Origin of the sequence: Hymenobacter glaciei, assembly GCF_039539585.1 — a bacterium.
In the GTDB taxonomy this organism is placed as follows: domain Bacteria; phylum Bacteroidota; class Bacteroidia; order Cytophagales; family Hymenobacteraceae; genus Hymenobacter; species Hymenobacter glaciei.
In genome coordinates this window covers 1-113,875 of sequence record NZ_BAABDK010000031.1, presented here as the reverse complement: position 1 = coordinate 113,875, position 113,875 = coordinate 1, and the positions used below count along the sequence as shown (strand labels likewise).

Here is a 113,875-nt window from a genome sequence, read left to right as displayed (position 1 = left end):
TGCACCGTGATGATGGGCGGGTCGACGCTTGGGTACTCGCGAATGGCGAGCGAGCGGAAACCAATCGCCCCGAAAATCACGATGAGCAGACTCATCACGATGGCAAGCACCGGGCGGTTGATACTGACAGAGGAGAGGCTCATAATGTTGAGAAAACCGCTTGTAACACGGGGTTTTTGTCTGTCATCCTGGGCGCAGCGAAGGACCTTATCACGTCAGAATAAAACGGTGTAATTCAAACGATGCAACGGTGATAAGGTCCTTCGCTGCGCTCAAGACGACAAACTTCTGTTGCTTCTTACTTCTGAACCGAAACCTTATCGCCCGCCTTCACCTGCAAAATGCCGGTGCGGATGATGGTGTCGCCCACGGCCAGCCCTTTGGTAATCTGAATCACCTTATCCGAGCGCACGCCGATACTGACGGGCTGTATGGCGGCCTTGCCTTTCTTCACCGTGAACACGGTGTAGCCACTGGCTACCGGTACCACGGCCTCGGTCGGAATCTGCAGGGCTTCGGCAGTTTCGCCCAGCTCCAGGTTCACCTTCACGAAACCGCCGGGACGCAGCTCCATATTTTTGTTCGGGTAAATGGCCCGCACCGGGAGGGTGCGCGACACCGGGTCAATCTGTGGGCTGATGGCGTATACTTTGGCCTCGATTTTCTTGGTTGTAGCCTCGTCGGTTACCATCACCGGGTCGCCTACGCGCACCGACTGGGCAAAGCGGCTGGGCACGCTGAAGTCGACCTTTACCGGCGACACCCGCGAAAGCGTGGTAATGGCGGTGCCCGGCGATACATAAGCGCCCACCGAGGTATTGCGCAGACCCAGAATGCCGTCGAACGGCGCCCGCACGTAGGCTTTTTGCAGCGTCACGCGCAGGGCCTGCAAGTCGGCCTGGGCCGTGAGCAGGGCATTGTTGCTCTGTTCGTATTCCTGCCGGCTGATGTATTCTTTTTCAAGCAGCGTGCGCTCGCGTTTTTCCTGAGCCTGGTAAAGCCTGATGTTATATTCCTGCTTGCGCAGCTGGGCTTGCACATCGGCGGCGTTGATGGTGAACAGCAGCTGGCCCTTGCGCACCGGCTGGCCTTCCTGAATGTTGAGGCTGGTGATTTTACCAGAAATCTCGCTCTGGATGGTCACGGATTCGTCGGCCATCACCGAGCCGGTCGAGGTTACTTCGTCGGCCAGCTTGGTGGCAGCTACCACGTATACCTGCACAGGTACTTTGGGCTTGCCACCAGGGCCGCCACCCTTGCCACCCGGAGCAGCGGCGCCACCACCTTTGGCGCCCTTGCCAGCGGCATCCTTCTCGGCGTTGGGGCTGGGGAAGTACTTGATTTTGGCCCACGCCAACCCAGCAATCAGCACGGCGGCGATAACCCAGCCCAGCCAGCCGCGCTTGCCTTTGGGCTGGGGCTCGTCGTGGTTGGGGTCGGGCGCTACGAGTGGCGCAGCCGTAGGCGCGGGAGTAGTAGTGGTGTCCCAGGTTTTGGGCGCAGCAACGGAGGGATTATCCAAAGACATAGTCAGCAAGAACGCACAAGCGGCGGCGGATGTTTGGCAGCCATCCGCTGGCTGTAAGAGCAGAAGGCTTAGAACCACAATAGGTGGATTTTTGGCGCCTGGGTTGCGCGATATATGGCAGAATATAGACGGATAGGCCCATCATGCAGACCAAGCCTATCTTCGCAACGATGAAACCTGCTGCTGAAACCCCGCCCGAACCCCGCAATTTCTTTCAGGACGTGCACGAAGTAGTGCGTTTGATTCCTCCCGGCCGGCTTACATCGTATGGAGCCATTGCCCACTACTTAGGCTCGCGGCGCGGCGCGCGCACCGTGGGCTACGCCATGATGGCCGCGCACACCGCCGATGCCTACGTGCCGGCGCACCGCGTACTCAACCGCCTCGGGCACCTTACCGGGCGCCTGCACTACGCTACTCCAACGGCCATGCAGGAAGCCCTCGAAGCGGAAGGCGTGCACGTGGAAGACGACCGGGTCATCGACTTCGATAAGCGGTTTTGGGACCCATCCGCGGAGCTAGCGTAGCGAACGGGCTATTTATCCGAAGCGTCGGCGGTTAGCACAGATTGCATCCGACGCACGGCTAAAGCACCCTCTTTCGCCGAAACCGGCCGCAGCACCGGCGCGCCCCCGTCGGCGGGTACCGTGCATTCGAGGTAAGTGGGCTGTTCGAAGCTGGGCCTGAACGACTGGCAGGCTTCGGCCCCGGCCCCGGCCTGCACGCAAATCTGCAACTCGGCGCGTTGGTCATCCCAGATAAGGGGCAGGAAATAACGGGCGGGCAAGTCCGTCGCGGTCTGTCCGCCGGCGCGCAGGGTCAGGGGGATGCGCCGGGCGGCATCGGCAGCCCGGTACACGTATACCTGCGCCGTGGCGGGAGCCTTCGCGAAGCCGTCGGCGTCGGTCTGGCTGGCGTCCTGCACCGGCAGCACGCGCCCACTGGCCAGGTGCAGCTCGTAGGGCCCCATCAGGTCGGGCCCGTAGGCCGCCCCGGCGAGGGCCGCGCCAATAAGGCCGCCCCCAATGGTGGCGGCGGCCCGGCCAGCGGCCACCTGCGGGTTGAACACGGGCGGCCCCACAAAGGTGTAGCTGCGTCCGTCGGGCGCGGCCAGCAGCTGGTAGAAGCGGTTGCGGTAGGCAATAAACAGTTCTTGGCCGTCGCTCAGGCCCCACAGGTCGCCGGTGGGCACGGGCCGGGCCGGGTGCGCAGCGTCGAGGTAGAGGTAGCTGACCTGAATCTCGTCGGAGCCGGCCCAGCGCTTGCCGGTGCGCGGCACGTGCGTAACCAGAAAGGGCTGCGTGGGCTCGGTGGGCGCGTTGTCGAGAAACTCCTGCAGGCTGTGGTAGAAGCCGCGTTTCGGCGCGGCGGCTGTCTGCACCGCAAAGCGCCGCGCGGCAGCCCCGCCCCGGCCGGCCAGGGCATCGGCCCGGCTCAGTACTTCGGTGGCGGATGGGGCGGCGGGCAGGGCAGCCAGTTGGCGCAGCGCCTGTTGCAGCACAATGGCAATGTTGGTGGGGTGAAAGTTTGTCACGTCGAGCCCGCCGCGCCGGGTGATTTCGCCCACCGACAGCAACATCCGGAATGTGCTGTCGGGCAGCGGCTCCAGAAAGTCGGCCACCAATTCGGCTTCGCCGTGCTCGGAAGTCGGCCGCAGGTCCTCGCCGATGCTGAGAGCAAATACCCGCAGCACAACCGGCCGGGCCCCGGCGCGGGCCGGCAACTGTCCCGTAATGAGTTGCTGCACCTCCGCCGCCAGGGGCTGGGTGAACGTGGCCGGAACCAGCTGGTTGCCCAGGCCCCGGTGGATGCTGCCCAGCTGGCGGCGGTCGGCGCGCAGGTCGAGCACGCGCGTGACCTGCCAGGGGCCGGCGGGTACATCGAGCTTCTCGGCGCGCAGGTCGAAGCGGTAGAGGGGGGCCTGGGCGTGGCCCGGGAGCGCGGTGAGCAGCAGGGCCGCCGGCAGCCCGGCAAAAAAGGAAACACGAGCGAGAGCGGAATGCATGGCCAAAACTACGTGCGGGCCGCTGCCCGGCCAATGGTTTTGGGTAACCCGTGCCTGCTGGGTGCAGATGCCGGAAAAGCATTGTTTATCCGGTTGATGCCCAGCCGTCGCTACGCTGTATATTTGTTGTCCCCGGAGTGTGCCGGTGTCTTTTTTAATAGGTATGAAGCACTTTATTACTGCGCTTGTTGCCCTGCTGCTGACGTTGCCAGCCGTAGCGCAAACCACGTTTTCTATCCGCGGGCGCGTGCTCGACAAGGTGACCGGTGAAACCCTGCCCGGGGCCACCGTGCAGGTAACCGGTAACGTCCAGAACACCGGCACCGGAGCCGACACCGAGGGCAACTACAAAATCGGTAACCTGGCCCCCGGTACCTACACTTTGCAGGCCAGCTTTGTGGGCTACAAGCCCAGCACCCAAACCGTGCGCATTGTGGCCCAGAACGTAGTCGCTTCCTTCCCGCTCAGCTCCGACAACGCGAGCCTGGCCGAGGTGCAGGTAGTGGCTTCCCAGGCCCAGGAGCGCGAAACCCCGGTGGCCTTTTCGGCCGTGAACGAGGTGAAGCTGCGCGAAACTCTGAGCAACCGCGACCTTCCCCTGATTCTCAACGAAACGCCCGGTGTGTACGCCACCCAGGGCGGCGGCGGCACCGGCGACTCGCGCATCAACGTGCGGGGCTTCGACCAGCGCAACGTGGCCGTGCTCATCAACGGCGTGCCGGTGAACGACATGGAGAACGGCCAGGTGTTCTGGAGCAACTGGGATTTGGGCGATGTAACTAAGTCGCTGCAGGTGCAGCGCGGCCTGTCGGCTTCTAAAATTGCCGTGCCCTCGGTGGGTGGTACCATCAACGTACTCACCAAAGGCTTCGACGATAAAAAGGCCGTGCTGGCCCGCGTCGAAACCGGCTCGAACAACTACCAGAAATACTCGCTCATGCTGAGTTCGGGCCAGTTGAAGGGCGACTGGGCCGTGACGGTGTACGGCTCGCGCCGCACCTCCGATGGCTGGGTCGATAAGGCATTTGACGATGCCTGGACTTATTTCGGTACCGTGAGCAAGCGCGCCGGCAAACACACCCTCTCGCTCACCGGCTTGGGCTCGCCACAGCGCCACGGGCAGCGCTCGTTTCCCTTCGAGGTCTACAAGTATTCTTATGAGAAGGCCCGCGAAATTGGCGCCCAGGTGAAATCGGGTGGCGATAAGGGCTTTCAGTACAACCCTTATTGGGGCACGCTCGACCGCTACTCAATCGTAGGTGGTGTGAAAGTGAGCCACGGCGTCGAAACCCTGAACGAGCGCACCAACTTCTACCACAAGCCCCAGGTAAACTTCAACGACCTGTGGCAGGTGAGCGACCGGCTGTTCATCTCGACCGTGGCCTACGCTTCGTATGGCACCGGCGGGGGCTCATCCACGCTCACTGGCAACTCCACAACCAACAGCGTAACCGATGCCAATGGCCAAACCGGTTTCCAGAAAATATACGATACCAACTACGCTGCCGTAGGAGCCGATGGCAAGCGGCAGTCTTCGGAAATTCTCGTGAATGCCGTGAACAGCCACCGCTGGTATGGTTTTGTGGTAGGCGGCGACTACCTGCTCAACGACAAGCTCACGTTATCGGCGGGGGTAGATGGCCGCGACTATACCGGCCTGCACTACCGCGAAGTGCGCGACCTGTTGGGTGGCGACTACTACGTGAATGGTGGTAACCAGAACAACCCCACCGCCCGGCTGGGAGTGGGCGATAAGCTGAGCTACAACTACGACGGCAAAACCCGCTGGATGGGTGGGTATTCGCAGCTCGAATACAAAACCCCGCTGCTCTCGGCTGTGTTGAGTGTTACCCTCTCGAACGTAGCGTATAAGCGCATCGACTACTTCCAGAAAGTACAGCCCGATGGCAGCCCCGTGTCAACGGACTGGACGACCTTCAATGGCTACAGCATGAAGGCCGGAGCCAACTACAACCTCACCGAGCACGACAACGTGTTTGTGAACGTGGGCTACAACAGCAAGGTGCCGTTCTTCAACCTGCTCTATACTACCTCGGGCCGTAAGTACGATAACGTGAAGTCCGAAGGAATCACCAGCGCCGAAATCGGCTATGGCATCAGCTACCCAAGCCTGAAGGTGACGCTGAACGCCTACTACACCCTGTGGGCCAACAAAACCACCACCTCGTTTAACTCGGCTACCGGCGTATACAGCAACGTTCGCAACGTGAATGCCCGCCACATGGGCATCGAAATGAGCATTGCCCAGGAAATCAGCCGCCGCTTGCAGCTGAACTCGGCCATCTCACTCGGCGACTGGCGCTGGACGGGCAAGGGCCTGCTCAACCAGACCGACGAAGCCGGCTTCCCCATCGAAGGAGGCCTCAACCAAGCCGTGTTCCTCAACGGCGTGCACGTAGGCGATGCCGCCCAGAACCAGTTTCAGGTGGGCCTGCGCTACGAGCCTTTCCGTGGCGCCTTCATCCGGCCCTCGTTCCTGCTTTTCACCAAGTACTACGCCGACTTCAACCCCGAAACCATCCTCAACCAAGCTACCAGCACCGACTCGTACCGCCTGCCCACCTCGCGCAACGTAGACGTTCACTTCGGCTACGATTTCAAGCCCATGTTCAAAAACGGCACCCGTTTCGGCCTCAAAGCCTCAGTGCTGAACGTACTGAACGAGTTCTACTTCACCGACGTGTCGAACCGCTCAAACTCGAACGCTGGCAATCTCGACCTGCTGCAGGCCTTCTTCAACCGGGGCCGCACGTTCACGGCTGGCCTGTCCATCGGCCTGTAGGAGCTGAGGCCCGCAATAAAAATCCCCGGTAGGTAGCTCGCATTAGCGGGCCTCCCACCGGGGATTTTTGTGTCTGAAAACGAGCAGGTGCTAGCGCGTGCCAGCCGCTGCCGCTGCCAGCACGGCGCCGCGCATTTCCTCGGGCGAAGTGTTTTTTACGAGGTAGCTGTGGGCGCCCTCGGCCAGCACGGTGCTCACCAGCGAAGGGTCGTCGTGCATGGAGATGATGACCACGCGCATATCCGGGAACTGGGTGCGCAGCAGGCGGGTGGTTTGCAGGCCGTCGAGCACCGGCATCTGCATGTCCATCAGGATGACGTTGGGGCGGCTGCCCTGGTCGAGCAGTTCGAGCAGTTCCTGGCCGTTGCTGGCTTCGCACACCACCTCAATGCCCGCGTAGCCGCTGAGCAGGGCGCGCAGCCCTTTCCGGAATAAGATGTGGTCGTCGACGATGGCCAGGCGCACGGGAGTGGTGGCCGGAGCAGTAGCGGGCATGTTCATAAGGCAAAAGTAATTGAGGAGTTCGCCGAGGAAGTGGGGCCCAGCAAGGTCACCGGCAGGGTGGCCTCGACGCGGGTGCCCACGCCGGGCTGCGAGTGGTAGCTGAGCTGGCCGCCGAGCACAGCCACGCGGCTGCGCAAGTTGATGAGGCCCATACCCACAGCCTGGCCGTGGGGGCCGGGCGGCGGCATTTCTTCGAGCGTAGCCAGGTCGAAGCCGTGGCCATCGTCGGAGTAAGTGAGGACAAGCAGGCCAGGCGAGGCCTTGATTTTCAGGCGAATGTGTTGGGCCTCAGCGTGCACCAGGCCATTGGCAAGCAGCTCCTGCGCAATGCGGTATACCATAAGCTCATGCGAGGGAAGCAAACGGCCCAATGCCCCGCTTTGTTCGAGCTGCACCTCGGGCCCATGGTCGGGTGGCACGGCCTGCACCAGCGCCCGCAGGGCCTGGGCCAGGCCCAGTTGCTGGAGCGTGGCCGGCTGCAGGTTGCGCGAAATACGCCGCACCTCGGCCACGGCCTGGTCAATCAGCGCGCTGGCTTCGGGGGCTGGCGGGCTGCCCGGAGCGTAGAGGTGGAGCTTGGCCAGGGCCAGAATGGTGCCCACGCCGTCGTGCAGTTCGGCCGCAATGCGCTGGCGCTCGTCTTCCTGGGCCACCAGGGCCGCCGCGAGGGCCTGCTGCTGGGCCGCCTCTTGTAGCTGCGCCAGTTCCTGCTGCTGGTGCAACTGCCCGCGCTGGTAGCGCACTACAAACCACACGAGCCCGAGCACTAGCAGGAGCAAAGCAGGAGTGAGTAGAAGCAAGGGAGACAGATGAGCCACGTGGATGCCCGGACAACGGCAAGTTGTACAAAAGAATCGAGAACCTGCGGCCCGCCCAAAGAGCGAGCCGCTTTGCCAGCGCGAGAACCATACCGGCCCGGCAAATAACGGTTAAGTGCGCGGCAGTTTGTCCTTTGCCACCACGCCAGGGCTGCAGTATACAGGCATTAATATGCTAAGTAATTGGATGATAGCGAGAAGTAGGTGCTATTGTTCATGTAATTGCCGCGCAAAGAGCCTGCAAATGAGCAATGCATCGGCCAGAAGCCTTGGTTACCACGCCCGGCCGGGGCCGCCGGGCATGTGGTCGTGCTCATCCTCTTCGGTTTCATCCTCTTCAGATTCATCCTCTTCGGTTTCTAACTCATCTGCCTCGGCTTCCTCTTCCTCGTTGGTTTCCTCGTCTTCATCCAGCGAGTCGAACACACGGTCGAGGGAGGCTTCGGCGTGGCGCAGCTTGTGGCGGCAGAGCCGAATGAGCTCGGCCGAGCGTTCTACTCGCGCCGTGAGGTCGTCGACATCAACAGCATCAGTTTCGAGGGCACGTAGGATGGTTTCGAGCTCTTTGATGGCTTCGCGATAGGTCATTTTATAATGGTCAGTTTCTTAATTATTAGAGGTGTTTCGGTCGAATGTGACTCACTACAGGCTGGTTTTCGCGCCTGGGAGTCGTGTACCCAGCACGGCCAGTTGCAGTTCATGCCGGTGCAGGGTGCGTTCCAGCGCCAGTTGCAGCTGGTAGCGGCGGCGCAGCAGCGTTTCGCGGCGGCGCTGGTGGTGGCGGGCGAAGCGGCGCAACAGCACGCGGCCGCGCTGGCGCAGGCCGCGCTGCTCGCGGGCCAGGGCGCGGCGGGCGGCGCGGGGCAGCTGGTGGCGGAAGCGCTCCAGGCCCTGGCCCAATTGGCGCAACTGCTCGCGCGGGGCTTGCGTGGCCTGGCGGGCGCGGGCGCGCAGCCGGTCGTGGGCGGCATCGAGCTGGCCCTGGGCGGCGTGTTGGGTGCGACCGGCCAGTTGGTCGAGGCGGGCGTGGCGCTGGCTTAGCTGGCGGCGCGCGGCAGCTACTACTTGTTCACCCAGGCCAAAAATGGCCGCTTCGAGCCGGGCCAGCCTATCTACCAGGAAGGCGGCTACGGCGGTAGGTGTTTTTAGGGCGCGGTGGGCGGTGAGGTCCACTACGGCTTCGTCGCGCTCGTGGCCAATGCCCGTGAGCACCGGCAGCGGAAAAGCACCCACGGCCGCTGCCAGCCCATATTCATCAAACGCGAGCAGGTCGGTGCGGCTGCCCCCGCCGCGAATCAGCACCACGGCATCGAACTGTCCGCGCCGCTCGCGTACGCCCTCGAGCGCCGCCCGAATGCTGGCCGGGGCTTCGTCGCCCTGCATGGTGGCCGGAAACAGCGTGAGCGCAAAGTCGTACGGAGCTTCGCGCAGCTGCTGCACAAAGTCCTGAAAACCGGCAGCAGTAGGAGAGGAGATGACGGCCAGCCGCTGCGGAGCCAACGATAGCGAAAGGGCCTGCTGGCGCACCAACAGCCCTTTCTCTTCGAGCTTGCGCAGGGTGGCCAGGCGCAGCAGGGCCAGCTCGCCCACGGTGTAGCTCGGGTCGATGGCCACCACGTCGAGGCTCAGGCCATACTGCTCATGAAAGCGCACCTGCACCCGTAGCAGCAGCTTCAGGCCGGCGCGCAGGGGCTGCCCGGTGGCGCGCTCAAAAGCGGGGGCCAACTGCTGGTAGCGCTGGCTCCAGAGCGTGGCCCGGGCCTGCGCCTTAATGGGCATGCCGCGCCCGTCGATGATTTGCTCGGTGAGGGTGAGGTAGCAGTGGGCGCCGGCAAAGCGCGGCACGGTGAGGTCAGATACTTCGCCCACCACCCAATAAGACTCGGCCAGCTGCCGCTGCAGGGCCAGCCGCACCTGGCTCAGCAGCTCGGCCAGGCCCAGTGGGGCAGGAGCAGGCTGTGGCGGCAGTTCGGGACGGCGGTTGTAGAGCGGCATAAGTCGCAAGTTACGGGCCGATGGCGGCGTTGGGAGTTGCGCCAGGGAGAAGAGGTTTGAGCAATCGAATGACAATCCGGAACCAGTGCCAAATGTTGTGGCGTTCGTGCAACCGTGCCGCTATCGGCTTGTCTGTACCTTCACGGCATCATTTCCCACCCCAACATTCACTTCATGTTTTCAACCTCGATGGCCCGGCGTCTCAGCCTGGCTGTACTCGGATTAGGTGGCTTGGCTGCCTCGGTAGCGGCCGGCCCGCCCACCAAAACCGGCCCCACGCCCCCGCAAAAAGGCGTCGGTATCAACATCGCCAACATCGACCCGTCGGTGAAGCCCTGCGAAGACTTTTTTCACTATGCTTCCGGCAACTGGCTCAAGAACAACCCGATTCCGGACGCGCAGTCGAGTTGGGGTGCGTTCAACGAGCTGATTGACCGTAACCAGTTCACGCTGCGTACCATCCTGACCAATGCCGCGGCCAATTCGGCGAAGGCCGCCAAGGGTACGAATGCCCAGAAAGTGGGCGACTTCTACGGCTCGGCCATGGACTCGGTCGCCATCGACGCGGCCGGCCTGAAGTACCTCAAGCCGCACCTGGACCGCATCATGGCCATCAACAGCCTGGCCGACGAGCAAAAATTTCTGGCTGACCCCAAAGCGCACGCCGGCAATGTGTGGCTGAGTTCGGGGGTGGGCCAGGACGAGAAAATCAGCACTCAATACGCGGTGTACCTCAACCAGGGCGGCCTCTCGCTGCCCGACCGCGACTATTACCTGAAGGACGACGCCCGCTCGAAGAAAATCCGCGACGCCTACCAGACCTACCAGGTCAACATTTTCAAAATGCTGGGCGACGACCAGGCCACAGCCGAGAAAAATGCTGCTGCTGTTACCCGCATCGAAACCCGCCTGGCCAAGGCGAGTAAGAGCCGCGTGGACCTGCGCGACCCCTACGCCAACTACAATAAAATGACGCTGGCGGAAGCCAACGCCGCCTTCCCAAACCTGGCGCTGTCCCAGACGTTGCAAGGTCAGGGCTTGAGTGCGGCGAAGGAAGTAATTGTGGGCCAGCCCGACTACCTGAAGGAAGTGAGCGCGGCCATGCAGCAGGAGCCCATCGCCGACCAGAAGCAGTACCTGCGCTGGCACCTGGTGAGCAGCCTGACTTCGGCCCTGCCCAAAGCCTACGGCGACGAAGCGTTCAAATACTCACAGGCCCTGAGCGGTGCCAAAAAGCAGCAGCCCCGCTGGAAACGCTCGCTGGGTTCGACGGACCGGGCGCTGGGCGAAGCCTTCGGTCAACTGTACGTGGACAAGGCGTTCAGCCCCGCTGCCAAGGCCAAGGCCAAGGAAATGATTGAGAACCTGCGCAAGGCTTACGCCGAGCGCATCATGGCGACGGACTGGATGAGTGCCGGCACCAAAAAGGAGGCCTTAACCAAGCTCAACGCCTTCGTGGTGAAAATCGGCTACCCCGACAAGTGGAAGGATTATTCGACGCTAAACGTGAGCCGCGAAAGCTACCTGAATAACCTAATTGCCGCTCAGGAATGGGCCAACAAGGACGAGGTACGCAAGTTCGGTAAGCCGATTGACCGCGGCGAGTGGGGCATGACGCCGCCCACGGTGAACGCCTACTACAACCCGCCGATGAACGAAATCGTGTTCCCGGCCGGCATCCTGCAGCCCCCGTTCTACGACCCCAAAGCGGATGATGCCGTGAACTACGGTGGCATTGGCGCCGTGATTGGCCACGAAATGACCCACGGCTTCGACGACCAAGGCCGGCAGTACGATGCGAAGGGCAACCTGCGCGACTGGTGGACCAAGGAGGATGCCGACAAGTTCAACGCCAAGGCCGCAATGGTGGGCAAGCAGTACGATGCCTTCTCGCCGCTCGATTCGGTGCACGTGAACGGCAAGCTGACCATGGGCGAAAACCTCGCCGACCTCGGTGGTTTGACCATCGCCTACCAGGCGTTTATGAAAACGCCGCAGGCGAAGGCCCACGTGAAAATCGACGGCTTCACGCCCGAGCAGCGCTTCTTCCTGGGCTACGCGCAAATCTGGCGTACCAACATTCGGCCCGAGGCCGTGCGCCAGCAGGTGCAGACTGACCCGCACTCGCCCGGCCAGTTCCGCACCAACGGCCCGCTCATGAACATGCCCGAGTTCTACCAGGCCTTCGGCTGCCAGGACGGCAACAAGATGATGCGGCCGACCACCGACCGCTCCAAAATCTGGTAACCCACCCAAGTCTCAACTCCTCGCCGCTGCCGGCGGGGAGTTTTGCATTAGGGACTATATTTCTTTTTTCACTTTTTTACTTACACCATGTCCAAACGTTCCTTACTCAACCGGGCCGCCTTATCAGTGGCTGTGTTGGGCCTGGCTGCGGGCGTAGCCCAGGCTCAGACCAAAGTCAAGACCAAAAGCAACGGCGTTAAGACCAAAACGACCGTTCCCGCCACGCCCGGCCAGTCCGGCGTGGGCATCACGCTGGCCAACCTCGACCGCTCGGTACCCCCTTGCGACGACTTCTTCCAGTTTGCCAACGGTAACTGGATGAAAAACAACCCCATTCCGGCCTCTGAAACCCGTTGGGGCGGCTTCAACCAGCTGCGCAACCGCAACCGCGACGTGGTGCACGGCATTCTGGAGAAAGTGGCTGCCGACCGCGCCGCCAAGCCGGGCTCGAATGCGCAGAAAGTGGGCGACTTCTACGCCTCAGCCATGGACAGCATGGCCGTGGAACGCGCCGGCCTGAAGTACCTGCAGCCCCGTTTGGATAAAATTAACGCCATTCAGGACGTGGCCGGCGTGCAGCGCTACCTCGCCGACCCCAAAAACTACGGCAAGGGCTGGTACGGCCTCGGCGTGGGCCAGGACCCCAAGAACAGCACCCAGTACGCCGTACAGGTGCGCCAGGGCGGCCTCACGCTGCCCGACCGCGACTACTACCTGAAGGACGACGCGCGCTCGAAGACCATTCGCGCCGCCTACCGCACCTACCAGGTCAACACCTTCAAGCTGCTCGGCGACGACCAAGCCACGGCCGAGCGCAACGCCGACGCCGTGACGCGCCTCGAAACCCGCATGGCCCGCGCCAGCCGCGACCGGGTGGCCCTGCGCGACCGCGAGAGCAACTACAACAAGATGACCGTGGCCCAGGTGGCCGCCGCCTACCCGAACCTCGACATTCCGCTGCGCCTGAAGGAAAGCAACCTAAGCGGGGCCAAGGACCTCATCATCGGCCAGCCCGACTACCTGAAAGAGGCCAATGCCATGATAAAGGAGGAGCCCATTGCCGACCAGAAGCAGTACCTGCGCTTCCATTTAGTAGAGGGCGTGTCATCGGCGCTGCCCCAGGCATTTGTGGACGAGAGCTTCCGCCTCACGCAAGTGCTCACGGGTGCCAAGGTGCCCCAGGCCCGCTGGAAACGCGCTTTTGCCGCTACCGACGGCGCGCTGGGCGAGGCGTTTGGCCAGATTTACGTAGACCAGGATTTCAGCCCCGCCGCCAAGGCCCGCGCCAAGCAAATGGTGGAAAATATGCGCATGGCCTACGCCGAGCGCATTCAGGCCACCGGGTGGATGAGCGCCGCCACGAAGGCGGAGGCCCTCAAAAAGCTGAACGCCTTCGTGGTGAAAATAGGCTACCCCGACAAGTGGAAGGATTACTCCAAGCTGAATATCAGCCGCGAAAGTGCCCTGAATAACCTGTTCGCAGTGTCCGATTTCAACACCATGGACAACCTGAGCAAGTTCGGCCAGCCCGTTGACCGCTCGGTGTGGGGCATGACGCCACCTACCGTGAACGCCTACTACAATGCCAGCCTGAACGAGATAGTGTTTCCGGCCGGCATCCTGCAGTCGCCGTTCTACGACCCCAAAGCGGATGATGCGGTGAACTACGGCGGCATTGGCGCCGTGATTGGCCACGAAATGACCCACGGCTTCGATGACCAGGGCCGCAAAGTGGACTCGGAAGGCAACCTGCGCGACTGGTGGACCAAGGAAGACGGCGAGAAATTCATGGCCAAGGCCGACGTGGTGGGCAAGCAGTACGACGCTTTCTCTCCGCTCGATTCGGCGCACGTGAACGGCAAGCTGACGATGGGCGAAAACCTGGCCGACCTCGGCGGCCTCACCATTGCCTATGCGGCCTTTATGAAAACCCCGCAGGCCAAGGCCAACAAGGTGATTGACGGCTTCACGCCCGAGCAGCGCTTCTTCCTGAGCTACGCCCAAATCTGGCGCGAAAACCAGCGCCCGGAGGCCCAGCGCCAGCAGCTCCAGACCGACCCGCACTCGCCCGGCCACTACCGCACCATTGGGCCGCTGCAAAACTTCCCGGAGTTTCACAAGGCCTTTGCCTGCAAGGATGGCGACAAGATGGTCCGCCCCGCTACTACGCGCGCAAAAATTTGGTAAGCTCTTTGCTCTGTATTGTTTGAACCACGAGTGAGAAACTGTTCTCCCTCCCGGTACGAAAAGGCTCGTCTCCCTTGGGAGCGGGCCTTTTTACTGTCCGTTAGGTAATTAATGTATTATGCGGCTGAGGTTGCAGTAACTGGCGTAGGAACATAGCTTTGGCCTACTTCTCCCGTACTTGTACCATGCATCACCTCGTTTATTCCAGCACTGCCGCTCTCGGCCTCACCGAAGCGGAACTACAAGCCGAACTGGGCCGGTGGCGCACAACCAACGCCAGCCTCAACATAACGGGCTTGTTGCTCTTTAGCACCGAAGGGCGCATTATGCAGGTGCTCGAGGGCGACGCGGCCCTGGTGCACCAGCTCTACACCGTGATTGCCGACGACGTCCGGCACCGCGACGTGGTAAAGCTGGCCGATGGCCCCATTCCCGGCCGGGCCTTTGCCGACTGGTCGATGCAGTTTCGCAGCGTTGAACCAGCCGACTTCTCGCGCCTCGTGCCGCGCCCCGGTGCCGCGCCCGAGCACATCCGCAACTTGGTGCCGCTGCTGGAGGCCTTCATGGCGGAGGAACCCCTGATTTAGTAGCGGTCAGGCTCACCTTACCACTTCTACCTTTATCTTGATATCATCCACCGGCCACTTGTCGGACTCCACGGGCTGGTTGGAAATCTTGTCGACCACATCCTGGCCTTCGATGACTTCGCCGAAAACGGTGTACTGTCCATCGAGCGAGGGCACGCCGCCCACTTTGGCGTAGGCTTGCACCTGGGCTGGCGTAAGCTTGCGGCCGGCCATGGCCTGCGACTGGTTGGGGGCTAGTTTCTCGCCCACTACGAAGTAGAAATCGGTGTTCGACGAGAGGCGGCCAGGGTTCTGCTCGTCGTCGTAGCGGGCCATGCCGAGCGCGCCTTTGCGGTGGAAATGCTCGGGCCGGAATTCCGGTGGCAGGCGGTAGCGCTTTAGCCGGATGGTGCGCGCCCCGTAGGTCTGGCCGCCCTGCACGGCAAAGTCCTTCACCACGCGGTTGAACATGGTTTCGTCGAACACGCCCTTGCGGGCCAGCAGCAGGAAATTGGCCTTGTGAATGGGCGTGTCGTCGTACAGCTTCACCCGAATGTTGCCCAGGCGCGTCTTCACCAGTACTTCCGAGCCCGGGTACTGGCGACCATAAGCCAGCAGGGCGGCCGGCGCGGCGCTATCGGTGAGGGTAGCTAGGTCGGGGCCGGGCACTACGGGCTTGGTGGCTACCGGTGCAGTGGCCGGCGGGGCTTGGTTGCAGGCAACCAGCAGGGCCAACCCGGCGAATAAGAGACGGTTCATGGCACAAAATAAACCCGGCCCCGCACATTGGCGGGGCCGGGCTGGAGCGGAAGCGATAGAGCCACGCGACACTTCGCGTCTTTACAGTGGACGGTTTCGTCCAGCCAATAGACGCCAAGGGCCGCGTCACTACTTCGGACGGTACGAGTTCAGGTACTTGCTCAGGCCTAGTTTCTTCGCAATGTCGGCGAACATCTCAGGGTCGAAATTATCCTCGCCGGGCGAGTTCAATTGGGGTTCTTATTCCAGAATGGGGTAGGGTACGCCTTTTTTTGCGCCCTGAATTACCTCCGGCTCGGAGCCGTCTTCGGGGTGCTCACGTGCAGGCCGCCGCGCACCAGCAGGTAGCCCACCTTGGTGCGGGCACAGGGGTCGGTTACCATTTCGTACACGCGCATCTTGTTGGCGCGGGCGCCGCACTCCAGAAAGAAGTTGTGCAGCAAGTCCAGGCGCAGGTTGCCCGAGCTGAAAACGTTGTCGCCGTCCAGGGGTGGCCCAGCGAGTCCTGGGGCAACGCGGCCTGGCCGCTGGCAATAAAGTGGTGGGTGTTGCGGGCATCGACGGCGCCGGCCAGCGGGCCCGATACCGGGTCGGGGTTGCGCTTGCTGGCGCCCGTCAGCAGCAGGTTGATGGCGTAGCTAACGGCTTCAATATGCGAATACTCTTCGGTCATAGCTGGAAAGGAAGAAGGTGGAAAAAATGAAAAGCCCAGCCCGCGGCGTGCGGACTGGGCTTTCTATGCGCCCTTCTGTGGGCGGAAGCTACTGCGTTTTATATGGACTTAACCGTAGTTAAGACGGTATAATGCTTTGACTTACACATCTATTGCTTAGTCTGACTCCGTTCCCTTCTGCTTAACTTTTTCGCTGCCGTTGCGGCTCTTGCTCTTCACCTTCAGTTTGTCGTAGGCGGGGGCGTCGTCATCGGTTGCCGCTGGTCTGGGCGAGTCGGCGGCGGGGGCATCGGCATTGTCGCCCATGTCGCGGGCCGACTTAATGTTTTCCACCGCCTCCACTTTCTTCATTTTCTGCTGGGCTAACAGCAGTTGGTCCTGCGCAATGGTGTTTTTCTTCCAGGCGGCAAGCTCCGTAGCGAGCTTGGCTTTTTCGGCCGCAGATGGCTTGCCGGGGTGCATCAGGGCGTTGAGGTCGGGCTTACCGCCATCCTGCCAGGCCGTGAGCCAGAGCGACGACACCAGGCCCGGGGCCGAACGCAGGCGGAAGTTAACCATGCCGCCCACGGCCTTGTCGTACTCATCGGCGAAGGCATCGGAGAAGCGCCGCGAGGTTTTGCCGTAGCGGTGCGAAAACGTGTAGCGCACCTCGGGCTTCATTGTTTTCTCGATTTTCAGGGCGCGGTCGAAGGTCTCGCCCAGGAAGCCGTAGCTCTGGCCCAGCACGGTCCAGATGGCATCGAGCGGGTTTTTGAGGTACTTGGCCGGCTCACTGTCAAGGTTGTAGGTGCCGATGAAGCGCTCAGGCAACTGGCTTTCCCAAAGCGAGTGCAGGCCCTTCTGGTCGGTAAGCTGGCCGTCGTAGTTGATGGTGGTGTGCAGCGGAACAAAAGCATCGCCCACGTAGTGGCTCAGCTCGGCCGAGTAGCGGATAATTTCGGTGGTATCGCGGTTGCGGAAGGCTTCCGTCAGGCTATCCTTCATTTCAATTATTACCCACGGCACGGTGCCGTACTTTTTCAGGGTGTCGGCGGTGTATTTCGACGTGGCCTGGTCGTACTGCCGGGGCATTTTACCGAAGGGGTCTTCTTCGGAATAATGGTCCATGTCGATAAAGTGCTTGGGCGCTTCGTTGGGGTCGGAGCCGCGGCGCTCGTCGGGGGCAGTGCTTAGGCGCACCAGGTCCGTCATGTTGCGGAAGTAAAACAGCTGCATCGAGACTGGCAGGTCGTACACCGCAATCTGGGTGATGGTGCGGTGGCCAAAGAAGCCCCAGCCACTGGCAGAGCCGGCAGCCAGCACCAGCACCAGTAGTAGCAGCGATAGCAAGGATTTTTTCATGAAGGCGGGAATTGATTTAGCAGGAAAGGCTAGGGGCCCGTCCAAAGTTCGGCAACGCGCGGCACATTTTCACCGCGTACGCTTTAGCTGAATAACTCTTCTCTGCCGCTGCCGCTACCCGGCCATTGCTCGCTTGGCTGCCGAAGCCGTGCCGGGCTGATGCGCGCCGTGCAGTTCCTGGCGGCGGGCCAGCAGCTCGGCCAGCTTCTCATATATGAACGTTGTGGCCTGCTCGCGCAGCTTATCGCCGCTGCCGCTGAGCTGTACGCGGTACTCGTGGGCGTGCCCTTCCAGCAATATGGTCACGAACACCGTCCCCACGGGTTTGTCGGGCGTTTCGGAAGCGCCGGGCCCGCAGAGGCCCGTCACGGCGACGCACACGTCGGCGGCTGGCAGGTGGCGATGCAGGCCCTGGGCCATTTCATTCGTTGTCTGCTGGCTTTCGGCCGAGTATGTGTCCAGCGTTTCTTTTTTCACTCCCAAGAGCTTTTGCTTGGCTTCGCGGTGGTAGGTCACCACCGAGCCGAGCAGCACCTCGCTCACGCCGGTGGCAGGCGCCAGCTGGGCGGCAGCCATGCCGCAGGTGCAGCTCTCGGCCAGCGCCAGCGTCAGCTTGTGCTGCAGAAACTGCTGCACCAGGGCATTTACATCGAAGGGTTTCATGCGGAAATCTAGAAGTACAGACTGCCGTTGCATACGCCTGGCGGCCCGGCGGAGGTTGCGGACGAGCTTAGCTTAAGCCGCTGCCGATGTCCCGCGCCGCGCCCAGCGCCACAGCGGCCAGGCCCCCGCTACCAGGCCCACGGCCACCAGCGCGTGGGCCCAGTCCGCCACCACATTCAGGACCAGGAACCCCACCGACAGCGCTACCAGGAGGCCCGTACTCCAGGGGTGGGCCCAGGCGCGGTAATTGCCGGGCGGCACCGGCCCCTGCCGCCGCAGCCGGAACAGCGCGGCGAAGCCCACCACGTAGTAGCCCACAAACAGCACCGCCGTCACGGCTTCGAGGGCCTCTACTGTGCCGGTGGCCAGCAGCGCGAGGGTCAGGACGGTGGCTGCGCCCAGCGCCGAACGGGGCGTGCCGCCCGCGTGCACCTGGGCCAGCCCGGCCGGCAGCTGCCCCGCCCGGCCCAATGCAAACAACACCCGCGTGGCCATCAGCAGCACCGAGTTCAGCACCCCCAACATGGCCACCACGCCCAGGCCCAGCACCAGTCGGCGGCCCACAGGACCGGCCAATGCCGCGGCCAGCTCTCCCAGGGGCAAGCTGGTTGTTTGGATAGTCGCAAACGGCAGCACCCGCAACAGCACCGCGTTCAGCACAAAATACAGCACCAGTACGGCTGCCACGCCACCCACCAGTGCCCGCGACAGCGTCCGGCCCGGTTGTGGCGTTTCCTCGGCGAAATAAATGGGGGCATACCAGCCGTCGTAGGCAAACACCACCACCTGCAGGCCTGCCACCAGCGCGGCCGCTGTCAGCCCGCCCGCTACTGGCACCGAAGCGGGCGGGATGGCTACAGTAGCTGCAGGCAACGCCACGCTGGCCGCCAGCAGTCCTACCACGCCCAGCAGCAGCACGCCGGCCGTTATTTCCTGGGCTTGGCTGCCTTCACGGAGCCCGCGCGCCTGCACTGCGGCCAGCACCAGCACCGCCAGCGCGGCCAGCAGGCGCGGGCCACCCGGCACGGCCAGGGGCAGAAGCGGCGCGAGGTATTGGCCCAGCAACAGGGCCACCAGGGCGCCGGTTACGCAGCTGCTTGTCCAGTCGGCCCAGGCCACTGCCACGGCCGGAAATTCGCCAAACGCAGCCTCGGCGTAGCCATACCAGCCGCCGGCCTGCGGCAGGCGGCCCGCCAGCTCGGCTAGGGTGTTGGCCGCAAGTAAGGTGTAGAGGCCGCCCACCACCCACAGCGCCAGCACTGGCCCGGGCCCGCCCAGCCCCCGCGCCAGCTCGCCGGGGCTGCTGAGCACGCCGGTGCCAGCCGTGCCGCCCACAGCTACCGCCAGCGTGAAGCCCAAGCCTACCAAGCGGCGCAACGGAGAAGCGCGGGGTGGGGGAGCGGGATTGGGGGGCACGAATGGGGATAGTAAAAACGTCATGCAGAGCGGAGCGAAGCATCTCGCGTGTAGTCACTAAATCTTACGATTGGTTTACTACCGCACGTACCGCACGCGAGATGCTTCGCTCCGCTCTGCATGACGTTTTTTTGCTCATTGCTCATTGCTCATTGCTCATTGCTCCTTCTTCTAAGTGAAGCGTTACTCCTGGCGGTAAGCCACGCCGGCCTTCATCACGAACACCGGGCGCATCATCGCCGAAATATCCTGGAGCGGGTCGCCGTCCAACGCCACGATGTCGGCAAACTTGCCGGCTTCGAGCGACCCTAAATCGGCCGTTTCGCCCAGCAGCTCGGCCGCGTTGAGGGTGGCGGTGCGAATGGTTTCGAGCGGCGACATCCCGGCTTCGGCCATGTAGCCGAACTCGCGGGCGTTCTGGCCGTGGCGAAATACGCCGGCGTCGGTGCCAAAGGCCACGCGCACGCCCGCCTTGTTGGCCCGGCTAAAGGTGCCCTGCATTTTGGTGCCCACATCCAGTGCCTTGCGGGCAATAACGGGCGGGAAGTAGCCCGGCCGCAGCCGCGCGGTGTCGGCTACCGACTTGCCGGCGATGAGCGTGGGCACGTACCAGGTGCGGGTTTTGGCCATCAGCTTAATGGCTTCGTCGTCCATCAGCGAGCCGTGGTCGATGCTCGTGACGCCGGCCCGCACCGCCCGCTTAATGCCCTCGGCGCCGTGGGCATGGCAGGCCACGCGCAGGCCCAGGTCGCGGGCCGTTTCCACCACGGCCCGGATTTCCTCTTCCGAATACTGCGCGCCGGTACCGTCCTTGCTCAGGTCGAGCACGCCGCCGGTGCTGGCAATTTTAATGAGGTCGGCGCCGCGTTTGAACTGCTCGCGCACGGCTTGGCGGCACTGGTCGGGCCCGTTGGCCAGGTTGATGGGGTGCCCGGCTTTCTCAATTTGGTCTTCGTTCAGGCCATCGGTTTCGTCCATGTGCCCACCGGTGGCCGAAATGGCCATGCCCGCCGAGTAAATGCGCGGCCCCGGCACCAGGCCCTGGGCCACGGCATTGCGCAGGCTGGTGTTCACGCCCGAGCCGCCGCAGTCGCGCACGGTGGTAAAGCCGGCACGCAACGTTGTTAGCGCGTTAATCTGGGCCCGAAAGGCAATATCGGCCGGGTTCAGCGTGAAGCCTTCGCGGAAGTTGTTGCGGTTAGGCGTCGATTCCATGTGCACGTGGCAGTCGATGAGGCCGGGCAGCACGGTGCGGTTTTCGAGGTTGATGACTTTGTCCTGGGGCCCGCTGGCGGCGGTGTAGCCGGCCTGTACGGCCGTAATCCGGTCTTTCTCGACCACGATGGTTTGCTGGCTGAGCAGCTTGCCGCTGCGCACGTCGAGCAGGCGGCCGCAGTGCAGCAGGGTTTTCTGAGCGAAGGCGGCCGGCGCGGCTAGCAGCAGCGCCAGGAGGAGTGTAGGGGTTGGGCGCATGAGGAGAGTGAGCGTAGGATTGGGTTAGGGAAACAAAAGAACATCATGCTGAGCTTGTCGAAGCATCTCTACTGCGCTACTAACCGATTTTAGTATTGCGGTAGAGATGCTTCGACAAGCTCAGCATGACGTTCTTTGTGTTGTTTCATAGTTGCTTCATACTTCCATCAACTCCCAATTTTACCAACATGACCACGCAAGCCGAATTCGAAGCTGCCAGCCAACGCTCGCTGCAACTGCCTACCAAGCCCAGCAACATGGTGCTGCTCCAGCTCTACGCCCTCTACAAGCAAGCCACCGAAGGCGACACCACCGGCGACCGCCCCGGCGGGTTCGACTTCAAAACCATTGCCAAGTACGACGCCTGGAAAGGCCTGCAGGGCACCAGCAAGGAAGCCGCCCGCCAGCAATACGTCGAGCTAGTGAACGGGCTGGTCGGGTAATTAATGTGAGAATATGCTGAATGTGGGAATGTGAAAATCGAATTTGCTGATTCAGTTTATAAAACAGGTTTCGGATAATTCATTTTCTTATTTTCCACATTCATCACCTTCTCACATTAAAATGGAAATTTCCCGCAAAAAGCCGCCATATCCCATCACGCCGGAGCTGCGCCAGTACCTGCGCGACTACGACCGCGACACGGCCCTGTCGGTTACCTACGCCGAGCTGCGCCAGTTCACGGGCTCGTTTGCGCTGCTCGACCGCACGGGCACCGACACGCTTTGGCAAACCGTGTACTACGAGCCCCAGGCCCTGCGCGAGCTTAGCCAGGGCCTGACGGAGGTGTACGCGCAGCTAAAAACGGCCGGCGACCTGAGCTTTATGGAGCACCTCGTGGCCGACCGGGTGGACTACTGCGAGTTTGGCAATTCGCAGCCGTTTCGGGTGCGCATCGTCAACCAGCTCAACGACAACTACGACTACTTCTACGTGAAGCGGGCCGACGCCTCGCGCCTCTATGGGCTGGAGCTGGAACACCTGCTCTCGCCCAACTCCATGAACTTTCTGGTGAGCGGCGACACGCTGATTGAGGAGCACATTGTGGGCATTCCCGGCGACGACTTCATCAAAAAGCACCTCAATCAGCCGCAGCTTAACCAGGTGCGCATTGCCAAGGAATTCGTGAAGTTCAACGAGCGCTGCTTTGTGCGGCTGCTGGGCGACATGCGGGCCTACAACTACGTCATCGCCGTGACGCCCGACTTCGAGGACGAGCAGTACCGGGTGCGGGCCATCGACTTCGACCAGCAGAGCTACGAGGGCCGCCGGGCCATGTACCTGCCCCAGTTTTTCAAGGACAACGGGGAAGTGGTGGCCATGTGCGCCCGCCACATCAAGCCCGAAACCCTGCGCCAGTACCAGGCCGAAGAGCGTGCCCTGATGGCCCGCCGCGCCCGCGCCGACCGCCATCGCCTGCGCGACCTGCTCGCAGCCATGCGCTGCCACGACCTGGCCCCGCCCGAGAAAGTGGCCCAACTCAAGGCCGAGCTCAATCGCTACCATCACACGCAGGCATTCGACAAGTGCGACGGCATGGGCGACATTGTGCGCCAAAATCTTTGGCTAATGTTGGGCGCCAGTTTCAAGCCCGCTGCGTAGGGTCCATCTTTCGCAGCTCATCAATAGAAAAACATAAAGGTTCGTTATAATAATTTTAATTTGTTTGCGATTTATTGCAAAAAATGCAAACAAATAGTGAACCTATTAATGAAAAGCGGGGTAGAGGTGGGAATATTTGCCACCTCTTCATCTAATCCCGTTTATGAAAAACAAAAACACGCCATTTCCAGGTAAATTTTTGATGGGCGCGGCCCTGTTGGGCGCCTTTTCGCTGGCGAGCTGCGAAAAGAACCCGGAAACCCCGGCGCCTACTGCCGCCTCGGCTTCGGCAGATGCAGCAGCTTTGGGACAGCCCGGCCGCGACTACGTAGCCAATGAAGTGCTGGTAAAATTTAAAAACGGCACGTCGGTGAGTGCCAGGAGCGCCGCCCTGGCCCGCATCAGCGGTGAGGTCAGCGAAAGAATCCTGACCAAGGCCATGCAGCGGGCCGGCGAAAGCGAAGCCCTGCTGGTGGTGCGCACCCCGCTGGTGGCCCTCGAAGCCATCGGCCGCCTGAAAGATTCCGACGTTGAGTTCGCCGAGCCCAACTTCATCTACACCCACCAAGCCGTTTCAACGGACCCCAAGTTCACCGATGGTTCCTTGTGGGGCATGTACGGCGCCACTACTTCCCCGGCCAACCAGTACGGCAGCGGAGCCGCTACGGCCTGGGCCGCCGGGCACACCGGTTCGGCTTCGGTGGTGATGGGCATCATCGACGAAGGCGTTCAGTTCACCCACCCCGACCTGCAGGGCCAGGTGTGGACCAATCCATTTGACCCAGCCGATGGCATCGATAACGACGGCAACGGCTACGTAGATGATATTCACGGCTGGGATTTCGACGGCAACAACAACACCATCTACGACGGTGGCAGCAGCGGCGGCACCGACGACCACGGCACCCACGTATCGGGCACCATCGGCGCCAAAGCCAACAACGGCCAGGGCGTGGCCGGCATGAACTGGAACGTCACCCTCATTTCCTGCAAGTTTCTGGGCCGGCGCGGCGGTACCACGGCCAACGCCGTGAAAGCCGTTGACTACCTCAACGACCTGAAATCGCGCCACGGCATGAACATCGTGGGCAGCAATAACTCCTGGGGCGGTGGCGGCTTCTCGCAGGCCCTCTCCGACGCCGTGGACCGCGCCAACACCGCCAACATCCTCTTCATTGCCGCTGCCGGCAACGGCGGGAGCGATGGCGTGGGCGATAACAACGATGCCGTGGCCAGCTTCCCGTCCAACCTGCCCCAGGCCAACGTTATTGCCGTAGCCGCCATTACCTCGACGGGCGCTAAGTCGTCCTTCTCGAACTTCGGTGCCACCACCGTGGATATCGGCGCTCCTGGCTCGGGCATCTGGTCGAGCACGGCCTTCAACATTTACGAGTCCTACAATGGCACGTCGATGGCGACGCCGCACGTATCGGGCGCAGTAGCTCTGTATGCTTCCACGCACCCCGGCTCCAGCGCTGCCACCATCAAGGCAGCCATCCTCAACAGCGCCACGCCGACGGCTTCGCTGGCTGGCAAGTGCGTTACCGGCGGCCGCCTGAACGTGAGCGGTTTCTAAGCTTCGCTCCTTCGGCACTATCTGGCCGACGCTTCCCAACAAAAAACGCCCGCTGAAAAGCGGGCGTTTTTTGTGTTGAGTCGATTTTCAAGCTCCATCGCCGGCTTGGGCGCGGGCAGGCCAACGGCTGTAGCGTCGTGCTCGAAGTGGCCTTTGTGCGAGCCGTCGCAGAACGGCTTCTGCTTGGAGAGCCCGCAGCGGCAGATGCTGGGGCCGCAGCTGCGCCGGGCGGCGGGGTAGGAGGGGCGGGTGACGAAACGGTGCCTGGCCTAAACAAAATCCTGCTTGGATCGAACTACTTCCTATTTGGAGGAGACGACTAAGAGGTCGGGCTACACGAAATCCTACTCGGGGCCGACGAAGTGCTACTTGGGTTGTGCGAACGCCTGCTCGGTGCGTGCTACCCGGTGTTGGGGGCCACGAACGGCGGGAAGGAATAGAATAATGCGTATGTTCAGGGCGTTAATCCTTTCTTCACTTTTCCACAACCTTTTACCCATGACAGACGAGCAGGTTAATTTTGAAAGTATGGCGCTGAACGTGCGCGAGCTGCTGGCCGGCGCGCGCCCGCAGTGGGCCCCGCTGTATGCGAAGATGGTGGCCGACTTTGAGGCGCTGGACGCGGCCCTGGGCCAGGCCGGCACGCAGGCCACCACGCTGGCCGCGGGCGGTAGCACCGGCTACACCAGTGCCAAGGATTTGGCCGAAGTGGCGGTGCTGGACGCGGCCATGCCGGTGCTGCGGGGCCTCAAGGCCTTGCAGCTCGACGCGCCCGACCCGGCGTTGGCTCCGCTGGCGGCTTACACCCGTACCTCGCTCGATGAACTCCGCGACCTGACGCAGGTGAAAACGCTGCGGGCGCTGCACACGGTGGCATTGGCCCGCACCGCCGCCCTGGCCGAGGAGCGGGTGACGGCCGCGCAGGTAGCGGCCCTGGATGCTAAAATCGCGGCCTTCGAACCGTTGGTGGGGACACCGCGGCAGGCCACTACGGCGGCGGCCACGCTGCGCGAGCAGTCGGTGGCTTCGCTGGGCGCCGCGCGCACGGCCCTCAAGCGCCTGGATGTGCGGGTGCCGAACCTGGTGGACGACCTGCCCGAGCTGGTGGCGCAGTACAAAAAGGCCCGCATCATCGTGGATGCCGGCCACGGGCCTAAGCCAGATTCGGCGAAGGCATAGCAGAGCACGGCAGTCCTATCTTTGAATCCCTGGCCCAACGGGCCGGGGATTTTTTCTTTCCACTTCCACCTGTTTGCATCGCATGAAGCAATTACTACTCTCGGGGCTGCTGTTGCTGCTGAGCCTGTGCGGCTCGGCCACGGCCCTTGCGCCGTCCACCACGGGCCGCCCGCTGGCCGAGGCCCTTAACCCCGACGGTACCCTGAAGGCCGGGGCCACTGGCTCGTTCGATGCCCGCGCGTTTCGAATGCGCACGGGGCCGAATGGGCGGCCGGTGTTCCGGCCGGCCGGGGCGCTGGGGGCTGGGGATGAGCGGTGGCAGAACGGGTTTGGGCTGAATGGCACCAACGGTACGGTCGATGCCGTGCTTCGTTCTGGAACTGACATCTACATTGGCGGGACCTTTACGACCGTTGGCAATGTAGTCGCCAACCGGGTGGCCAAGTGGAACGGCACAGCCTGGAGCCCGCTGGGCACGAACACAGCCAACGGTGTGAGCGGCGCTGTTACCGCGCTGGCCTTGGCTGGCAACGGAGATGTGTACGCGGGCGGCTTCTTCACGCAGGCTGGCGGCGCGGCGGCCAACCGGGTGGCCAAGTGGAACGGCGCAGCTTGGAGCCCGCTGGACACGGGCACGGCCAACGGCATAAACAACACGGTTTTCTCGCTGGCGGTGGCTGGCAACGGGGACGTGTACGCGGGCGGGTACTTCACGCGGGCCGGCGACGTGGTGGCCTACAACGTGGCCCGGTGGAACGGCACGGCCTGGAGCAGCCTGGGCACGGGCACGGCCAACGGCTTGGATAGCAGCGTTACCGCATTGGCCGTGGCCGGCAACGGGGACGTGTACGCGGGTGGCCTTTTTAGACAAGCCGGCAGCGTGGCGGCCAACCGGGTGGCCCGGTGGGACGGCACGACCTGGAGCCCCTTGGGCACAGGCACGAACAACGGCATGAACAACGAGGTACGTACGCTGGTGGTAGCCAGCAACGGGGACGTGTACGCGGGCGGCTTCTTCACGCAGGCCGGCGGCTTGGCAGCCAACTTTGTGGCCAAGTGGAACGGCGCAGCTTGGAACAGTCTGGGCACGGGCACAGCCAATGGCATGAACGTCGGTGTTCCCACATTGGCCCTAGCTGGCAACGGGGACCTGTACGCGGGTGGCAACTTTACGGTAGCTGGCGGTGTAGCAGCCAACCGGGTGGCCCGGTGGGACGGCACGGCTTGGAGCAGCCTGGGCACGGGCACGAGCAACGGCGTGAGCCAATACATCAACGCGCTGGCCGTGGCCGGCAACGGGGACGTGTACGTGGGCGGTAATTTCAACCAGGCTGGCGGTACGGTGGCCACCAGGGTAGCCAAGTGGAACGGCACGGCTTGGAGCCCGCTGGCCAGCGGCAGAAACAACGGCCTGAATACTGATAATTTCTCCCAAAGCTACGCGTTGGCGGTGGCTGGCAACGGGAACGTGTACGCGGGCGGCAATTTCACTGAGGCTGGCGACGCGTCGGCCTCCGGAGTAGCCAAGTGGGACGGTGCGGTCTGGAGCCCATTAGGCAGCGGCATGCCCTCTATATCAGACAAAATTAACGCGCTGGTGGTGGCTGCCAATGGGGACGTGTACGCGGGCGGCCTTTTTAGGCAAGCCGGTGGCGTGGCGGCCAACAACGTGGCCAAGTGGAACGGTTCGATTTGGAGCGCACTGGGCGTAGGGCTGGCCAATGGCGTGAACCAAGCCGTGTACACGCTGGCTTTGGCCGGCAACGGGGACGTCTACGTGGGCGGGTACTTCACGCAGGCCGGCGGCGCGGCGGCCAACAACGTGGCCCGGTGGAATGGTACGGCCTGGAGCAGCCTGGGCACGGGCATATCCACCAGCCCGTACCTCGGCGGATTCAGCAAGGTCACCGCACTAGCGGTGGCTGGCAACGGGGACGTGTACGCGGGCGGGTACTTCACGCAGGCCGGCGGAGTGGCAGCCAACAACGTGGCCCGGTGGAACGGCACGGCCTGGAGTTCGCTGGGAGCGGGACCATCCAGTGGTATGAACGACGGGGTTAACGCGCTGGCGGTGGCCGGCAACGGGGACGTGTACGCGGGCGGCTTCTTCACGCAGACCAGTGGCGCGGTAGGCAGCAACGTAGTCAGGTGGAACGGCACGACCTGGAACCCGTTGGGGGCGGGCTTTGGCGTCGTCGTGAATTACAGCGGCTTGAGCAGCGCTATTCTCACGCTGGCGGTGGCCGGCAACGGGGACGTGTACGCGGGCGGCTTCTTCGCACAGGCTGGCGGCGTGGCGGCCAACAACGTGGCCCAGTGGAACGGCACGGCTTGGAGCCCGCTGGGCAGCGGCACGAACGACTATGTGGACAATCTGGTCATTGGGTCAACTGGTAAAATATACGTTCATGGTTCTTTCGGTGCCACCGGCGACAGCAGCAAGGCTATGGTGGGTTTTGGCATCTACAACCCCAGCGCACCCCTGGCCACCAAAGCCACGGCCGCCACGCCCGCCGCTCAAATCTTCCCCAACCCGGCCCACGGCACGGCCACGCTGCGCCTGCCCGCTGGCACCGCCCGCCAGCCCTTGACGCTGAGCGATGCGCTGGGCCGGCTGGTGCGCCAGTACCCCGCACCAGTTGGCGCCGAGGCCGTGCTGGACCTGCGCGGGCTGCCCGCCGGCACCTACTTGGTGCGTTGCGGCGAGCTCACCCACCGGTTGGTGGTGGAGTAGGGTGCGGGGCTTGCCCCCGCCCGTCGTTGAACGATTCAGCCGCAAGTCGTTCAACGACGTGCGGGGGCAAGCCCCGCACCCTACCTCGAATAGGTAAAGCACAAAAAGCCCGCTGAACAACAGTTCAACGGGCTTTTTGTGCTTTAGTGCTGCTTACAAAGCCGGTTTGGGCGCGGGCAAGTCAAAGGCTGTAGCATCGTGCTCGAAGTGGCCCTTGTGCGAGCCGTCGCAGAACGGCTTCTGCTTGGAGAGCCCGCAACGGCAGATGCTGATGCGCTCGCGGCCGCCGAGGCCGTAGGGCTGGCCCTGGGCGTCCACTAGTTCGATGTTTTCACCCTCTACGCGGAGGGAGCCATTAGAGAGGACGGTGAGTTTGATGGCCATGTTGGAGGGTTGGGTTTTGAATGGGGTGTTTTGATTGGTGATTGTCATCCTGAGCTTGCGAAGAATCTTGTCACGCTAGCACAGGCAGTTCTCGCATGATTAGGTCCTTCGCAAGCTCAGGATGACAAACTACAGCGCTTTCCGCATGATGTAATCGTTCATGAAATACGGGCCGATGGGCACGTCTACCTCGCGCTGGCGCACGAAGCCGCGCCGCTCGTAGAAGGCAATGGCCGGGTTGTAGCGGTTCACGTTCAGGTCGAGGTAGTGGCCGCCGGCGGTGCGGGTGGCGTTTTCCACGGCTTCGATGAGGTGCTGGCCCAGGCCCTGGCCCTGGCGGGTGGGCAGCACGTAAATCTTGTGCAGCTTGTAGCCGGTGGCACCGTCGGCCCCGGCCTCGGCGGGTTGCGGCGAAAACGAGGCAAAGCCGGCCGGCTCACCTTCCACGTAGGCCACCAAAAACTGGTGCTGTTGCTCCGCCATCTGCCGCTTCAGGGCGGCCGGCGAGTAAATCACCCGGTACATGTATTCCAGCTGCTCCTCCGAAATGATGAAGCGGTAGGTAGGCTCCCAGGTGGCCTCGGCCAGCCGAATAATGGTGGGAATGTCGGTGAGCGTGGCGGGCTCGATGCGCGGCGGCGCGGCGGGAGCGTCAGAAGTCATACTAGCGGTAAAACACGAAATTGCGGCGAAAAAACCGAAAACGGCCGGCTCACCCTGATACGGCTGGCTAGCTCTTTGCGTTAACACGTCGCATTCGGCTCTTTTCTCTGCTTAATCTGAATGAAACCCACCGCCATACTATGTTCCTTGGCACACTGGCTGCTACGCCCCGGTACGGCGACCTCGTTGGGGCCCGCCTCACGACCCACCGGCCCGCCGCGGTCCAAGCCACCGCTGGCCCCACCGAAAACGACCCGGTGCAGCAGCACCTGCTCCCAATCACTATCGGCCTTGGGCAAGCCCGGGCCGAGCAGCTGCCCGAAACCTGCGAGCGATTCGTGTTGGCCACCCGCGCCGAGGGTTGCCAGTGGAACGCCGCCCTATGGTCAACCGCGGGCCCGCCTCAACCAGCCTTGAAGAGCGCCTGCGCACCCGGGCCTTTCGGGGCGAATTCCGCACCCTGCGTAGCCCCCGCGGCCTGAAAGCCTTCTCCGAGTAACGGGGCCTCGACGACCCTATTGCTGCAGGAGCAGCCATTGCCGCGCCGGCTCTTCCTGCAGAAAGAGGGCGGTGTGCAGCTGCCGGCTGATAGCATCCATAAATTCCTGGCTTACTATCTGCGATTCCAAATCGGGCGAGAGCAGGTACGCAATGGCCCGGACGCCACGGGTTACTGCCTGCGGCAGCCACTCGTATTCGAGCCAGGGCAGGGCATCGCTCCAGTCGCCGCTGGTGTCGCGCTTGTCGTTCAGCACCCGCGAGTAGGAATACGCACCTAGCAGTTTCGAGCCCTCGCTCACGGCCCGCACTACTTCCTCGGCCGTCAGGTTGCCGTGCCAATGCACGTAAAGCATCGCACCTTCGGCGAGGTAGTAAAAGTCGGCCAGTGGCGCACCGTAACGGTCAGCCACCACAAGAACAGGTTGGGTATCGGTTACGACCATAAACGGAATAATTCAGTTAATAATCAATACAATTCAACTGCAGCAAAAAGGTTTATCAGTCTGCTGCCCAACAGCCATGGGCTACTATCTTTGGGGTTCTGCTATTTAGTACCTTTTTCGTTCGCAGCACATGCACATTGCCATTGTCGGCAACATCGGGGCCGGTAAAACCACGCTGGCCCACAAGTTAGCTCAACATTTCCGCTGGGAAGTTTTTTTGGAAGACGTTGATGACAATCCTTACCTGAAGGATTTTTACCACGACATGCCCCGCTGGGCCTTCCACCTCCAGGTGTACTTCCTGAACGGCCGCTTTCGCCAGACGCAACTCATCAAGGAGTTGCAGAAGTCCGGCAAGGGCATCATCCAGGACCGCACCATCTACGAGGATGCCCACATCTTCGCGGCCAACCTGCACGAGTCGGGCCTGCTCGAAACCCGCGACTACAACAACTACTACGCCCTGTTCGAGTCGATGGTCGACCTCGTGGCCCCGCCCGACCTGCTGCTCTACCTGCGCGCCGACCTGCCCAAGCTCATCGGCCAGATTGATAAGCGCGGCCGCGACTACGAGAATACCATCAGCATCGAGTACCTCAAAAACCTCAACGAGCACTACGAAAAGTGGATTGGCACCTACAGCGCTGGCCGTAGCCTCATCATCGACGTGAACGAACTCGACTACGTGCGCAACCCTGAAGACCTGGGTACTATTATCGAGAAGATTGATAATACGCTGTACGGCCTGTTTTAAGGGACTGATTTAAACGCTGACGGATTAAACACAACGTCATGCTGAGCTTGTCGAAGCATTTCTGCCGCCGCAGTAAACTCAATCGAAGGATTAGTTACGCGGTAGAGATGCTTCGACAAGCTCAGCATGACGTTCTTTTTTATTTATTCCAACGCCCAACGCCCAACGCCTCACAGTGCTTCGTTGAAGAAATCAACCAGTGGCCTTGCCGCCGCAATGTCGGCTACCAGTTGGTCCACGAAGCCCGAGGCTAATACTGCATCATCGGCGTAAAATTTCCCTGCTCCGAACGTCTTTAGCTTAAGCCAGGCGACATCGGGGTCGGTGGCAGCGTAGCCCCGCGGCGGGCGTGTGAGCTGCGGTCCCGTAGTATCGAGCCCCGTCGGGAAGTGGTGCAGCAGCTCCGGCGCCTGCCGCAGCCGATGAAATTCGTCAGGGTTGTAGTGGATTTCCTGCCGGATGGCGCCCAGCATTTCCGCAGTAGGCCACCAGGTGCCGGCGCCCAGCCAACTGCGCCCTTCCGGCTGAATGGCGATGAAGTAGCCCGCCCGCGGGGCATGGCGGCCACCTTGCTTCAGGCCAGCGCCCATGCGGCGCTTGTAAGGCTCGGGGTCGCGCTGGCTGCGGTCGTTTTTGTGAAGGCGGAACATCACATCGCTGGGCATGAGGTCGGCCAGGTCGGCATCAGTAGTTGCCACGCGGGCCAGCACCTGGCGCACCAGCTCGGTGCAGGCGGCGCGGGCCCGTTGGTAGTCGGGGCGGTGCTCTGCCATCCAGGCAGTGGTGTTGTTGGCCGCCAGCCGGGCCATAAAATCGAGCAGGTAATCCAGTTCCATTACACAAATAGCGCGGCCGAAAGCGGGCGCGGCATCTTCCAACGCGGCCGGTGCGGCGGGAGTTGCTTGCTGCCTGGGTAGTGGCCGGGCGCTACTTGCGGCTTAGTACCGTCACGGCATCCCCTACCCGCAGGTGGCCGCGGCCGGGCCCGGTTACGTTCTGGCCAAACAGGGTGCTGTTTTCAGTCTTGCGGTAAGTAGCCAGCGTGCGCAGCGGGTCGCCCAACGGGTTCTTCTGCGCCGTTTGCTGGTCGATGGTGGTGAGTACGCAGCGCCCGCAGCCCCGCACGGCCCGAAACGTCACGTCGCCAATCTGGAACTTCTCCCAGGTATCGTCTTCGTACGCGTGGCCGCCGCCAAATATCAGGTTGGGCCGGAAGCGGTTCATCGGCACGGGCTCAGTTAGGCGGGTATTGAGGTCGGCCAGGGCGGCCTCACCAGCCAGCAGGAAGGGGTAGCCATCGGCAAAGCTCACCAGCTGGCCGTCGGGGTTAAACTCCGGCTCTACATCGCGCCGCACCATGTCCGACATGTACACCAGGCGGCAGGGGCGGCCCAGGGCTTCGCTTAGCCACTCGTCGGCCTCAGTCGCCCCGCGCCAGGCCCACAGAATATCGTCCCACACCGTCACGAACAGGGTGCGGTCGGGCTGCGCGGCAAAAGGAATGAACAGCGGCAGCAGCTCGGGCCGTTGCTTATGCGAAATCAGGAAGCCGTTGTAAGCCGGGGCCAACGTCAACAACGCCAACTCCGGGTGCTGCCGCTGCGTCAGGAAGCGGTTACGCTCGTCTACAAGCAGCCAGCGGCGGTCGTGGCGCAGGCCGCGGGCCGTGACTTCGGCTTCGGCCACGGCGTAGCCTCCGAGCGATTTCACAGGGTATAAGTACAGACCAGTAAGGGAGAGAGCGGTGGGCATAGCGCAAAAATAGGCCTGGCAGCGGAGTAGTGGGTTCGTGGAGTGGTAGAATAGTGGAGGCCGGGCTTGGTAAGTGGGCTTGAGCGGTAGCAGGCGCCCCTATCAACCTGCTTTTCAGTGCAACCTGCCAAGCCTCTACTCTACCACTAGCAGGTCGGTGGCGCGCACATAGGCTACGCGCTGCTGCCACTGCACGCGGTACCAGATGTCTTCGCGCCCCAGCACGGGCAGGCGGTCGCCGAGCGCAGCCGTGCTTAGCCAAGCGGAGCTGGCTCCTGGCCCGGCCATGAGGGCAGCACCCGCCCGCGACACCAGCCCCGCCGGCGCCGGGCGAAGCAGGTGCAGGTACGCCGCCAGCAACACCAGGTAAGCAGCGAAAGCCACCCAGGGACCGCGTCCCCGGCGGCGCAACAGCAACCCCACGGCGGCCACCACAGCCCCTGCTAACAACACCTGCAGCCCCGGGTAGTAATAGCGCTGGGCCTGCACCCGCAGCTCCTGCTGCCAGGTATTGGGATAGCCCACCAGCCGGTGCTGGGCGGCCAGCGAAGCCAGCTGCTGCCAGGTACGCACCCGCGGCTGCCGCGCCTGGGCCATGCTTAGGTAGAGCAGCGCGGCCGGGTAGTGGCCTAGCTGCTGCTGAGCATAGGCCATTTTTAACAGCAACTCGGGCGAGGCACGCTTCTTTTGCCACACCAGCTCCCGATAGCCGGGAAAAGCTGCCGCATATCGGCCAACAGCAAACAATGAATCGGCTTGGGCAGGTGCTGGAGTGATGGCAGAAGCTGCAGTGGTTATTTTTTTTTTTGCTCCAGGTTTTGCACCCAAGCTGCAGAAAGGCAGGATGATTAAGAGGAGAAAAAGGGCGCGCACGATAAGGAGAGAAGACTTTTTTTGCAGGCAGAGTTGTGTAATCCGGAAGGCCGTACTACTTTTGTGCCACCAAAGAAGGAAACGCCCTTCCAAGGTACAAGGTACCGATTCTGTAGCTCAGCTGGTAGAGCAGTACACTTTTAATGTACGGGTCCTGGGTTCGAATCCCAGCGGGATCACAGCAAAAAGCCCCAATCTGGAAACAGGTTGGGGCTTTTTCTTTGCCACGCGATAGGTCAGGTTGCACAGGCTTTGTGGCCGCAGTCTTTATGAAATTGCCTAAACCGAATAAGGCCCCGCAGAGCTTGTTTCTGCGGGGCCTTCTTACACTAACACATGAGTTGCTTACTTCAGCAGCTCATGCAGCACGGTTTGCATAGAAATAGTGCGGTTGCCGGCTTCTTGGATGATGAGCGAGCCGGGCGCGTCGAGCACGGCGTCGGACACTTCCACGTTGCGGCGCACGGGCAGGCAGTGCAGGAATTTGGCGCTGTCGGTGAGGGCCATGTGGTCAGGGGTGAGCATCCAGGCGGGGTCGTTGCCGAGCACCTGGCCGTAGTCGCGGTAGCTGCTCCAGTTTTTGGCCTGCACGTAGTCGGCACCTTCCAGGGCTTTCTTCTGGTCGTATTCGATGCGGGCGCCTTTGGTGAACTTGGGGTCCAACTCGTAGCCTTCCGGGTGGGTGATGACGAAGTCGACCCAATCGATTTCCGAGAACCAGTCGCAGAAGGAATTGGGCACGCACTGGGGCAGGGCGCGCACGTGCGGCGCCCAGGTGAGCACCACTTTCACGCGCTCCTTCTGCTTGGTTTCGGCCACCGTGATGAGGTCGGCGAAAGACTGCAGCGGGTGCAGCGTGGCGCTTTCCAGGCTGATAACGGGCACCGTAGCATATTGCAGAATCTTGTTGAACACGACCTCACCGTAGTCCTCGGCCTTGTCTTTGAGGGTAGGAAACGTGCGCACGCCCAGCACGTCGCAGTACTGGCTCATCACCGCGATGGCGTCCTTGATGTGCTCCTGGGTGCCGCCGTTCATCACCGCACCGTCGGCCATTTCCAGGGTCCAGGAGTCGGCTCCGGCGTTCAGCACCCAAGCTTGCGCGCCCAGGTTGTAGGCCGCCTTCACCGAGCTGAGGCGGGTGCGCAGGCTGGGGTTGAAGAAGATGAGGCCGACGGTTTTGTTGCGCCCGATGTGCTGGTAGCCGTAGGAATTGGCCTTGATTTCCAGGGCTTGCTGCAACAGGGCTTTATAGTCGCCCGCATCGGCGAAGGAGGTGAAGTTTTTCATCTTGATTAATACGAAAACTGGCTTGTGCCGTCGTTAATCTGACCGCACAAGCCAATTGGATTACTTTTTCAACAACGTTTTAGTCATCCGAGCTGCTGGATTTTGCGCCGGGCTTGTGGCCAATGTATTGCACGCCCGCCATCACCGCTTTGGTATTGACTTTGATGCCACCATTACCTATTTGAGCACCAGGGGGCTTAATGCCTTTCTTACCGCTAATTTCCACGCCGCCGGCTTTTATCTGGCCGTTGGTAATGGCCACCCCGCTGTCGTAGTCGCTCTGCTTCATGCCATAGCAATTATCCTTGTTGTTTAAGGATATAACAATTTTTTTATCCTCCAGGTCATACACCACGCAGCCCATGTCAACCTGGTAAGCACCATCTCTCTGCGCTGGAATGGCATAGATGACTTTTTCGTCCCCTTTGGTGTGGACTATTGCCTTTAGCCGGCCGCCGGGCAGCAGATGTTCTATCCAAACCACGTTGGTCAGTTTGGGGTCGCTGACCAACGTCACGTTTTGCCCTGTCATTTTCAGGTTGTCCGGGCCAATAAAAGCGTCCTGCTCATAATGGCCTTGTACGCCGGTGCTGCCTTGGCCGAAAGCTGCTGCCGATGCCACGCAGGCCGCAAGAAAGAGAGTGATTGTTTTCATGCGTAGGAAAGGTAAAAAGGGTGAAAAAGAAGTTCAGTTGCTAACCCAGGTGCCCGGAGTAGTTGCAAACTAGCAATGCCATTAACGCGACACCCAATTAACTGCCTTCATGCGTTGCCAGCGCAAGGTATACTCGAAAAGTAAAGAATAAAATCATTATATATGTAATAAAATATAATACGCCGACTTAAATAATCTGACTTTACACATCGGATGTACTTTCAAATGATTGGCTCTGAATCATAAGTTGCTCTAACTGCTTCGTAGCACCACTTGCAATCAGCTTACCGAGAATTGGGTGCCTTGCCTTCTTCAAAGCCCTTGGCATTCATACATCGGGGGCTTCTTCGGTTTCAGGGGCAGCCGTGTGTTCGTCTTGCTACGCCCGATGTGCAGGTGGCCGTAGGGGTTGGCCTTAATTGCCAGGGCTTGCTGCAACAGGGCTTTGTAGTCGCCCGCATCGGCGAAGGAGGTGAAGTTTTTCATAGTGAGGTGTAGCGTGGACTTCGAGAGTCCGCGAGTTGCTGAAGTCAAAATTTACTTCTTGGCGAAGAGGTTTTTTATCTTTTCAAACAGACTGATTCCTTCCGAGTCCTTGGCGTCTTGTTCTATTCTGCCACTACTCCATTCCCAGAATTCATCATGACCTAGGAATAAATTCAGGTCTTTCAAATCGTCTTCGGTCGGTTCAACAATATGCCAGCCAATATCATCCAGCCATTCTTTGACCGTTCTGGCTTCACCGTATATGTCGCCGTACTGCCGCCAAGAACCATATAAATTACCCTCGCTAACCTTTCTAAGCGTTGTTTCAGGTAGATAGCAGAATTCCAGATAAGTCATAATCTGATTGTCTGGCCAAATTCTTCCTTCACTGGTTATTCCCAAATCCCTGCACCATTGCGCGAAACTTCTTGGCTCGGGGTCAGGGTAAGGCTGCATTATTTTCAGTTCGAAGTAATAATTAATTCTAGTCCATCGTAAAGCGGGAAGATGTGATAGCCGCAGTGCTCTGTGAAAACGGCGACTTCTCGAAACTCAGGCGCTTTAATTACAAAAGCGTATCTGTATTCGACATGCGAATCATCTTCAAATCGGATGTTGACAGAAGTTTCTGACGAGAATTCAGAAGCACTAAGCTTTTCGGGCTTAGTGCTTCCTTTCGCAACCAGATACTCTTGGAGCTTCAGTTTCCAGCGCTCCGGCAAATCTGTGCTTTGCATAATGTTGAATTATACGCGTACTACAAAGCCCGCGCTACATCGCCTTATACTCATTCCAGCTCTTTATCTTCAAATCCTTCATCTCCAGCGTGCAGAAGGCCTGGATAAACGCCCGCGCCAGCCGCGCATTTGTCAGCAACGGCACGCCGGAATCCACGGCGGTGCGGCGGATTTTGTAGTCGTTGTCCAGCTCGCCTTTCGAGAGGTTTTTCGGGATGTTAATTACCAGGTCGATTTTCTTTTCCTTTAGATACGTCACCACGTTGGGTTCCTGCATGTCGTCGGGCCAGAAAAGGAGGCTTGAGGGCACGTTGTTTTCGGCGAAGAAGCGGTGGGTGCCTTGGGTGGCGTAAATCTGGTAGCCGCGCTTCACCAGCAGCTCGGTGGCGGAGAGTAGTGCCACTTTCGATTGGATGGGGCCGCCGGAAATGAGCACCGTTTTCGCGGGGATTTTATAGCCCACGCTCAGCATCGATTTCAACAGGGCTTCCTCGGCGGTGTCGCCCAGGCAGCCCACTTCGCCGGTGCTCACCATGTCGACGCGCATCACCGGGTCGGCGCCGGGCAGGCGGGTGAAGGAGAACTGCGGGGCCTTCACGCCCACGAAGGGCAGGTCGTAGACCCGCTCGCTTTCGTCGCGGGCTACTTGTTTGCCCAGCAGCACTTGGGTGGCCTTTTTGATGAGGTTGTTACCCGAGATTTTCGACACGAAAGGGTAGCTGCGCGAGGCGCGCAGGTTGCACTCAATCACGCTGATGGCGCCGTCTTTTTCCAGGAACTGGATGTTGAACGGGCCGCTGATTTCGTAGCGCTTGGCCACCTTTTCGGCAATGATTTTGAGCTTGCGGATGGTGCCTACGTACACCTTTTGGGGCGGGTAGTACATGGTGGCGTCACCGGAGTGTACGCCGGCAAACTCGACGTGCTCGGAAATGGCGTAGCTCACGATTTCGCCCTTGTCAGCCACCGCGTCCAGCTCGATTTCCTTGGCTTCCTGCATGAATTCGGACACCACCACCGGGTATTCGGCGCTGACTTCCTTGGCCGCTTTCAGGAATTCTTCCAACTCGAAGGTGTTAGAAACCACGTTCATGGCCGCGCCCGACAGCACGTAGCTCGGCCGGACAAGCACCGGGTAGCCCACTTCCCGCACGAACTCATTCATGGCCTCCAGCGAGGTCAGCTCCTTCCAGCGGGGTTGCGCAATGCCCAGCTCGTCCATGATGCTGCTGAACTTGTGGCGGTTCTCGGCCTCATCAATATGCGCCGCCGTGGTGCCCAGAATGGGCGCGTGGGCTTCTTCGAGGCGGGTAGCTAAGTTGTTGGGAATCTGGCCGCCGGTGCTCAGAATCACGCCGCCGGGCTGCTCGAAATCCAGAATGTCCATCACCCGCTCGAAGCTCAGTTCCTCGAAGTAGAGCCGGTCGCTCACGTCGTAATCGGTCGAAACGGTTTCGGGGTTGTAGTTGATGAGGATGGTTTTGTAGCCCTCCTCAGCGGCCGTTTGCACGGCCTGCACGCCGCACCAGTCGAACTCGACCGACGAGCCGATGCGGTACACGCCCGAGCCCAGCACCACGATGGACTTCGCGGTTTCGCGGTCCAGGTCGTTTTCGGTGCCGTGGTAGGTGGTGTAGAGGTAGTTGGTTTTGGCCGGAAACTCGGCCGCCAGCGTGTCAATCTGCTTCACCACGGGCAGCACGCCCAGGGCCTTGCGGCGGGCGCGCACGCGCAGCTCGTCGGCCTTCACATCGCCCTCGCCCAGCAGCTGCACGGCAATCTGCTGGTCCGAGAAACCGGCTTTCTTCACATCGCGCAACAACTTAGTTTCCAACGAATCCAGGCCCACGGCGCGGCCGGCGGCCAGCCGCTGGCCCAACTCGAAAATGGTGAACAGGCGCTGCAAAAACCAGTGGTCAATCTTCGTCAACTGGTGTACCTGCTCCAGCGTGTAGCCGGCCTCGAAGGCGTTGTTGATGGCGAAGATGCGCTCCTCGTTCGGCTCGCTCAGGAGCTTATCAATCGTGTCTTTTTCGATGTTTTCGGGCCGGTTGGCCACGAAGCCGCGCTTGCCGGTATCGAGCATGCGCAGGCCCTTCTGAATGGCTTCCTCGAAGGATTTTCCTATCGCCATCACCTCGCCCACGCTCTTCATGGCCGAGCCAATCTGGCGGTTCACGCCCGAGAATTTGCCCAGGTCCCAGCGCGGCAGCTTCACCACCACGTAGTCGAGGGCGGGCTCGAAAAAGGCCGACGTCGTCTGCGTCACGCTGTTCTTCAGCTCGGCCAGCGAGTAGCCCAAACTCAGCTTGGCGGCCACGAAGGCCAGCGGGTAGCCCGTCGCTTTCGAGGCCAGCGCCGACGAGCGCGAGAGGCGCGCATTCACCTCAATCACGCGGTAATCTTCGGAAACGGGGTCTAGGGCGTACTGAATGTTGCACTCGCCCACGATGCCCAGGTGCCGGATGGTTTTGATGCCGATGCTGCGCAGCTTGTGATACTCGCGGTTGCTCAGCGTCTGCGACGGGGCCACCACGATGCTCTCGCCGGTGTGGATGCCGATGGGGTCGAAGTTCTCCATGTTGCAGACCGTGATGCAGTTATCAAACTGGTCGCGCACCACTTCGTACTCCACTTCCTTCCAGCCCTTCAGCGATTCTTCCACCAGAATCTGGTCCGAAGTCGTGAACGCCTGCCGGGCCAGGGCCCGCAGCTCGTCCATGTTGTTGGCGAAGCCACTGCCCAGCCCGCCCAGCGCAAACGCGGCCCGCACGATGATGGGGAAGCCGATGGTTTCGCTGGCGGCCAGGGCCTCGGCCATGCTGGTGCAGGCCACGCTGCGGGCCGAGAGCACGCCAATCTGGTCGAGCTTGACCTTGAAAATCTCCCGGTCCTCGGTGTCGATGATGCTCTGCACGGGCGTGCCCAGCACCTGCACGTTGTACTGCTCGAACACGCCGGCGCGGTACAGGGCCACGGCGCAATTCAGGGCCGTCTGGCCGCCAAAGGCCACCAGAATGCCATCGGGTCGCTCCTTTTTGATGACTTCCTCCACGAAGTAGGGCGTCACGGGCAGGAAGTACACGTCGTCGGCCATGCCGTCGGAGGTCTGCACGGTGGCAATGTTGGGGTTGATGAGGATGGTGCGGATGCCTTCCTCCTTCAGCGCCTTGAGGGCCTGCGAGCCGGAATAATCGAACTCCCCGGCCTCGCCAATTTTCAGCGCGCCGGAACCAAGGATGAGTACTTTGTTGGGTTTGTTCATTCTAAGGGTTGGGTAACAGATTGACAGGAGCAATCAGAACGTCATGTTGAGCGGAGCGCAGCGGAGTCGAAACATCTCTACCGCTTCGTTGAATTCGTAGGGGTCAGCCTTCCCATGTCTCTAAATCAATGGCTTTCCAAGTCGGATTAAACGCACTAATCAGCGCATCTTTCTTCCGCCGCGTCCAGCCTTTCAACTGCTTTTCCCGCGCAATGGCCTGCGTTGCATCGGGCGCTATTTCAAAGTACACCAGCAAATCAGCCTGATACCTTCCGGTAAATTTCCCTGCGTCGCCCCGGCCGCTGCTGTGCTCGTAAAGTCGCCGCTTGAGGTCGTTGGTGACGCCGATGTACAAAACGGTTTGGGTTTGATTAGTCAGGATGTAGACGTACATATTGGGTTTATTTTGAACGTCATATCAAACCTGATTAAGCGCCATCGCCACCTTGATGGAGAATCAACTCATTCCATTTATCCAACATTGAAGCATGAAACGATGCAGCAGGAGTTGTTCCATAATCATCATCAAGTGCGCCAACTTCCATATCGCCAAACATCCAGACAATTGATTTCACATCTTCGAAAGGCAGATTGACGGTGTAATAATCCGCTTGCTGACCGGCGATGCTATTGTGTAAGTCTGGTTTATCGATTCCATTGTTAGCCAGAATATTATTGATGCTTTCTGCCAATTGTATTCGGCCACTTTCAGCAAGATATTTCCGCGTTACGTCGAGCGTGCTGAAGTCGAGAACATTCCATCCTTCTCTCCGTCGTTTATATTCTTGAGCGTTCATTGTTAAACTCAAAATTGGGAATTCAACGAAGCGGTAGAGATGCTTCGACTTCGCTGCGCTCCGCTCAGCATGACGTTCTTTTTCGGCCGTACTTATTTCGTCGTTCTTTTATACTCCACCACCGCTTTCAAAAAGTCATCAAACAGAAACTCCGTATCCTCCGGGCCGCCAGCGGCCTCGGGGTGAAACTGGGTGGAGAAGAACGGCTTGGACGTGTGCTTAATGCCTTCGCAAGTGCCGTCGTTCAGGTTCTCGAACAGCATCTGCCATTCGGCGGGTAGGGTTTCGGTGTCCACCGCGAAGCCGTGGTTCTGGCTGGTGATGTAGCAGCGCTGGGTGCCGGTGAGCTTCACGGGCTGGTTGTGGCTGCGGTGGCCGTATTTCAGCTTGAAGGTGTCGCCGCCCGCCGCCAGGCCCATGAGTTGGCTGCCCAGGCAGATGCCGAAAATGGGCTTGTCCTGGGCCAGGGCCTTTTGCAGGTGCCGGATTGTGGGTTCGCACATTTTGGGGTCGCCGGGGCCATTGCTCAGGAACAGGCCGTCGTAGTCGAGGGTCGTGAAATCGTAGTCCCAGGGCACGCGAATCAGCTCCACGTCGCGCTCCAAGAAGCAGCGGATGATGTTGGTTTTGGTGCCGCAATCCACCAGCACGATTTTGTGCTGGCCGCTGCCGAAGTGCTCCACGCCGGGCTGGCTCACCTGCGCCACCAAGTTGTCGAGGTTGGGGTCGTGGAAGGGCACGTCGGTTTCGGCCACGATTTTGCCCAGCATGGCGCCTTTCTCGCGCAGCTTCTTGGTGAGCATGCGGGTATCGACGCCGCAGATGCCAGGAATGTTGTACTCCTTCAGCCAGTCGCCGAGGCTTTTGGCGGCGTTCCAGTGGCTGTGCTCCTCGGAGTAGTAGTTCACCACCAGCCCGGCAATATGGATTTTGTCGGACTCGAAAATCCTGGAAATCGACTCGTAAAGCTCCTCACCGGGCACGCCGTAGTTACCCACCATGGGGGTGGTGAGCACCAGAATCTGGCCGGCGAAGGACGGGTCGGTGAGGTTTTCGGGATAGCCCGTCATGGCCGTGCTGAATACGACTTCGCCGGCGGCGGAGGTGAAGGCGCCGAAGGATTCGCCGGAGATGGAGGTGCCGTCTTCGAGGATGAGTTTTACTTGGTTCATATGGGTAACCCCACCCCCTAGCCCCCTCCCCGGTGGGGCGGGGGAACTAGTTCCTAGTTTTTAGGGCTAGAAACCAGTTGGTAAGGTGTGGATGAAAATTTGAAGTGAAAACTAAATTCTAGCCTTAGAAACTAGTTCCCTCTCCCCACCGGGGAGGGGGCTAGGGGGTGGGGTCAGCACATACAGCGCCTGCAAAAACCGGTCAACCTCCGCCTTCGTGATGTTCAGCGGCGGCAGCAGTCGCAACACCGTGGGGTCCGAAGCATTGCCCACGAAAATGTGGTGCTCCGTCAGTAGCTTATCACGCAGGTCCTTGATGGGGAAGTCGTATTTGATTCCCACCATCAGACCGCGGCCGCGAATTTCTTCGGCGCCCGCGTGGGCCAGCAACTCCGTGCGCAGGTAGTCGCCCAGCTCGGTGGCGTGGCCCAGCAGGTTTTCGTCTTCGATGACTTCGAGCACGGCCAGGGCAGCGGCGCAGGCCAAATGGTTGCCACCGAAAGTGGTGCCGAGCAGGCCATAGGAAGCCTTTAGAGTAGGCGCAATCAGGATGCCGCCGATGGGGAAGCCGTTGCCCATGCCCTTGGCCACGGAAATGATATCGGGCCGAATGCCGGCGTGCTGGTGAGCGAAAAACTTGCCGCTGCGACCATAGCCGCTCTGCACCTCGTCGGCAATCAGTAGGGCGTTGTGCGCGCCGCACAGCAGCGAAAGGCCCTGCAGAAAATCATCGGAAGGCATGATGATGCCGCCCACGCCCTGAATCGGCTCAATAATCACGGCGCAGACATCACCGCCGCGCAGGATTTCGGCCACTGCCTTCAGGTCGTACTCGACGAAGGAGATGGCGTGGTCGGCGTTGAAGGGAGCCACGATTTTGGGGTTGTCCGTTGCCGCAACCGCGCCCGAAGTACGGCCGTGAAACGCCCCCCGGAAGGCGATGACCCGCTTTTTGCCGGTGTGGAACGAGGCCAGCTTCAGCGCATTCTCATTAGCCTCGGCCCCGGAGTTGCACAGAAACAGCGAGTAATCCGGGTAGCCCGAAACGCGGCCCAGCTTCTCGGCCAGTTCGCGCTGAATCGGAATCTGCACCGAGTTGGAGTAGAAGCCAATGTTTTGCAACTGCTCCGTGAGGCGCTGCACATAGTGCGGGTGGCTATGTCCGATGGAAATCACGGCGTGGCCGCCGTAAAAATCCAGGTACTCCTGGCCCTTGTCGTCCCAGAGTTTTGCGCCGAGTGCGCGCACAGGCGTGATGTTGACGAGGGGATAAACGTTGAAAAGCTCCATGTGAAATAGAGGTTAGATGTTAGAGCTTAGAACTCAGAGGCGTTTGTCATGCTGAGCTTGCGAAGCATCCTATCACGTTACAACGAATTGTTCGGCGGCGAGAGGATGCTTCGCAAGCTCAGCATAACAGGCGATTGGGAATTAAAAAATGGCCGATTTGAGATTGAGCCCCGTCGTTTCCGGCAGGCCAAACAGCAGATTCATATTCTGAACCGCCTGCCCCGACGCGCCTTTCACCAGATTATCAATCACCGAAGTAATTAATAATTGCTTGCCCTGTTTCTGCACGTGTAGTAGGCATTTGTTGGTATTCACCACCTGCTTCAAATGAATCTCCTTGTCCGAAACCGTGGTGAACGGTGCGTCGGCGTAGAAATTCCGATACAGCTCCCGTGCCTCGTCCTGCGTCAAATCTGAGGGCGTGTAGACGCTGGCGAAAATGCCCCGCGAAAAATTGCCACGGTAGGGGATGAAGTGAATCTCAGAATCCAATTGCGGCTGCAGCTGCGCCAGGCTCTCGCCTATTTCGCCGAGGTGCTGGTGCGTGAAGGGCTTGTAAATGGATACGTTGTTGGTGCGCCACGAGAAATGCACCGTTTCCGACAGGCCCTGGCCCGCACCAGTCGAGCCGGTAATGGCCGAAACGTGAATGTCTTCGGTGAGCTTACCCGCGGCGGCCAACGGCAGCAGCGCTAGCTGGATGGCCGTAGCGAAGCAGCCAGGATTGGCAATGCTCTGGGCTTGCAGGATGCGGCTTCTGTTCAGCTCCGGCAGGCCGTAGATGAACTCGCGGCCTGCAAACTTGGCATCGGCGGTCAGGCGGAAATCGTTGCTCAAATCGATGACGTGCGTGGTTTCGGGCAGGGTGTTTTTGTGCAGCCAGGCTTTGGAATTGCCGTGGCCCAGGCACAGAAACACCACGTCCTCATCGCCGGCCAACTCGGAGGCGAAAGTCAGGTCGGTTTCGCCCACCAAATCGTCGTGCACTTGGTGCACCGGGTTGCCCGTGTTCGACGAACTCACAATGCCTCCCAGCTCCACGAATTCGTGGTGCAGCAGAATGCGAATTAGCTCGCCGGCCGTGTAGCCGGCCCCGCCTACGATGCCGGCCTTAAATTTCATCGTGCAGGCTGGCGCTAATTTTCAGTTGGTTGCCGAAAATCTTGATGAAGCCCCGGGCGTCGCGGGCATCCCAGGCGTTGTTTTCCTCGCCGTATGTGGCCACTTTCGACTGCATCATATCGTATTTCGACTCGATGCCGAGCAAGTTGAATTGGTAGGGCTTGAGCTGCACGAACACCTTGCCTGAAACATGCTGCTGCGATGATTCCAGAAAGGCTTCCATGTCGCGCATCACCGGGTCGAGGTACTGGGCCTCGTGCAGCAGCGTGCCGTACCAGTTAGCGATGTAGTCCTTGTGCAGCAGCTGCCAACGGGTGCTGGTGTGCTTTTCCAGCAGGTGGTGCGCCTTGATGAGAATCAGCGGCGCGGGCGCCTCAAACCCTACCCGGCCCTTAATGCCCAGAATAGTATCGCCCACATGCGTGTCGCGGCCGATGGCGAAGGCCGAGCCCAGCTCGTTTAGCTTCTGTATAAGCGTTATGGGGTCCATAGTTTCGCCATTCAGGGCCACGGGCTCGCCTTTTTCAAAGGTGATTTCCACGCGCTCCGAATCCTGCCGCTGCAATTGCGACGGATAGGCGCTTTCGGGCAGGGCTTCATGCGAAGTCAGTGTTTCGACGCCGCCCACACTGGTGCCCCAGATGCCCTTGTTAATGGAGTATTTAGCTTTCTCCCAGCTCATTTCGAATCCTGCTTTTTGCAGGTATTCAATCTCGGCCTGGCGCGACAGTTTCAGGTCGCGGATGGGCGTCAGAATCTCTGTTTTAGGTGAAATGACCGAGAAAGCCACGTCGAAACGTACCTGGTCGTTGCCGGCGCCGGTGCTGCCGTGCACGATGTAATCGGCCTCATTGGCGCGGGCATACTCGGCAATGGCCAGCGACTGAAACATACGCTCGGCGCTCACACTCAGTGGGTACGTGTCGTTTTTCAGCACGTTGCCAAACAGCAGGTAGCGCAGGCAATCCTGATAAAAACGCGTGGTTACATCAATCACCTCGTGCTTCACCGAACCCAATTCGTAGGCGCGCTTCTCGATGGCGGTTAGTTCTTCGGCCGTGAAGCCGCCGGAGTTGACGATTACCGTGTGCACTTCCAGGTCGAGGTCGCGCGACAGATACACGGCGCAAAACGAGGTGTCGAGGCCGCCGCTATAGGCGAGAATGGCTTTTTTCTTCATTATTACAGTGCAGAATCAGTTTCAGGGTCAGAAGCAGGGTCGAGGGGGAGGGGCAAAGCAGGAGTGAGAGTCGCGAAATCAGGCACCTGAACCTGCACCAGCTTCTCAGCAGTGTCGTAGAGCATGCCGGTGCACAGACACAGCTTGCGCTCGTTCTCCATGAGGATGCCGTAGTTTTTGCAGCTTTTGCAGCCTTTCCAGAAGTCTTCGCTGCTGGTCAGCTCCGAAAAAGTAACCGGTTCGTAACCCAGGTCGGTGTTGATTTTCATCACGGCCAAGCTGGTCGTGATGCCGAAAATCTTGGCCTGTGGGTACTTGCTGCGCGAGAGTTCGAACACGGCCTGCTTGATGGCCCGGCCCACGCCGCCCTTGCGAATCTCGGCGTTAACAATCAGACCGGAGTTAACCACAAAAGTCTTATCGTCAAACGTTTCGATGTAGCAAAAGCCGGCCAGCTCGTCGTCGACGAACGCAATAATGCCGTCGCCGCTGGCCATTTTTTGGGCCACGTAAGCCGGCTCGCGCTTGGCAATGCCAGTGCCCCGCGTTTTGGCCGACTCGACGTACCATTGGCATAATTGTTCAGCGTACTGTGCGTCCGCTGCAGTTGCAACCCGAGTTGTCATTGATTATTAAAAACTTAGGGATAGATGCGCGGCTGTCCGGAAAACCCGAAGTATTGTATACGGGAAATTCCTGCTAAAGCCCAAACCTGTCGGTAAGTGTAAGCGGGTACTAGCCCGGCTCAGTGGGATTGGCCAAGGGGCCAACATGCGGCTGTTGAAGCCGCTAGGGTCGTCGCACCATTGCGCAAGTCGTTTGGCACACGCCGGTCACACCCGGCCGAGTGGCCAGAGCGAGCATCAAAGACGTGAAAACGGAGCGGGGCATTGCGAAAACTAATTCGATTCGGCGCTTTAACGAAGCAGCGAACCAAGTGGTTCAAATCTGTCGCAAAGGTAAAAGGACCTATTTTTGCCCGCAACATTCCCAGGGTTTATTTTTGAAATAGTAGTTGCCCATTACAGGGCACTTGCGTAGGTGGAGCTATAATGAAACCCGAACTGAAAATATTTAAAATTGGCGGTGGCATCATCGACCGCGAGGCTGACCTGATGGAGTTTGTGCGCTTGTTTGCCAAAGTCGGCGGCCCCAGAATTCTGGTGCATGGCGGCGGCAAAGGGGCCAGCGACATGATGAAACGCCTGGGCATTGCTCCGCAACTGGTCAACGGCCGCCGCATTACCGATGCCGCGGCGCTCGACATCGTAACCATGTTCTACGCCGGCAAAACCAACAAGCAGTTGGTAGCTGCATTGCAAGGCCGGGGGGTTAATGCCTTGGGCCTCAGTGGCGCCGATGGCAATGTGATACTGGCCACAAAGCGCCCTGTGCGCGAAATCGATTATGGTTTCGTGGGCGACCTGAGCGAAGCCAGCGTCAATGCCGACCTGATTCAGGAGTTTCTCAACCTGGAGCTTATACCGGTTTTCTGCGCCATCAACCACGATGGCCACGGCCAGCTGCTGAATACCAATGCCGATACCATTGCCGCTTCGCTGGCTAAGGCGCTGAGTGAGCACTACGCGGTATCGCTGCATTTCTGCTTCGAAAAACGAGGCGTTCTGGAAGATGTTAACAACGATAATTCGGTAATTGAAAAAATTACCTTGGCTAATTATGGGGAGCTAAAGGAAAGCGGGATAATTGCTGATGGCATGCTGCCTAAATTAGAAAATGCTTTCGAAGCTCTGCAATTCGGCGTGAATAAAGTGGTAATTGAGCATGCTTTGCATATTAATGAAGAATTGAAAACAACACTGTGGCTGAATTAATAAGTGAATTAAGTGACACAGCCGTTGACTTATTAATCCGGCTGATTAAAACACCTTCTTTTTCGCGGGAGGAAGCAAATACAGCGTCGCTGATTCAGGAGTTTCTGGCCGCGCATGGAGCAGTGGCCCAACGCCGGCAGAACAACGTGTGGGCTATTTCGCAGCACTTTGATGATGGGAAGCCAACGATACTACTTAACTCGCACCATGATACTGTGAAACCGGGCGCAGGCTGGAAATATGACCCCTTCGGAGCTACGCTGGAAGGAGATAGATTGACTGGCTTGGGCAGTAACGATGCGGGCGCTTCGGCGGTGAGTTTGCTGGCAGTTTTTCTGTATTTTCAAAAAGAGAATAACCCCTTTAATTTAATCTGTGCAATTACGGCCGAGGAGGAAATATCGGGCGTAAATGGAATCAGGAGTGTGTTGCCGGAATTTGGCCAAATTGACTTCGGAATTGTGGGTGAGCCTACGGGCATGAACCTCGCCATTGCCGAAAAGGGCCTGATTGTACTGGATGCCACCGCGCACGGCAAAACCGGGCACGCAGCCCGGGAGGAAGGTGAAAATGCCTTGTATAAAGCACTGGATGATATTCAGTGGCTGCGCAGCTTTCAGTTTCCGGAGGTGTCGCCGCTGCTGGGACCCGTGAAAACGACCGTAACGCAAATCAGCGCCGGCACGCAGCATAACGTGGTGCCGGACAGGTGCCAATTTGTAATTGATGTGCGCACAAACGAGCTGTATCAGAACCAGGAAATCGTGGATTTGCTGCGTGGTAAACTGCAATCGGAAATTGTGCCGCGCTCCATGCATTTAAATTCCTCGCGCATCAGCGAGAATCATCCGCTGGTTAAAAAAGGGGTAGCAATGGGCAAGACGATTTACGGCTCACCAACGCTCTCGGACCAAGCCATGATGCCGTTTGAAACCCTGAAAATGGGGCCGGGCGAAAGTGCCCGTTCGCATACGCCGGATGAATTTATTCTGATAAGTGAGATACGGGCAGGAATTCGGGAATATATTGAGCTGCTCACGGGACTCGAGCTTTAAGTAGCGTTGCGCGTTTGGGTGGCTGAACGCCGGGAAGCATCTCGCTCGCATTGTTAGAAATTGAATTTTTGCTGTCCGCGAGATGCTTCGCGGCGCTCTACACAAGATGCCTTTTTATTGCTGGGCTATGAAAATTTGGGAGAAAGGGTTTTCGGTAAACGATACCATCGAAAAATTCACTGTGGGGCAGGACCGGGTGTTAGATATGTACCTCGCACCTTTCGACATGCGGGCCTCAAAGGCCCAAGCCAATATGCTGGCCAAGGTTGGGCTGATTTCAGAAGCCGAACGGCAGCAGCTGGTTACCGGTCTGGATGAACTGCTGGCTCAGGTTGCGGCGGGCACCTTTCGGATTGAAGATGACTTCGAGGACGTACACTCCAAAATAGAGCATTACCTGACCGAAAAATTCGGCGACGCCGGTAAGAAAATTCACACGGCCCGCTCGCGCAACGACCAGGTGCTAACGGCTATTCAGCTGTTTCTGAAAGAGTACACCGAACAAGTATCGGCCAAAGTACTGGCCTTGGTGGAGGTGCTGCTGCAAAAGGCCGAAGCGCATAAAAATGACCTGCTGCCGGGCTACACGCACTTTCAGGCCGCCATGCCCAGTAGTTTCGGGCTATGGTTTTCGGCCTATGCCGAGCACCTGCTGCTCGACTTGGCACTATTCGAGGCGGCCCACAAGGTTGCCGACCAGAACCCACTGGGGTCGGGGGCGGGCTTTGGCAGCAGCTTCCCGATTGACCGCGAAATGACAACCCGCGAAATGGGGTTTGGCAACGTGGCTGTGAGCGCCGTGGGCGCCCAGATGCTGCGCGGCAAAACCGAAAAAACAGTGGCCTTTGCCATCGCCGGCGCGGCCGGTACGCTGGGCAAACTGGCGTATGATTTGGTGCTCTACAATAGCCAGGATTTGGGTTTTGTGAACCTGCCCAAGGAATTCACGACGGGCTCCAGCATCATGCCGCACAAGAAAAACCCCGATGTATTTGAGCTGGTGCGCGGCCATGCCAACCGCCTGCAGGCGCTGCCCAATGACATTATTCTGGCTACCAGCAACCTGCCCAGCGGCTACCACCGCGACTTCCAACTGCTGAAGGAGCTGCTGTTTGGGCCCATGATGCAGTTTGTCGACTTGCTGGACATGCTGCTGTTTGCGCTGCCCGAAATCAACATTAAACCCGGCGTGATTGAGCAGGCGAAATACGACCCAATTTTTTCGGTCGAAAACATCAACCAGCTCATTATTGCCGGGGTGCCGTTTCGCGATGCCTACCAGCAGGTGGGGCGCGCCGTGGAAGACGGCAGCTACGTGCCGCACCGCGAATTTCAGACGACGCACCTGGGCAGCATCCACAACCTGGGGCTGGCAGAAATTGCCGAAAAAGTGCGGCTCTGGCAGGAGGGAAGCCCGTTGTGTAACGGGTAGTTCCCGCCTGCTGGTGCCCACCTACCACTCCACGGCCAGGCCAAACGTGCTTTGCAGGCCCGAGTACACGTTGCGCAGGGTGCCAAAGCCGGCCGCTACTTCGGCGGTGGCCGCGAGGTGTTTGCTGATGGCAACGCTGGCCCCCAGGCTGGCTGCGGAGTAGGCAACGCCCTCGCCGAGGCCAATGTTGGCCAGTTTGGCAGGGTTGGGCGCGTGCACGTTGCCCAGGTTGCGCACGCTGGCCGTAAGCCAGAGCTTGTCGAAAAATTTATAGCCTCCCTGCACCCCAACACTGTACTGGTCGGTGAGGCCGCCGGTGCGCACGTTGTAGCCGGCCTCGAGCGTAATGAAAGCCGGCAGTTGGCCCAGTGTGTGCGAAAGAGCGGCGCGGGTCCAGATGTTCCACTGGCCGTTGCCGGTGGGCAGGTACACAAAGCTGCTGGGGTCGGGTTGGTAGTAGCCGCGTTTGTTCGGGTCGCCGAGTGGGGCCTGCGCGGCCACCTGCACCGCCAGCGGCCACTTGCCGGTGAGCACGGCGTAGCGCAGGCCAAGCTCGGGGTCGCCCACGCCCTGGCCGGGGCTGGTGTCGGGAAAAGTAGCGCGGCGAAAAAACGGGAAGTTCAAGGTCGCTTCAAGCCGCTTGGTTAGGCCATATTCGGCGTACAGGCTGTATACCTGCTGGCGGAACTGAGCCGTGGTAATGGTGCCGCCCCCGAGCGGGTGGTACTTGGTGGTGTTGGCCAGCGTGAGGCCAACTTTGGCGTAGCCGTGGCCGGGCCGGCGCGTCCAGCCACCTCCCGCATAAGCCGGCGCGGAGGCAAGCAGCACCGCACCACCAACTATGATGCAGCATCGATGAAAAGTAGTCAATTTCATGGCGCGGCAGCTTATCGTAGGGGAGCGGCGCCGAAGTTATACTGCGCCGCATCGCAGTGCAGAATGACGTGCGAGAAGCTTGCCGACATACCCGTAATGGCCAGTTGCTGCGCTCCCGATTGCGTGATGGTGCCCACGCGCAGCACATTGGCCGGGTTGGCGGCGCGCTGGTTTTTCACGAGGTCGCTCGATTTGGCGAGGTAGATGCCGAGCGAGCCGGTGTGAAAGTCGGAATGGAAATCATCTTTGAACTGCACGTATTCGATGCCGTCGCTGCCCTTGGCAATGGCCACCATACCGCCACTCGATACACCTCCCTGGGCCATTACGAGGCCTTGGCGCAAGGTGGTGTAGGTGAGGCCAACTGGTGCCACGGGCGCTGGCGCCGGCGCATCAGTATTCTTATTGCAACCAGCCAAGGCTAGAGCAGCCGCCAAAGCAGGCAGCACAATTCGAGAGACGATACGCTTTTCCATGAGATGCTTACGTTGGTTAGGCCCTGCCAGACGGAATATTCAGATACTCCTTACACAGATGTTGAAAACAGTTTTCCTGCAAAATTGGTCCGGTGCCTTGCCTTAATTTTGCAGGCTATTTAGTGCCCAATATTTAGTTCATGCTCCTTACTTTCACGCTGCGCCGCTTGGCTGGTTACTGGCTGGTTTTTCTGCTGTTGCTGTTGCCTTTGGCAGCCCGGAGCCAAGCATTGCGCGTGCAGGTGCGCGATTCGCTGCGGCACGAGCCGTTGATAGGAGCCAGTGTGGTAGTGCCAAGCACCGCCCTTGGGGCGGCCACCGATGCAACGGGCACGGCATTGCTCAACCCCGCTCCGAAGCCGGGCACGCGCCTGCGCATCACGGCGCTGGGCTACCGCCCCCGGTTTGCAGTCGCCCCACCGGCAGGGCAGGAACTCACGCTGCTGCTGGTTTCTGGCGGTATTGAGATTGAAGCAGAAGTGCTGGTGACGGCCACCCGCACCAACTCGCGCATCGAAGACCTGCCCACCCGCGTGGAAGTGCTGGGGGCCGAGGAGATGGAGGAGGAAAGCAGCATCAAGCCGGCCAGTATTGCCAGCTTATTCGGCGATATTGCCGGCACCCAGGTGCAGCCAACCTCGCCCACTACCGGCAACCTAGACTTGCGCCTGCAAGGCCTACCCGGGCAGTACACCCAGATTCTGCGCGATGGCCTGCCGCTGTACGGCGGGTTTGCCGGCTCGTTTGGGTTGCTCACGGTGCCGCCACTCGATTTGCGGCAAGTGGAATTGATTAAAGGGTCGAACTCGACGCTTTATGGCGGTGGGGCCATTGCCGGCCTGGTAAACCTGGTGAGCAAGACGCCCACGCTGGGCACGCCGCAGTATGCCGCCAGCTTCAACCAAACCAGCCTGCGCGAGACGGATTTGAACGGCTTCGCGGCGCGGCGCGGGGCGCGTTGGGGCTATTCGCTGTACGCCGGGCTGGTGAAGCAAAAGGAAAAGGACGTGGACGGCGACAGTTACGTAGACGTGCCCCGGGTGAGCAGCGCGAATTTGCATCCACGCCTGTTCTTTTACCCCAACGGCCACAGCCAGGTGGCGCTGGGCTACACCGGTACGCTCGAAAGCCGCCGGGCCGGCGATGCGCAAGTGCTAAAAAGCGGGTTCGACCCGGTGGGTGGCCACACCTTTTATATCGATAACACTAGCCTGCGCAACACCGCCGACCTGCTCTATACCAACGATGAGCTGGCCGGTGGCCGCTTCACCATTAAGGGCACCGTCACGGATTTCGTACGCGACGTGAACACAAATTCCAACGCCTTTACCGCCTACCAGACCACCTATTACACCGAAGCCAGCTACCTGCACGCCGCTGGCCCACGCCACACGGTGGTAGTGGGCTTGAACGTGAACGGCGAGCAGCTGGCGTCTTTCAACCGCAGCGCCACGCCCTTGCGCAGCCCCTACACCTACCACACGCTGGGCGCGTTTGCCCAAGACGACTGGCGCGTGCTGCCGCGCCTGAGCCTGCAGGCCGGCCTGCGCCTCGACCAGCACAACCAGTACGGCCTCTTCGTGCTACCTTGCCTAGCCCTCCTCTATAAAGCCAGCGACGCCATCACGGCCCGCCTCAACGGCGGGTTGGGCTACCGCGCGCCGGTGCCTTACACCAACAGCCTCGACGAGCGCGACTATCCACTGGTGCGGGCACTGCAAGGCGTGCAGGCCGAAACATCGTTTGGCTTAAATGGCGACGTGAATTACCAACGAACTTTCGACAGCTTTGATGAACCGCTGGTGCTGAACGTGAACCAGTCCTTCTTCTATACCCGCCTCAGCAACCCGCTGGTGCTCGACGGGCTGGGTTTTGCCGGGCCGTTTGGCGCCAACTACCTAACCTGGCAGAACGCGGCGGCTCCGCTCTCTACGCGGGGCCTGGAGACCTATGTTCGCCTGCGCGCCGACGAAACCGAGCTCTACTTAGGCTACGTCTTCACCGATGCCCGGCGGCAGTACGACGCAGCCAATCAGCACCTGCCGCTGGCTGCCCGCCACAAATTTGCCGCTATGAGTTTGGTCGAATTCACCGACGCCTTCAGCGCTGGGCTGGAGGCTTCTTACATCGGCCAGCAATACCTTTCCGATGGCCGTACCACGCCCGGCTACTCGTTGTTTGCGGCCCTTATTCGCTACCGTGTGGGCCAGTTTACCTTCGCTCTCAATGGCGAAAACATGCTCGATTACCGCCAGACGCGTCGCGAAAAGGTTGTACTCGCACCCTTTGATAACCCGGTTTTTCGGGAGTTATGGGCCCCGGTAGAGGGCCGCGTCGTTAACCTGTCGCTGACGTGGCGGTGGGCAGCACGCTCCTAATGCCTTATTGAACAATGCGCTGGCTAAAAGAACCGGCCGCCGACGTCAGCCGCACGATGTACATGCCGGCCGGGAGCGTGCGCATATCCAGCGTCCAGCGGCCGGTTTGGCTGCCATCGGGTACGGCAGCTACCTGCTGGCTGCGGCCCAGCGCATCGAACACGCGCACGCTGGCCGGGCCAGCAGCCAGTACGGCAGCGGGCAGCGCCGTGCTTACAACCCACTGCTGGGCTTCACGGCCAGGGTACACGGCCAGGCCCTCGGCGTTGGCGCTGCCCAGGTGAATGAGCTGTACGGGCGAGAAAGCGGTGGCTCCATCCGTATCGACCTGCCGCAGGCGGTAGTAGCTGGTGCCAAACAGGGGCTGTTCATCGGTTTGGTCGTAGGTGGTACGGGCTTGCGAGGTGCCGGCCGCGGCCACTGTGCGCAGGGCAGTGAAAGCGGTGCCATCGGCCGAGCGCTCAATTACGAAGCTTTGGCTGTTTTTCTCCGAAGCCGTGACCCAGTGCAGAGCCACGCCCTGGCGCTGCGTGAGGCTGGCCGTGAAGATGACCAGTTCGACGGGTAGCGGACCGCACCCCGCAATCAGGCCATCGCAGGCGCGCTGGTTGTCGTTGTCGCCGGCTTGAGGGCCGGGGCAGCCAATAGACTGCGTATTCTGCGAACAAATCGTAATCAGGGAAGATGCACAGTTCTCCGCCAGCTTTTTCACGGCTCCGTTACCTCCAAATACACAGCCCATAATGCGCACATTGCCAGTGCCACACAGCTCGTTGTTGGCCGCGCCGCTGCTTACATCGACGCTGCCATTAATGATGGCGCGGCTGTTGTCGGTAACTGCTGCATTGGTCAACACCAGGTTGCAGTCGGTAATAAGGGTGGTGGGGCTGCTGGTGCTCATGGCGTTGTCGATGAGTACAGAGGCCTTGTTGACTACCAGCTCAGCCACGCGCAGGGTGCTGCCCGGCGCAATGGTCAGCCAGGTACTAGTCCGGTTACCCGTGCCGTCGCCAATGGCCAGGTTGGTGCCGCCTACAAGCGAGCCCTGGCTGGTAATCGACAGCGAGCCCCGCGCCCCCACGGCATAGGGCACATCAAGTACCACGTTTACGCCCGGAATCAGGATGTTGACTGAGCTTCCGGATGTGGGCGTGGGAGCACAATAGCCATTGCTGGTGGTATTAACCGCCCAGGTTGAGGCATCCGAAAAATTGCCGCTCTTTACCGCCGTGTAGGTACACTGTGCGCTGGCAGCGCGCGGCGAAAAAATAAAAAGGGCAGTGAACAGAAATGATAGGTAAAGAATTTGTTTCATGACAATGGTCTGGTTAAGTGAAGAAAAACCCTCGTATTGTCATAAACCACCCTATGCTAATATTGATTCATTGTTTAAATTAAAAATTAGAAAGTTTATATTAAACCGATTAGGCATTGACTGCCGAATGGCTATGGTAATGCTCCCACAGGCTATAAATCAGCTATGAAAATGGCTGAATAGCCATTGACCTATGGAAAACGTAATAAATTTTTTTGCGGCTGGTATCGTGGTTACGCCTAGCTCCAGGCAAGCACCAGCGTACCAGCCAGAATAAGCCCGGCCCCGAGCGCTCCTTTCAGGCTGAGGGTTTCGCCCAGAAAAGCCACTGCCAACAACAGCGCCAGCGCTACGCTCAGCTTATCGACCGGGGCCACGCGGCTCACCGGCCCCAGCTTCAGTGCCCGGAAGTAGCACAGCCACGAGGCACCTGTAGCCAGCCCGGAAAGTACGAGAAACAGCCACGTGCGCCCGGTGAGGTCCGGCAGCCCGGCTGTGGCCCCCCGCGCCAGGGCTATACTCCAGGCCAGCAGCAGAATGACGACGGTACGAATGGCAGTGGCTAAATCAGAGTCGACCCCCTTGATGCCAATTTTGGCAAAAATGGCGGTTAAGGCCGCAAACAGGGCCGAAAGCAGGGCGTAAGGAATCCAGGCAGCCATGAGATTGAGGAACAGAAGACAAGGATGAAAAGAGCAGATGCTGGCCCAACCGAAGGAGCATACTTGCGTAGGTGGGCAATGGTACGCAGGTAGAGCCCAAACTGTCGGGTGGGGAAATCTGGGCCCGCTCGCCCGGGAGGTTTCGCCCATTTTACTGTTACCTTTTCAGCCATGCCCGATTCTGCCTCCGACTTCCGCCGGCCCGACCTGCTCCGCCTCGATTACGACACCTACCGGGCCCTGCCGGCCATAGCCAACTCCGACCTCTCGCGCCTGCGCGACGCGCTGGAGGGCCGCGCGCCGCGCGCCCAAAGCAGTGCCAACGACGGTGCACTAAACTTTGGTACCGCTTTCCATACCGCTTTGCTCGAGCCCGAGCAGTACGTAGCCGGCCAGCCCGGCCTGAACGATACGCTGGTGTGGTGGCTGGTGGAGGGTGTGAAGATGGATTCCCGTCTGGCCGAATTGCTGGCCCTGGGCACCCCCGAAGTGAGTGTGCTCTTCACCGAGCCGCAGACCGATACGCTGTGCAAGCTGCGCGCCGACCTGGTAGTGGCCCAGCCCGACCAGCCCTGCACCATCATCGACTTTAAAACCACGAACGCCCGCGACGCCGACCACTTCCTGTGGCAGTGCTCGGCCTATGACTACGACCGGCAGGCGGCTTTTTATACCGATGCACTGCGGGCCGAGCGGTTCCTGCTGGTAGGAGTGCAGAAAATCGAGCCGTTTGGCGTGTTCACCATTGAGGTGAGCGAACAACTGCTGGCCGAGGGCCGCCAGAAATACCAGCGCCTGCTGCGCCTATTGAAAGCGCCGGCAACGGCGCCCGCTTACCGCGCCGAGGCCGTGCAGGCCGCCGTGGATTCGCTGGGACTAACCCCCGAAGCCGACGAGTAGATGCAGCGGTAAGCTGCGCGGATAGCAGCAGAATCTGGCTTACTCGAGCCCTGGTAGGTAGTAACCGGCCGCGGCCAACACCAGCTTAACGCTGCTCTGATTGCCCTCGAAGGAGTGGTGGCTGAAAAGCTATGGGTTGGCAGGAGGCTTATCTCCCAACTCAGGAACAACTGTGTGCGGAGTTTAGTGATGAAGAATCGTGGAGAAATAATAATTTTTTTTATCCTTATTAGTCAGCCAATTACGCATGGATAAAGTGATAAGTCGTAAATCGTGCAATCGTTTGTACATGAATTTTGAAAGATTGGATTGTAGCTTTGTAGCACCATCAATGGGGCCTTGATGCAAATAATGCTATTTTCTTTTCATTCAAATGCTACTGATTAGACCTTTTACTGCTGCTTTAGGGATGGCTGTGTTGCTCAGCCTGGGTGTTGCAACCGACTGCCAGGCCCAATACACTTTTGCCGACGCCCCCACCGCTACCTCGGCCGGCCTAGGAGCTTACCGCCAGAATTTTGACGTACTGGCTGGCACCAATAATTACTTCCAGAGCAATAGCACCCTGCCAGGCGTATACGCCCGCTACACACTGAACGCAGTAGGCGGCGAATACGAGTCCTACCAGCGCGGATGGGGCTCTTCAGCCCGCCTGAGCCCTGATAACGGCACGGAAGGCGCTACCAGCCAGTCGAGCGTCGACAACAACGGCACGGCGCACGGGCCCGCCTGGTACCACTTCGGTGCCACGGGCACCACCGACCGCGCGCTGGGCGGCATTGCCGGCACCGCAACCCTCGACGGACAAGGCTACGTGGGCCTCCGCCTGAAAAACGGGTCGACCAAGGTGATTACCAACCTCGAGGTAGAGTACGCCATGGAGCAGTGGTACAACTCGAGCCGCACCCAGGCAGCTACCGTCACGGTAGAGTATCGACGCAGCACGGCAGCTATTACTTCGGTATTTGATGGCAGCTGGACCGCTATTTCGGCCCTGAATGTAGCCGCCCCTTCCACGTCGGCCGCCATTGCCCCGCGTAATGGGAACGCCGCCACCAACCGCCGCGTGATGCGCACCACCCTCAGCGCCCTGAACCTGCGGGTAGGGGAGGAAATTATGCTGCGCTTTGGGTACTCCTTCAATTCGGCCAGCAACGGCAACGGACTGAGCATTGACGATGTGGTGATTACCCCTCAGACCAACATTTACTATTCCCTCGACGACGACGGCAAAAAGCTTGATTCGAAAGACAGCTGGGGCACCAACACCGATGGTACCGGCACGGCACCGGCCAGCTTCGCGGCTGATAACTGCATTTATTACGTGCAGGGCAAAACCAAAAAAGCCAACCGCCTGACGAGTGGCACAACCTGGGTTATCACGGGCCAGAATTCGAAGCTCATTGTGGGCGACGGCAGCAAGCAAAGCATGTTGTACGTAGGACCCAACGACAACATCCAGGGTACCATCGACGTGAGCGACCAGGGCATCCTGGAAATTGAGCACCTGGCCAATACCCTCACGCTGGGTTCGCTGCACGATGGCAGCACGGTGGAATACATCAACGCAAGTACTTCGGGGCAGCGCATCAGCGGCGGTAGTTATGGCAACCTCTCGCTCACCGGCGACGGCCCGCGTACCCTGGCCGGTTCGGTGCTGGTGCGCAGTGGCATGCAATACGAGAAGGCCGCCACCGCCCCGGTGCTGCTGAACAACTACGACCTGCAGCTCCAAAAGAACGCCAACTTCAGCGGCCCGGCTCGTACAGCGCCGCTGCTGGTGACTAATGGCCTGGGTAGCCTGGTGCGCACCGTGTCGGGCGACGGCCAGGCCGTGCTGTTCCCGGTGGGAACGAGTGCTACGTCGTATACCCCCGCCACGCTGAGCCAGTCGGGTACCGGCCTTGAGGATGCCTACAGCGTGCGCGTGATTGACAACCTGTACCCCAGCTACACGGCAGCCGGCGTGGGCGTGGGCACGCCAGTAACCAACCAGAACGTGAAAAAAACCTGGCTGGTGGAAGAAGAAGTGCCCGGCCACTCCAACGTGACCATGACGTTGCAATGGCCCTCTGCCGAAGCTACGGCCAACTTTGTGAGCACCAGAGCCCACATCAGCCATTACACCAACGGAGCCTGGGACACCACGCCGCTGGCCACCGCAGCCGGCACCGGAGCCAGCAAAGTATCGCGCACGGGCATCACCAGCTTCTCGCCGTTTGCGGTATCGTCGCGGGCCAACCCGCTACCGGTCGAGCTGACTTCCTTCACTGCCCGGCGCAGCGGCGCCGTGGTGACCTGCGCCTGGACCACGGCCAGCGAAACCAACAGCCACGACTTTGCTGTAGAGCGCAGCCGCGATGGGGTAGCCTTTGAAACCCTGGGCACCGTAGCCGCGGCGGGCAGCAGCAGCAATGCCACGGTATATGGTTTCCGCGACCAGCAGCCGCTGCCGGGCCGGGCCTATTACCGCCTGCGCCAGACCGATTCAGACGGTTCGGTAGCCTACACTGGCCTGGTGCTGGTGGCCGGGGCTGAGCTGGTTGCACCTATGGTAGTACCCAACCCGGGCACGGGCACATTTGCCTTGTTGTTGCCCGAAGGCCTGGTGCTGGCGGGGCCGGTGGTGGTGCACAATGTGCTGGGCGCGGAGGTACTGCGCCAGTCGGTGGAGACCTCGACCGAAGCTGTGCGGTTTGACTTGAGCATCCAGCCAGCCGGGGTGTATCTGGTGCGGTTTGCCACAGTAGCTGGGCCACGTGCAGTACGCGTGGTAAAGTATTAAATCAACGTTGCGTTCAGCAACCAACCTTCTATCCTTTCTTTCCACATTGTGAAGACCCTTCCCGGTTTCCGGGAAGGGTCTTTTTTTGCTTATTATAACACTTACTTACTAGTTGGTAAGTATTGCCTACCTTTGCCCTGTTATGCCCAGCGCCACCTTCCAAACTGCCCTTGCTCCCGATACCCGCACTCGTATCCTCGACCTAGCTGAGGTTTTGCTGTTGGAGCGCGGGTACAACGCGTTTAGCTACCACCACCTGGCTCGGGAGTTGGGGATAAAGCCTGCCGCAATTCATTACCACTACCCGAGCAAGGACGACCTGGGTACGGCGCTGGTAACCCGCCAGCTGCGCCGCCTGCGCAAGTGGCGCGGCCTGCCGCGCGTCACTGGCCTTGGCCCGGCTCAGCAGCTTGATGCGCTGTTGGCCGTGTATGAAAACCACCTCGGCCACGACCGTCGCGTGTGCTTGTTTGGCGCGTTGGCCGCCGACTTTCGCACCCTGCCCGAAGCCATGCAGGCCGAGTTGCGTGTCTTCAACCACGAGCTGACCGAATGGCTGGCCGAAGTGCTATCCGCCGGCCGGGCCACCGACGCGTTTCGTTTCGTGGGCAGCCCGGCAGCCAAAGCCTTGCAGCTGCTCACCACGCTGGCCGGGGCGCTGCAGGTAGCCCGCGTGCACGACGAAACCCCGTTCCAGGTAATTGTAGGCCAGCTGCGGCTGGAGCTGCTGCCGTAGCCGCTGCCCCAACCTATCCCTGTTATCAGCCCATATTCCTTACTGCGTGCTACCGCCCCGGCATCAGCCCCTCTAAACCCAACCGGCCATGACCAATTTCTATTCGCCCGCCTACTATTTGTGTGCCGATGAGACGCCCGCCCCGCAGCCGGTAGTGGCCACGCGCTACCCCGAACCGGCCGGCCTGCGCTGGCTACGCTGGCAGTTGAGCGCGCTGTGGGCCGTGTCTCCGGCGCTGGGCTTCCGGCAGGCATGGCGCGTGTTCACCACCCCGCGCCGGTTGCCCATTAAGTCTTGGGAAGCTCCCGCGCTGGCCGATGCCCGTCGCCGCTCCGTGCTGGCCGAAACCGGCGCTGTTGCGGTGTACGAATGGGGCCCAACGGCCGCGCCCGCCGTGCTGCTGGTGCACGGTTGGGAACACCGCGCCAGCTTCTGGCGAGCCTGGGTCGCGCCGCTGCTGGCGGCCGGCTACCGCGTAGTAGCGCTGGATGGGCCCGCGCACGGGGCTTCGGCTGGCCGGCGCACCACACTCACCGACTTTGGCGGGGCTGTGCAGGCGGTGGTAGATACAGTAGGGGAGGTGCGCGCCATTGTGGCGCATTCGTTTGGTGGCGCCGCGGTCGCGGGGCTGCCGGTACGCTTGCCCTTGGGCGTAGCGCTACCACGACTGGTGCTCCTCAGCGTACCGATGGGGCCACGGCCAGTAGCCGAGCGGTTTGCCGATTTTCTGCACTTGCCCGCTGATTTGGTGCGGCGCTTTGCCGGGCACATCGAACGCAGTACCGGTCGCTCGGCCGAATCGTTTGCTGTGGCCGCTGCGGGGCCGGGCACCGGGGCCAGGCAGGTGCTGGTGCTACACGACGAGGGTGACGAAATCATTCCCTTCGCCGAAGGCCAGCAGATTGCCGCAGAGTGGCCCCAAGCCCGCCTGCACGCCACGCACGGCCTGGGCCACAACCGCATTCTGCGCGATGCAGGGGTGATTGCCGAAGCCATTGATTTTATTGCGAGCTAAAAGTCAGCGGGAAATAGTCGAAATCGTTAGAATTTTGTTGTGATAGGAATTTCACCCCTAAATTCTTTCCCCATGGTAAAAGTTGCCCTGCTGGTTCGCCTCGAAGTGAAGCCCGGCCACGAACAAACTGTTGCTGATTTTTTGGCCGGCGCCCTGCCCATTGTAGAAGCTGAGCCCGCTACTACAACGTGGTATGCCCTGCGCCTGGGTCCCTCAACGTTCGGTATTTTCGACACTTTCCCCGATGAAGCCGGCCGCAAAGCCCACCTCGCCGGGCAGGTAGCTGCCGCCCTGGGCACGCACGCCGATTTGTGGGCCAGCCCGCCTCACATCGAAATGGTGGAAATTCTGGCCTCGAAAGGCGCATAGTATAAAAGACAAGAAGCACGTCGTGCTGCGCTTGTCGAAGCACCAATACCGCATTAGTAAGTAATTGCTTACGCGGTAGAGATGTTTCGACAAGCGCAGCACGACGTGCTTTTTTGCGCCTACTATATTGCCTATAAACTTTCCATCCCTTCGGCGGCGAGTTGGCGCAAGAGGTCGCGCAAGCCATCAGGTTCGGCAATGGTGCGGCCGATGTGCTGCACATACTCGGCCTCGGCGCGTAGGTCGCGCTTGAGCTGGCGAAGCTCTAGTTCCTGCTTTTTACCGGTGCCGGTGATGAAGCCGTTGGGGCCATATTTCAACTCGTTCATTTCCTGCTTCAGCTGGGTTTGCTGTTGCAGCAGGGCGCGGGTGTAGCGGGTTAGTACGTCGTCGGTCTCGGCATCGGCGGGGCCGGTTTCGGCCAGCAATTGGAGCAGCGTGTAGAGGTCGTCGGCCTCGTAGGCTTCGGTGATGCGCTGCATCTGGGCCGTTTTGTCGGCTTGTTTGGCGGGGTCGCGCTCCAGGTCGGGGTGGTGCACGCGGGCCAGCTGGCGGTAAATGGTTTTGGCGTTGGATTCAAGCTGCTTCTGGTCGGCCTGCGCGGCTTGAGCTGCCGCTTCCTCCTGGCGTTGGGCCTTGGTTTTGCGGCGGGCGCGGGCAGCAGCAGCGGCTTGTTCGTGGGGCGGTAGGCTCGGGTCGGGAATAAAAGTCGGCTCGGATGGCGGGCTGGCCGTAGGTTTAGTATTGGCACCGAAAGCCTCGCTACGCCGTGCCCCGGCCGGTGCGTACTTGCGGATGACTTCTCCTTCATCTTCCCCAAATCGGTTTTCCAGCGTGTGGGCGTTGCCCAGCAGCAGGTGCGTAATCTGCTGTTCCTCCAGGCGGCTGAAGTAACTCAGCAGCAACGCCTCTTCCAGCGGTGCATACAGCGCGTGGCGGGCTTCCACTACGGCCGTGGCAGCCGGCCCCACCTGCTGCCAGTAGCGGCGGCGGGCTTCGGCCTGCTGGGCGCGCAGGTCGCGCAGCCGCTCGCGTAGGTTTTCCACGTCCAGAATTGCTTGCCGGAAAGCCTGCTGCGCGGGTGTGCCGGTAGGCTGCTCATCGGTGCGAACCGGAACGGTAATGCGGTCGGGGTGCGCGGAATCGGGTTTTTTCATCAGCGGCAAAGTTACGCGTAGGGTGCGGGGCTCGCCCCCGCCCGTCGTTGAACGATGCGGGAATAGGTTGTTCAACGACGGGCGGGGGCAAGCCCCGCACCCTACGCCCACAATTCAAATGCCACCCGGAATGTGTTGCAATGCGCATCCACAATGTCTGCCAGGCGCTCGGAGTAACCACCGCCCATGCTCACGGCCACCGGTAGGTTGCGGGCGCGGCACAGGCCCAGCACCAGTTCGTCGCGCTGCCGACAGCCGGCTGGCGTGAGAGCCAGCTTGCCCAGCTTGTCGGTGGCCAGTACGTCTACGCCCGCCTGGTAGAAAATGAAATCGGGCTGCACCCGCTCTATCAGCGGCTCCAGCGTGGCCGATAGCTGCATCAGGTACTCCGCGTCGCCGGTGCCCAGCGCCAGCGGAATATCCAGGTCCGACTGCTCTTTGCGCAGGGGGTAGTTGGCCCCGGCGTGCATCGAAAATGTGAACACGCGCGGCTCATCCTTGAAAATTGCCGCAGTACCGTCGCCCTGGTGCACATCCAAATCCACAATCAAAACCTGCTTTGCCAAGCCGTGCGCCAGCAAATGCGCGGCTGCAATGGCCTGGTCGTTCAACACGCAAAAGCCTTCGCCCCGGTCGGCAAAGGCGTGGTGGGTACCGCCGGCCAGATTCAGGCCGATGCCGTCGCGCAGTGCATTCAGGGCCGATTGCAGGGTGCCCGCGCTGCTGCTTAGCGAGCGGCGCACTAGTTGCGGGCTTTGCGGCAGGCCCAGGCTGCGCACTTCGCGGGGCGTAAGCTGGAGGTCGCGCACGCGGTGCCAGTAGTCGGCGGTGTGCACGCGCAGCACGTCTTCCTCGGCGCAAAGGCCAGGTTCGTAGAAATCGGCCAGTTCCGCAATACCTTGCCACAGGAGCTGCTCACGAATCAGGGCGTATTTGGCGATGGGGAACCGGTGGCCGGCGGGCAGGTCAAGGGTATAATGGTCGGAGGTGGCTAGGCGGGGCATATAAACATAAACGCAGGCAACGTTGGAGCGTGAGGGTGCAAGCCAGCGCGGTGCTTACGCAATAAAGCCACTGATAGTACCTGTACCAGCATTGACAATGGGTTTTAATGTACTGGATGCCGTAATTAATTCGTCGGGAAAAAGCAGATAAATTCTGTCAGATTGAACTTTGTAGGAATAATTAATAATTATTTTCAAAAATTATTTGCGCAATTAAAATTAATAGCTAACCTTTGTCGTACCAAAAGCAAACAACCATGTACCGCCACACATTCCTCACAAGTAATTCGGATAAGAAGCAGCTGGAACAGCTGCTCCCGCTCGGTACGTTTGCCTGATTTTAGCACCCGCTGAAATTTGACACCGCCCGAGCCCATAAGCTCGGGTTTTTTGTTGCTAGCCGGTTTTTAGCCGCTTACTACATTCAATCCATGCACCATATCCGCCCCAGTTACCTGCCCAAACAGTACCAGCTCCGGCCCGATGGCGGCTTGCTGGATTGGTGCGGCCGTGCTTTTCTTCCTGGTTGGAGTCGTCGATAACATCGGCATAATCTCCCGCGAATAGAAAAGCCCGGCCCGTAAAGCCGGGCTTTTTCGTGTCATTAATTACCAAATAAAAATACGATTTTATTTGAACAGGAAAGGTGCGTCTAATTCAAATTGAATTAATGGCGAATGCTGATTCAAGTAATTAATGCTGCTTAATTAATTCATCAATTCCAACTCTTTCACATTTCTAATTCCCCTTTTCAGCCATGCGCTTCTTAGCTCCACCTCCTGCTTATCGGCCTCTTAATGCGGGCCGGCCGCTCCAGCCAGCGGCCCATGGGTTGCGCCCTGTGCGCCACCAGAAACGGTTGAAATCGGGCTCCCAATTGCGGGCGTCCACTTCCCCTCATTTGAAAACCTAGCTAGGCGCTGTCTGCGGGTAGGCCCCCGCTTTATGGCAAACCGTAACAAACCTCTCTCAGCGGAAGCTTACCGCTGGAAAGAGGCTGGTGTCGCACTCTCGCGGCACATCGACTGGCGCAATTGGCCCCAGTCCAAGCAAATAGAATACATGTTTTCCTTTAGCTCGCCCCATGCACTTTATGAAGCTTTGGGCGTTGATTCAGCCTTGGCGCAATTATATGCAGCATGCGTTGTGGACGGCACCTTCACCAAGCAAAACAACATTCGTGTTGCTTTGCTGGCAATAGCGGCCAAACGCACCGGCCTGCTGCACCGCCCTGAACTGGCCATAAACGTAGCCGCCCTGGCCGAACGATACGCCAAGCGAGTGCGCGAAGTGGCCGACTGGAAGCCGAAAAGCAGCAACGTATTCCGGCAGCTGGCCAGCCTGGTCCGGCACTTATTCGACCGCTACGGCAATACGCCGGACTGGCTGATTGAGTCCTGGACGCGCCCGACGCTGGCGGAAGACGGCGTGAATCTGCCCGATTTGACCCTGCACCTCGGACAGGGACATTCATTGCGCAGCTTCCCCCGGCTGCCCGTGCCCATCAGCAAACGGCTGGAGCACGGCATGCGGGAAGCGCCCGCCGGCTGCACCTTCCGCGAGGCCCTGCGCTACGCCCAGCTCGCCGCCCGCGACGCGTTGGAATGGTGGGGCGTGGTGATGGAATCGCGCCTGGGCCGCGCCGCGTTGGTCGATGATGCCTTCTGGCTGAGCGTGGTGGACTTTTTCGTCGCCTCGCCCATGGTCGACCCGCGCCATTTTGGTCCCGTCTGCGACTGGATTCATCAGAAGCGTAGCGTCGGTATTGGGGTAGAGCCAGCCCAGCCGGGCTTCACCCTCAAGGGCCGCAGCATGGCCTCCGTGCTGGCCCAAACCGAGCAGTGGCATAACGGCCAGGCGCGGGCGCGTCGCCAATCGGGTGGCGCCAACTTGCCCGGGTCTAGCTGGGCAGGCTTGCCGGTGGCCGATTTTCGGGCCGGGCCGGTGCGCATCGAGCAGCTCACTACCTCCGGGCAGTTGCAGGATGAGGGCCATGCGCAGCGCAACTGCGTGGCCACCTACCTGCAATCGTGCCGCCTGGGCCGCTGCGGCATTTTCTCGCTGACCGTGGACGGCACCCGCGGCCTGACCATTGAAGTAACCGCCAGCCGCACCGTAGTGCAGGTGCGCGGCAAATACAACCGCTGGATGACCCCGCAGGAACACGCCTGGATAATCCAGTGGCTCAGCCAGGCCCGCTTGGTGCTGTCGAAACACGTCGGCATTGAGTGGGAGTAGCCGGACGACAGTAGCGTGGACTCTGCGAGTCCGTGCCTGCATGAACGAAAATTGATTTCGCTCAAAACCTCCGCCAATACGCGGAATCGCAGAGCCCACGCTACCACCCGCACCAATAAAATATACACTCCCTCACCCCACCCAAATATGCGCTTCAACTTCTTCTCTCGAAATACCACCACGGTGGTAAACCACGAAGGCGCAGCTGCCTTCACGCTCACGCCCCAGGTGGAGCTGTACGCCGCCGCGGCCACCGCCGCGCTCAGCGACCAGTTCTACGAAAAAGCCGATACGCGCTTGCAGCGCTTGCGGGACTTGGTAGCCAAAAACGAGCCGCTGTTTGTGGCGCAATTGGCGGTGTATGCCCGGGAAAGCCTGAATTTGCGCTCGGTGCCGCTGGTGCTGTGCGTAGAGTTGGCCCGTTTGCACCGGGGCGACAGCCTCGTGAGCCGCCTGGTGGCCCGCGTGGTGCAGCGGCCCGATGAAATCACGGAATTGCTGGCTTTCTATGCCCAGGCCAACGCCCGGAGCGGGACCAAAATTCTGAACCGTCTCTCCAAGCAGCTGCAAAAAGGCCTGGCTCTCAGCTTCAACCGTTTCGACGGCTACCAGCTGGCCAAGTACGACCGCGACGGGGCCGTGCGCCTGCGGGATGCCCTTTTCCTGGTGCACCCCAACGCCAAGGACGAGGCCCAGCAAGCCCTGTTCAACCAGTTGGTGCGCGGCGAATTGCCCACGCCCTACACTTGGGAAACCGAGCTGTCGGCGGTAGGGCAGGGGACGTACGCCACCGATGCGGACCGGCAAACGGCCGTCCGCCAGACCTGGGAAACGCTGATTGGCAGCGGCAAGCTGGGCTACATGGCCCTCTTGCGCAACCTGCGCAACATCCTTGAAGCCAATGTTTCGGCTGCGACGATGGAGCGAGTGTGCGACACGCTGGCCGACCGGTTTGCGGTGGCGCGCAGCAAGCAGCTGCCCTTCCGTTTCCTGGCCGCTTACCGTGAGGTGAAAGCCTTGCCCAGCGGCCACGTCGCCGGAGTGTTGGCAGCCCTGGAAACGGCCATTGCACACAGCGCCGTGAACCTACGCGGTTTCGGGCACGACACCCGCGTGGTGGTGGCCTGCGACGTGTCGAGCTCCATGCAAAAGGCTATTTCACCACGCAGCAAAGTGCTGCTCTACGACGTGAGCCTGGTGCTGAGCATGTTGCTCCAGAGCCGCTGCCAAAACGTGATTACCGGCATGTTCGGCGACACCTGGAAGCGCATCAGCATGGCCCGTGGGCCGGTGCTGCGCAACGTGGAGGAGTTGTATAAGCGCGAAGGCGAAGTGGGCTACTCCACCAATGGGTACTTGGTAATCAAGGACCTACGGATGCGTGCCGAAGCAGTCGACAAGGTGATGATTTTCACCGACGTTCAGCTTTGGAACAGCACCGGCGATGGTGGCACCCTGGCCCAGGAGTGGGCGCAGTACCGCCGCGTGGTGGCGCCCAACGCCAAGCTCTACGTCTTCGACCTGGCCGGCTATGGCACCGTGCCGCTGGAGGTGCGCCCCGACACGGGCGTGGCCCTCATCGCCGGCTGGTCCGACAAGGTCTTCGATGTGTTGAGTGCGCTGGATAATGGCGGCTCGGCGCTGACTGAAATCGAAAAAATTGACTTGTAAAACTTCTTGAAACGGCCGGGCAATAAAGCGGAACCCCCGGCCGCTGCGGAGCAAGGTGGCGTAGGCGTGGCCTACTTCGCGGGTGCTTGGTGGCCGCTTCGGCGGTGAGGGTTCGAGTCCCTTCATCAAATGTGGCCCGCCGTTTATTCCCCTTGTAAAACAGCAAACTCATTCCAACCAGATCCACCCCGGGAATAACATTTTTCAACAATAAAGCGGCCGTTATTCCCGGGCCGCTGCCCAATAAACTCTACCTCTCACCATGAATCCCATTACCCTAAATCGCGATGTCCGCACGCGCATTGCCCTCAGCACGCTGGCCGCGCTGGAGCAGGGCGGTTACCAAACGGCCACTGGCCAATCCATACCGCTGGCGGTCATGCAGCGCGCCGCCGAAACCGGCAGTCAGCTCTACCGCCCTACCGATGTGGCCGACCTCCTGCAAGAGTTCGAGCATCCCGGCGGTGCCCCGGCCGAAGTGCGCGTGTACCACGCCACCACGCTGGAAGCGGCTGCCGCTTTGGTAGCAGATGGAGGCCAGGCGGGCTGCCTGAATTTCGCCTCGGCCCGCAACCCGGGCGGCGGTTTCCTGGGCGGCAGCCAAGCGCAGGAAGAAAGCTTGGCGCGTTCGTCGGGCCTGTATCCGTGCCAGACGCAGTTTCGGGAAATGTACGCCCACAACTCCCGGCCCGATAGCACGGGCCTCTACAGCGACTACTTCAGCTATGCGCCGGGCGTGCCGGTGTTTCGCGGCGAGGCAGGGGAGTGGCTAACCGAGCCATTCCTGGTGGACATCATCACCGCGCCGGCTGTGAATGCCGGGGCGCTGCAACGCAACAACCCGGAGCTGCTGCCCGAACTGGTGCCCACCATGCGCCGCCGCATTCGGCTGGTGTTGGCCGCAGCCGCCCGCCACGGCATCGACAGCCTGATTCTTGGGGCCTGGGGCTGCGGCGTATTTGCCAACGACCCGGCCCAGATAGCCGAGCTGTTTGCCGAAGCCCTGGCCGAACCCAACATCCGGGGTCGGTTCCGCCGACTCGATTTCGCGGTGTTCGACCCCAAGCCGCCGCAAACCACTCTTCAGGCGTTCGAGCGCATACTAAAACCCTTTTTCTAACCGTTTCACGCTTACTGCTACTTGCCGATATGAGGAAGACGGCTGCCCACTTGGGGTAGTCGCCGACCGGGACGGGGCCACTTTGTGACCCGTCCCACCCCGGCAGAATTCGCCTGGTTCAGGTGCCGTAGGCGGGCGTTACTTCTGGTCGTTTCTGGTTCTGCTTCAGTGCAGAATTACGGGTTCGAGCCCTGGCCCGCAGCTTCGGTTTCGGGCGAAAACATACGCCTGCCGACTGTTGCCCTGAATTTTCGGGATGTAAGTGAATAAATACGTTTCCGGATGGGTGCCGTAGCTGGGCCTTACTTCGCCCCAACTAGGTGCGGTCGCGGGTTCGACTCCCGAAGTGCTGCCGCGAGGCAGGGCGAATGCGCATTGGTAGGGCCGCGCCAACTGGCTCGGCGCCTGTTGCCCCAGCCGGAAACTAACCCTTGCATTGGGTGCCGTAGGTAGGTGATACTTCGGCTGCTGTGCCGCAAGGCGTGCGGGTTCGAGCCCCGCCCATGACCTCAAAAACCACGGTGGCGAAACTAGTAGACGCGCAGTACATAACACACCCGCCGCTTTTTGCCCCAATGTTTTGATTTTAAACCCTGTCCGGGTGTCGTAGCCCGGCCATACTTCGCACTTTTAATGCCCAGGTCGCGGGTTCGAGTCCCGCCGGAAGCTGCGTAAGCGGCCGCCGTAGCTCAGACTGGTAGAGCAGGACTAGAAGGCCGGGCGCTTGTTGCCCCGGGCAGGTTTTGGATATATGTAGAGACGCGACCCATCGCGTCTCGGCGTCCGGCCCGTTCGGATGCATTGTTCAACGCGGAGACGCGAAGGGTCGCGTCTCTACATCTCACGGCCGGATGCCGTAGGCTTGCGTTCCTTCGACCTGTCACGTCGCCTTTTGGCACAACGCCAGCCGCCTGTTGCTCCGGTTTTTTCTAAATAAAACGCGCTGGTGCCGTAGCACCGCCTTACTTCGATTCATTGGGTCGCGGCTTCAATACCCGCTCATCGGCTTGCCGGTGGTAGCTCAGTTGGTTAGAGCAAATGCTGGTGGTGCGCACTGTTGCCCGGCACGTTTTATTTCTTTTTCATCATCAACGACGGAGGCCCAACTAAGCGCCTCTACCTCGTACAACGACCATTCTCATGGCCAACATATTACGCGGCAACGACCTTCGGGCCCTCGGGTTTCCGGAGGGACGTGCCATCGGGCTCGCGCTGGCTCAACTGCAGCGCAAGCACCTCAAAAAACTCTCGCAAACCGACCAGCTAGCCTTGCTAGGTCAACTCATTGCCAACCCAAAAGACTACCTCACCCACCTCGACTGGAGCCACACGGCCGCAGCCCTGCAGCCCCCGCCCAACCGCCACATCGGCTTGGTTGAGCGCAAAGAATACGCCGTATTCGGGGCCGAGCATATCGAGCAGGGCGCCATCCACCAGATGGAAATTGCCATGAAACTGCCTGTGACCGTGGCCGGCGCGCTCATGCCCGACGCCCACCACGGCTACGGCCTGCCCATCGGCGGCGTGTTGGCCACCGACAACGCGGTGATTCCCTACGCCGTGGGCGTCGACATCGGCTGCCGCATGGCCTTGTCGGTGTTCGATTTGCCGCCCAAATACCTCACGCAGCGTACCCAGGAGTTGCGCAGCCTGCTGCTCGAAAACACCCGTTTCGGCAGCGGCCGGGGCTGGGAGCGCGGCCAGCGCCTCGACCACGCCGTGCTCGACCGGCCCGAGTTTCAGGAAATTCCCTTCCTGAAGAACAAGCTCGACAAAGCCGCCGAGCAGGTCGGTACTTCCGGCTCTGGCAACCACTTCGTGGAGTTCGGCATCGTCGAAATCACCGAGGCGGAAAACGAGCTGGGCGTGCCCGTGGGCCAGTACCTGGGCGTGCTTTCGCACTCCGGCTCGCGGGGCCTGGGCGCCGGCATCGCCGAGCGCTACACCAAGCTCGCCAAGGACGTATGCCAGCTGCCCGGCGAAGCCCAGCACCTCGCCTGGCTCGGCCTCGACACCGAAGCCGGTCAGGAATACTGGGCCGCCATGACGCTGGCCGGCGACTACGCCTCGGCCTGCCACGAGCAGATTCATCGCCGCCTAGCCAAAGCCCTCGGCGAAAAGCCTTTGGCGAAAGTAGAAAACCACCACAACTTCGCCTGGAAAGAGCGGCTGGCCGATGGCCGTGAGGTCATCACCCACCGGAAAGGGGCCACGCCGGCGGGGGCGGGCGTGCTCGGCATCATCCCCGGCTCGATGACGGCCCCTGGCTTTATTGTGCGCGGCCGCGGTGTGGCCGAGTCGCTGGCTTCGGCCTCGCACGGGGCCGGGCGGCTGATGTCGCGCACTCGTGCCAAGGCCGAGCTGGGCGAAGGCCAGGTGCGCAAGTACCTCGCCGACCACGGCATCGAGCTAATCGGTGGCGGGCTTGATGAAGCGCCGATGGCCTACAAGGACATCCGTGCCGTGATGGCCAGCCAGCGCGAGCTGGTGGATGTGCTGGGCTCGTTCACGCCGAAGATTGTGCGGATGGACGGGGCGTGATAAGCAGCTGTTGCTAGGCTCGCCCATAAACCAGTATACCCCGCCAACCGTGCAGTTGGCGGGGTGTACTGGCTTATGGGCCTTTACGCTAGATTCGCTGAGGTCAGAACCGCGCTTGATGGGCTATTCCACGAACAGCTTCTGGCTGCTGGCCCCGGCCGCGCTTTGCAGGCGCAGCGTGTAGAAGCCCGCAGCCACACCCGGCAGCGCCAGCGTGCGAACGGCCTCCGCACTGGCGGGCAGTGTCTGGTATAGCACCGCCTGGCCCAGCGTATTCAGCAGCTGCACTTCTACCGCCTGCTGGCTGAGGGCTGCTGGCAAGCTGAGCGAGAGGCGGCCCGCCGTAGCCGGGTTGGGGAATACGAAGATGCCCGCACTGGCCGCCGAAGTGGCTTTAGTACCCAGCGCCGTGGTCTGAACGTAGTTGCGCAGCCACCCCATAGCCGGGCGCTCGGTGGCGTCGGCGTTCACCAGGTTGGCACCCTGCGCGGTGCGCCAGTGGCCCACGCGGTAGCCCCATAGGGTCACGCCCATCACGTTGGGGTTCTCCCAGAACAGCGGAAATACCCGCTGGTATTCAGCCAGTTGGGCGGCATCGCCGGGGCCGTCCGAGTCGTACTCCGTGATGTAGAGCGGCACGCCAGTGGCTGCCAGCGTGGCCAGGTTGCCGGTGATGGTGGCGGCGGTTTGCCCCGCCGTTGAGAAGGCGTGGCCCTGAATCCCCACGCCGTCAATCAGGTTGCGGGTTTTGAGCAGGTTGATGATGGTAGCGTAGGTACCGGCCCGGGTGGCGGAATTCTCCACGCTGTACTCATTTATCATGAGCTTGGCGGTGGGGAAATACTGCCGTGCCAGCTCGAACGAGGTAATAATCCAGTCGTAGCCGGTGGCGCCGGTGCCGCCCAGCGCGTTGATGTAGCCGCCCCCATCAGCTGCCGCCGAGCCGGCCGGCGCGTTGGGCGAGCCCACCGTCACGAAGCCCGTGGGCGGGGTATTGATGGGCTCGTTCACCACGTCGATGTGGTCGATGTTGGGGTAGCGGGCCGCCACTGCCGCAAACCACGCCTTGATGGCTACCAGCTGGTCGGCGCTCGACAGGCTCTTAATCCAGGTGGGCTGCTGGGCGCCCCAAATCAGGGTGTGCATCCGAAACAGGTGCTGCGGGCCGGTAGCAGGCTTGGCCTGGGCGTAGGCCTTGTCCAGCTCGGTCCAGTTGAAAGCGCCCTGTGTGGGCTGCACGCTGCCCCACTTGCCGCCGTTTTCGGGCGTCACGGAGTTCCAGTACGCGCCAAAGTTGGGGGCCTGCGCGTCGCTGTAGGCACTGCCCAGATACTTGGGTTTGCCGGTGGCCAGGGGCGGGCCGGTGGGCACAAACGCCGGGGGAACCGTGGCCGAGCCGGCCGTGCCGTTGTCGAGGTTTGCTACCGTAAAGTAGATGCCCGTTTTGCCAAAGGCGAACTTATCGAAGTCGAGCCCATCCTCACGGGCGCCAATCTGGAAGGTCTGGGTTAGGGCCCCGGCTGGCACAGTGAAGGTGGTGCCGGAAACGCCGTAGCCGGCATACTTCGACATATTCAGCCATTTCCACACGCCGGTGCCGCCAGCCCCGCCGCCATCTACGGGCAGGCTGTTGCCCGCTTCGTAGCCCACGTTGAACAGGCCGTTGGCTGTTAACCAGTCGCCGCCCGCGGTGGGGCTCTTCGTGCCGAAGCTTGCTGCGTAGAAGTAGCTGTCGTCGTTGGCCCCGCCGGCTCCTACCCGCATGCGGGCGTACAGGTCGTAGGTGCCAGCCGCCGGAAACGTGACCGTGTAGGTGAGTACCCGGTTGGCCGTGGCCGGGGCGGCCCCACCCACGCCGCCGCCCGGCGAGGTAGCCGCCGTGAAGCCTGACACGTCGGTGAGCGAGGTGGCGTAGGTAACGGCCGGTGCGGTGCCCGCAGCCGCAACGGTGGGGAAGGCCCAATCGCCGGCCGCCGCATTGCTCGAAGTTGGGGTGGTGGAGGTGCCAGCTTCCGCTTGCACAATCACAGGCGTATTCTGGGCCAGCAGGGGGGGAGCGGTGCTGCCTAGCGCAGCTACCAGTGCCAGTGCATAGGGTTGAGATTTCTTCATGGAAAAGAAGGGGTCGGAATTAGGTATTTAGCCGGACATCTCCAGCCATTGGCTGCCCGGTTATTGCCTTAAAAGTAGCCCGCTTCCCAGCGTAATAAAATAATGTATGTTGCTGATGCACAATGATTATTAATAGAAAACGTTTGTGATAGATACAGCAAACGGTTGTGATAGAGAAAATAAATTTCCTGCTATTGGCGGCCAGCATTCAATCTTCTGAAATTCCCGCGTTGCCTTGGGCGCAGGCAATGAAAAACTGCCCGGCAAAGGCCCGAAACGTACTTCGGCCCAAGCGCCGCCACGCCGTACTTCCTCCACTTAAGCACTGTTTGAATTGCGCTTGTTTCGACATCTCATTTTCGAGTCTGTAAGCGCAATCCAATCACAGCACATCCATCGTACATGCGAGCGTGTCTCCACAGGGGACAGTTGTTTTCATAGCTCGGAAAGCCCCCCGCCTTTGGCGAGGGGTTTTTTATGGCTTACAATTGCTAAATGTCAACACACAAAAAAGCCCCTGCTAAACCAGCAGGGGCTTTTTTAGGTAGCAACGGCCGCAGCCGCGCTGCTAATGGCTTACTGTACCACGAGGCGCTTGGCCACGAGGCCCACTGCCGTGCGGGCCTGCACCGAGTACACGCCGGTGGCCAGCCCACCCAGGGGCAGCTCCAGCGTCTCGGCCGCACCAGCCGCTAGGGTGCGGGTAAGCACCGTGCGGCCCAGGTTATCCACTACCGAAATGGTCGTGGCAGCCGTGCCACGCAGGGCCATTGGCAGCAGTAGCGTAGCGGTGCCGTGGGCCGGGTTGGGGTACACGCTGGCCAGCTGAGCCAGGGCAGCCGGGGCCGTAGCCAGCACGCGCGGCTGGGTGCTGAAGAGCACGGCGTAGCGGCCAGAGGCCGGGGCATTGCCCGCCAGGCTCAGGTTTAGGCTGGTGGTAATGGCCAGGTCGGTGTAGGTGCCCGTGAGGGCATCGCGCAGGTAAGCGTGGTAGCCCGTGGGCAGGTTTGCCAGCTTATCCACGGCTAGGGTGTAACTGCCGGCGGTGCTGGTAGCCAGCTGCAGAGGCACCAGTACATCGGCGCCAGTAAGCAATGGCTGGCCGTTGATGGAAAGTTGCTCGGCAGTCGGTGTTTCGGTAGCTAGCAGCAAGCCGTTGGGCGAACCCAGGCTGCGGGCATCAAAAGCACGGTCGAAGCCTACAGTGGCACCGCCTTCGAAGTACACCACGGCCTGGGTGCGGGTGCTGCCGTTGCCCAGCGCCAGCGTGAGCTGCGGACGGGAGTCGACTGTACTGCGCTGGAAGGGCGTGTTGTCGGGCGTGGTCAGGCGGTCGGCGTTGGTGAAGGCAATGCTGCCGGTGCTCTGACCTGCCAGCACCCGCACGAAGAAGCCCTGAGCCAGTGGCAGCACGTTGGTGCCGCTGTTGGTGGCCTGGCCGTTCACGTAGCTGGTGTAAGTGCCCGAATACTGGCCGCTGCTTTTGAAGACGTACAGGGCGTTTTCAATATTCACGGCACGGCCGCCGGCAATTACCTTGGCCCAGTCGAGGGGCGAGGGGTAGGGGTTGCCACGCAGGTGGTAGCCGCTTTCCGTCTGGCTGCCGCGCGTGAGCGTAAGAGTCGTGAGCGGACCGTTATTCAGGTTGCCCACAAAATCCACGGTTTCGGTACCTGGGATGTTCACCGTGTAGCCGCGGGTTACTTCCAGCAGGTCGCTCAGCGAGTTCGGCGAGAAGTAGCCTTTGTCGAAATCAACCGTGCGGGGCGTGTTGCCGCTGGTCGTGATGCGGCTTTCCTCGAAGCCGAACACCGTGGGGAAAGGCGTCGCCGAGCTGCCCACCGAGTTGTAGGCCGGGTTCACCACGGGGGTGTAAGTAGCCGTGCTCAGGTCGCCCACTGTGGAGTTGGCTACTGGCGATGAGTAGTGGCGGTAGCCCAGGCCCGCGTTGGGCGAGTTGATGGAGCGCTGCACGGTGGCCGTGCCTATGACAACCCCGCCCGAGTTATCGACCAGGGCCGTGCTGCCGGCCGACGAGAGCAGCGTCAGCGTTTGGCCGCCGGTGCTCAGATTGCCGGCCTGCAGCCGAACCACACCGGTTACGGCTACGGCCTGGCTCAGCGTAACGTTGGCGGTGTTCTGCACGCCCAGGTTCAGCACCTGCGCGGGCAGGCCCGGGCCGGTTACCTGGTTCACGGTGCCGTTGTAGAGGTAGCTAGCCTGCGAACTGAAACTGCGCGTGCCCGTTACCTGCACGGCGCCCGAGGTGCCGCTGGTGGCGATGCCGGCCGGGTCGCAGATGGCAATGGCCCCGCCGGCCTGCAGGTCGAAATTGCCTGCGCCGTTGATAGTCTGGCAATTCTGGATGAGTGAACCACCAGCTTGTACCGCCAGCGTGCCGCTCACGGTCAGGGTACCACTCAGCGTGGCCACGCCGTTGGGGCCTACAATCGTCACGTTGCGGTAGCTGCCCTGCACAGCTTGCGGCGTGCTCACCACCAAGTCCTGCGAAGTGCCCTGGCCACTGAAGTTGATAACGTAAGGATTGTTCGTCTGGCTGTTATTAGCAATGCTCACCGAGCCCGTGTTGGTCCCGGTACCCGTAGGCGAGAACGTGACGCTAAACGTAGCGGTGCCATTCGGAGCCACGCTAGTCGGAGCGGTGCCGCTCAGCGCATAAGGCCCGCTAAATGTGAAAGCACCCAGCGTCAGCGCGTCCGTCGTGCTGCTGTTGCTGATGGTGAACGTTACCGGGGCCGAAGTGCTGCCCTGTTGGGTGCTGGCAAAGCCGCTGAACGTGCCACCGTTGGCAATGCCGGTACTGCCCTGGCTCACGGCAATCTGCGGGTTGGGCGTGGCAGCCTGGCCGTTGCCGGTCAGGTTCACGGTGTAAGTTGCGCCATTGCTATCGTTGGAGCTGATAACCAACGTGCCCGCACGGGTACCGGTGGCCGTGGGCGTAAAAGTTACGTTCACCGTAGCCGTGCCGCCGTTGGCCGCCACCGTGGTTGGGGCCGTGCCGCTCACGGCATAGTCGCCGGTAGTCGTGATGCCGCTAATCGTGAGCGCGCTGGTACCGCTATTTGTGAGGGTAAAGCTCACGGCAGGGCTGGTCGTGTTCACTGTCTGGGTACCAAAGTTGTAGGCCGTGCCGCCGCTGGGGTAGCTGGTGCTGCCCTGCGTAACGGCCAACGTGGCTGCCGGCGCGGACTGGCCGTTGCCCGTCAGGTTCACGGTGTAAGTTGCGCCGTTAGCGGCGTTGGAGGTGATAACCAGGGTGCCGTTGCGGGTGCCCGTAGCCGTAGGCGTAAAGGTTACGTTCACGGTGGCGGTGCCGCCAGCGGGCACCGTGGTGGGAGCGGTACCAGTTACGGCGTAGTCGCCGGTGGTCGTGATGCCGCTAATGGTCAGGGCATCGGAGCCGCTATTCGTCAGGGTAAAGCTTACGGGGGTGCTGGTGGTATTCAGCGTCTGGTTGCCGAAGTTGTAGGCCGTGCCGCCGCTGGGGTAGCTGGTGCCGCCCTGGCTTACAGCCAGCGTACCGGCTGCCGAGCCAGTCGTGAACATGATGGTGGCCGGGCTGGTAGTGCCACTCGGGCAGGTGGTCGTGATGCTGACGGTGTAGCTCGTATTTGGCGCGAGGCCCGTGAGGTTAACCGAAGTAGCCGAAGCAGGTAGCAACTGCGTGGTGGTGGCCGGCAAAGTAGTTACAGTGTAGCTGGTAGCTGACCCGTTACCCGTAAACGAAACCGTAGCCGAATTGCTGGTGATGCTGCTTGTTGCCAAGTTGGTGGGGGCTGCGCAAGTCGGCGTCACCGTAAACGTGGCCGGGGCCGAAGGAACGCCCGGGAACGGAGGGTTGGTAACCGTCACATTGTAAGAGCCTACTGTTGCCAGGTCGGCAGCCGTAAGCGCCACGGTTAGCTGCTGTACCGAAACGAACGTCGTTGCCCGGTCCGAGGCGTTGAACTGAACCGTTGCCCCGTTCATAAAGCCTGTACCGTTAACGGTTACCGTCAGGCCCGCCGTGCCGACCTCGGCCGAGTTGGGTACCAAGCTGATGATGGTAGCGCGCGGCGCTATGGCAAAATCAATGATGTTTAGCGGCCTGAAAGGGCTGTTGTCTACCAGGGTACGCTTATTCGTCGCCGAGCCGGGCGGAAAAGTATTGGCGGGGTCGTTGGGGGAAGCAGGATTCGCTGGAAGCGAAAAATCATACAAGTTGCTGCTGGACAGGCCACTGCTATTAGGAGGAGTTACTTCCACCAGGTAGCCTTTGTTGAATGTTCCCGTTGAGTAAATGTCAATGCTGATGAGGGCAGTGGGCAAAATGCCAAAAAAATTGCCGTTGCTCTGCAGCCGAACCGAATCAATGGTATTCAGCGTGCCGCTATCGGGAGGATTCTGGCTCGACAAAATGCCGAAAGGGGCACTGTTCTGGTTGCGCACATCTACATCGTACAGCACGGTGCTTGTGCTACCGCGTACGGCGTTGGTGTAGGCCACCGTCTCTATCCGGGGGTCGGTGCTGGCCCGAGGGTCGCCGGGCGCATAAGCCAGGGGGCCATCGGCGCCACCCGTGGTTACGACAGCGCCGGTGGTGGGGCTAAGGCGGTAATTTGCGTTGTTGGTACTTACTACCCGAACGAGGTCAGCCACAGGATTAAAGCTGAACGATACCCGTTCGGCAGGGCCCCCAAGGGCCAGAGAAGTGCGAGGCGAGCCAACCGGATTTACCGGGGTTACCTGCACGTCGTACACCGCTGGTGCCGTTGGGCCTACCGGATAAGTGTTTACTATATAAAACTGTACTTCATCGGCAGCGGTACGCGCCAAGCCATAGAGCTGGCCGGTACTCGGGCGGAAAGCAATGCCAACCAGCCGTTCATCGCTCTGTAGCCCCACAATGCGCAATGGGAAAGAGGTTGGACTGCCAGAAGCAGGGTCGAAGGCTACGAGGCCTTGGTCGCCAGCAACTCCACCAGGCGGAAAGAAGGGGTTACCCGCCGACACATTTTGCGTCAGGGTACCCAGGCCATAAAGCGTGGTTTGAGCCTGAGCAGCGGAACCTGCCAGCAAAAGCAACGCACCCAGGGGGATGCTTAGGAATCGTATGAGTCGCCAGCCCAAAGTTGGGCGCGAAGGTAAGCGTGTGTACATAAGCTAGAAGAAAAATAGAAGAAAGTAAAATCAACGAAACGGTCGTCAAACCCCGCCTTTGGCGGCTCGTACGGCTGCGACCATCACCCAGGCTGAAAACAAATAAAAAAATGTACCGAGCGCACCGATTTGCTGCACCCAATACACTAAAAAATCAAGGAATAACGATATAGGTTAGGTTGCTATTTGTAGCACATCGCCCACCCGAATAATGCCACCTTGCGCAATGTGCGCCGTGAGGCCGCCGTGGCCGCGCATGGCGTTGTAGCCGCCGGGACCCAGCTCTTCCTCCATGCGCGAGCACGGGTGGCACTCGCCGGTGATGTCGAGCACAACGTCGTCGCCGATGCGAATCTGGCGATTTTTCAGGGCCAGCAGGTTCAGGCCGCTCACCACCAAGTTGCGGCGCAGGCGGGCCGGGTCCAGGGGCGCATCCAGCCCCAGGTAGCCGGCCACCGCCGCCAGGTGCTCGTGCTGAATCAGAGTAATCTGCCGCTTGCCTCCGGTTTTGGGCCGGGCGTGGTCGCCGAGCAAGTGCGAATCGGTTTTCAGCTCCGCTTCGAGTACCGAAACCGGGGGCTCGCGGCGTACCGGCCGTGGGCCAATCCACTCCAGGCGGCCGGTTTGGGGCAAAGTGGCCAGCAGGCGCGCCACCGTCGATTTATCGTCACCGAAAAAGGGGAAAGCCATTATGTAGTGCTTATTGATGAGTGGTTAACGATGAATTGGCAGTGGTTGGAAATTCATCAGTAACCGGTACTTATTAACCGCTAACAATTAGAGCTCATCGGGCGTGCCGAAGCCTTCGCGGATTTCCGGATGTCCAATCATACCGCCGAGGTTACCAGCCCGCGCCAACAGCCCGTAGCTAAGCAGGGTGGCTGCCAGCGCCAGCAGTGCCAGCAGCCGAGCTTTAGGCGACGCCCCTTTCAGCAGCAGTAACCCGAACAGGGCCAGCGCGGCCGCACCTTCCAGGGCCCAGAAACCTAGTTCGGCGGCTTCCTCGTGGTTGTGGATGAGGGCCCGACTGGTGCGCGGCAACTGTTGGGCAATGGCGGCCGCACCCTCGCCCGTGAGCTGGGCCGGCAGGCAGAACAGGCCCGCTGCTAACACGGCTATCAGGCCGGCTTTGGTGAGGGTGAGATTGTGTTTGAAGAGGCCAGCGGCCAGCAGCACGGCAGCAAACAGGCTGCCCACGATGGGCACGTGGTTGAAAATAAGGTGCAAATGTGCTTGGTTCATGCCGGGAATTGGGGTGGAAGCCGGAGCCGCCAGCGTAGGCCACAAAGCTACCTCCGGGATGGCCGCAGCAAGGGGGCTACGCAACCGTTGGTCGTTGCTTCGACTCTGTTCTTTTAATGAACTGCTAACTGGCCAATATCGTTATCCTCACAGCTGCCAAATCGCCCGGGCCAGGCAAGGTTGCCGCAATGAAATAAGGCCCGGCACCGTTGTCGCACTCAGCCCCGGATACTGGGAGCACTGCGTTAGCAAAATTGCTTGTTGAAGCCTGCCGTGCTCATTTTCTGGCACTACGCTTGTCTTGTTACTGAGTCAGTAGTCATTTCTTATTGTCTTCCCGGTATGGCTTTCCTCCCCCAACTAATAACGCGCCTGGCAGTCCCGCTGCTCATCGTACTGCCATTGGCCCTGGCGGCTCCGGCCCAGGCCCAAAATGCGCCGGCTCCCACCGACGTCATCCGCGAAATCACCGACGCGGTAGGCCTCAAAGCCCGCTTCGAGCTGCGCGCCACCACCGAAGTAGACAACGCGGCCGCCGTGGTGTATAACGGCAAGCGCTACCTGCTCTACAACCCGGCCTTTCTGAATTCAGTGAACAAAGCCGGGCACACCGACTGGGCCGGCATCAGCATCCTGGCCCACGAAATGGGCCACCACCTCAACGGCCATACCCTGCGCTCGGGTGGTTCGCAACCCGCCGATGAGCTGGAGGCCGACGAGTTTTCGGGTTTCGTGCTGCGGAAGCTGGGCGCCAGCCTCGCGCAGGCCCAGGCCGCCATGGCCACCGTGCCCGATGCCGATGATTCGCCCACGCATCCCGGTCGCACGCCGCGCCTAGCCGCCATTGGCCAGGGCTGGCAGCGGGCCACCGAACAGCTCGTGGCCAGTGCCCGCGCTGCGGCTCCCTCAGCTGCTCCGGCCGTGGTAGCCGCGCGGCCGCGAGCGGTTGCACCAGTCTACAACAACGAGGACGTAGCCGACCTGCCAACCGCGGCTTCGGCCACTCCGACCCGAGAGATGGTCGCAGTTAGCCAGCGCAGTGGCGATGCCGTGCGCCTGGTGGGCCAGCTTACCTTTCGCAACGACCCCAGCCAGCGCTACTACCTCACCAATGCCCTGAAAGTGGTGCACGTGGACGAAGACGATAACGCCGAAGTGGTGGGCCGCGTGACCCGCACCGACAGCCAGGCCTTTCCCTTCGTGCTCACCGATGCCCAGCAGCGTCGCCTGTTTATCACCGAAAAAGGCGATGTGTACGATAAAGCCGGCCAGCGCGTCGCCAAGCTGCACGATACCATGTGATGAGCTTTTTGCAATACATGAAAAGCCGGCCCGCTTATACAGTGGGTCGGCTTTTTTGTGCCATGGCAGGTAAGGTTTTCACGGGCTGTCGTTCCTTCGTGGCCCGTTTCTCATCTTACCGGCCCACCTCTTTATGTCCCAGCTGCCTTTTCTGCTGATTGATGCGTTCACTACCGAGCCCCTGCGCGGCAATCCTTGCGCCGTGGTGCTCGATGCCGACGACCTCGACCCCGCGTTGCGCCAGCGCCTGGCCCGCGAGTTCAACCAGTCGGAAACGGCCTTTGTGAACCGCGCCGCGCCCGGCAGTACCGAATTTACCGTGCGCTTCTTTACGCCGGCTGAGGAAATTCCGCTGGCCGGGCACCCCACCATTGCCACCGCCACGGCGCTGCTGCACGCGGGCCGGGTGGCACTGCCTGCCTCCGGCGAAGCCCTCACGCTCACGCTACACCTGCTGCACGGCCCCATTCGGGTTGATGTGCTGCCGGGCGCGGCTGACGGTCCGGCGCTGGTTTGGATGACGCAGCGGCAGCCGGTGTTTGGCGCCACGCACGCGCCGGAGGCCGTGCTGCCGCTCTTCGGCCTCACGCCCGACGACTTGCTACCCGGTGCGCCTATCCAGACGGTGAGCACTGGCACGCCCCAGCTGATGATTTTGCTGCGCGACCACGCTGCCCTGCGCCGCGCCCACGTGGCGGATGCCCCTGCTCTGGGTCGCTACCGCGCCGAAAGCGACTTTTTCAGTCCGCACCTGTTTTGCCTGGGCGGGGCCACGCCGGCGGGCCACACCTTCGCCCGCCACTTCGGCACTCCGCCCGACGTGTCGGAAGACCCCGTTACGGGTTCGGCCACCGGTGGCATGGCGGCCTACCTCTGGCACCACGGCTACCTCAACTCGCCCGAATTTATTGCTGAGCAGGGCCACGACATGGGCCGTGCCGGTGCAGTGCAGGTTCGCATCGGCGGCCCGCGCGAGGCCATTGAATCGGTGCAGATTGGCGGCACGGGTGTGGTAGTGCTGGAAGGCGGGCTGCGCAGCGAATTGTAAGACGGCAGTGCAACCGGGAGGGGTTTGGGTTGTTGAAGAGATTGAATAAGACCGTCATTCTGAGCGCAGCCAAAGCATCGCTACCGCATGGGTAATTCCTGAATTTTGGATTAAGTAGTCGTTCCAAAGGAATTTGGCATCGGCCCGGTCCGACCGCCCTAGGCGGTCCGACCGGTTGAAGCACCGCCGGTGTGGCCCTGACGACAACCGGTCGGACCGCCTAGGGCGGTCGGACCGGGCCGGGCGGTGACCACATGCTACGCGGCAGAGATGCTTCGGCTGCGCTCAGCATGACGGCCTGTTAAACTCAACACTCAGCACTCACCCCTCAACCCTTCCCAACGTGCCCGAACTACCCGAAGTCGAAACCTACCGCCGCTTTATCGACGAGCTGGCTGTGGGCCAAACCATTGTTGCCGTGCAGGTGAACGATGCCCACGTACTGGCCACGCCCGAAGCAGAGCTTCGCGCCGGCCTCGTAGGCCGCGCCATCACCGGCACTTCGCGCCTGGGCAAAAACTGCTTCCTGGAGCTGGATAATGGCCAGGTACTCGTGCTGCATTTTGGCATGACCGGCGACGTGGGCGCCTACCGCGACGAACCCGACACCCCACGCTTCACCCGCGTAGCCCTGCACCTGGAAGATTCTGGCCTGCGCCTGGCCTTTATCGACCCCCGCAAATTTGGCCGTATTCGCCTCGCCGAAAGCGCTGCTGCGCATCAAAAAGCCAAGAAAATAGGCCCCGACGCGCTGGAAATAACGGCGGCCGAGCTGCACCAGAAGCTGAGCCGCCGCAAAACGCTGCTTAAGCCATTGTTGCTCGACCAGGGCATTACCGCCGGCCTCGGCAACTGGATTGTGGATGAAGTGTTGTTTCAGGCCAAAATCCACCCCGAGCGCCTGGGCGCTTCGCTCACCGAAAAGGAGGGGAAGTCCCTACACGACGCGGTGCAGTTGGTGCTGAGTACGGCCATTAACCGCGAAGCCAATTACCGCTATTTCCCGTCCTCTTTCCTCATTCACGCCCGCGAATGGGACACGTCGGCCACGCCGGATAGCGACGATGCGCACACGTTTTGTCCGCGTCATAGCAAGGTAAAAATCGACAAGAATTACGTGGGTGGTCGGGCGACGTATACGTGCCCTAAATGCCAGCCTACGCCGGGTGTGCAGTAGCCGATTCTGTACTTTCAGGCTCATCATGCGTTCGCTCAATTCGAGGGATTGACTGAGTACCTGCGGCGCACACACCAAAACCAATTAATGGGACCAGCAGCGCGCCAAGCAAGTAGATTTTGCGCCGGCCAGTAACTCGCGTAAATACTGCGCAACCTATATTGGTTAGAGTTGTAAGCACAATAACCAGCAGCATGATGAGTGAATAGCCACTAAAGTAATAGGCGGGTTCTGACCGAATAAAAATGCGCAATACAACTGCCGCACCCAGTAACGCTACAAGGTTGTACCCAAGAATTTTCTTCACATCATTGGTCATCGCAAATCGGCAAACTGTACGCGAAAAAGAATGGGGTTATTAGGCAATGCCCGGGCATGGTGTGAAAGTGCTCTGCCCACGCCATGCGAAGGTGGAATTCGGCGAATACGTGGTAGAAGGTCAGGTTATTTACGTTTGCCACAAGTGCCTGCCTGCGCCGGCATTAGTACATCTTGCCTAAGCCGCCGCCCATCGTAACGATGCCGGTGCAGGCTCCAAAGCCAATAATCAGCACGAGCAGCATGCTTAGGAAATAGGGCGCAGCCCCTACGCCTTTCTGTCCGCGCCCGAGATGCGTGAAGCCAAAAATCATATTGACAAATGCCTGGCTTAGGTAGAGCATGCAGAAAAGGATTGCACCCGTCTGTTCTAGGGCCTTATTGGCCAATCCGAGCACCACGGCTGCCAGCAGCAAGGCCAGCAAGTTGTTGCGGATGATGTGCTGGGCGGGCTTTTCCATGGCACGACGGCTTAGTTATTTAGTAGAGCTAGGTTAAATACAGGTGTTAATGACCGCCGTGCAGACCGCCGTTCAATTGAATAACCAGTGCACAAAGGCCAAACCCAATTAGTGGAAGCAGCAGCGCCGAAAGCAGAAAAGCCACGACCCAGTTGAGTCGGTTGAAGCGGCTCACAAGTAGCGCCGCCAGCAGGTTAACCACCGTTAGCCCCAGTATGGCACTGGCAACAGTGCCCGCTCCGCCGCCCAAAGCTATATTGATAGCTATAAGAGCCATCAGATTGATGACTATGGGCCAGAGTAATGGCTTTTTAGGCGGTAGTGGCTGAGGAGACGGTTCCATTAATCAGGAATGTTTAACTGCTATTCCCCTAATTGGGCAGCGGTTTGTGTTGCCGATTGCGGTACTTACGATAGGACCAAAACGCTCAGTAGGTCTAGCCACAATTCCGCCCGTAAGCACGATTAATGCATGCTGCCCATGTGGGTTAGCGAGTATGCACAGCTACCTAGCCCAACCAGGAAAATGCCAATGCTGGAGTAGATACATCCCATTACCGTTTGGCGACGGCCCATAAATGCCAACCCAATGGCCGCGAATGTGTTTAGGCTAAATAGCGCCAGCAACGCAAAAAAATAAGCATATGCGGTGTCGCTTGGCTTGCCATCGCCCGCGGCGAAAGCTGCCACATACAACACCAACATCAGACTCGCATTGAGGAGCATCGGCCCCTTTACGCTGCCTTGTGGCCGTTCTGGCCGCGGTTTGGGCTGCAGGTCCGTTTCCATTAGATAATTCCCACCCGCTCAGCCCGCAATTCTTCCAGCCGCGCCAGTTTCTCCTGGTCGCGGTAAAAGATGTTCATTGTTTCAAACGGAATGATTTTCAAGTCCTTGCTCACGATGTGGACGCAGGATTTTTTTACGGCGCGCACATCGAAATTATACGCGTCCATAAATTGCAGGATGATGATGCGGAACAGGTTCTCGTAGCCCAGGTTGGGCGCCGAAACCTGCGGCAGGCAGCACAGCAATTGGTTGATTTCGGGTACCACCGTATCCACGGTATTGGCGGTGCTGAACAGCTTGAGCATGTGCTGGCGCAGGCGCGGGTCGCGCTCATACACAATGGTGTTGCTGCTATTCTGGAGCAGTTCGGCCGGGTCGATGTAGCGGGTGAGCGGGAACACTTCGCCGTCGAGCTTCAGGGCGTAGGCCATGGCCAGGGCGTCGGGGTTGCAGGGCACGGGCAGCAGGTCTTCGGCCGAGAAAACCGGGCTTTGGTCGATGATGCCCTGGCGCACTTCCGTGAGCGAAAACGAGTCGGTTTCAGGGTTGAAATTATCGAGCCGCCCGGCCGCCTGGGTGGGCTGAAACGTGACGCCGCGAATGCATTTCTGCTTCAGGGCGTAGTCGATGATGTCGCCCATTTCATCATCATTCAGGCCCTTTTGCAAGGTCACGACCAGCGTGGTGCTGAGGTTATACTTGTTCAGGTTCTCAATGGCCTGCTTGCGCACTTCGCGCAGGTCGCGGCCGCGCATGGTCATGAGCACGTGCTCGCGGAAGGAGTCGAACTGCAGGTACACTTCAAATGCCCCCGAATAGGTAGCCAGCCGCGCCACAAAGGCTTCGTCTTTGGCCAGGCGCACGCCGTTGGTGTTCACCATCAGGTGCTTGATGGGCTTGCGCTTGCACATGTCCAGGATTTCCCAGAACTGCGGATGCAGCGTGGGCTCGCCACCCGATATCTGGATGACGTCGGGCTCGCCTTCGTTGGCTACCACCAGGTCCACCATGGCTTCCACTTCCTCCAGAGTGCGGTGCCGGCCATGGGTGGGGCTGCTCTCGGCGTAGCAGGTGGGGCAGGTGAGGTTGCAGCGGTCGGTTATCTCGATGACGGTAAGGCAGCTGTGCTGCTCGTGGTCGGTGCAGAGGCCACAGTCGTAAGGGCAGCCAAAATGCGTGGCCATGTTGAAACGGCGCGGCGTTTCGCTGGGCTTCACGTAGTTGCGGGTGCTCTTGTAGTACTCAATATCGGTGGCGATGCGCACCTTCTGACGCCCGTGCTCGGGGCAGCGCTTGAGCATGAACACGTTGCCGTCTTCAAAAACGATTTTGGCCTCGATGCGGCGCAGGCACTGCGGGCACAGGCTCAGGGTGAAGTCGTAGTAGGTGTAAGGACGTTCGGGCATGGAAAGGAAGGAGGGAAGGGAAACTCAACGGCGGAAGATAAGGTGAAAGCATAAGCTCGTCTGTCATCCTGAGCCTGCGAAGGACCTTATCACCACTGCACGATTTGTAGTAATCAGTGTAATCAGTCCGGGCGTGATAAGGTCCTTCGCTCTGCTCAGGATGACAGATTTCACCCACGCAAATCCTTAAGGGCCTGCGTGACTTCGTACTCCGTAATCTGGCCCGGGTAGTTGGTGTAGAAAATGTTGTCCTCATTCAGCCGGTAGCCCCCAATCAGGGCCCGCTGCGCGGCTTCCAGATACTGCCGGGCCACTGCGGGCTGGCCCAGTGCCTGGTAGGTGAGGGCCAGGTAATAATTGGCCTCTGGATGCTGGGGATAGGCTTTCAGGCACTGTAGCAGGTATGCCTGCGCCTGCGGGTACTGCTTGAGCCGGGCAGCTACTACACCGGCATAAAACAGCGAGTTGAAGTGGAGCTGGCCGCTGCCATCGCCGCCACGCTGTAGGGCAATGTCCTGGGCAAACGCGGTTTCGGCCAGCTTATAATGGCCCAGCTCCAACTCGCAGGCACCCTCAAAAAACGGATACGTGTGGTCCATCTCGCGGCCATTGGGCTTGAGTTTGGCCACCCGCTGGAAATCAAGAATGGCCCCGGTGTAATCCTTCGAGAAAATGCACTTGAGGAAGCCCCGATAGGCCAGCCAGCGGTTTGCATCCAGTTCCACTGCCTTGTCCACCAACGGAAAAGCCTGCGCATAATCGCCGCATTTAATCAGCGGCATGGCCTTCTGCTGATAGGCTTGGGCAATGTTGGGGCAGGCCGCAATCAGGCTGTCGCAATACTGGCCCCATTGCGGACTGAGGTAGCTAATGCGGTGCGCGCCCCGGTCCAGGTAGCGAGCCACAAGGGTATCCTGGTAGGCTTTGCTGCTGCAGTCGCCAGCCGGCACTTTGAGGGTTGCGGGCCCCTGGCATTGCCCCAGCCGCCCCACGGCCAGCAGGCTAAGGAATAACGGCCACGACTTTGCCATCGGTTATTTTAAACGTTAAGTAAGTGAAATAGCTGACGGCATGGCCGCTGTAGTTTGCCACGCGCCAGTCCTTGAGGGTTTTCAGAAACGCGTACAATTCACTCACCAGCTCGGGGCGGAAGTGGAAGGCCTTGTAATTCGCATCGGTCTGCAGCACCTGCGTCATCGGCTGCCGAAACCCCGCGCAGTCGATAACGAACCGAAACGTTAGGTAGCCGCTGCCGCTGAACTTGCGGTTGCCGCGCTGCAAAAATGCCGTTGCCTCGCGTACCAGCGTGGCCGAGCTGCGCGGGTATTTTGCATCAACGGCGAAGTATGGCAGTGTCATGGCCTTCGCGCAGGCCGGGTTGCGGGTCGTGGTGGTGTCGAGGTATTCGCCGCCGTGGAATGTGAGGTATTGAGCGTGGGCGGTCAGGCTGGCTAGCAGTGGTAGCAGGCAAAGTAGAATCAGTTGTTTCATTTGTGTGGCCTCAATAGGGCGTAGATAACCCAAGTTGCGGGCACAAATTCAGCATGAAGTCGTGGTAGGTTGGACATTCGGGCATGCCAGATAAAAGATTGGTATTTATGTTACAACAGTTACTATTATATTTTCAGGTATTTCAAATTCAGTGCTAATAAATTCACTCAAACTCAGAGTTTCTTCAGGATATTTATCTGGAAAGTATTCCCACCAAGTGGCAAATATTTTCAGACAGTTATCTGGAAGATGGTGCTTCAAATGACTCTTAAACAAGGCTACATCCTTAAGCCTACTGGGGTAATTATCTGCATCATCCCCTTTTAATTGTGGGTTGTACATAAGACCACAGGAACATCCCATAAAGGAACCAAGCTCATAAACGTGAGTAGCGCTTAGAAGCTCATGCATTCTAGCGGCTTCGGCCTCATCATTCACAGCATTTACATAGAATCCTGGAGTGCTCTTATTCCAAATAATTTGTGGAAGAGGTAAAATCGAGCCAAGGTAAATTCGAACACACATAATTCCAGCTAGGGAAAGGCCAAAGCCTAATAATCGCAAAGATGCGTCTCTGCACCGTGCTGCCGACTTTTTAAACAGGTTGAGTGAAATAATCAGCTACTCAGCAAATGTTTTCGTTCATCAACGGGTCTTTTTGAAAGATACAGCCAAACATAATACCCCAACCCCGCCACGCACGCCCACTGAATAGCCGTGAGTCCCAGCCCGGGCAGCGCCGCCGTGGGCTTGATAAATTCTGCCAGCAGCCGGAATAGCAGATAGGCGCTCAGAAACAGTTGAAACCGCCGCCCGTCGGTCAGTGCCTTGTGGCGTTCCAGTAGCCACAGCAGCAGCGCCAGCGCCGCCAGGAACAGGATTTCGTAGAGGTTGGTGGGATGACGGCGTACACCATCGCCGAAATTGATGCCCCAGGGGAGGGTAGTGGCGGTGCCATAGGTGCCATCTTCCAGCCCGCTGAAGAAACAGCCGAGCCGGCCAATGGTCAGGCCCAGCAGGATGGGGAACACCATGAGGTCGCCGCTGCTGGCCGTGACGCCCAGGCGCTTTTTGGTGAACTCCACGCCGAGGAGGCCGCCCAGGAAACCGCCCACGATGGTTTTGTTGGTGAAGTAGTAAAGCCAGCCGCCGGGCGGGTGCGCCAGGAGCCCGGGGTGCTCCAGCAGGCCCAGCAGGCGCGAGCCCAGCAGCGCCCCGGCGGCGGCGCCCACAAAAATCCACTGCCGGTGCTCGCTGCTGATGCGGTCGGGGTGCCCGGCGCGCAAGTGGGTGTAGAGGCGGAAGCCGAGCGTGTAGGCTAATACCTCGCACAGCAGGTGCACGGGCAGGCGCGCAGGACCGAGGGCAAGCTCAACGGGAAAATGCATGGCCCTAAAGCTAGGGCGGGTTTACTAAAGCAGCACCGTAGCTGGCTGGCCTACGGGATTGGCATCACACAAAATGAATGATGCAGTGGTAGCGTGTTTCGTGGTGCGGCCGAGGGCGGAATCGGTGTACTGTAACGTCTTATAAACAGCAATATAAATTTCAGTGCGCTAGAGAATTAATCATATATTTAACCATGCTATAGAGTCTAATAACGCTGAAAGTCGGCCTTGCCTGCGATGGGCGGGCGGCTACCTTGGGCCTGTTATCTCTTTCTCACTCAATTTCTGCATCATGAAATCCTTCGAAACGTCGTCTTCCTCCTTGTCCGGATTGCTGGGCCTGTTTCGACGGCGGGCACCCGGCGTGGCGTGGTGCCTGCTGGTATTCTTTGCGCCGCTGGTCTCCGGTTGTAATTATTACCGCGGGAAGGAGCAGGAGGTAAGCCGGACAAACCTGAACATGCTGGCGGAGTCGAAGCTGTTTGTGGTGCACCAGGGCCAGGCGGTGTGGGAGCTGCGCAACCCGCACCTGAACGGAGAAGTGCTGGAAGGCACGAAGCAGTCACTGAGCGCGCCCGTGGTACGCTACGGCGAAGCACCGAAAGCAGGCTATTCTCCCCGCTACCAGCTCAAAGACAAATCGTTGGTGTTGAATATTGTACATGTGTATGTGAGCGATGCACAGGCGGGTGCCGAAGACCGGGTGAGTATACCCTTCGCAGCCATCCGGCAGATTGATTTGCTAGAAAAAGACTCGGGCAAAACAACTGCCTCCTATGTTTTCGGGTCGTTGGGAGTCGTAGCGGGCACGTTTGTCGTGCTGGCGGTGATTGTGGCGCTCACCAAAAGCTCGTGCCCCTTTGTGTACGCCTACGACGGCCACGAATACCGCTTTGTGGGCGAGGCGTACGGCGGGGCCATTTTCGCGCCAGCCGAGCGCAACGACTATCTGCCACTGCCCGCCATCGAGCCCGAAAACAACCAGTACCGACTCAAAATCAGCAACGAGCTGAAGGAGCGGCAGTACACCAACCTGGCCGAGCTGTGGGTGGTGCAGCACGCCGCCCGCACGCAGGTGCTGCTCGACCAGCGCGGCCTGGTGCAAACGCTAGTTGCGCCCCAGCCGCCCTTGCAGGCCCGCTCGCCGGGCGGCAACGACTGCACGGCCCAACTGCAGGCTACCGACCACAAAGCGGTGCTGTTCGATGAAGACGTGCCCGGCAGTGCCCCCAACGAAGTGGTGCTGACCTTCGCCAAGCCAGCTGCCGCGCGCCACGGCAAGCTGGTGCTGCACGCCCAAAACTCGCTGTGGCTGGATTATCTGTACGGGGCGTTTATCGAAAAATTCGGAACGGCTTACAACAGCTGGGCCGCTCAGCAAAAGACCCAGCCCGCCGAAACAAACCGCCAGTGGGGCCTCGACCAGCACATTCCGCTGAAGGTGTATGTGGAAGCCGGCCACGGCTGGCAGTTGGCCGAGACCATTCCCACCATTGGCCCGCTGGCTTCGCGCGATTTGGTGGTGCCGCTCGATTTTGCCGGTGCCACAACCGGCCAGGTGCGCGTGAAGCTAGAATGCGGCTTCATGTTTTGGGAAGTGGACTACGCCGCGCTCGACTGCAGCCCCAACGTGCCCGTGCAACTGGATAAATGCCGCCCCACCAGCGCCATCACCGAGCGCGGCGCCGATGCCCGCGCCCAACTGGCCGCCGACGATACCCTGTACCTGAGCCAGCCCCGGCCGGGCTCCACCGTCAGTCTGACGTACGAATCGGGCCTGCCTACCCCGGCTGCTGGCACCCGCCGCACGGCGTTTCTGCGCACCAAGGGCTACTACGAGCACATCCGCGATTTCCAGGGACTGCCCAACCTGCCCGAATTGTACGCCTTTAGAAAGCCGGGCCGCTTCATCGAGTTTTCGAAGGAGAAATACCGCGCCACTGCTCAGGAAATCACGCCCGTACTTGCCCACCGCTAACGCTCATGGAAACTACGCTCATCACCGACCTGACCTATGTGGATGCGCCACCCGCCCCGGTGGCCGTGCCCAGCCTGCCGCCCGCCATGCTCGCTTCGCGCCTGCAGCGCGCCCTGGTAGCCGGACTGATTAAACTGGCGGAAGTGCGCCTGCTGTTTCGGTTTCTGCGCACGCCAGCTCGTGTAAAACGGGCCGTAGACGGAGTAGAAGACTTAAAACGCACGTATTACGGCGACCTCAAAGTGCAGAAAATAGCGCGGGTAGCCGGCCGCTATTACCGCGAGTACCAGACGCCAGGCTGGCCCAGTGCCGCCTACGACGCCTACGTAGCCACCACTATCAACCGCCACGTACCGTTTCGGGGCGACACCGAAACGCTGAACCTGGTGTTTTTGGCCATCACCAAAAAGTGCCCGCTGGCTTGCGAGCACTGCTTCGAATGGGACGCCCTAAACCAAAAGGAAAACCTGACGCGGGAGCACATTCGGGACATGGTGGCGGCATTCCAGGCCCGCCACGTGAGCCAGATTTTCTTTAGCGGCGGCGAACCCATGCTGCGCGTGAACGACCTGGTGGCGGTAGTGGCCGGTGCTAAGCCGGGCACCGATTTCTGGGTAATCACCTCGGGCTTCAACTTCACCCGCGAAAATGCCGGCCGGCTCAAACGCGCCGGGTTCACAGGCGTTACCATCAGCCTCGACCACCACGAACCCGCCCGGCACAACGCTTTCCGCGGTTCGCCGCAGGCCTACCAGAATGCTGTGCAGGCAGCTACCTATGCGCAAGAGGTGGGTTTGGTCGTGAACCTATCGTTGTGCGCCACGCAGGAGTTCACCACCGAAGCCAACCTGCTGGCCTATGCCCGCTTGGCCCGGCAATTGGGCGTCGCGTTCATTCAGATTCTGGAGCCGCGTGCAGTGGGCCACTACGCCGGCCGCAACGTAGACCCCAGCCCCGCCCAAATTGCGCTGCTGGAAGAATTCTACCTGAAGCTGAATTTTGGGCCTGATTTCCTCGACTGGCCCATGGTGCACTACTACGGCTACCACCAGCGCCGCATGGGCTGCAGCGGGGCCGCTGACCGGTTCCTCTACGTGGATACCGATGGCGACATGCACGCCTGCCCGTTCTGCCAGAAAAAGAGCGGCAGCGCCCTGTGCGGCTCGCTTGATGCTTCTCTGCAAGCCATTAAAACAGGCGGTTGCCACGCATTTGCTCAGGCCGAAATGTAGAAAAACGATGAAAGCAGCCGTGGCAAAAAAAACGTCATGCTTATCTGACGTCCGCTTGCCGAAGCATCTTTACCGCGAAGAGTAATTCATTTACTACTGCGGTAGAGATACTTCGGCAAGCGGACGTCAGGTAAGCATGACGTGCAATGATTTTAGGCGTTTGCTCTTGCTATAGCTCGTTATTCTTCGCCGCCGCTTTGCGAGTAAGCGTGGTGAGGGGCGAGCGGGTTAGTTCCGACTCGCTCTCGAAGCCGGTGCGGCGCGCGTTGGCCGCGGCGCTTTCGCCGGTGGCGGGCAGGGCCCGGTTCATCCAGCTCAGGATGTCGGTGGTGGTGCCGGGCAGCAGGCCGTGGAAGGCCGCCAGGAACTTGGCGGGCAGCGAGAGTATCACCTCACCATCGCCGCGGCGGCAGGCGTTCCAGATTTGGCGGCCGGCCTGTTCGGCATTCATGGTGAGGCCGGGGAGTGAATCGGCAATGCTGAACCAGGCAAATTCCTTTTTGTGCTGGCCCTTCACCAAAGCGTGGTCGGGGCTGCCGGTACGCATCAGGCCGGGGCAAACCGTGGTTACGTTGATGCCGTACTGCCGCAGCTCGGCCCGAAACCCTTCAGAGAGGCCCACCAAGGCAAATTTGCTGGCGCTGTAGGGGGCCATGTGGGGCAGGGCCACCTTGCCGCCGAGCGAGGAGATGTTGACAATGCGGCCTTCGCCCCGGCGACGCATGCTGGGCAGCACGGCCTGCATCGCGTACAGCGGCGCCCAGAAGTGAATGGCCATAGCATCCTCGTAGTCGCGCGAGTCCATGTTATCCAGCGGGCCGCCGATGATGATGCCGGCGTTGTTGATAAGCACGTCGACGACTCCCAGGCGGGTTTCGACTTCGGCCACCATGCTGCGCACCTCTGCTTCGTTGGTGACGTCGCGGGAGAGCGTGAGCACGTCGGCCTCGGCCGCACCGGCCATCAGCAAGTCCTGGCGGGCGCGGGCCAGCTCGGCTTCGTCGCGGGCACAGATGGCCACCCGGGCCCCTTCGGCCACGGCCTGGCGGGCGAGTACGAGGCCCAGCCCGCGCGAGCCGCCGGTAATGAGCACCACGCGCCGGCTCAAATCGTAGGAGCCGCGGCGGTTGCCCCACAGGCTAAGGGCCAGGGTGGCTGCGCCGAGGCCGGCGGCCAGCAACCAATTGGAATTTGAGCGTTTGGCGTGTTTCATGGTGAGTAGTATGGGAAAAGACGCCCAAAGGTTGCAAAGCAGGGTGCAGTGGCCCAAATTTTCCGTGCGGACTGGCACGAAACGTGGTTGGCACCGCGTTCGGGAGGATACGAGCCGGGTTTTTGGCCGATATTTACTCCGTCGTAGCGCTATGTTCCAGCGCAGTCGATTTTTGCTTTTTGTCTTCTGATATGAAACCTCTGTTGCTCTCGCCACTACTGGCTCTGGCGCTGCTCACGGCCCCGGCGGCCACTCGCGCGCAGACCCCGTCCACCGTCAAAACCAAGGTGAAACCCTCCGGCCAGGCCAGCGTGAAAACCAAAGCCAGAGTATCGGCCGCCCCAACTGCTGCCCCCGAAACGGTGTTCGCACCCGATGCCGTGGTTGATGCCAAAGCCAATGCCCTCACCACCAACATGCAGCAGAACCTGGGCCTCAATCCCCAGCAAACCGAGAAAGTCCGCGTCATCAACCGCCGCGGGGTAGAAATGGTGGAGTCGGGCCGTTTGCGTTATAAATCGAACCCGCGTAAGTTGTCCGGCATCATCGAAAGCGCCGGTCGCTCGCGCCTCGAAGCCCTGAAAGACGTGCTCACGACGGCCCAGTTCAATAAATACCAGCGCAAGCGCGAAGAGAAAATGGGCGTGCCCAATCTGCAGGGCGTGCAGGGCAATGCAGCCCCGGGCCTGGGCGGCGGGGTTCCCACCGAGTAGATTTTTATCAATCCGTTACATCTGTCATTCTGAGCGCAGCGAAGGACCTTATCACGTCGCAACGACTAGTTCAAAAGTGATAAGGTCCTTCGCTACGCTCAGGATGACAGACGATTTAATATTTGCAAAAAGCGCCGGATTCGCTCGATTTCGGCGCTTTTTTGTGTCCACACCGTATCATCCTAGAGCCCCGCGGCGTATCCTTGCCTCATGACGCCAACACCTGCTCCTGCTGCGCCCAACCGTTTTGCTGCTCTCTTATCCCGCGCCGGGCTCGATTGGTTTTTGCTGGCCCTTATTGGTGTGGTGGCGCTGGCCTACTTTGCGCCCGGCCTGGGTAGCAAGGCCAGCCCGGTGCCGTGGCACACCATTACCACGGTGGGCGTGGCGCTGGTTTTCTTCTTCTATGGCCTGAAGCTGAGCTTTGCGAAGCTGCGCGACGGCATGCGCAATTGGCGGCTGCACACCCTGGTGCAATTGAGCACGTTTGCCCTGTTTCCGGCACTGGCCCTGCTGGTGCGCCCGTTTTTTTGGGCCGAAGGTGGCGAAGTGCTCTGGCAAAGCATTTTCTTTTTGTGCGCGCTGCCCAGCACGGTTTCTACCTCGGTGGTGATGGTAAGCATTGCGGGCGGCAACCTGCCGGCGGCCATTTTCAACGCCAGCATTTCCAGCTTGCTGGGCATAGCTCTCACGCCGCTGCTATGCAGCTTGTTTCTGCACACCGGTTCAGGAGGCGGCCAGCTCTGGAGCCTCGGGGTGCAACTGCTGTGGCAGGTGGTACTGCCGGTAGGGGCGGGGGTGCTGCTCAATTCGCGCTTCCATGCCTTTGCCGACCGCCACAAAGCCGGTCTGCGCATCTTCGACCAGGTGACCATCCTGCTCATCGTCTTCACGGCCTTCTGCGATTCCTTCGCCGAAGGCATTTTCAGCCGCTACCGCCCAGCCGATGTCGCCAAGCTGGGCGCCGGCATGGTGGCGTTGTACCTGCTGGTATTCGGTATTATCTGGGGCCTGAGTCAGGCGCTTCACTTCAAGCGGGCCGACCAAATCGTGGCCGTGTTCTGCGGTTCGAAAAAGTCCTTGGTCCACGGCAGCGTTATGGCAAGCCTGCTGTTTCCGGCCAGCGCCGCCACAGGCCTCATCCTGCTGCCACTCATGCTCTACCACGCCCTCCAGATTGTGTTGGCCAGTAGCATGGCGCAGTACCTGGGGCGGCAGGCCACAGCCGAGCCAGCGGTGGCCATCCGGTAACTAGGAAAAAAAGACGTCATGCTGAGCTTGCCGAAGCATCTCTACCGCCAGAGTAATTAGTTACTACTGCGGTAGAGATGCTTCGGCAAGCTCAGCATGACGCTCTATAAAGTGCAGTCTAAAGTTGCTACGCGCCTAGATTCTCGCTGAAAAACGCCAGCGTCAGGGCCCACGCTTCTTTAGCGGCCTCGGGGTGGTAGCTGGGCCGCTCGTCGCAATGGAAACCGTGGTCGGCGTAGGAGATGACTGTGTTGATAAACGGCTTTTTGGCGGCCTCTACTGCTTCAACAACCTGATTGATTTGCTCTTTGCCAATGTGAGCGTCGAGCCCGCCCCAGAAGAACAGGTGCGGCGCGTGCAGGTCTTTTGCCCGGTCGGCAATGGTGTGGGTGCCACCGCCGTAGTACGATACCCCGGCCGCCAGCGGCAACACGGCATTGGCCAGGAAGGAAACGCGGCCACCCAGGCAAAAGCCGATGCTGCCAATTTTATCGGTCTTTACCAGCGGCTGGGTGGTTAGCCAGGCGTGGGCGGCTTGCAGGTCCGCCGTCAGGTCGTCGTTGTTGATGGCGCCGTAGTGCGGCATGGCTTCGGTGCTGAAGTTGGCGTAGGCGATTTCCAGGCCCGGCGCGGCGGTGCGATGGAACAGCTCGGGGGCAATCACGGCGTAGCCGGCGGCGGCCAGCCGGTCGGCCACGCTGCGGATGTGGTGGTTCACCCCGAAGGCTTCCTGGAGCAGAATGATGCCCGGCACCGGGCCGGTGCTGCTGGGGAAGGCCGTGTAAGCGCGCATTTCGCTGCCGTCGGCAACGGCTAGGGTCACAAAATTCTGGTCACTCATGTCGAAAGAATAAGAATTGATTTCGGCCCTTAACAGCTGAGCCGCCAATTGTTCATCGGGCAGCTGCCCAACCGGCCTCGAACCGGAAAGGGAAGCGGGCGGTTTAGGAACATTCGCCGGCGTCTGTGCCGGTCGCCTATTCGTTCTGCTGTGCGGGCCCCGCCTGCGCAGTTGTTATGCATTCAACTATGCCTTTGTCCTCCCCTAAACTCCGCCTCAACGTCCTCGACCAGTCGCCCATTAGGCCGGGCAGCACACCCCGGGAGGCCCTGCTCGAAACCGTGCAGCTAGCCCGCCTGGCCGACCGCCTCGGCTACACCCGCTTCTGGGTGAGCGAACACCACAACACCCACACCCTGGCCGGCTCGACGCCGGAGGTGCTCATTGCCCACCTCGGCGGTCAGACTAGCCGCATTCGCCTCGGCTCGGGCGGCGTGATGCTGCCCCACTACTCGGCCCTGAAAGTGGCCGAGAATTTCCGCCTGCTCGAAGCGCTGTTCCCCGGCCGCATCGACCTGGGCATGGGCCGTGCGCCCGGCGGCGACCGCCTCACCGCCCATACCCTCAACCCCAGCAACACCTTCAGCGAGCAGGATTTTGTGGAGCAGCTGATGGACCTGCAGGCCTACCTGCGCGACGAAAAAGTGCCCGACACCATTCACGAGCGGGTAATGGCGGCTCCGCAGGCTGCCACCAGCCCGGAGCTGTGGCTGCTGAGCTCGAGTGGGCAAAGCGGCCTGTTTGCCGCGCACCTGGGCATGGCGTTTTCCTTTGCTCAGTTCATCAATGGCAGCGGCGGCCCGGCGGCCGTGCGCCAGTACCGCGAGCGGTTCCGGCCCAGCCGCGAGCTGGCGGCTCCGCTGGCCAACGTGGCCGTGTTCCTGATTTGTGCCGATACCGAAACCAAAGCCCAGGAGCTGCGCGCTGCCATGGACCTCATGCTGCTGCGTTTCGGCAAGGGGGAACGAGGTGCTTTTCCTACGGCTGAAGAAGTGGCCACCTACCGGTTCAGCAGCGAAGACCAGGCCCACCTCGCCTTCAACCGCAACCGGGTGGTGAGCGGCACGCCCGCGCAGGTGCACGCCCAACTCACCCAGCTGGCCGCCGAATACGAGGTCGACGAAATCACGGCCGTCACCATCACCGCTCGCTTCGAGGACCGCGTGCGCTCCTACGAGCTACTGGCCGAAGCTTTTGCCCTGGCGCCGGTCGTGCTTGAACAAGAGCAAATGCTGGCTTAGCCAGTGGTTGATGCATAGACTGGCCATGAAAAAAGGCAGCCGTCGGGCTGCCTTTTTTCGTTGCTAATCATGTTTGGGTTAGCCCACGCCGGCTTCCAGGCTCACCAATTGCGCTTCAATCTGGTCGGCGAAGGTGTTAATCTGGTCGAGGCCGGTGCGGGCTTCCTCAATCTGTCCGCGCTGGTAGCGGGCGGCCAGCTCCTGGCCCGTGCGCAGCATTTGCTGCACGGTGCGCTCGAGCTCCTGCACGGCGGGCAGGTGGCCCAGCTCGGGCCGTAGCGAGTGCTGAATCCACTGACCCAGGGCGTTGTCGGTGTAAGAAAACAGGGTTGGTTCAGCTTCCCGAACGCCGTAGAGCACCGAGCGCAGCCGCGACTTAAAGAGCACCTGCTTCACGCGGGCCTGCTGAAAGTCGAAGGGGGAAAGGGGCATGCCGATGCTAAAAATGTCGTACGGAAATTATCTGCAAAGATACGCTCATGTTAGCCCAGGGCAGCCCCATCCAGGGCCTGCGAAGAGGCATTGCGCGCTTTTTCGAGGGCTTGGCGGGCGTGCACGAGCTCGGTGACTTCAAAGGCAAACACCACAACGCCATCCGGCTCGCCGTTTTCGCGGAACTGCTGGTACACAAAGTTGAAATACGCGTCGCGCAGCTCGTGGCTGGCGTCGCGCTCCACTTTCATCTTCAGCTCATTGCCATAAAACGTTTCGCCGGTGCGGTACACGTCGTTGAGCAAGCCTACAATGCCCTGGGCTCTGATTTCGGGCAACGCCTCGGCCACCGTGTGCCCTACCAGCTGGCGATTAGGAAACAGCTGCTGGTAGGCAGGGTTCACGAACTCGAACCGGTGCTCGGGGCCGCGTGTAATGGCAATCATGGCCGGGGCCTGCGTAAACAGGTGCTCGTAGGTTTCGCGCTGGTTTTCGGCGCGCTGGTACAACTGGTAGGCCTGTTCGGAGAGGGTGTTCTGCTGCTCGTTGGCCGCTAGGAGTTCCTGCACCAGCTGGCGCTGCTCGTGAATCTCGTTGGCGGCCCCCACCCACATGGTAATCTGGCCCTCGGCATCGCGCCGCGGTACATTGCGAATGAGCACCCAGCGGTACTGGCCGTCGTGCCGGCGCAGGCGGTATTCGTACTGCAGCTCGGTGCCGTGGGCCAGGGCTACCGCCCAGCGCTGCACCAGCCCGGGCCGGTCGTCGGGGTGGGTGATTTCGTCCCAGTTGATGGCCTGCATTTCCTCGAGGGTTTTGCCCGTGAACTCCAGCCAGCGGTTATTATAGTAGTTGGGGGTGCCGTCGGGATGGTTGGTCCACACCAACACGGGCAGGCTTTGCATAATGAACTCGCTGCGCTGCTGCGCCTCGTTCAGGGCTTCCTGGGCTTGGGCGGCCACGAGCGACGCCCGATGTGCTGCGGTTACATCCTGCGGAATCTGCAGGATGTATTGCAGGGTGCCGTTGGCGTTCAGGATGGGGTAATGAGTGATTTGCCAATACCGCTCTTCGGTGCCGCCGCCCACCTCGGCGGGGCGCTCCAGGTCGTAGCGCAGCAGGGGCATGGTGTCGGGTTGCAGCGTACGGCGCACCTGCTCGTGCGAGGCCGCCAAATCGCGTTGGCTTTCCAGGGCCGACGGGTAAGCATCGAAAATGTTGCGGCCCACCGCCTGCGAGCGCGGCAGCAGCGACACGGCCACGTGCTGGTCAGAGTTGTCGAGCACGGTCCCATCAGGGGCCAGCAGCAGGTACGCGCCCGGCAACGCTCGAAACAGCGCACTATAATCGACGGATGAAGGAGTTTCAGCCATGAACGTGAAGATGGTGCACCGAAGAAAGCCGGGCGTATGTGAGGAGATGGTGAAGCGTACATGCCGCGTTTTCTCGATACGTAAAGCGGCGCGGCGCCGGGTGTGTATGGCGGAGCTTAACCGCAGGCGCTGGCTAACTCCCCGCTTCCTGGGCCGCAAAGTGGCGCAGACGGTAGCAGTTCATGGCCGTTTCGCCCAGCTGGTCGATGAGCTTGTAGTTGGCCACCGCGCCCACGGCCGCCCCCACAAAAGGCAGCAGCTGGGCCATTTTGGCCAGGTCGATGTAGTCGCGGTACTCCTGCTGAAACGTGCGCCAGTCGAACTTCTCCGGGTTCAGGGGCAGGGTCAGACGGTAGGCATCCCAGTCGGCCAGGCGCTGGTAGGTGAGGTTGCGGGTGTGCTGGCTGCTGAAGGCCAGCTGAAAAACGTGCAACAGGTAGAGCCGCTCTGTATAGTCGTGCACGTCGTAGCCATACGCGGCGCCCAGGTCGAACAGCAGCTTCATTTTCAGCCCAATTAAGATGGGGAAATCGGCCAGGCCCAGCAGGAAACCACCAGCACCGGTTACGGCGCCTTCGGCGGTGGCCATGGTGCGGTAGTTGCGAATCTGGTTGCGGGCCACAAATTCACGCTGTGCCAACGTGCGGGCCGTCAGCGGCTGGCTGGTGGTGTACTGCGAGCCGAATAGCACGCCGCGCACCATCTGGCGAATAGCCGCCGTGATGGCCTGGTGCACCCGCTCGGGCAGCAGGGCATTGAGCCGAATCTGGACGCGGCGGGCAAACTGGTTGAGCAGCGAGGGCCGCCGCTGCATCTGGCGCTGCCACAAGCGCAGCTCGGTGCGCGCCGGCAGGTCGTTGTCGGAATTGGTCAGGGTAGTTTCCATGTGGCTGCGAATCTACGGGCAGCCCGGCCACGCTCGGGTCGTTTAGCCCGGCGCGGCCACGCCCAGGGCCTGCAGCTGCGCAGCATACTTACGGTAAATCACCCGCAGGTCGGCGTTGTGCGTGTCGGCATCTACCCCAATGCTCACGTTGCGGGCATGGAAGCGGTGCAAGTGGCTGATGTGCGGGCACAGTACCGGCAACTCCCCGGCCAGCAGGAAGCGCACGTACAGGTCGAGGTCCTCGGCCATCGCCAGCTCGCCATCGTAGCCCCCCACCTGGTCGAAGAAGGAGCGGTGGTAGCACACGTTGCCCTGAATGAAGTGCTCGGCCCGAAAAATGGCCTGCAGCATGGCCGTGGGCGAGTCGAACTGCCAAGCGTAGTAGTCCTCGCCGGGCAGGTAGCGGCCATGCTCATCCACCCGCAGGAAATCGGCCACGAACCATGGCCGGCCAGCATTGGCTTCAATCTGGGCCCCGTAGTGGTACAGGGTGCGCTGCAGCATCAGGTCGTCGTCGTCGAGCGGGACTATCCAGGCATCAGGGGCCGCTTCGGCAATAAGCAGGTTGCGGGCCCGGCCGGCCAGCAGGCGGCCCGGCGAGTGCCAGTGGCGCAGCGGTGGGCCGGGCCGGGCGGCCGCCTCGCGCAGGTAAGCGGCCGTGCCGTCGCGCGAGCCGTTGTCATAAACCAGGTGTTCAAACGAGAAATCGAGCGGGGCACTGATGCTGGCGCGCACGCTCGCCACGGCCTCGGGCAGCAGCTCGCGCCGCTGGTGCGTGGGGGTGATAAGAGTAAAATGCATGCTGCATTCTTCGACAGCGAAGCGGAAAGGTTGCCCCAGGCCAATGATGGGCCCAACCGTAGCCATTGGTACTGCCGCCGCTTCTGCCAATTGGCCTGCTGTGCAGCCGCGGCGTTGCTGGCCGCAGGGCCCTATTGCGGCGCGGGCGCTTTCTTTGCCCGCACATGAAACCACAGGCCATTTTCAACTGGAGCGGCGGCAAGGACTCGGCCCTGGCGCTCTACAAAGTGCGGCAAGCCGGCCAGTACCACGTCCAGACCTTGCTCACCACGGTAAACGAGGGCTACCAGCGCATTTCCATGCACGGCGTGCGCACGGCCCTGCTCGAGCGCCAGGCCGCGGCCCTAGGGCTGCCCTGCCGCCAGCTGCTGCTGCCCGAAATGCCCTCCATGGCCATTTACGAGCAGCTGATGGGCGACACCATGCAGGAGCTGAAACAGGCCGGAGCCAGCGTGTCCATCTTCGGCGACATCTTCCTCGAAGACCTGCGCCGGTACCGCGAGACCAAGCTGGCTGAAGCGGGTCTGGAGGCGGTGTTTCCGCTCTGGGGCGTGTCCACGGGCGAGCTCATCCGCGAGTTCATCGGCCTGGGCTTTAAAACCATTACCACCTGCGTGAGCGAGAAATACCTCGACCGCAGCTTCGTGGGCCGGGTAATTGACGAGGACTTCCTGCGCGACCTGCCCGCCAACGTCGACCCCTGCGGCGAAAACGGCGAGTTCCACACCTTCGTGTTCGACGGCCCGCTGTTCAGCCAGCCCATACCCTTCGAAAAGGGCGAAATTGTGCACCGAAAATATACCGCCCCCGCGCCCCAGCCCACCGATTCAGCCGATTACGACTGCGCCCCCGCCACCAGCACCGACCCCAGCCCGTTCGACACCGGGTTCTGGTACTGCGATTTGCTGTAGAGATAGTATAGGCCGCTACGGCAGGAAAACAGCAGTTTCGCGTGCGTCAGCCGCCGCATCCAGGGTGCGGCTCAAAGCCAGGGCATCATCGACGATGGCCGAAGGATAGCCCGCCCGCGCCAGCAACCGAATGCCGTTGCGAGTGGTGAGCGGACCCAGCTTAAGCGAGTAGTCGAAGTACCAGTCGGTTTCGCTAACCGTTTCGGAAAAGTGGTATTCGGTGAAGGCCGGGGCCAGCAGTGCGCCCAGCTCGCCATCGTGGGTGGAGGCCACCACTAGGCTGCGGCTCTGCAGATAGGCCAGCACCGCCTTGGTAGCGGCAATGCGCTCCACCGTATTGGTGCCTTTAAATAGCTCGTCGAGGACGAACAGGTATTCGCCAGGCTTGGCCTCGGCAGCCCGCACGAAGCCGAGTACAGCCTCGGCTTCGGCAAAGTAATAGCTCTTGCCTTCGGGCAGACTATCGGCCAGGTTGACGCTGGAAACCACCCGTCGGAACGGGGCCGCGTAGGTGCTGGCCGGGCAGGTGGTAATTGTTTGGGCCAGCAGCGTATTGAGGCCAATGGTGCGCATGAACGTGGTTTTGCCCGACATATTCGAGCCCGTCAGCAACACGCTGCTGCGGCTGTCTACCGTCAGGGTATTGGGCACGCAGCCGGCCACCAGCGGGTTATAAGCGTCCGTCAGGCGCAGGCCGGCCGTAGTGAATTCGGGTACGCAGTGCGCCTGCCGCGCCCGGAATCCTGCCACTGCCACCGCGCAATCGGCGTAGCCCACCGCTTCAAACACGGCCCGGATTGCTCCGGCGTGGGCCTGCACGTCGCGCCGGCAGCGGTGGTACACAATAAAATCGAGCAGCAGCAGAATCTTCACGTACTGCAGAATCAGCCACGGCAGGGCGGCTATGTCCGATTGCAACTGCCCTTCAAACTGCAGAAAGGCCACCTTGCTTACAATAGCCCCCAGCCGCGTTAGTGGCCCGGCCAGCTCGCGCAAAGCCGGCAGCGAAAGCCCCAGCGGCGCCAGCTCGCGGCCGGCCCGGTAAAGATTGCCTAATTGCAGCATGGGCCGCGTCCCGGCGACCACCCGCGACCGGAAGAAATAATGCAGTACCGTGTGGGCCAGCACCTGCCCCGCCGTGAAGAACCACAGCACTGGCAGCCAGAAGCCGCCCACCAACGTCGCCAGCAGCAGCAACACCAGTACCGGAGCCGCCGCCGCCAACGGCAGGGCCGGCAGCGCAATGCCGGCCAGCAGGTCGGTCAGGTAGTAGGCCTCCATCGATTGCAGGCGGCTGAGAGCCAGCAAGGCCCCGCCGCGTGCCGCCGGTTGTGCAGTAAAAAGGGCCGCTGCTTCATCGAATTCCTGTAGCGCGCCGGCCTCGGCCAGCGGGGTGCGCAGCCGGTTGTAGAGGCACTGCTGCCCTACGCGGCTAACCGTGCCATCGAGCAGCGCAAAGAGCTCCTCGCCGTTTAGGTCGTGCCAGGTTTGGTCGTCGAGGCGGTGCCAGGCGGGGCCGGCTTGCTGTTGTTGATGGTAGCGGGCTACGAGTGGGAAGTTGCGAAAGCGGGGCGAGGGCTGCTGCCACTCGGCTTCGAGAGCAGCCAGGCGGGTAGCGGAGGAAGTCCACATGGGCAGGGCAAGGCGGCTTTGGAAAGGGGAAGCGGCCTGGCAAAGGTACTGGCCCGGCCGGGCCAGTACCTTTGCCAGGCCGCCGCGTCCGTATAGGCTTCCGGCTACGGCCCATAATTCCTTTTTTTAATGCGCACACCTATTCAAAAAGCGGCCCGTATCGGCGGCTACGGTCTTCTCTCCTTCATGGCGTTCCTCGCCGTTTATGCCGGGGCCGCGCTTACCATCCCCCACATTCCGGTAGCTAAAGCCGACCCCAACGCTTCCGCCGACGTGGTTGTGTACCTGCACACCAACGGCGTGCACACCGATATTGTGTTGCCCGTGGTGAGCCCGGAGTTCGACTGGCGGCCCCTGCTTCCCTACGCCAACCTGCCATCGAAGGACAGCAGCCTGCCTTACGTCGGCTTCGGTTGGGGCGATAAGGGCTTTTACCTCGACACGCCCACCTGGGCTGACCTCAAGTTCAGCACCGCTTTCATGGCCGCGTTCTGGCTGGGCTCGGCAGCGATGCACACCACCTATTTCCGGACGATGACACCCGGCCCGCAAACCATCGAGCTGCGCCTGAGCCGGGCCGAATACGCCCGGCTGGTCGACTACATTCGCACCAGCTTCCGGCAGGATGCTTCCGGCCAATTCGAACAAATAAAGGGCCACAGCTACGCCGATAATGATGCCTTTTACGAAGCGCCCCGCGTGTACAGCTTCCTCTACACCTGCAATACCTGGACGAATAATGCCTTGAAAGCCAGCGGCCAGCGCGCCTGCCTCTGGACGCCCACCGACAAGGGCATCTTCAGCATCTACGGCCACTAAAGGCACCAAAAATTTGCCCTGAACTTTGGGTAAACTCCTTTATGTTGCGCGGGTTAACCGGCGCGGGTCAGGCCCGGCGTAATTTTGCGTATCGTTGGAAGAATCTTTGTCAATCTGTTATGTCATCTGTTAATAAGAATCAGTTTTTGCGTGCGATGGCTTCGCCGGCGGGGCGTTTGGCGCGGGTTGCGTTGGGAGCGGGGCTGATTGGGCTGGGCCTGGGCCGCGGGCAAAAAGGCTGGCCGCTGGCCGCGCTGGGCCTGTTGCCGCTTTCGATGGGGGCCTTCGACCTGAGTGCGCTGGCGCCATTGGCTGGCCTGCCGGCGCAGGGCGAGCAGCTGCGCGACGCCCTCGACGAAGATGCCGACTATTACGTTACCCGCATCGGGACGCTGTAGAGCAATGAACCGGAAAAAACTGTTGGAATGGCTGCCATTGGCGGCTTTCGCCCTCGTGATGCTGACGGGGCTGCGGCCGATAGTGCTGGGCGGCTTGCAGCGCGGGCTGCTGGCAACCGGGCTCTGGCGGGCGCAGGTGCCGGCCACACCCTCCGGCCCGGCCGCCACGCTCGTCGTGCTCACAAGCAACAGCCCGTACCCGCATAACTTGGCCTTGCTCACGTCCGAGGGCCAGCCCGCGAACCTGAGCGACCTGCGCGGCAAGGCAGTATTTGTGAACTTATGGGCCAGCTGGTGCCCGCCTTGCCGGGCCGAGATGCCCGGCATTGAAGCGCTGTATCAGAAAGTCGACAAGTCGAAAGTGGCTTTTGTGATGCTGTCGCTCGATGAGGACCCGGCCAAGGCCCGGAAATTCTTTAAAAGCCAGGGCTACACTTTTCCGCTGTATTTCCGGACGGGCGAGCTGCCAGCTCCGTTCGATTCCAACAGCATCCCGTCGACTGTTATTCTGGGGCCCGATGGCCAGATGGCCGCCCGCCACGACGGCATGGCCGACTACGACACGCCGGAATTCAAAGCGGCCCTCGAGGCTTTGGCGGTGGCCCGGCACTAAGGACTGAGTGCAGAGGCAAGTGGCAAAGCTATTCTTAACACACCCGTACTTATTCCATCAGTCTGGCTTTAGAGCGCGATTTGTTCTGACCTTCAGTAAGTTGGGGTAAGAGACGAAGCTTTCAGTAGAGAATAAATCGGAGAAAATTCGGGCGAGCTCAAAAGTTTATTTGGAACAATTCTAAATAGCTAGCAACTTTGTGGCAGTTTAGAACGATTCTAAACAAGAGCTGCGCAAGCAGCCGGTCGTTTTTCTCCCATTCTCCCGCTTTGTTCAACCGCATGAATACGTTTAGCCGCGCTTCTTTCTCCTTGTTTATTGCCGCCCTGGGCCTCACTTCCTGCAGCAAAGACGACACTGTCGCACCAACCACGCCGGTTCTGCGCGCCAAAATCGACTACGCTACCCTCACCGCATCTTCGCCCTACACCACCTCGTTTAAGGATGCCAACGGGGCCGCTACGGTAGACCTTGGCGCGGCAGCCACCCGGCTCAACATGTTCACCGAGCTGAACAGCTACATGGCCACGGTAGCTGTGGCTGCCCCGGCCACGCCCGCTACCCTCGACCTGGCCCGGTTGCGCAACCTTTATACCAACGCCGGCGCGCCCTTTGCCGACGCTGCCCTGAACACCTCTGGCGTGCAGTTGCGCGATAAAACGGCCGCCTCTTTCTCGGACGCCAACGCCACCACGGTGCGCAACTACATCGACGGCCAGCTGGCCAACCTGGCCACGGCCAGCCAGTCGGTAAACCAGACCGCCACGCGCGGCAACGCCGGCCGCCTGGGCCGCTACTTGGTCGACGCCCGCGGCTTCGAGCCCAACCAGGTGATTCAGAAGGCGCTGCTCGGCGCGCTGCTGCTCGACCAGATTGGCAACGTATTGTTGACGAGCAACTCGCTGGCCGCCGAAAACGGCAAGGTGGTGGAAGGCAAGCTCTATTCGGAGCGCGAGCACAACTGGGATATGGCCTATGGCTACCTCACCTCGAACGCCATCATGACCACCGACATCGCCCTCACGCCCCGCGAGCGGTTTCTGGCCGGCTACCTGAACGAGAAGAACGGCCCGGCTTCGCCCGGTGTGTACCTCGCCTTTCTAAAAGGCCGCGCGGCCATTGTCAACAACGACGAAGCCACGCTCAAGGCTCAGGCCGACATTATCCGCACCGAGCTGGAGCGCACCATCGCCAAAGCCGCCGTTTCGTACCTGACCAACTGGAAAGCTGCCTCCGACCCCGCCGTGAAGGCGCACGCTTTGGGCGAAGGCATCGGGTTTATCTACTCGCTGCGCTTCTGCACCAAGTCCGGAGCCGACACCGCCTGGGCCGATTCTGTGCTGAATGGCCTGACCTCGGGTGCCCAAGGTGCCTGGGACCTCACCAATGCCCAGGCCGATGCCGCTATTGCAGCCATCAACACCAAGTTTTCGCTCTAAATCGGAGCCGTTTGCTTAGCGCTAACCAATGCAGCGCCGCAACCTTGCGGCGCTGCATTGGTTAGGTTGCTGTTACACCTCAACCCGTAGTATGAAAAAGTCGATTTTGCTGTTTTCGTTGTCGATGGCTTTGGCCGGAGGAATGGTGTCCAGCTGCAAAAAAACGGCTGAAGGCCCGGATACGGCCACTGCCACCACCGACCTGAACCGCGCCGCCCTGCTCACCGAATGGGCCGACAACCTGGTGAAGCCAGGCTACCAGGCTTTCGGCAGCAAGCTGACGACGATGAAAACCCAGGCGGCAGCCTTTGCCACCGCGCCCACCGTGGCCAGCCTGCAAAGCGCCCGCCAGGCTTGGCGCGAGGCCTACCTGGAGTGGCAAAAAGTGGAAATGTTTGAATTTGGCCCGGCGGCCGATGTTTCGCTTGTCAACCACTTCAATATTTACCCCACCGACGCGGCCGGCATCCGTCAGAACATTACGTCGGGCACCTACAATTTTGAGCTGTCGTCGGCCATTCCCCAGCAGGGCTTTCCGGCCTTGGACTACCTGCTGAACGGCATCGGGACCGACGACGCGGCCATCGTGCAGAGCTACGTGGCCTCGGCCAACCAGCGCCGCTACCTCACCGACGTGGTGGCCAAAATGGACCAGCTCTTCACCGGCGTGCAAGGCCAGTGGAACGGCCCGTACCGGGCCACGTTCATCGCCAACACGGGCACCAACGCGGGCAGCTCGCTCTCGCTGGCCGTGAATGCCTTTTCGCGTCACTATGAGCATTTCCTGCGCTCCGGAAAAATCGGTATTCCGGCCGGAGCCATGACCGGAACCGCTGCGCCGGATAAGATTGAAGCGTACTACTACCGCCGCGAACTGCCGCTGGAACTGGCCGTAGCGGCCCACGCGGCGGTGCAAAACGCATTCAACGGCCGGACCGGCCAACCTTCCATCAAGACGTACGTCGACGCGCTGGGAGCCAAGGATAGCCGCACCGGCCAGTCCCTGACGCAGATTATCAACGCGCAGTTTGGAACCGCTGCCCAGCAGCTGGCCACGCTGGCGCCCGATTTGCACGCCACCATTCAGACCCGCAACGCCGCTGCACTTCAGTCTTTTGCCGAGATGCAGAAAGCCGTGCGCCTGCTTAAAGTGGACATGACCTCGGCCATGAGCATCACCGTGACTTACGTGGACAACGACGGGGATTAAGTGAATCAAGAACGTCATGCTGAGCCTGTCGAAGCATCTCTACCGCGAGAGTAAATAGTTGCTAATGCGGTAGAGATGCTTCGACAGGCTCAGCATGACCGTCTGCCGAATTTCTTAACACCTTCAATGGCAGTAGAACCGCAGCCACGCTATTTCCAACGCTATATTTCTCCCGCGCCGCTGGCCGTATTCCGCATCGCCTTTGGCCTGCTGATACTGGCCAGCGTCGTGCGTTTTTGGGCCAAGGGCTGGATTGCCGAGCTGTACCTACAGCCGAAATTCTTCTTTCCGTATTACGGGCTGGAATTTATCAAGCCGCTGGGGCCATACACGTATGGCCTGTTTGCCGTTTGCGGCGTCTGTGCGCTGCTGGTGGCGCTGGGCTGGCATTATCGCCCGGCCGCGGCGGGCCTGTTCCTGAGCTTCACCTACATCGAGCTCATGGACAAGAGCACCTACCTGAACCACTATTATTTTGTGAGTCTGGTGGCGCTGCTGCTGGTTTTTCTGCCCGCTGAAGCCGACTTTTCGCTGGATGCCGCCCGCCGGCCGGCCCGTCGGCACACCCAGGTGCCGCGCTGGGCCGTGGACGCCCTGCGGCTGCTCGTGGGCATCGTGTACGTGTACGCCGGGCTGGCCAAGCTAAATTCAGACTGGCTGTTGGCGGCCGCGCCGCTGCGCATCTGGCTGCCCGCCAAAAACGACCTGCCGATGGTGGGCTTCCTGTTCAACTACCCGGCCACGGCCTACGTGTTCAGCTGGTTTGGCGCGTTCTACGACCTCACGGTACCGTTTTTCCTGCTGAATCGCCTCACGCGGCCCTACGCCTACGCGGCGGTGGTGGGGTTTCACGTGCTCACGGCCATCCTGTTTCCCATCGGGATGTTCCCCTACGTGATGATAGTGGCGGCGCTGGTGTTTTTCCCGGCCGACTTCCACGAGCGGCTGCTGGCGCGGGTACGCCGGTGGCTGCGGCTGGGAGTGGAGGAGCCCCGGCCGGCCGCGCCCCTGGTGTACCGGCCGCGGGTGCGGCTGGCGCTGCTCATCGGCTTCGCCTTGTTTTTCGTGGTGCAGCTGCTGGCCCCGCTGCGCTACTGGCTGTACCCGCGCGAGCTGTTCTGGACCGAGGAAGGCTACCGGTTTTCGTGGCGCGTAATGCTCATGGAAAAGCTGGGCCAAGTGCAGTTCAAGGTAGTGGATGGTGCTACCGGCCGCGCCCGGCTGGTGAACAACGCCGAGCATCTCAGCGTGCTGCAGGAAAAGATGATGGCCACCCAAGCCGACATGATGCTGCAGTTTGCCCACTACCTGCACGACTACTACACCCGCCAGGGCGTGCGCAACCCCCAAGTTTACGCCGATGCCTACGTGAGCCTGAACGGCCGCCTGGGCCAGGCCTACATCGACCCCACCGTGGACCTGGCCCGCCAGACCGAGGGCTTCGCGCCCAAGCCGTGGATTTTACCCTTCAATGATGAGATTACCGGTTTGTAAAGTTTTACTGTTGTTGGTTTTGCTGCTGCCCTGCCTTGGCGCGCAGGCCCAAGAAACCCTGCGCGGCCGGGTGCAGGTGGCCGGCAGCGGCGCGCCCGTGGTGGGCGGCGAAGTGTTTGTGAAAACCCTGAACCGCGCCGTGCTCACCGACAGCACCGGGCGCTTCGAGGTGCACGGGCTGGCTGCCGGGCCGCAGTCGGTGCTGGTGTCGGCGCTGGGCTACCTTCCGTTCAGCCTCAGCGTAACGCTGCCCGCCGATGGCTTCAGCTTCGAGCTGACGCCCCGCGACCAGACTACGCTGAAGGAAGTGGTGGTGGCCGCGCCCCAGACTACATTTGGCCAAACGCGGCTGCGCGAAGTGGAGGGCACGGCCATTTTCGCGGCCAAGAAATCGGAGGTCATCGTGCCCGAAAACCTGGTGGCCAACCTCGCCACCAACAACGCCCGCCAGGTGTACGCCCGCGTGCCGGGCCTCAACATCTGGGAGAACGACGGGGGCGGTCTGCAGCTCAGCATCGGCGGGCGCGGGCTGGACCCCAACCGCACCAGCAACTTCAACGTGCGGCAGAACAACTACGACATCTCGGCCGATGCCCTGGGCTACCCCGAAAGCTACTACACGCCGCCCACCGAGGCTGTGAAGCGCATTCAGCTGGTGCGCGGGGCGGCCTCGCTGCAGTACGGCACTCAGTTTGGCGGCCTGCTCAACTTCGAGATGCGCGGCCCCGAGCCCGACCGCAAAGCGGCCGTGACGTCGCGCCAGACGGTGGGTTCGTTCGGCTTTTTCAACTCCTTCAACAGCGTGAGCGGCACGGTGGGCAAGCTCAGCTACTACACGTTCGGGCAGTACAAGCGCGGCAACGGCTGGCGTCCCAACTCGCAGTTCGAGAGCAAAACCGCCTACGCCGACGTGCGCTATCAGTTCACCGAAAATCTGAAGGCCGGCGTGCAGGTGACGCACATGGACTACCTGGCCCAGCAGCCCGGCGGCCTCAACGACGCCCAGTTCCGGCAGGACGCCCGGCAGTCGAACCGCGCGCGCAACTGGTTCGCCGTCGACTGGAACCTGTTCAACCTCAACGCCGACTGGAAGCTCAACGCCAAGTCCAACGTGAACCTGACGGCCTTCGGGCTGGTGGCGGCGCGGCAGTCGCTGGGCTTCCGCCCCAACCAGGTAAGCCGGCCCGACGAAGACTACATCGGCCGCGACCTCATCGACGGCACTTTCCGCAACATCGGCCTCGAAGCCCGCTTCCTGAACCGCTACCAGCTGGCCGGTAAGGATGGCGTGCTGCTGCTGGGCACGCGCCTGTACCGGGGCACCACGCACAGCATTCAGGGCTTCGGGCCGGCCGGGCGCGGGGCCGATTTTCGCTTCGTGGAGCCCGACAAGTTTTCGAGCACTCGCAACTACTCCGACTACCGGTTTCCCAACCAGAACGTGGCCGTGTTCGCCGAAAACATCTTTTACCTGAGCGAGAAGGTTTCCCTCACGCCGGGCCTGCGCTACGAGTACATCCGCACCCAGGCCGATGGCGTGCTCGACGCCGTGTTCCGCGACCTGGCCGGCAACATCAGCCAAATCGTGCGGCAGAACGAGCACCGCGTGAGCCCGCGCGGCTTCCTGCTCGGCGGCCTGGGCCTGAGCTACAAGCCCAACGAGCGACGCGAACTCTACGCCAACCTCTCGCAGAACTACCGCTCCATCACGTTCAGCGACATGCAGATTGTGAACCCCTCGTCCGTCATCGACCCCAACCTGCAGGACGAAACCGGCTTCTCGGCCGACCTGGGCCTGCGCGGCGAGAGCCCCGGCGTGCTCACCTACGACGTAAGCCTGTTTGCGCTGAACTACAACAACCGCATCGGCGAAATCACGCAGTACGACACCTTCGACAACCCGTTTCGGCGCCGCCTGAACGTGGGCCAAGCCCTGATAGTCGGCCTTGAAGCCTACGGCGAAGCGGAGTTGTTGCCGCTGCCAGACCCCGCCGCCATTGCCCCGGCTGCCCCGCGCTGGCAGTGGTCGGCCTTCGGCAACGTGGCCCTGATTCGCAGCCGGTACGTGCGCAGCGTGCTGCCGCTGGTGGAGGGCAAACAGGTCGAGTTCGTGCCCGCCGTGAACCTGAAAACCGGCACCCGCGTCGGCTACGGCCCGGTAAAGGCCTCGCTGCAGTTCCTGTATTTGTCGCAGCAGTTTGCCGAAGCCACCAACGACCCGTCGACCACCAGTCCGTCGGCCGTTATCGGCCCCATTCCGGCTTACCAGATTTTCGACGCGTCCCTGGCGTGGGAGCGCCGCTGGCTCAAGCTCGAAGCCAGCGTGAACAACCTGGCCGATGCCCGCTACTTCACGCGCCGCGCCACCGGCTACCCCGGTCCCGGCATATTGCCTTCCGACGGCCGCAGCTACTTCCTCACGGTGGGCGTGAAACTGTAAGCAGGAATGCGAGAAAACCGTATTTTCTAGTTCAGAATCAACAAAAAAACCCTGTTATTCGGCAGGGTTTTTTTGTTGATGAGCAAGACGTTGGGCGATTTTTAGCGGCGTAGGTGGTGGTAATTACGCGCAGTGACGTCCATTTGCATGAAAGTTTTATTTGGAATGATTCTAAATAGCGAGCACCTTTGTGTTCTATTTAGAATCATTCCAAATAAGCACATGCGTCGTTTTCTCCTTCCTACCTTGTTCATTAGCAGTTGCCTGCCCAGCGTTGTGCTTGCCCAGCCCAACCAGCATCACCCGAACAACGAACAGCACCGAAAGGCTATGGGCACCGTAACGGGCCGCGTGCAGCTGGCCGATGGCCAGCCCGCCGAGCAGGTTTCGGTGCGCATCAAAGGCAGCGAGCGGGGCACGGTAACGGCTGCTGATGGCAGCTTCGTGCTGCGGGCGCCCGCCGGCTGGCAGGCCATTGTGGTAAGCTGCCTGGGCTGTGTAGGGCAGGAAGCTGCCGTGGAGGTACGCCCCGGCCAGACGGCCGAAGTGCCCCCCTTCACGCTGGCCCGCGGCGAGCAGCAGCTGGCTGAAGTAACCGTAACCGGCAGCAAAAGCCTGAACCAGCGCACGGTGAGCGCCGGTAAAATACCCATCGCACCGCTCGACAACCCGCAGGCCACCCTCACCATCGAGCGGCCGGTGCTGGAGCAGCAGCAGGCCCTGCGCCTGAGCGACGTGCTGGCCAACGTGGCCGGCGTGTACGTGATGGGCGCAACCGGCGGCACACAGGAAGAAATTGCCAGCCGCGGTTTTGCCTACAGCAGCGCCAACACCTTCAAAAACGGCGTGCGCTACAACAACGGCATCATGCCCGAGGTGAGTTCGCTCGAGCGCATGGAGGTGCTGAAGGGCAGCGCGGCCATCCTCTATGGCAACGTGGCGGCGGGCGGCATCCTGAACCTGGTAACCAAGAAGCCGCAGTTCGAGCGCGGCGGCTCGGTGGGGCTGCGCGTAGGCAGCTTCGGCTTCGTGAAGCCGCAGTTCGACGTGTACGGCGCAGTAGGCGGGAGTCAGAAGGTAGCCTACCGCCTGAACGGCACCTGGGAGCGCGCCGACAGCTACCGCGACGGCGTGCACAGCAACCGCCTGTACGTCAACCCTTCGTTGCTCTTCAAGCTGACGCCGAAAACCGACCTGGTGGTTGAAGGTGACTACCTGCGCGACACTCGGACGCCAGACTACGGCATCGGGGCCATCAACTACCAGATTCAGGAATCGCGCAGCCGCTTCCTGAACACCTCCGACGCCCACAATGCCACCAACCAAACCAGTGCCACCGCTACCCTCATCAGCCGCCTCAACGACACCTGGCAGCTGCAGGCAGTGGGCGCGTTTCAGCGTTACGCCAACGAGCTGAAAAGCGCCAGCCGGCCCACGGCCAACGTCATCAAGCCCGGCCGCAACTACGGCAACTGGCTCCGCAGCCTGCAGCGTACCGAAACCAGGGAGAACTACTACCTCGCGCAGCTCGACCTCACGGGCACTTTCCGCACCGGTGGTATCGGGCACACGCTGTTGGTTGGGGCCGATGCCGACCAGTACAACACGAACACGCTCTCCTATATTAGTCAGGCGTACGATTCGGTCAACATCATCAACCCTGGCCGGATGCTGGGCCGCCCAAAAACCACGGTGAGCGGCTACGACGCCATGCGCTACAACACCCGCACGCTGGGCAATACCCGCCGGGCCGGTTTCTACGCCCAAAACCTCATCAGCCTCTTCGACCACGTGAAAGTGCTGGCGGGGGTGCGTTGGAGCTACCTGGAAACCCCCAGCGACGTGTACACTTACCCGGCATTGACGCTGCCCGCTACCAACGCACCAACGGTGGTGGAGAACCGGCGCTACGACAACGCTTTCTCGCCACGTTTGGGGTTGGTGTACCAGCCGGTGAAAACCGTGTCGTTGTTTGCTTCATATGCTAACTCGTTCTCGCCTAATAAGTAGGTCGGATGAATTAGTTTGCATTATGCTCGTTATTTGCGGAATGAGTCGAGTAAACA

The 113,875-nt window shown here is 60.7% G+C and carries 99 protein-coding genes, 1 tRNA gene and 2 pseudogenes (1 of these 102 cut by a window edge); 43 read left to right on the top strand and 59 right to left on the bottom strand.

Annotated elements, in window-relative coordinates; translation table 11 throughout:
• Positions 1–143: the beginning of an efflux RND transporter permease subunit gene (locus ABD837_RS20275; protein ID WP_345058247.1), read on the bottom strand. 2,965 nt of this gene lie to the left of the window's left edge; the window shows 143 of its 3,108 coding nt (coding positions 1–143); it begins with the start codon at positions 141–143; the stop codon falls past the left edge of the window.
• A gap of 155 nt (positions 144–298) precedes the next feature.
• The gene (locus tag ABD837_RS20270; protein ID WP_345058245.1) at positions 299–1,528 is read right to left on the bottom strand and encodes an efflux RND transporter periplasmic adaptor subunit; all 1,230 of its coding nucleotides are present in this window, start codon (positions 1,526–1,528) and stop codon (positions 299–301) included.
• 170 nt (positions 1,529–1,698) lie between these two features.
• Between ABD837_RS20270 and ABD837_RS20265 the strand changes: the two genes are divergently transcribed.
• Positions 1,699–2,055, top strand: coding sequence for an MGMT family protein (locus ABD837_RS20265; RefSeq protein ID WP_345058243.1), 357 nt, complete (start codon positions 1,699–1,701; stop codon positions 2,053–2,055).
• An 8-nt stretch (positions 2,056–2,063) separates the two neighbouring features.
• On the opposite strand, the gene ABD837_RS20260 is transcribed toward ABD837_RS20265, so the two are convergent.
• Positions 2,064–3,533 (bottom strand): hypothetical protein, encoded by a 1,470-nt coding sequence (locus ABD837_RS20260; RefSeq protein ID WP_345058242.1) that lies wholly within the window; start codon positions 3,531–3,533, stop codon positions 2,064–2,066.
• A 163-nt stretch (positions 3,534–3,696) separates the two neighbouring features.
• Here ABD837_RS20260 and ABD837_RS20255 point away from each other — a divergent pair, with 163 nt between their 5' ends.
• Entirely contained in the window at positions 3,697–6,336 is a 2,640-nt protein-coding gene (locus tag ABD837_RS20255) for a TonB-dependent receptor (protein WP_345058240.1), read from the top strand.
• A gap of 90 nt (positions 6,337–6,426) precedes the next feature.
• On the opposite strand, the gene ABD837_RS20250 is transcribed toward ABD837_RS20255, so the two are convergent.
• From ABD837_RS20250 to xseA, 4 genes are all read right to left on the bottom strand, one after another.
• Complete coding sequence (locus tag ABD837_RS20250) at positions 6,427–6,837, bottom strand: response regulator (protein ID WP_345058238.1); 411 nt, start codon at positions 6,835–6,837, stop codon at positions 6,427–6,429.
• Positions 6,834–7,619 carry a sensor histidine kinase gene (locus ABD837_RS20245; protein ID WP_345058236.1) on the bottom strand — a complete coding sequence of 262 codons (786 nt, stop codon included), beginning with the start codon at positions 7,617–7,619 and terminating at the stop codon, positions 6,834–6,836. The genes ABD837_RS20250 and ABD837_RS20245 overlap by 4 nt, the downstream gene beginning before the upstream one ends.
• A gap of 312 nt (positions 7,620–7,931) precedes the next feature.
• Complete coding sequence (gene xseB / locus ABD837_RS20240) at positions 7,932–8,246, bottom strand: exodeoxyribonuclease VII small subunit (RefSeq protein ID WP_345058234.1); 315 nt, start codon at positions 8,244–8,246, stop codon at positions 7,932–7,934.
• Between the two features lie 54 nt (positions 8,247–8,300).
• The gene (gene xseA / locus ABD837_RS20235; RefSeq protein ID WP_345058232.1) at positions 8,301–9,653 is read right to left on the bottom strand and encodes an exodeoxyribonuclease VII large subunit; all 1,353 of its coding nucleotides are present in this window, start codon (positions 9,651–9,653) and stop codon (positions 8,301–8,303) included.
• 174 nt (positions 9,654–9,827) lie between these two features.
• Here xseA and ABD837_RS20230 point away from each other — a divergent pair, with 174 nt between their 5' ends.
• The 3 genes from ABD837_RS20230 (at position 9,828) to ABD837_RS20220 (ending at position 14,674) form a co-directional block, all read left to right on the top strand.
• Positions 9,828–11,900 (top strand): M13 family metallopeptidase, encoded by a 2,073-nt coding sequence (locus ABD837_RS20230; RefSeq protein WP_345058230.1) that lies wholly within the window; start codon positions 9,828–9,830, stop codon positions 11,898–11,900.
• 87 nt (positions 11,901–11,987) lie between these two features.
• Positions 11,988–14,087 (top strand): M13 family metallopeptidase, encoded by a 2,100-nt coding sequence (locus ABD837_RS20225; RefSeq protein ID WP_345058228.1) that lies wholly within the window; start codon positions 11,988–11,990, stop codon positions 14,085–14,087.
• Positions 14,088–14,272: 185 nt separating this feature from the next.
• Positions 14,273–14,674, top strand: coding sequence for a BLUF domain-containing protein (locus ABD837_RS20220; RefSeq protein WP_345058226.1), 402 nt, complete (start codon positions 14,273–14,275; stop codon positions 14,672–14,674).
• A 12-nt stretch (positions 14,675–14,686) separates the two neighbouring features.
• Here the strand turns inward: ABD837_RS20220 and ABD837_RS20215 are convergent, their stop codons facing one another.
• From ABD837_RS20215 to ABD837_RS20190, 6 genes and pseudogenes are all read right to left on the bottom strand, one after another.
• A complete protein-coding gene (locus tag ABD837_RS20215) occupies positions 14,687–15,412 on the bottom strand; it encodes a peptidylprolyl isomerase (protein WP_345058225.1) in 726 nt (241 codons plus the stop codon).
• A 284-nt stretch (positions 15,413–15,696) separates the two neighbouring features.
• A pseudogene (locus tag ABD837_RS20210) lies at positions 15,697–16,085 on the bottom strand (manganese catalase family protein).
• Positions 16,086–16,241: 156 nt separating this feature from the next.
• Positions 16,242–17,426, bottom strand: coding sequence for a zinc dependent phospholipase C family protein (locus ABD837_RS20205; protein ID WP_345058223.1), 1,185 nt, complete (start codon positions 17,424–17,426; stop codon positions 16,242–16,244).
• Positions 17,427–17,540: 114 nt separating this feature from the next.
• The gene (locus tag ABD837_RS20200; protein WP_345058221.1) at positions 17,541–18,089 is read right to left on the bottom strand and encodes a CinA family protein; all 549 of its coding nucleotides are present in this window, start codon (positions 18,087–18,089) and stop codon (positions 17,541–17,543) included.
• A 72-nt stretch (positions 18,090–18,161) separates the two neighbouring features.
• Positions 18,162–19,505 carry an APC family permease gene (locus tag ABD837_RS20195; RefSeq protein ID WP_345058219.1) on the bottom strand — a complete coding sequence of 448 codons (1,344 nt, stop codon included), beginning with the start codon at positions 19,503–19,505 and terminating at the stop codon, positions 18,162–18,164.
• 183 nt (positions 19,506–19,688) lie between these two features.
• Positions 19,689–20,978, bottom strand: a complete 1,290-nt coding sequence (locus tag ABD837_RS20190) for an amidohydrolase family protein (protein WP_345058217.1) — start codon at positions 20,976–20,978, stop codon at positions 19,689–19,691.
• Between the two features lie 188 nt (positions 20,979–21,166).
• Here ABD837_RS20190 and ABD837_RS20185 point away from each other — a divergent pair, with 188 nt between their 5' ends.
• The 3 genes from ABD837_RS20185 to ABD837_RS20175 all read left to right on the top strand — a co-directional run bounded on the left by ABD837_RS20185 (position 21,167) and on the right by ABD837_RS20175 (position 24,156).
• Positions 21,167–21,421, top strand: coding sequence for an acyl-CoA-binding protein (locus ABD837_RS20185; protein ID WP_345058215.1), 255 nt, complete (start codon positions 21,167–21,169; stop codon positions 21,419–21,421).
• A 121-nt stretch (positions 21,422–21,542) separates the two neighbouring features.
• The gene (locus ABD837_RS20180; RefSeq protein ID WP_345058213.1) at positions 21,543–22,580 is read left to right on the top strand and encodes a hypothetical protein; all 1,038 of its coding nucleotides are present in this window, start codon (positions 21,543–21,545) and stop codon (positions 22,578–22,580) included.
• A 163-nt stretch (positions 22,581–22,743) separates the two neighbouring features.
• Positions 22,744–24,156 carry a S8 family peptidase gene (locus ABD837_RS20175; protein ID WP_345058211.1) on the top strand — a complete coding sequence of 471 codons (1,413 nt, stop codon included), beginning with the start codon at positions 22,744–22,746 and terminating at the stop codon, positions 24,154–24,156.
• Between the two features lie 17 nt (positions 24,157–24,173).
• Here ABD837_RS20175 and ABD837_RS20170 read toward each other — a convergent pair.
• A pseudogene (locus ABD837_RS20170) lies at positions 24,174–24,365 on the bottom strand (CDGSH iron-sulfur domain-containing protein); the annotation flags it as partial.
• Between the two features lie 289 nt (positions 24,366–24,654).
• Between ABD837_RS20170 and ABD837_RS20165 the strand changes: the two are divergent.
• Together ABD837_RS20165 and ABD837_RS20160 are read left to right on the top strand one after the other, a co-directional pair.
• The gene (locus tag ABD837_RS20165; protein ID WP_345058209.1) at positions 24,655–25,335 is read left to right on the top strand and encodes a hypothetical protein; all 681 of its coding nucleotides are present in this window, start codon (positions 24,655–24,657) and stop codon (positions 25,333–25,335) included.
• An 82-nt stretch (positions 25,336–25,417) separates the two neighbouring features.
• Positions 25,418–28,069 (top strand): T9SS type A sorting domain-containing protein, encoded by a 2,652-nt coding sequence (locus ABD837_RS20160; protein WP_345058207.1) that lies wholly within the window; start codon positions 25,418–25,420, stop codon positions 28,067–28,069.
• Between the two features lie 153 nt (positions 28,070–28,222).
• On the opposite strand, the gene ABD837_RS20155 is transcribed toward ABD837_RS20160, so the two are convergent.
• Together ABD837_RS20155 and ABD837_RS20150 are read right to left on the bottom strand one after the other, a co-directional pair.
• Entirely contained in the window at positions 28,223–28,453 is a 231-nt protein-coding gene (locus ABD837_RS20155) for a CDGSH iron-sulfur domain-containing protein (RefSeq protein ID WP_345058205.1), read from the bottom strand.
• A gap of 129 nt (positions 28,454–28,582) precedes the next feature.
• The gene (locus ABD837_RS20150) at positions 28,583–29,116 is read right to left on the bottom strand and encodes a GNAT family N-acetyltransferase (RefSeq protein WP_345058203.1); all 534 of its coding nucleotides are present in this window, start codon (positions 29,114–29,116) and stop codon (positions 28,583–28,585) included.
• 140 nt (positions 29,117–29,256) lie between these two features.
• Here ABD837_RS20150 and ABD837_RS20145 point away from each other — a divergent pair, with 140 nt between their 5' ends.
• Positions 29,257–29,598, top strand: a complete 342-nt coding sequence (locus ABD837_RS20145) for a hypothetical protein (RefSeq protein WP_345058201.1) — start codon at positions 29,257–29,259, stop codon at positions 29,596–29,598.
• Positions 29,599–29,631: 33 nt separating this feature from the next.
• On the opposite strand, the gene ABD837_RS20140 is transcribed toward ABD837_RS20145, so the two are convergent.
• The gene (locus ABD837_RS20140) at positions 29,632–30,060 is read right to left on the bottom strand and encodes a hypothetical protein (RefSeq protein WP_345058199.1); all 429 of its coding nucleotides are present in this window, start codon (positions 30,058–30,060) and stop codon (positions 29,632–29,634) included.
• A 130-nt stretch (positions 30,061–30,190) separates the two neighbouring features.
• On the opposite strand from ABD837_RS20140, the gene ABD837_RS20135 reads away from it, so the two are divergent.
• On the top strand, positions 30,191–30,814 hold the full coding sequence (locus ABD837_RS20135) for a deoxynucleoside kinase (protein WP_345058197.1): 624 nt from the start codon (positions 30,191–30,193) through the stop codon (positions 30,812–30,814).
• A 170-nt stretch (positions 30,815–30,984) separates the two neighbouring features.
• Here the strand turns inward: ABD837_RS20135 and ABD837_RS20130 are convergent, their stop codons facing one another.
• The 3 genes from ABD837_RS20130 to ABD837_RS20120 form a co-directional block, all read right to left on the bottom strand.
• Entirely contained in the window at positions 30,985–31,650 is a 666-nt protein-coding gene (locus ABD837_RS20130; RefSeq protein WP_345058195.1) for a DUF2461 domain-containing protein, read from the bottom strand.
• A 91-nt stretch (positions 31,651–31,741) separates the two neighbouring features.
• Positions 31,742–32,566 (bottom strand): MOSC domain-containing protein, encoded by an 825-nt coding sequence (locus tag ABD837_RS20125; protein WP_345058193.1) that lies wholly within the window; start codon positions 32,564–32,566, stop codon positions 31,742–31,744.
• Positions 32,567–32,701: 135 nt separating this feature from the next.
• Positions 32,702–33,220: an SH3 domain-containing protein gene (locus ABD837_RS20120; protein WP_345058191.1), complete on the bottom strand. Its 519-nt coding sequence runs from the start codon at positions 33,218–33,220 to the stop codon at positions 32,702–32,704.
• A 325-nt stretch (positions 33,221–33,545) separates the two neighbouring features.
• On the opposite strand from ABD837_RS20120, the gene ABD837_RS20115 reads away from it, so the two are divergent.
• A tRNA-Lys gene (locus tag ABD837_RS20115) sits at positions 33,546–33,618 on the top strand.
• 166 nt (positions 33,619–33,784) lie between these two features.
• Here the strand turns inward: ABD837_RS20115 and ABD837_RS20110 are convergent.
• The 13 genes from ABD837_RS20110 to ABD837_RS20050 form a co-directional block, all read right to left on the bottom strand.
• Positions 33,785–34,729 (bottom strand): Rossmann-fold NAD(P)-binding domain-containing protein, encoded by a 945-nt coding sequence (locus ABD837_RS20110; protein ID WP_345058189.1) that lies wholly within the window; start codon positions 34,727–34,729, stop codon positions 33,785–33,787.
• Between the two features lie 79 nt (positions 34,730–34,808).
• A complete protein-coding gene (locus tag ABD837_RS20105) occupies positions 34,809–35,384 on the bottom strand; it encodes a hypothetical protein (RefSeq protein ID WP_345058187.1) in 576 nt (191 codons plus the stop codon).
• A gap of 312 nt (positions 35,385–35,696) precedes the next feature.
• Positions 35,697–35,870 (bottom strand): hypothetical protein, encoded by a 174-nt coding sequence (locus ABD837_RS20100; RefSeq protein ID WP_345058185.1) that lies wholly within the window; start codon positions 35,868–35,870, stop codon positions 35,697–35,699.
• A gap of 51 nt (positions 35,871–35,921) precedes the next feature.
• Positions 35,922–36,326 (bottom strand): hypothetical protein, encoded by a 405-nt coding sequence (locus tag ABD837_RS20095; RefSeq protein ID WP_345058183.1) that lies wholly within the window; start codon positions 36,324–36,326, stop codon positions 35,922–35,924.
• 5 nt (positions 36,327–36,331) lie between these two features.
• Complete coding sequence (locus tag ABD837_RS20090; RefSeq protein WP_345058181.1) at positions 36,332–36,607, bottom strand: hypothetical protein; 276 nt, start codon at positions 36,605–36,607, stop codon at positions 36,332–36,334.
• A 34-nt stretch (positions 36,608–36,641) separates the two neighbouring features.
• On the bottom strand, positions 36,642–39,872 hold the full coding sequence (gene carB / locus ABD837_RS20085; RefSeq protein ID WP_345058179.1) for a carbamoyl-phosphate synthase (glutamine-hydrolyzing) large subunit: 3,231 nt from the start codon (positions 39,870–39,872) through the stop codon (positions 36,642–36,644).
• 103 nt (positions 39,873–39,975) lie between these two features.
• Positions 39,976–40,266, bottom strand: a complete 291-nt coding sequence (locus ABD837_RS20080; protein WP_345058177.1) for a GIY-YIG nuclease family protein — start codon at positions 40,264–40,266, stop codon at positions 39,976–39,978.
• 34 nt (positions 40,267–40,300) lie between these two features.
• Positions 40,301–40,669 (bottom strand): hypothetical protein, encoded by a 369-nt coding sequence (locus ABD837_RS20075; RefSeq protein WP_345058175.1) that lies wholly within the window; start codon positions 40,667–40,669, stop codon positions 40,301–40,303.
• A 92-nt stretch (positions 40,670–40,761) separates the two neighbouring features.
• The gene (gene carA / locus ABD837_RS20070) at positions 40,762–41,841 is read right to left on the bottom strand and encodes a glutamine-hydrolyzing carbamoyl-phosphate synthase small subunit (RefSeq protein WP_345058173.1); all 1,080 of its coding nucleotides are present in this window, start codon (positions 41,839–41,841) and stop codon (positions 40,762–40,764) included.
• 111 nt (positions 41,842–41,952) lie between these two features.
• A complete protein-coding gene (locus ABD837_RS20065; RefSeq protein WP_345058171.1) occupies positions 41,953–43,131 on the bottom strand; it encodes an aspartate aminotransferase family protein in 1,179 nt (392 codons plus the stop codon).
• 141 nt (positions 43,132–43,272) lie between these two features.
• The gene (gene argC / locus ABD837_RS20060; protein WP_345058169.1) at positions 43,273–44,253 is read right to left on the bottom strand and encodes an N-acetyl-gamma-glutamyl-phosphate reductase; all 981 of its coding nucleotides are present in this window, start codon (positions 44,251–44,253) and stop codon (positions 43,273–43,275) included.
• A complete protein-coding gene (gene argG, locus ABD837_RS20055; RefSeq protein ID WP_345058167.1) occupies positions 44,243–45,433 on the bottom strand; it encodes an argininosuccinate synthase in 1,191 nt (396 codons plus the stop codon). Before argG ends, argC begins: the two co-directional genes overlap by 11 nt.
• A gap of 2 nt (positions 45,434–45,435) precedes the next feature.
• Positions 45,436–46,059: a GNAT family N-acetyltransferase gene (locus tag ABD837_RS20050; protein ID WP_345058165.1), complete on the bottom strand. Its 624-nt coding sequence runs from the start codon at positions 46,057–46,059 to the stop codon at positions 45,436–45,438.
• A 426-nt stretch (positions 46,060–46,485) separates the two neighbouring features.
• Between ABD837_RS20050 and argB the strand changes: the two genes are divergently transcribed.
• The 3 genes from argB (at position 46,486) to argH (ending at position 49,755) form a co-directional block, all read left to right on the top strand.
• Positions 46,486–47,268, top strand: coding sequence for an acetylglutamate kinase (gene argB, locus ABD837_RS20045; protein ID WP_345058163.1), 783 nt, complete (start codon positions 46,486–46,488; stop codon positions 47,266–47,268).
• Positions 47,256–48,323 (top strand): M20 family metallo-hydrolase, encoded by a 1,068-nt coding sequence (locus ABD837_RS20040; protein WP_345058161.1) that lies wholly within the window; start codon positions 47,256–47,258, stop codon positions 48,321–48,323. The genes argB and ABD837_RS20040 overlap by 13 nt, the downstream gene beginning before the upstream one ends.
• Before the next feature lie 127 nt (positions 48,324–48,450).
• Positions 48,451–49,755: an argininosuccinate lyase gene (argH, locus tag ABD837_RS20035; protein WP_345058159.1), complete on the top strand. Its 1,305-nt coding sequence runs from the start codon at positions 48,451–48,453 to the stop codon at positions 49,753–49,755.
• A 21-nt stretch (positions 49,756–49,776) separates the two neighbouring features.
• Here the strand turns inward: argH and ABD837_RS20030 are convergent, their stop codons facing one another.
• Positions 49,777–50,631, bottom strand: coding sequence for a hypothetical protein (locus tag ABD837_RS20030; RefSeq protein ID WP_345058157.1), 855 nt, complete (start codon positions 50,629–50,631; stop codon positions 49,777–49,779).
• Positions 50,632–50,642: 11 nt separating this feature from the next.
• Complete coding sequence (locus ABD837_RS20025; RefSeq protein WP_345058155.1) at positions 50,643–51,107, bottom strand: hypothetical protein; 465 nt, start codon at positions 51,105–51,107, stop codon at positions 50,643–50,645.
• Between the two features lie 140 nt (positions 51,108–51,247).
• On the opposite strand from ABD837_RS20025, the gene ABD837_RS20020 reads away from it, so the two are divergent.
• The gene (locus tag ABD837_RS20020; RefSeq protein WP_345058153.1) at positions 51,248–53,485 is read left to right on the top strand and encodes a TonB-dependent receptor; all 2,238 of its coding nucleotides are present in this window, start codon (positions 51,248–51,250) and stop codon (positions 53,483–53,485) included.
• Positions 53,486–53,489: 4 nt separating this feature from the next.
• On the opposite strand, the gene ABD837_RS20015 is transcribed toward ABD837_RS20020, so the two are convergent.
• Positions 53,490–54,800: a T9SS type A sorting domain-containing protein gene (locus ABD837_RS20015; RefSeq protein ID WP_345058151.1), complete on the bottom strand. Its 1,311-nt coding sequence runs from the start codon at positions 54,798–54,800 to the stop codon at positions 53,490–53,492.
• Between the two features lie 239 nt (positions 54,801–55,039).
• Positions 55,040–55,462, bottom strand: coding sequence for an EamA family transporter (locus ABD837_RS20010; RefSeq protein ID WP_345058149.1), 423 nt, complete (start codon positions 55,460–55,462; stop codon positions 55,040–55,042).
• 171 nt (positions 55,463–55,633) lie between these two features.
• On the opposite strand from ABD837_RS20010, the gene ABD837_RS20005 reads away from it, so the two are divergent.
• From ABD837_RS20005 to ABD837_RS19985, 5 genes are all read left to right on the top strand, one after another.
• Positions 55,634–56,362 carry a PD-(D/E)XK nuclease-like domain-containing protein gene (locus ABD837_RS20005; RefSeq protein ID WP_345058147.1) on the top strand — a complete coding sequence of 243 codons (729 nt, stop codon included), beginning with the start codon at positions 55,634–55,636 and terminating at the stop codon, positions 56,360–56,362.
• Positions 56,363–56,771: 409 nt separating this feature from the next.
• Positions 56,772–59,147 carry a T9SS type A sorting domain-containing protein gene (locus tag ABD837_RS20000; RefSeq protein ID WP_345058145.1) on the top strand — a complete coding sequence of 792 codons (2,376 nt, stop codon included), beginning with the start codon at positions 56,772–56,774 and terminating at the stop codon, positions 59,145–59,147.
• Positions 59,148–59,289: 142 nt separating this feature from the next.
• Positions 59,290–59,883 (top strand): TetR/AcrR family transcriptional regulator, encoded by a 594-nt coding sequence (locus ABD837_RS19995; RefSeq protein WP_345058143.1) that lies wholly within the window; start codon positions 59,290–59,292, stop codon positions 59,881–59,883.
• Between the two features lie 88 nt (positions 59,884–59,971).
• Positions 59,972–60,898, top strand: a complete 927-nt coding sequence (locus tag ABD837_RS19990) for an alpha/beta fold hydrolase (protein ID WP_345058141.1) — start codon at positions 59,972–59,974, stop codon at positions 60,896–60,898.
• A gap of 72 nt (positions 60,899–60,970) precedes the next feature.
• Entirely contained in the window at positions 60,971–61,267 is a 297-nt protein-coding gene (locus ABD837_RS19985; RefSeq protein ID WP_345058139.1) for a putative quinol monooxygenase, read from the top strand.
• Between the two features lie 131 nt (positions 61,268–61,398).
• Here ABD837_RS19985 and ABD837_RS19980 read toward each other — a convergent pair whose 3' ends face one another.
• Both ABD837_RS19980 and ABD837_RS19975 read right to left on the bottom strand, forming a co-directional pair.
• Positions 61,399–62,424 carry a J domain-containing protein gene (locus ABD837_RS19980; RefSeq protein ID WP_345058137.1) on the bottom strand — a complete coding sequence of 342 codons (1,026 nt, stop codon included), beginning with the start codon at positions 62,422–62,424 and terminating at the stop codon, positions 61,399–61,401.
• Positions 62,425–62,525: 101 nt separating this feature from the next.
• Positions 62,526–63,428, bottom strand: a complete 903-nt coding sequence (locus tag ABD837_RS19975) for a histone deacetylase family protein (RefSeq protein WP_345058135.1) — start codon at positions 63,426–63,428, stop codon at positions 62,526–62,528.
• 1,146 nt (positions 63,429–64,574) lie between these two features.
• Between ABD837_RS19975 and ABD837_RS19970 the strand changes: the two genes are divergently transcribed.
• From ABD837_RS19970 to ABD837_RS19955, 4 genes are all read left to right on the top strand, one after another.
• A complete protein-coding gene (locus tag ABD837_RS19970; protein ID WP_345058133.1) occupies positions 64,575–65,666 on the top strand; it encodes a PcfJ domain-containing protein in 1,092 nt (363 codons plus the stop codon).
• 147 nt (positions 65,667–65,813) lie between these two features.
• Positions 65,814–67,337: a TROVE domain-containing protein gene (locus ABD837_RS19965; protein WP_345058131.1), complete on the top strand. Its 1,524-nt coding sequence runs from the start codon at positions 65,814–65,816 to the stop codon at positions 67,335–67,337.
• Positions 67,338–67,599: 262 nt separating this feature from the next.
• Positions 67,600–68,457, top strand: a complete 858-nt coding sequence (locus ABD837_RS19960) for a TIGR02452 family protein (protein ID WP_345058129.1) — start codon at positions 67,600–67,602, stop codon at positions 68,455–68,457.
• A 1,140-nt stretch (positions 68,458–69,597) separates the two neighbouring features.
• On the top strand, positions 69,598–70,998 hold the full coding sequence (locus tag ABD837_RS19955; protein WP_345058127.1) for an RtcB family protein: 1,401 nt from the start codon (positions 69,598–69,600) through the stop codon (positions 70,996–70,998).
• A 123-nt stretch (positions 70,999–71,121) separates the two neighbouring features.
• Here the strand turns inward: ABD837_RS19955 and ABD837_RS19950 are convergent, their stop codons facing one another.
• The 4 genes from ABD837_RS19950 to ABD837_RS19935 all read right to left on the bottom strand — a co-directional run bounded on the left by ABD837_RS19950 (position 71,122) and on the right by ABD837_RS19935 (position 79,512).
• Positions 71,122–73,110 (bottom strand): endo-1,4-beta-xylanase, encoded by a 1,989-nt coding sequence (locus tag ABD837_RS19950; RefSeq protein WP_345058125.1) that lies wholly within the window; start codon positions 73,108–73,110, stop codon positions 71,122–71,124.
• Positions 73,111–73,686: 576 nt separating this feature from the next.
• Positions 73,687–78,270, bottom strand: a complete 4,584-nt coding sequence (locus ABD837_RS19945; protein WP_345058123.1) for a DUF4394 domain-containing protein — start codon at positions 78,268–78,270, stop codon at positions 73,687–73,689.
• 174 nt (positions 78,271–78,444) lie between these two features.
• On the bottom strand, positions 78,445–78,960 hold the full coding sequence (locus ABD837_RS19940; protein WP_345058121.1) for an MOSC domain-containing protein: 516 nt from the start codon (positions 78,958–78,960) through the stop codon (positions 78,445–78,447).
• 87 nt (positions 78,961–79,047) lie between these two features.
• Positions 79,048–79,512 carry a hypothetical protein gene (locus ABD837_RS19935; protein ID WP_345058119.1) on the bottom strand — a complete coding sequence of 155 codons (465 nt, stop codon included), beginning with the start codon at positions 79,510–79,512 and terminating at the stop codon, positions 79,048–79,050.
• Between the two features lie 342 nt (positions 79,513–79,854).
• On the opposite strand from ABD837_RS19935, the gene ABD837_RS19930 reads away from it, so the two are divergent.
• The 3 genes from ABD837_RS19930 (at position 79,855) to mutM (ending at position 83,039) form a co-directional block, all read left to right on the top strand.
• Positions 79,855–80,814, top strand: coding sequence for a M48 family metalloprotease (locus tag ABD837_RS19930; protein ID WP_345058117.1), 960 nt, complete (start codon positions 79,855–79,857; stop codon positions 80,812–80,814).
• Between the two features lie 133 nt (positions 80,815–80,947).
• Positions 80,948–81,862, top strand: a complete 915-nt coding sequence (locus tag ABD837_RS19925) for a PhzF family phenazine biosynthesis protein (protein WP_345058115.1) — start codon at positions 80,948–80,950, stop codon at positions 81,860–81,862.
• Between the two features lie 343 nt (positions 81,863–82,205).
• A complete protein-coding gene (mutM, locus tag ABD837_RS19920) occupies positions 82,206–83,039 on the top strand; it encodes a DNA-formamidopyrimidine glycosylase (protein WP_345058113.1) in 834 nt (277 codons plus the stop codon).
• Here the strand turns inward: mutM and ABD837_RS19915 are convergent.
• The 9 genes from ABD837_RS19915 to ABD837_RS19875 all read right to left on the bottom strand — a co-directional run bounded on the left by ABD837_RS19915 (position 83,020) and on the right by ABD837_RS19875 (position 88,892).
• Positions 83,020–83,358 carry a hypothetical protein gene (locus ABD837_RS19915; protein ID WP_345058111.1) on the bottom strand — a complete coding sequence of 113 codons (339 nt, stop codon included), beginning with the start codon at positions 83,356–83,358 and terminating at the stop codon, positions 83,020–83,022. The genes mutM and ABD837_RS19915 overlap by 20 nt on opposite strands.
• 163 nt (positions 83,359–83,521) lie before the next feature.
• Positions 83,522–83,818, bottom strand: a complete 297-nt coding sequence (locus ABD837_RS19910; protein WP_345058109.1) for a hypothetical protein — start codon at positions 83,816–83,818, stop codon at positions 83,522–83,524.
• A gap of 46 nt (positions 83,819–83,864) precedes the next feature.
• Complete coding sequence (locus ABD837_RS19905; RefSeq protein ID WP_345058107.1) at positions 83,865–84,161, bottom strand: hypothetical protein; 297 nt, start codon at positions 84,159–84,161, stop codon at positions 83,865–83,867.
• A gap of 122 nt (positions 84,162–84,283) precedes the next feature.
• Entirely contained in the window at positions 84,284–84,607 is a 324-nt protein-coding gene (locus ABD837_RS19900; protein WP_345058105.1) for a hypothetical protein, read from the bottom strand.
• Positions 84,607–86,013, bottom strand: coding sequence for a radical SAM protein (locus tag ABD837_RS19895; protein ID WP_345058103.1), 1,407 nt, complete (start codon positions 86,011–86,013; stop codon positions 84,607–84,609). The genes ABD837_RS19900 and ABD837_RS19895 overlap by 1 nt, the downstream gene beginning before the upstream one ends.
• A 170-nt stretch (positions 86,014–86,183) precedes the next feature.
• Entirely contained in the window at positions 86,184–87,044 is an 861-nt protein-coding gene (locus ABD837_RS19890; RefSeq protein ID WP_345058101.1) for a tetratricopeptide repeat protein, read from the bottom strand.
• Complete coding sequence (locus tag ABD837_RS19885; RefSeq protein WP_345058099.1) at positions 87,016–87,504, bottom strand: hypothetical protein; 489 nt, start codon at positions 87,502–87,504, stop codon at positions 87,016–87,018. The genes ABD837_RS19890 and ABD837_RS19885 overlap by 29 nt, the downstream gene beginning before the upstream one ends.
• A 105-nt stretch (positions 87,505–87,609) precedes the next feature.
• A complete protein-coding gene (locus ABD837_RS19880; RefSeq protein ID WP_345058097.1) occupies positions 87,610–88,029 on the bottom strand; it encodes a hypothetical protein in 420 nt (139 codons plus the stop codon).
• A gap of 92 nt (positions 88,030–88,121) precedes the next feature.
• The gene (locus ABD837_RS19875) at positions 88,122–88,892 is read right to left on the bottom strand and encodes a prolipoprotein diacylglyceryl transferase family protein (RefSeq protein WP_345058095.1); all 771 of its coding nucleotides are present in this window, start codon (positions 88,890–88,892) and stop codon (positions 88,122–88,124) included.
• A 292-nt stretch (positions 88,893–89,184) separates the two neighbouring features.
• Between ABD837_RS19875 and ABD837_RS19870 the strand changes: the two genes are divergently transcribed.
• Together ABD837_RS19870 and ABD837_RS19865 are read left to right on the top strand one after the other, a co-directional pair.
• Positions 89,185–90,870: a hypothetical protein gene (locus ABD837_RS19870; protein ID WP_345058093.1), complete on the top strand. Its 1,686-nt coding sequence runs from the start codon at positions 89,185–89,187 to the stop codon at positions 90,868–90,870.
• Between the two features lie 5 nt (positions 90,871–90,875).
• On the top strand, positions 90,876–92,102 hold the full coding sequence (locus ABD837_RS19865) for a radical SAM protein (protein ID WP_345058091.1): 1,227 nt from the start codon (positions 90,876–90,878) through the stop codon (positions 92,100–92,102).
• Between the two features lie 169 nt (positions 92,103–92,271).
• Here ABD837_RS19865 and ABD837_RS19860 read toward each other — a convergent pair whose 3' ends face one another.
• A complete protein-coding gene (locus tag ABD837_RS19860; RefSeq protein ID WP_345058089.1) occupies positions 92,272–93,315 on the bottom strand; it encodes an SDR family NAD(P)-dependent oxidoreductase in 1,044 nt (347 codons plus the stop codon).
• Between the two features lie 191 nt (positions 93,316–93,506).
• Between ABD837_RS19860 and ABD837_RS19855 the strand changes: the two genes are divergently transcribed.
• Together ABD837_RS19855 and ABD837_RS19850 are read left to right on the top strand one after the other, a co-directional pair.
• Positions 93,507–94,028 (top strand): hypothetical protein, encoded by a 522-nt coding sequence (locus ABD837_RS19855; protein ID WP_345058087.1) that lies wholly within the window; start codon positions 93,507–93,509, stop codon positions 94,026–94,028.
• A gap of 210 nt (positions 94,029–94,238) precedes the next feature.
• Positions 94,239–95,279 carry a bile acid:sodium symporter family protein gene (locus ABD837_RS19850; protein ID WP_345058085.1) on the top strand — a complete coding sequence of 347 codons (1,041 nt, stop codon included), beginning with the start codon at positions 94,239–94,241 and terminating at the stop codon, positions 95,277–95,279.
• A 127-nt stretch (positions 95,280–95,406) separates the two neighbouring features.
• Here the strand turns inward: ABD837_RS19850 and ABD837_RS19845 are convergent, their stop codons facing one another.
• The gene (locus ABD837_RS19845) at positions 95,407–96,120 is read right to left on the bottom strand and encodes a dienelactone hydrolase family protein (RefSeq protein ID WP_345058083.1); all 714 of its coding nucleotides are present in this window, start codon (positions 96,118–96,120) and stop codon (positions 95,407–95,409) included.
• Between the two features lie 188 nt (positions 96,121–96,308).
• Here ABD837_RS19845 and ABD837_RS19840 point away from each other — a divergent pair, with 188 nt between their 5' ends.
• Entirely contained in the window at positions 96,309–97,361 is a 1,053-nt protein-coding gene (locus ABD837_RS19840; RefSeq protein ID WP_345058081.1) for an LLM class flavin-dependent oxidoreductase, read from the top strand.
• 78 nt (positions 97,362–97,439) lie between these two features.
• Here ABD837_RS19840 and ABD837_RS19835 read toward each other — a convergent pair whose 3' ends face one another.
• The 4 genes from ABD837_RS19835 to ABD837_RS19820 all read right to left on the bottom strand — a co-directional run bounded on the left by ABD837_RS19835 (position 97,440) and on the right by ABD837_RS19820 (position 100,853).
• Positions 97,440–97,793, bottom strand: a complete 354-nt coding sequence (locus tag ABD837_RS19835) for a hypothetical protein (protein ID WP_345058079.1) — start codon at positions 97,791–97,793, stop codon at positions 97,440–97,442.
• A 50-nt stretch (positions 97,794–97,843) separates the two neighbouring features.
• Positions 97,844–99,166 (bottom strand): PAS domain-containing protein, encoded by a 1,323-nt coding sequence (locus tag ABD837_RS19830; RefSeq protein WP_345058077.1) that lies wholly within the window; start codon positions 99,164–99,166, stop codon positions 97,844–97,846.
• A gap of 133 nt (positions 99,167–99,299) precedes the next feature.
• Positions 99,300–100,052, bottom strand: a complete 753-nt coding sequence (locus ABD837_RS19825; protein ID WP_345058075.1) for an EcsC family protein — start codon at positions 100,050–100,052, stop codon at positions 99,300–99,302.
• Between the two features lie 42 nt (positions 100,053–100,094).
• A complete protein-coding gene (locus ABD837_RS19820; RefSeq protein ID WP_345058073.1) occupies positions 100,095–100,853 on the bottom strand; it encodes a glycosyltransferase family 2 protein in 759 nt (252 codons plus the stop codon).
• Between the two features lie 164 nt (positions 100,854–101,017).
• On the opposite strand from ABD837_RS19820, the gene ABD837_RS19815 reads away from it, so the two are divergent.
• The gene (locus ABD837_RS19815) at positions 101,018–101,764 is read left to right on the top strand and encodes a Dph6-related ATP pyrophosphatase (RefSeq protein ID WP_345058071.1); all 747 of its coding nucleotides are present in this window, start codon (positions 101,018–101,020) and stop codon (positions 101,762–101,764) included.
• 15 nt (positions 101,765–101,779) lie between these two features.
• On the opposite strand, the gene ABD837_RS19810 is transcribed toward ABD837_RS19815, so the two are convergent.
• The gene (locus ABD837_RS19810) at positions 101,780–103,396 is read right to left on the bottom strand and encodes a MutS-related protein (RefSeq protein WP_345058070.1); all 1,617 of its coding nucleotides are present in this window, start codon (positions 103,394–103,396) and stop codon (positions 101,780–101,782) included.
• Positions 103,397–103,525: 129 nt separating this feature from the next.
• Between ABD837_RS19810 and ABD837_RS19805 the strand changes: the two genes are divergently transcribed.
• The 8 genes from ABD837_RS19805 (at position 103,526) to ABD837_RS19770 (ending at position 113,819) form a co-directional block, all read left to right on the top strand.
• The gene (locus tag ABD837_RS19805) at positions 103,526–104,215 is read left to right on the top strand and encodes a TIGR02117 family protein (RefSeq protein ID WP_345058069.1); all 690 of its coding nucleotides are present in this window, start codon (positions 103,526–103,528) and stop codon (positions 104,213–104,215) included.
• A 119-nt stretch (positions 104,216–104,334) separates the two neighbouring features.
• The gene (locus tag ABD837_RS19800; RefSeq protein WP_345058067.1) at positions 104,335–104,613 is read left to right on the top strand and encodes a hypothetical protein; all 279 of its coding nucleotides are present in this window, start codon (positions 104,335–104,337) and stop codon (positions 104,611–104,613) included.
• A gap of 4 nt (positions 104,614–104,617) precedes the next feature.
• On the top strand, positions 104,618–105,226 hold the full coding sequence (locus tag ABD837_RS19795) for a TlpA family protein disulfide reductase (protein ID WP_345058065.1): 609 nt from the start codon (positions 104,618–104,620) through the stop codon (positions 105,224–105,226).
• Between the two features lie 281 nt (positions 105,227–105,507).
• Positions 105,508–106,665 carry a DUF4856 domain-containing protein gene (locus ABD837_RS19790; RefSeq protein ID WP_345058063.1) on the top strand — a complete coding sequence of 386 codons (1,158 nt, stop codon included), beginning with the start codon at positions 105,508–105,510 and terminating at the stop codon, positions 106,663–106,665.
• A gap of 91 nt (positions 106,666–106,756) precedes the next feature.
• The gene (locus tag ABD837_RS19785) at positions 106,757–107,875 is read left to right on the top strand and encodes an imelysin family protein (RefSeq protein WP_345058061.1); all 1,119 of its coding nucleotides are present in this window, start codon (positions 106,757–106,759) and stop codon (positions 107,873–107,875) included.
• A 126-nt stretch (positions 107,876–108,001) separates the two neighbouring features.
• A complete protein-coding gene (locus ABD837_RS19780; RefSeq protein ID WP_345058059.1) occupies positions 108,002–109,369 on the top strand; it encodes an HTTM domain-containing protein in 1,368 nt (455 codons plus the stop codon).
• Positions 109,370–109,388: 19 nt separating this feature from the next.
• Positions 109,389–111,809 (top strand): TonB-dependent receptor domain-containing protein, encoded by a 2,421-nt coding sequence (locus ABD837_RS19775; RefSeq protein ID WP_345058056.1) that lies wholly within the window; start codon positions 109,389–109,391, stop codon positions 111,807–111,809.
• A 222-nt stretch (positions 111,810–112,031) separates the two neighbouring features.
• A complete protein-coding gene (locus ABD837_RS19770) occupies positions 112,032–113,819 on the top strand; it encodes a TonB-dependent receptor domain-containing protein (protein ID WP_345058051.1) in 1,788 nt (595 codons plus the stop codon).
• Positions 113,820–113,875: the final 56 nt, after the last annotated feature.

Bases quoted from the DNA above. Each gene is read 5' to 3' on its own strand.
- ABD837_RS20220 (WP_345058226.1), top strand. From the start codon at position 14,273: ATGCATCACCTCGTTTATTCCAGCACTGCCGCTCTCGGCCTCACCGAA.
- ABD837_RS19885 (WP_345058099.1), bottom strand. From the start codon at position 87,504: ATGAAACAACTGATTCTACTTTGCCTGCTACCACTGCTAGCCAGCCTG.
- ABD837_RS20025 (WP_345058155.1), bottom strand. From the start codon at position 51,107: ATGGAAAAGCGTATCGTCTCTCGAATTGTGCTGCCTGCTTTGGCGGCT.
- ABD837_RS20150 (WP_345058203.1), bottom strand. From the start codon at position 29,116: ATGACTTCTGACGCTCCCGCCGCGCCGCCGCGCATCGAGCCCGCCACG.
- argB (WP_345058163.1), top strand. From the start codon at position 46,486: ATGAAACCCGAACTGAAAATATTTAAAATTGGCGGTGGCATCATCGAC.
- ABD837_RS20190 (WP_345058217.1), bottom strand. From the start codon at position 20,978: ATGCGCCCAACCCCTACACTCCTCCTGGCGCTGCTGCTAGCCGCGCCG.
- ABD837_RS20110 (WP_345058189.1), bottom strand. From the start codon at position 34,729: ATGAAAAACTTCACCTCCTTCGCCGATGCGGGCGACTATAAAGCCCTG.
- ABD837_RS19935 (WP_345058119.1), bottom strand. From the start codon at position 79,512: ATGAACCAAGCACATTTGCACCTTATTTTCAACCACGTGCCCATCGTG.
- ABD837_RS20000 (WP_345058145.1), top strand. From the start codon at position 56,772: ATGGCTGTGTTGCTCAGCCTGGGTGTTGCAACCGACTGCCAGGCCCAA.
- ABD837_RS19895 (WP_345058103.1), bottom strand. From the start codon at position 86,013: ATGCCCGAACGTCCTTACACCTACTACGACTTCACCCTGAGCCTGTGC.
- ABD837_RS20075 (WP_345058175.1), bottom strand. From the start codon at position 40,669: ATGAACGCTCAAGAATATAAACGACGGAGAGAAGGATGGAATGTTCTC.
- argC (WP_345058169.1), bottom strand. From the start codon at position 44,253: ATGAAATTTAAGGCCGGCATCGTAGGCGGGGCCGGCTACACGGCCGGC.
- ABD837_RS20140 (WP_345058199.1), bottom strand. From the start codon at position 30,060: ATGGTCGTAACCGATACCCAACCTGTTCTTGTGGTGGCTGACCGTTAC.
- ABD837_RS19950 (WP_345058125.1), bottom strand. From the start codon at position 73,110: ATGAAGAAATCTCAACCCTATGCACTGGCACTGGTAGCTGCGCTAGGC.
- ABD837_RS20010 (WP_345058149.1), bottom strand. From the start codon at position 55,462: ATGGCTGCCTGGATTCCTTACGCCCTGCTTTCGGCCCTGTTTGCGGCC.
- ABD837_RS20200 (WP_345058221.1), bottom strand. From the start codon at position 18,089: ATGAAACCCTTCGATGTAAATGCCCTGGTGCAGCAGTTTCTGCAGCAC.
- ABD837_RS19845 (WP_345058083.1), bottom strand. From the start codon at position 96,120: ATGAGTGACCAGAATTTTGTGACCCTAGCCGTTGCCGACGGCAGCGAA.
- ABD837_RS19940 (WP_345058121.1), bottom strand. From the start codon at position 78,960: ATGGCTTTCCCCTTTTTCGGTGACGATAAATCGACGGTGGCGCGCCTG.
- ABD837_RS20145 (WP_345058201.1), top strand. From the start codon at position 29,257: ATGTTCCTTGGCACACTGGCTGCTACGCCCCGGTACGGCGACCTCGTT.
- ABD837_RS20250 (WP_345058238.1), bottom strand. From the start codon at position 6,837: ATGAACATGCCCGCTACTGCTCCGGCCACCACTCCCGTGCGCCTGGCC.
- ABD837_RS19930 (WP_345058117.1), top strand. From the start codon at position 79,855: ATGGCTTTCCTCCCCCAACTAATAACGCGCCTGGCAGTCCCGCTGCTC.
- ABD837_RS19835 (WP_345058079.1), bottom strand. From the start codon at position 97,793: ATGCCCCTTTCCCCCTTCGACTTTCAGCAGGCCCGCGTGAAGCAGGTG.
- ABD837_RS20050 (WP_345058165.1), bottom strand. From the start codon at position 46,059: ATGACAACTCGGGTTGCAACTGCAGCGGACGCACAGTACGCTGAACAA.
- ABD837_RS20185 (WP_345058215.1), top strand. From the start codon at position 21,167: ATGACCACGCAAGCCGAATTCGAAGCTGCCAGCCAACGCTCGCTGCAA.
- ABD837_RS19820 (WP_345058073.1), bottom strand. From the start codon at position 100,853: ATGCATTTTACTCTTATCACCCCCACGCACCAGCGGCGCGAGCTGCTG.
- argG (WP_345058167.1), bottom strand. From the start codon at position 45,433: ATGAAGAAAAAAGCCATTCTCGCCTATAGCGGCGGCCTCGACACCTCG.
- ABD837_RS19860 (WP_345058089.1), bottom strand. From the start codon at position 93,315: ATGAAACACGCCAAACGCTCAAATTCCAATTGGTTGCTGGCCGCCGGC.
- ABD837_RS20015 (WP_345058151.1), bottom strand. From the start codon at position 54,800: ATGAAACAAATTCTTTACCTATCATTTCTGTTCACTGCCCTTTTTATT.
- ABD837_RS19850 (WP_345058085.1), top strand. From the start codon at position 94,239: ATGACGCCAACACCTGCTCCTGCTGCGCCCAACCGTTTTGCTGCTCTC.
- ABD837_RS19965 (WP_345058131.1), top strand. From the start codon at position 65,814: ATGCGCTTCAACTTCTTCTCTCGAAATACCACCACGGTGGTAAACCAC.
- argH (WP_345058159.1), top strand. From the start codon at position 48,451: ATGAAAATTTGGGAGAAAGGGTTTTCGGTAAACGATACCATCGAAAAA.
- ABD837_RS19810 (WP_345058070.1), bottom strand. From the start codon at position 103,396: ATGTGGACTTCCTCCGCTACCCGCCTGGCTGCTCTCGAAGCCGAGTGG.
- ABD837_RS20090 (WP_345058181.1), bottom strand. From the start codon at position 36,607: ATGCAAAGCACAGATTTGCCGGAGCGCTGGAAACTGAAGCTCCAAGAG.
- carA (WP_345058173.1), bottom strand. From the start codon at position 41,841: ATGAACCAAGTAAAACTCATCCTCGAAGACGGCACCTCCATCTCCGGC.
- ABD837_RS19910 (WP_345058109.1), bottom strand. From the start codon at position 83,818: ATGGAAAAGCCCGCCCAGCACATCATCCGCAACAACTTGCTGGCCTTG.
- ABD837_RS19790 (WP_345058063.1), top strand. From the start codon at position 105,508: ATGAATACGTTTAGCCGCGCTTCTTTCTCCTTGTTTATTGCCGCCCTG.
- ABD837_RS19890 (WP_345058101.1), bottom strand. From the start codon at position 87,044: ATGGCAAAGTCGTGGCCGTTATTCCTTAGCCTGCTGGCCGTGGGGCGG.
- ABD837_RS19955 (WP_345058127.1), top strand. From the start codon at position 69,598: ATGGCCAACATATTACGCGGCAACGACCTTCGGGCCCTCGGGTTTCCG.
- ABD837_RS19985 (WP_345058139.1), top strand. From the start codon at position 60,971: ATGGTAAAAGTTGCCCTGCTGGTTCGCCTCGAAGTGAAGCCCGGCCAC.
- ABD837_RS19785 (WP_345058061.1), top strand. From the start codon at position 106,757: ATGAAAAAGTCGATTTTGCTGTTTTCGTTGTCGATGGCTTTGGCCGGA.
- ABD837_RS20260 (WP_345058242.1), bottom strand. From the start codon at position 3,533: ATGCATTCCGCTCTCGCTCGTGTTTCCTTTTTTGCCGGGCTGCCGGCG.
- ABD837_RS20100 (WP_345058185.1), bottom strand. From the start codon at position 35,870: ATGAAAAACTTCACCTCCTTCGCCGATGCGGGCGACTACAAAGCCCTG.
- ABD837_RS19865 (WP_345058091.1), top strand. From the start codon at position 90,876: ATGGAAACTACGCTCATCACCGACCTGACCTATGTGGATGCGCCACCC.
- ABD837_RS19840 (WP_345058081.1), top strand. From the start codon at position 96,309: ATGCCTTTGTCCTCCCCTAAACTCCGCCTCAACGTCCTCGACCAGTCG.
- ABD837_RS19830 (WP_345058077.1), bottom strand. From the start codon at position 99,166: ATGGCTGAAACTCCTTCATCCGTCGATTATAGTGCGCTGTTTCGAGCG.
- ABD837_RS20230 (WP_345058230.1), top strand. From the start codon at position 9,828: ATGTTTTCAACCTCGATGGCCCGGCGTCTCAGCCTGGCTGTACTCGGA.
- ABD837_RS19900 (WP_345058105.1), bottom strand. From the start codon at position 84,607: ATGGAAACGGACCTGCAGCCCAAACCGCGGCCAGAACGGCCACAAGGC.
- ABD837_RS20120 (WP_345058191.1), bottom strand. From the start codon at position 33,220: ATGGCCTATGCTCAGCAGCAGCTAGGCCACTACCCGGCCGCGCTGCTC.
- ABD837_RS20265 (WP_345058243.1), top strand. From the start codon at position 1,699: ATGAAACCTGCTGCTGAAACCCCGCCCGAACCCCGCAATTTCTTTCAG.
- ABD837_RS19990 (WP_345058141.1), top strand. From the start codon at position 59,972: ATGACCAATTTCTATTCGCCCGCCTACTATTTGTGTGCCGATGAGACG.
- ABD837_RS19780 (WP_345058059.1), top strand. From the start codon at position 108,002: ATGGCAGTAGAACCGCAGCCACGCTATTTCCAACGCTATATTTCTCCC.
- ABD837_RS19995 (WP_345058143.1), top strand. From the start codon at position 59,290: ATGCCCAGCGCCACCTTCCAAACTGCCCTTGCTCCCGATACCCGCACT.
- carB (WP_345058179.1), bottom strand. From the start codon at position 39,872: ATGAACAAACCCAACAAAGTACTCATCCTTGGTTCCGGCGCGCTGAAA.
- ABD837_RS20030 (WP_345058157.1), bottom strand. From the start codon at position 50,631: ATGAAATTGACTACTTTTCATCGATGCTGCATCATAGTTGGTGGTGCG.
- ABD837_RS19870 (WP_345058093.1), top strand. From the start codon at position 89,185: ATGAAATCCTTCGAAACGTCGTCTTCCTCCTTGTCCGGATTGCTGGGC.
- ABD837_RS20205 (WP_345058223.1), bottom strand. From the start codon at position 17,426: ATGAAAAAATCCTTGCTATCGCTGCTACTACTGGTGCTGGTGCTGGCT.
- ABD837_RS20270 (WP_345058245.1), bottom strand. From the start codon at position 1,528: ATGTCTTTGGATAATCCCTCCGTTGCTGCGCCCAAAACCTGGGACACC.
- ABD837_RS20125 (WP_345058193.1), bottom strand. From the start codon at position 32,566: ATGCCCACCGCTCTCTCCCTTACTGGTCTGTACTTATACCCTGTGAAA.
- ABD837_RS19800 (WP_345058067.1), top strand. From the start codon at position 104,335: ATGTCATCTGTTAATAAGAATCAGTTTTTGCGTGCGATGGCTTCGCCG.
- ABD837_RS19925 (WP_345058115.1), top strand. From the start codon at position 80,948: ATGTCCCAGCTGCCTTTTCTGCTGATTGATGCGTTCACTACCGAGCCC.
- ABD837_RS20065 (WP_345058171.1), bottom strand. From the start codon at position 43,131: ATGGAGCTTTTCAACGTTTATCCCCTCGTCAACATCACGCCTGTGCGC.
- ABD837_RS19875 (WP_345058095.1), bottom strand. From the start codon at position 88,892: ATGCATTTTCCCGTTGAGCTTGCCCTCGGTCCTGCGCGCCTGCCCGTG.
- ABD837_RS20215 (WP_345058225.1), bottom strand. From the start codon at position 15,412: ATGAACCGTCTCTTATTCGCCGGGTTGGCCCTGCTGGTTGCCTGCAAC.
- ABD837_RS20180 (WP_345058213.1), top strand. From the start codon at position 21,543: ATGGAAATTTCCCGCAAAAAGCCGCCATATCCCATCACGCCGGAGCTG.
- ABD837_RS19855 (WP_345058087.1), top strand. From the start codon at position 93,507: ATGAAACCTCTGTTGCTCTCGCCACTACTGGCTCTGGCGCTGCTCACG.
- ABD837_RS20005 (WP_345058147.1), top strand. From the start codon at position 55,634: ATGCCCGATTCTGCCTCCGACTTCCGCCGGCCCGACCTGCTCCGCCTC.
- ABD837_RS19770 (WP_345058051.1), top strand. From the start codon at position 112,032: ATGCGTCGTTTTCTCCTTCCTACCTTGTTCATTAGCAGTTGCCTGCCC.
- ABD837_RS20095 (WP_345058183.1), bottom strand. From the start codon at position 36,326: ATGCAGCCTTACCCTGACCCCGAGCCAAGAAGTTTCGCGCAATGGTGC.
- ABD837_RS19905 (WP_345058107.1), bottom strand. From the start codon at position 84,161: ATGGAACCGTCTCCTCAGCCACTACCGCCTAAAAAGCCATTACTCTGG.
- ABD837_RS20020 (WP_345058153.1), top strand. From the start codon at position 51,248: ATGCTCCTTACTTTCACGCTGCGCCGCTTGGCTGGTTACTGGCTGGTT.
- ABD837_RS19880 (WP_345058097.1), bottom strand. From the start codon at position 88,029: ATGTGTGTTCGAATTTACCTTGGCTCGATTTTACCTCTTCCACAAATT.
- ABD837_RS20225 (WP_345058228.1), top strand. From the start codon at position 11,988: ATGTCCAAACGTTCCTTACTCAACCGGGCCGCCTTATCAGTGGCTGTG.
- ABD837_RS20105 (WP_345058187.1), bottom strand. From the start codon at position 35,384: ATGAAAACAATCACTCTCTTTCTTGCGGCCTGCGTGGCATCGGCAGCA.
- ABD837_RS19815 (WP_345058071.1), top strand. From the start codon at position 101,018: ATGAAACCACAGGCCATTTTCAACTGGAGCGGCGGCAAGGACTCGGCC.
- ABD837_RS19825 (WP_345058075.1), bottom strand. From the start codon at position 100,052: ATGGAAACTACCCTGACCAATTCCGACAACGACCTGCCGGCGCGCACC.
- ABD837_RS20255 (WP_345058240.1), top strand. From the start codon at position 3,697: ATGAAGCACTTTATTACTGCGCTTGTTGCCCTGCTGCTGACGTTGCCA.
- ABD837_RS19805 (WP_345058069.1), top strand. From the start codon at position 103,526: ATGCGCACACCTATTCAAAAAGCGGCCCGTATCGGCGGCTACGGTCTT.
- ABD837_RS19980 (WP_345058137.1), bottom strand. From the start codon at position 62,424: ATGAAAAAACCCGATTCCGCGCACCCCGACCGCATTACCGTTCCGGTT.
- ABD837_RS20135 (WP_345058197.1), top strand. From the start codon at position 30,191: ATGCACATTGCCATTGTCGGCAACATCGGGGCCGGTAAAACCACGCTG.
- xseA (WP_345058232.1), bottom strand. From the start codon at position 9,653: ATGCCGCTCTACAACCGCCGTCCCGAACTGCCGCCACAGCCTGCTCCT.
- ABD837_RS20165 (WP_345058209.1), top strand. From the start codon at position 24,655: ATGACAGACGAGCAGGTTAATTTTGAAAGTATGGCGCTGAACGTGCGC.
- ABD837_RS20160 (WP_345058207.1), top strand. From the start codon at position 25,418: ATGAAGCAATTACTACTCTCGGGGCTGCTGTTGCTGCTGAGCCTGTGC.
- ABD837_RS20175 (WP_345058211.1), top strand. From the start codon at position 22,744: ATGAAAAACAAAAACACGCCATTTCCAGGTAAATTTTTGATGGGCGCG.
- ABD837_RS19975 (WP_345058135.1), bottom strand. From the start codon at position 63,428: ATGCCCCGCCTAGCCACCTCCGACCATTATACCCTTGACCTGCCCGCC.
- ABD837_RS19945 (WP_345058123.1), bottom strand. From the start codon at position 78,270: ATGTACACACGCTTACCTTCGCGCCCAACTTTGGGCTGGCGACTCATA.
- ABD837_RS20155 (WP_345058205.1), bottom strand. From the start codon at position 28,453: ATGGCCATCAAACTCACCGTCCTCTCTAATGGCTCCCTCCGCGTAGAG.
- ABD837_RS19915 (WP_345058111.1), bottom strand. From the start codon at position 83,358: ATGACCAATGATGTGAAGAAAATTCTTGGGTACAACCTTGTAGCGTTA.
- xseB (WP_345058234.1), bottom strand. From the start codon at position 8,246: ATGACCTATCGCGAAGCCATCAAAGAGCTCGAAACCATCCTACGTGCC.
- ABD837_RS19960 (WP_345058129.1), top strand. From the start codon at position 67,600: ATGAATCCCATTACCCTAAATCGCGATGTCCGCACGCGCATTGCCCTC.
- ABD837_RS20080 (WP_345058177.1), bottom strand. From the start codon at position 40,266: ATGTACGTCTACATCCTGACTAATCAAACCCAAACCGTTTTGTACATC.
- ABD837_RS20130 (WP_345058195.1), bottom strand. From the start codon at position 31,650: ATGGAACTGGATTACCTGCTCGATTTTATGGCCCGGCTGGCGGCCAAC.
- ABD837_RS19795 (WP_345058065.1), top strand. From the start codon at position 104,618: ATGAACCGGAAAAAACTGTTGGAATGGCTGCCATTGGCGGCTTTCGCC.